110 protein-coding genes, 1 tRNA gene and 1 pseudogene (1 of these 112 running past the window's edge) are annotated in these 113,681 nt (G+C 59.9%); 47 read left to right on the top strand and 65 right to left on the bottom strand.

Features of this window, described 5'->3' with window-relative positions; translation table 11 throughout:
• On the top strand, positions 1 to 228 hold a 228-nt coding region (locus tag DFR38_RS21245), incomplete at its 5' end, for a hypothetical protein (protein ID WP_211310758.1).
• 188 nt (positions 229 to 416) lie between these two features.
• Here the strand turns inward: DFR38_RS21245 and DFR38_RS21030 are convergent.
• The 8 genes from DFR38_RS21030 to rplU all read right to left on the bottom strand — a co-directional run bounded on the left by DFR38_RS21030 (position 417) and on the right by rplU (position 6,498).
• On the bottom strand, positions 417 to 620 hold the full coding sequence (locus tag DFR38_RS21030) for a hypothetical protein (RefSeq protein WP_146215971.1): 204 nt from the start codon (positions 618 to 620) through the stop codon (positions 417 to 419).
• A 199-nt stretch (positions 621 to 819) separates the two neighbouring features.
• On the bottom strand, positions 820 to 1,587 hold the full coding sequence (locus DFR38_RS11725; RefSeq protein ID WP_059284482.1) for an ABC transporter ATP-binding protein: 768 nt from the start codon (positions 1,585 to 1,587) through the stop codon (positions 820 to 822).
• A 23-nt stretch (positions 1,588 to 1,610) separates the two neighbouring features.
• Positions 1,611 to 2,324 (bottom strand): ABC transporter permease, encoded by a 714-nt coding sequence (locus tag DFR38_RS11730; RefSeq protein ID WP_059284481.1) that lies wholly within the window; start codon positions 2,322 to 2,324, stop codon positions 1,611 to 1,613.
• Positions 2,321 to 3,010, bottom strand: a complete 690-nt coding sequence (locus tag DFR38_RS11735; protein ID WP_059284480.1) for an ABC transporter permease — start codon at positions 3,008 to 3,010, stop codon at positions 2,321 to 2,323. Before DFR38_RS11735 ends, DFR38_RS11730 begins: the two co-directional genes overlap by 4 nt.
• Before the next feature lie 238 nt (positions 3,011 to 3,248).
• Positions 3,249 to 4,028 (bottom strand): ABC transporter substrate-binding protein, encoded by a 780-nt coding sequence (locus DFR38_RS11740; protein WP_059284479.1) that lies wholly within the window; start codon positions 4,026 to 4,028, stop codon positions 3,249 to 3,251.
• Between the two features lie 520 nt (positions 4,029 to 4,548).
• Positions 4,549 to 5,751: a GTPase ObgE gene (gene obgE, locus DFR38_RS11745; protein WP_059284478.1), complete on the bottom strand. Its 1,203-nt coding sequence runs from the start codon at positions 5,749 to 5,751 to the stop codon at positions 4,549 to 4,551.
• A 147-nt stretch (positions 5,752 to 5,898) separates the two neighbouring features.
• Positions 5,899 to 6,174 carry a 50S ribosomal protein L27 gene (gene rpmA, locus DFR38_RS11750; RefSeq protein WP_045847787.1) on the bottom strand — a complete coding sequence of 92 codons (276 nt, stop codon included), beginning with the start codon at positions 6,172 to 6,174 and terminating at the stop codon, positions 5,899 to 5,901.
• Between the two features lie 12 nt (positions 6,175 to 6,186).
• Entirely contained in the window at positions 6,187 to 6,498 is a 312-nt protein-coding gene (gene rplU / locus DFR38_RS11755) for a 50S ribosomal protein L21 (RefSeq protein WP_059284477.1), read from the bottom strand.
• Between the two features lie 192 nt (positions 6,499 to 6,690).
• Between rplU and ispB the strand changes: the two genes are divergently transcribed.
• The 3 genes from ispB to DFR38_RS11770 all read left to right on the top strand — a co-directional run bounded on the left by ispB (position 6,691) and on the right by DFR38_RS11770 (position 9,364).
• Positions 6,691 to 7,659 carry an octaprenyl diphosphate synthase gene (ispB, locus tag DFR38_RS11760; RefSeq protein ID WP_082693247.1) on the top strand — a complete coding sequence of 323 codons (969 nt, stop codon included), beginning with the start codon at positions 6,691 to 6,693 and terminating at the stop codon, positions 7,657 to 7,659.
• A gap of 11 nt (positions 7,660 to 7,670) precedes the next feature.
• Positions 7,671 to 7,745: transfer RNA gene (locus DFR38_RS11765), tRNA-Arg, on the top strand.
• A 419-nt stretch (positions 7,746 to 8,164) separates the two neighbouring features.
• Positions 8,165 to 9,364 (top strand): tyrosine-type recombinase/integrase, encoded by a 1,200-nt coding sequence (locus DFR38_RS11770; RefSeq protein ID WP_059284476.1) that lies wholly within the window; start codon positions 8,165 to 8,167, stop codon positions 9,362 to 9,364.
• 420 nt (positions 9,365 to 9,784) lie between these two features.
• On the opposite strand, the gene DFR38_RS11775 is transcribed toward DFR38_RS11770, so the two are convergent.
• On the bottom strand, positions 9,785 to 10,288 hold the full coding sequence (locus DFR38_RS11775) for a hypothetical protein (protein ID WP_059284475.1): 504 nt from the start codon (positions 10,286 to 10,288) through the stop codon (positions 9,785 to 9,787).
• A 51-nt stretch (positions 10,289 to 10,339) separates the two neighbouring features.
• On the bottom strand, positions 10,340 to 10,996 hold the full coding sequence (locus tag DFR38_RS11780; protein ID WP_204377390.1) for a BON domain-containing protein: 657 nt from the start codon (positions 10,994 to 10,996) through the stop codon (positions 10,340 to 10,342).
• 261 nt (positions 10,997 to 11,257) lie between these two features.
• Between DFR38_RS11780 and acnA the strand changes: the two genes are divergently transcribed.
• Positions 11,258 to 13,966, top strand: coding sequence for an aconitate hydratase AcnA (gene acnA / locus DFR38_RS11785; protein ID WP_059284474.1), 2,709 nt, complete (start codon positions 11,258 to 11,260; stop codon positions 13,964 to 13,966).
• Positions 13,967 to 14,077: 111 nt separating this feature from the next.
• On the opposite strand, the gene DFR38_RS11790 is transcribed toward acnA, so the two are convergent.
• From DFR38_RS11790 to DFR38_RS11800, 3 genes are all read right to left on the bottom strand, one after another.
• Entirely contained in the window at positions 14,078 to 14,281 is a 204-nt protein-coding gene (locus tag DFR38_RS11790; protein WP_059284473.1) for a glycine zipper 2TM domain-containing protein, read from the bottom strand.
• A gap of 104 nt (positions 14,282 to 14,385) precedes the next feature.
• Positions 14,386 to 14,532 carry a lmo0937 family membrane protein gene (locus DFR38_RS11795; protein WP_110313444.1) on the bottom strand — a complete coding sequence of 49 codons (147 nt, stop codon included), beginning with the start codon at positions 14,530 to 14,532 and terminating at the stop codon, positions 14,386 to 14,388.
• A gap of 150 nt (positions 14,533 to 14,682) precedes the next feature.
• A complete protein-coding gene (locus tag DFR38_RS11800; protein ID WP_059284472.1) occupies positions 14,683 to 15,093 on the bottom strand; it encodes a PRC-barrel domain-containing protein in 411 nt (136 codons plus the stop codon).
• 224 nt (positions 15,094 to 15,317) lie between these two features.
• Between DFR38_RS11800 and DFR38_RS11805 the strand changes: the two genes are divergently transcribed.
• From DFR38_RS11805 to DFR38_RS11825, 5 genes are all read left to right on the top strand, one after another.
• The gene (locus DFR38_RS11805) at positions 15,318 to 15,617 is read left to right on the top strand and encodes a CsbD family protein (RefSeq protein WP_082693249.1); all 300 of its coding nucleotides are present in this window, start codon (positions 15,318 to 15,320) and stop codon (positions 15,615 to 15,617) included.
• A gap of 75 nt (positions 15,618 to 15,692) precedes the next feature.
• Positions 15,693 to 16,535 carry a BON domain-containing protein gene (locus DFR38_RS11810; protein ID WP_059284471.1) on the top strand — a complete coding sequence of 281 codons (843 nt, stop codon included), beginning with the start codon at positions 15,693 to 15,695 and terminating at the stop codon, positions 16,533 to 16,535.
• A gap of 43 nt (positions 16,536 to 16,578) precedes the next feature.
• A complete protein-coding gene (locus DFR38_RS11815; RefSeq protein ID WP_059284470.1) occupies positions 16,579 to 17,433 on the top strand; it encodes a hypothetical protein in 855 nt (284 codons plus the stop codon).
• 96 nt (positions 17,434 to 17,529) lie between these two features.
• Entirely contained in the window at positions 17,530 to 18,729 is a 1,200-nt protein-coding gene (locus tag DFR38_RS11820; protein ID WP_059284469.1) for an SAM-dependent methyltransferase, read from the top strand.
• A 96-nt stretch (positions 18,730 to 18,825) separates the two neighbouring features.
• Positions 18,826 to 19,188, top strand: coding sequence for a hypothetical protein (locus DFR38_RS11825; RefSeq protein WP_059284468.1), 363 nt, complete (start codon positions 18,826 to 18,828; stop codon positions 19,186 to 19,188).
• Between the two features lie 71 nt (positions 19,189 to 19,259).
• Here the strand turns inward: DFR38_RS11825 and DFR38_RS11830 are convergent, their stop codons facing one another.
• The 5 genes from DFR38_RS11830 to DFR38_RS11850 all read right to left on the bottom strand — a co-directional run bounded on the left by DFR38_RS11830 (position 19,260) and on the right by DFR38_RS11850 (position 21,688).
• Positions 19,260 to 19,796 carry a ferritin-like domain-containing protein gene (locus DFR38_RS11830; RefSeq protein WP_059284467.1) on the bottom strand — a complete coding sequence of 179 codons (537 nt, stop codon included), beginning with the start codon at positions 19,794 to 19,796 and terminating at the stop codon, positions 19,260 to 19,262.
• Between the two features lie 217 nt (positions 19,797 to 20,013).
• Positions 20,014 to 20,232, bottom strand: coding sequence for a hypothetical protein (locus tag DFR38_RS11835; RefSeq protein ID WP_059284466.1), 219 nt, complete (start codon positions 20,230 to 20,232; stop codon positions 20,014 to 20,016).
• A 194-nt stretch (positions 20,233 to 20,426) separates the two neighbouring features.
• Entirely contained in the window at positions 20,427 to 20,633 is a 207-nt protein-coding gene (locus tag DFR38_RS11840; RefSeq protein ID WP_059284465.1) for a hypothetical protein, read from the bottom strand.
• Positions 20,634 to 20,795: 162 nt separating this feature from the next.
• Positions 20,796 to 21,359 carry a BPSL1445 family SYLF domain-containing lipoprotein gene (locus DFR38_RS11845; protein WP_059284494.1) on the bottom strand — a complete coding sequence of 188 codons (564 nt, stop codon included), beginning with the start codon at positions 21,357 to 21,359 and terminating at the stop codon, positions 20,796 to 20,798.
• A gap of 89 nt (positions 21,360 to 21,448) precedes the next feature.
• Positions 21,449 to 21,688, bottom strand: a complete 240-nt coding sequence (locus DFR38_RS11850) for a hypothetical protein (protein ID WP_059284464.1) — start codon at positions 21,686 to 21,688, stop codon at positions 21,449 to 21,451.
• A 316-nt stretch (positions 21,689 to 22,004) separates the two neighbouring features.
• On the opposite strand from DFR38_RS11850, the pseudogene DFR38_RS11855 reads away from it, so the two are divergent.
• Positions 22,005 to 22,163, top strand: a pseudogene (locus tag DFR38_RS11855) (IS5/IS1182 family transposase); the annotation flags it as partial.
• 352 nt (positions 22,164 to 22,515) lie between these two features.
• On the opposite strand, the gene fumC reads toward DFR38_RS11855, so the two are convergent.
• The 3 genes from fumC to DFR38_RS11870 all read right to left on the bottom strand — a co-directional run bounded on the left by fumC (position 22,516) and on the right by DFR38_RS11870 (position 25,101).
• The gene (gene fumC, locus DFR38_RS11860) at positions 22,516 to 23,901 is read right to left on the bottom strand and encodes a class II fumarate hydratase (protein WP_110313446.1); all 1,386 of its coding nucleotides are present in this window, start codon (positions 23,899 to 23,901) and stop codon (positions 22,516 to 22,518) included.
• Between the two features lie 194 nt (positions 23,902 to 24,095).
• A complete protein-coding gene (locus DFR38_RS11865; protein ID WP_059284463.1) occupies positions 24,096 to 24,293 on the bottom strand; it encodes a hypothetical protein in 198 nt (65 codons plus the stop codon).
• A 151-nt stretch (positions 24,294 to 24,444) separates the two neighbouring features.
• Complete coding sequence (locus DFR38_RS11870) at positions 24,445 to 25,101, bottom strand: BON domain-containing protein (protein ID WP_204377388.1); 657 nt, start codon at positions 25,099 to 25,101, stop codon at positions 24,445 to 24,447.
• A gap of 232 nt (positions 25,102 to 25,333) precedes the next feature.
• Here DFR38_RS11870 and DFR38_RS11875 point away from each other — a divergent pair, with 232 nt between their 5' ends.
• The gene (locus DFR38_RS11875; protein ID WP_059284462.1) at positions 25,334 to 26,044 is read left to right on the top strand and encodes a Crp/Fnr family transcriptional regulator; all 711 of its coding nucleotides are present in this window, start codon (positions 25,334 to 25,336) and stop codon (positions 26,042 to 26,044) included.
• A gap of 165 nt (positions 26,045 to 26,209) precedes the next feature.
• On the opposite strand, the gene DFR38_RS11880 is transcribed toward DFR38_RS11875, so the two are convergent.
• Positions 26,210 to 26,602, bottom strand: a complete 393-nt coding sequence (locus tag DFR38_RS11880) for a hypothetical protein (protein ID WP_146215972.1) — start codon at positions 26,600 to 26,602, stop codon at positions 26,210 to 26,212.
• Positions 26,603 to 26,947: 345 nt separating this feature from the next.
• Here DFR38_RS11880 and DFR38_RS11885 point away from each other — a divergent pair, with 345 nt between their 5' ends.
• The 5 genes from DFR38_RS11885 to DFR38_RS11905 all read left to right on the top strand — a co-directional run bounded on the left by DFR38_RS11885 (position 26,948) and on the right by DFR38_RS11905 (position 33,604).
• A complete protein-coding gene (locus tag DFR38_RS11885; RefSeq protein ID WP_059284460.1) occupies positions 26,948 to 27,634 on the top strand; it encodes a Crp/Fnr family transcriptional regulator in 687 nt (228 codons plus the stop codon).
• Positions 27,635 to 27,867: 233 nt separating this feature from the next.
• On the top strand, positions 27,868 to 30,363 hold the full coding sequence (locus tag DFR38_RS11890; protein WP_059284459.1) for a chemotaxis protein CheB: 2,496 nt from the start codon (positions 27,868 to 27,870) through the stop codon (positions 30,361 to 30,363).
• A 6-nt stretch (positions 30,364 to 30,369) separates the two neighbouring features.
• Positions 30,370 to 32,268: a putative bifunctional diguanylate cyclase/phosphodiesterase gene (locus DFR38_RS11895; protein WP_059284458.1), complete on the top strand. Its 1,899-nt coding sequence runs from the start codon at positions 30,370 to 30,372 to the stop codon at positions 32,266 to 32,268.
• Between the two features lie 135 nt (positions 32,269 to 32,403).
• Entirely contained in the window at positions 32,404 to 33,276 is an 873-nt protein-coding gene (locus DFR38_RS11900; RefSeq protein ID WP_059284457.1) for a slipin family protein, read from the top strand.
• 37 nt (positions 33,277 to 33,313) lie between these two features.
• Positions 33,314 to 33,604, top strand: a complete 291-nt coding sequence (locus tag DFR38_RS11905) for a hypothetical protein (protein WP_059284456.1) — start codon at positions 33,314 to 33,316, stop codon at positions 33,602 to 33,604.
• A gap of 304 nt (positions 33,605 to 33,908) precedes the next feature.
• Here DFR38_RS11905 and DFR38_RS21875 read toward each other — a convergent pair whose 3' ends face one another.
• Entirely contained in the window at positions 33,909 to 34,130 is a 222-nt protein-coding gene (locus DFR38_RS21875; RefSeq protein ID WP_082693245.1) for a helix-turn-helix transcriptional regulator, read from the bottom strand.
• Between the two features lie 1,340 nt (positions 34,131 to 35,470).
• Between DFR38_RS21875 and DFR38_RS11915 the strand changes: the two genes are divergently transcribed.
• The 3 genes from DFR38_RS11915 (at position 35,471) to DFR38_RS11925 (ending at position 37,458) form a co-directional block, all read left to right on the top strand.
• Positions 35,471 to 35,902, top strand: a complete 432-nt coding sequence (locus DFR38_RS11915; protein ID WP_059284455.1) for a DUF1376 domain-containing protein — start codon at positions 35,471 to 35,473, stop codon at positions 35,900 to 35,902.
• A 360-nt stretch (positions 35,903 to 36,262) separates the two neighbouring features.
• A complete protein-coding gene (locus DFR38_RS11920) occupies positions 36,263 to 36,952 on the top strand; it encodes a hypothetical protein (RefSeq protein ID WP_059284454.1) in 690 nt (229 codons plus the stop codon).
• Positions 36,953 to 37,053: 101 nt separating this feature from the next.
• Positions 37,054 to 37,458: a hypothetical protein gene (locus DFR38_RS11925; RefSeq protein ID WP_110313447.1), complete on the top strand. Its 405-nt coding sequence runs from the start codon at positions 37,054 to 37,056 to the stop codon at positions 37,456 to 37,458.
• A gap of 55 nt (positions 37,459 to 37,513) precedes the next feature.
• Here DFR38_RS11925 and DFR38_RS11930 read toward each other — a convergent pair whose 3' ends face one another.
• Together DFR38_RS11930 and DFR38_RS11935 are read right to left on the bottom strand one after the other, a co-directional pair.
• Complete coding sequence (locus DFR38_RS11930) at positions 37,514 to 37,750, bottom strand: GIY-YIG nuclease family protein (protein ID WP_204377386.1); 237 nt, start codon at positions 37,748 to 37,750, stop codon at positions 37,514 to 37,516.
• Positions 37,728 to 38,327, bottom strand: a complete 600-nt coding sequence (locus DFR38_RS11935) for a type IIL restriction-modification enzyme MmeI (RefSeq protein WP_059284452.1) — start codon at positions 38,325 to 38,327, stop codon at positions 37,728 to 37,730. Before DFR38_RS11935 ends, DFR38_RS11930 begins: the two co-directional genes overlap by 23 nt.
• Positions 38,328 to 38,674: 347 nt before the next feature.
• Between DFR38_RS11935 and DFR38_RS11940 the strand changes: the two genes are divergently transcribed.
• On the top strand, positions 38,675 to 39,199 hold the full coding sequence (locus tag DFR38_RS11940; protein ID WP_059284451.1) for a hypothetical protein: 525 nt from the start codon (positions 38,675 to 38,677) through the stop codon (positions 39,197 to 39,199).
• A 32-nt stretch (positions 39,200 to 39,231) separates the two neighbouring features.
• On the opposite strand, the gene DFR38_RS21035 is transcribed toward DFR38_RS11940, so the two are convergent.
• From DFR38_RS21035 to DFR38_RS11955, 4 genes are all read right to left on the bottom strand, one after another.
• Entirely contained in the window at positions 39,232 to 39,912 is a 681-nt protein-coding gene (locus tag DFR38_RS21035) for a hypothetical protein (protein WP_146215973.1), read from the bottom strand.
• Positions 39,899 to 41,002, bottom strand: a complete 1,104-nt coding sequence (locus tag DFR38_RS11945) for a hypothetical protein (RefSeq protein ID WP_146215974.1) — start codon at positions 41,000 to 41,002, stop codon at positions 39,899 to 39,901. Before DFR38_RS11945 ends, DFR38_RS21035 begins: the two co-directional genes overlap by 14 nt.
• Before the next feature lie 506 nt (positions 41,003 to 41,508).
• Entirely contained in the window at positions 41,509 to 41,784 is a 276-nt protein-coding gene (locus DFR38_RS11950) for a hypothetical protein (protein WP_059284449.1), read from the bottom strand.
• Between the two features lie 20 nt (positions 41,785 to 41,804).
• A complete protein-coding gene (locus DFR38_RS11955) occupies positions 41,805 to 42,080 on the bottom strand; it encodes a hypothetical protein (protein ID WP_059284448.1) in 276 nt (91 codons plus the stop codon).
• Positions 42,081 to 42,157: 77 nt separating this feature from the next.
• Here DFR38_RS11955 and DFR38_RS11960 point away from each other — a divergent pair, with 77 nt between their 5' ends.
• Positions 42,158 to 42,391: a hypothetical protein gene (locus DFR38_RS11960; RefSeq protein ID WP_059284447.1), complete on the top strand. Its 234-nt coding sequence runs from the start codon at positions 42,158 to 42,160 to the stop codon at positions 42,389 to 42,391.
• A gap of 313 nt (positions 42,392 to 42,704) precedes the next feature.
• Here DFR38_RS11960 and DFR38_RS11965 read toward each other — a convergent pair whose 3' ends face one another.
• Together DFR38_RS11965 and DFR38_RS11970 are read right to left on the bottom strand one after the other, a co-directional pair.
• Positions 42,705 to 43,397 carry a helix-turn-helix domain-containing protein gene (locus tag DFR38_RS11965; RefSeq protein WP_059284446.1) on the bottom strand — a complete coding sequence of 231 codons (693 nt, stop codon included), beginning with the start codon at positions 43,395 to 43,397 and terminating at the stop codon, positions 42,705 to 42,707.
• 255 nt (positions 43,398 to 43,652) lie between these two features.
• Entirely contained in the window at positions 43,653 to 45,746 is a 2,094-nt protein-coding gene (locus DFR38_RS11970; RefSeq protein WP_158527731.1) for an acyltransferase family protein, read from the bottom strand.
• A 266-nt stretch (positions 45,747 to 46,012) separates the two neighbouring features.
• Between DFR38_RS11970 and DFR38_RS11975 the strand changes: the two genes are divergently transcribed.
• Entirely contained in the window at positions 46,013 to 46,870 is an 858-nt protein-coding gene (locus DFR38_RS11975; RefSeq protein WP_110313450.1) for a formyltransferase family protein, read from the top strand.
• A gap of 74 nt (positions 46,871 to 46,944) precedes the next feature.
• Here DFR38_RS11975 and DFR38_RS11980 read toward each other — a convergent pair whose 3' ends face one another.
• From DFR38_RS11980 to DFR38_RS12000, 5 genes are all read right to left on the bottom strand, one after another.
• Positions 46,945 to 48,330, bottom strand: a complete 1,386-nt coding sequence (locus DFR38_RS11980; RefSeq protein ID WP_170124161.1) for an efflux transporter outer membrane subunit — start codon at positions 48,328 to 48,330, stop codon at positions 46,945 to 46,947.
• Between the two features lie 5 nt (positions 48,331 to 48,335).
• Positions 48,336 to 51,437, bottom strand: a complete 3,102-nt coding sequence (locus DFR38_RS11985; protein ID WP_059284439.1) for a multidrug efflux RND transporter permease subunit — start codon at positions 51,435 to 51,437, stop codon at positions 48,336 to 48,338.
• Positions 51,434 to 54,532 carry an MdtB/MuxB family multidrug efflux RND transporter permease subunit gene (locus tag DFR38_RS11990; RefSeq protein ID WP_110313452.1) on the bottom strand — a complete coding sequence of 1,033 codons (3,099 nt, stop codon included), beginning with the start codon at positions 54,530 to 54,532 and terminating at the stop codon, positions 51,434 to 51,436. The genes DFR38_RS11985 and DFR38_RS11990 overlap by 4 nt, the downstream gene beginning before the upstream one ends.
• A gap of 15 nt (positions 54,533 to 54,547) precedes the next feature.
• Positions 54,548 to 55,810: an MdtA/MuxA family multidrug efflux RND transporter periplasmic adaptor subunit gene (locus DFR38_RS11995; RefSeq protein ID WP_059284438.1), complete on the bottom strand. Its 1,263-nt coding sequence runs from the start codon at positions 55,808 to 55,810 to the stop codon at positions 54,548 to 54,550.
• Positions 55,811 to 56,136: 326 nt separating this feature from the next.
• Positions 56,137 to 58,575: a penicillin-binding protein 1A gene (locus DFR38_RS12000; RefSeq protein WP_244909901.1), complete on the bottom strand. Its 2,439-nt coding sequence runs from the start codon at positions 58,573 to 58,575 to the stop codon at positions 56,137 to 56,139.
• A 128-nt stretch (positions 58,576 to 58,703) separates the two neighbouring features.
• Between DFR38_RS12000 and DFR38_RS12005 the strand changes: the two genes are divergently transcribed.
• The 8 genes from DFR38_RS12005 (at position 58,704) to DFR38_RS12040 (ending at position 65,832) form a co-directional block, all read left to right on the top strand.
• Complete coding sequence (locus DFR38_RS12005) at positions 58,704 to 59,741, top strand: pilus assembly protein PilM (protein ID WP_233170362.1); 1,038 nt, start codon at positions 58,704 to 58,706, stop codon at positions 59,739 to 59,741.
• The gene (locus DFR38_RS12010) at positions 59,741 to 60,334 is read left to right on the top strand and encodes a PilN domain-containing protein (protein WP_059284436.1); all 594 of its coding nucleotides are present in this window, start codon (positions 59,741 to 59,743) and stop codon (positions 60,332 to 60,334) included. Before DFR38_RS12005 ends, DFR38_RS12010 begins: the two co-directional genes overlap by 1 nt.
• Positions 60,331 to 60,951 (top strand): type IV pilus inner membrane component PilO, encoded by a 621-nt coding sequence (locus tag DFR38_RS12015; RefSeq protein ID WP_059284435.1) that lies wholly within the window; start codon positions 60,331 to 60,333, stop codon positions 60,949 to 60,951. The genes DFR38_RS12010 and DFR38_RS12015 overlap by 4 nt, the downstream gene beginning before the upstream one ends.
• 7 nt (positions 60,952 to 60,958) lie before the next feature.
• Positions 60,959 to 61,483 carry a pilus assembly protein PilP gene (locus DFR38_RS12020; protein WP_059284434.1) on the top strand — a complete coding sequence of 175 codons (525 nt, stop codon included), beginning with the start codon at positions 60,959 to 60,961 and terminating at the stop codon, positions 61,481 to 61,483.
• A complete protein-coding gene (locus DFR38_RS12025; RefSeq protein WP_059284433.1) occupies positions 61,483 to 63,603 on the top strand; it encodes a type IV pilus secretin PilQ in 2,121 nt (706 codons plus the stop codon). The genes DFR38_RS12020 and DFR38_RS12025 overlap by 1 nt, the downstream gene beginning before the upstream one ends.
• 66 nt (positions 63,604 to 63,669) lie before the next feature.
• Complete coding sequence (gene aroK / locus DFR38_RS12030; protein ID WP_110313454.1) at positions 63,670 to 64,212, top strand: shikimate kinase AroK; 543 nt, start codon at positions 63,670 to 63,672, stop codon at positions 64,210 to 64,212.
• Positions 64,213 to 64,215: 3 nt separating this feature from the next.
• Entirely contained in the window at positions 64,216 to 65,319 is a 1,104-nt protein-coding gene (aroB, locus tag DFR38_RS12035; RefSeq protein ID WP_059284431.1) for a 3-dehydroquinate synthase, read from the top strand.
• 129 nt (positions 65,320 to 65,448) lie between these two features.
• Positions 65,449 to 65,832: a type IV pilus assembly protein FimV gene (locus DFR38_RS12040; RefSeq protein ID WP_239688495.1), complete on the top strand. Its 384-nt coding sequence runs from the start codon at positions 65,449 to 65,451 to the stop codon at positions 65,830 to 65,832.
• A 74-nt stretch (positions 65,833 to 65,906) separates the two neighbouring features.
• Here DFR38_RS12040 and msbA read toward each other — a convergent pair whose 3' ends face one another.
• The 9 genes from msbA to cysG all read right to left on the bottom strand — a co-directional run bounded on the left by msbA (position 65,907) and on the right by cysG (position 76,105).
• Complete coding sequence (gene msbA, locus DFR38_RS12045) at positions 65,907 to 67,658, bottom strand: lipid A export permease/ATP-binding protein MsbA (RefSeq protein ID WP_420865208.1); 1,752 nt, start codon at positions 67,656 to 67,658, stop codon at positions 65,907 to 65,909.
• A gap of 18 nt (positions 67,659 to 67,676) precedes the next feature.
• A complete protein-coding gene (locus DFR38_RS12050; protein WP_059284429.1) occupies positions 67,677 to 68,786 on the bottom strand; it encodes a glycosyltransferase in 1,110 nt (369 codons plus the stop codon).
• Positions 68,779 to 69,792, bottom strand: coding sequence for a glycosyltransferase family 9 protein (locus DFR38_RS12055; RefSeq protein ID WP_158527732.1), 1,014 nt, complete (start codon positions 69,790 to 69,792; stop codon positions 68,779 to 68,781). Before DFR38_RS12055 ends, DFR38_RS12050 begins: the two co-directional genes overlap by 8 nt.
• Positions 69,793 to 69,959: 167 nt before the next feature.
• Positions 69,960 to 71,156 (bottom strand): glycosyltransferase family 4 protein, encoded by a 1,197-nt coding sequence (locus tag DFR38_RS12060; RefSeq protein ID WP_110313455.1) that lies wholly within the window; start codon positions 71,154 to 71,156, stop codon positions 69,960 to 69,962.
• Positions 71,087 to 72,169 carry a putative lipopolysaccharide heptosyltransferase III gene (gene rfaQ, locus DFR38_RS12065; protein ID WP_059284426.1) on the bottom strand — a complete coding sequence of 361 codons (1,083 nt, stop codon included), beginning with the start codon at positions 72,167 to 72,169 and terminating at the stop codon, positions 71,087 to 71,089. The genes DFR38_RS12060 and rfaQ overlap by 70 nt, the downstream gene beginning before the upstream one ends.
• A gap of 22 nt (positions 72,170 to 72,191) precedes the next feature.
• The gene (gene ptsP / locus DFR38_RS12070; RefSeq protein ID WP_059284425.1) at positions 72,192 to 73,931 is read right to left on the bottom strand and encodes a phosphoenolpyruvate--protein phosphotransferase; all 1,740 of its coding nucleotides are present in this window, start codon (positions 73,929 to 73,931) and stop codon (positions 72,192 to 72,194) included.
• Positions 73,932 to 73,960: 29 nt separating this feature from the next.
• Positions 73,961 to 74,230, bottom strand: a complete 270-nt coding sequence (locus DFR38_RS12075; protein WP_059284424.1) for an HPr family phosphocarrier protein — start codon at positions 74,228 to 74,230, stop codon at positions 73,961 to 73,963.
• Positions 74,217 to 74,624, bottom strand: coding sequence for a PTS sugar transporter subunit IIA (locus DFR38_RS12080; protein WP_059284423.1), 408 nt, complete (start codon positions 74,622 to 74,624; stop codon positions 74,217 to 74,219). Before DFR38_RS12080 ends, DFR38_RS12075 begins: the two co-directional genes overlap by 14 nt.
• Positions 74,625 to 74,683: 59 nt before the next feature.
• Complete coding sequence (cysG, locus tag DFR38_RS12085; protein WP_059284422.1) at positions 74,684 to 76,105, bottom strand: siroheme synthase CysG; 1,422 nt, start codon at positions 76,103 to 76,105, stop codon at positions 74,684 to 74,686.
• 274 nt (positions 76,106 to 76,379) lie between these two features.
• On the opposite strand from cysG, the gene DFR38_RS12090 reads away from it, so the two are divergent.
• Complete coding sequence (locus tag DFR38_RS12090; protein WP_158527733.1) at positions 76,380 to 78,683, top strand: sensor domain-containing diguanylate cyclase; 2,304 nt, start codon at positions 76,380 to 76,382, stop codon at positions 78,681 to 78,683.
• Positions 78,684 to 78,713: 30 nt separating this feature from the next.
• Complete coding sequence (locus DFR38_RS12095; RefSeq protein ID WP_059284420.1) at positions 78,714 to 79,517, top strand: DUF3025 domain-containing protein; 804 nt, start codon at positions 78,714 to 78,716, stop codon at positions 79,515 to 79,517.
• Here DFR38_RS12095 and DFR38_RS12100 read toward each other — a convergent pair.
• A complete protein-coding gene (locus tag DFR38_RS12100; RefSeq protein ID WP_059284419.1) occupies positions 79,469 to 80,680 on the bottom strand; it encodes a YihY family inner membrane protein in 1,212 nt (403 codons plus the stop codon). The genes DFR38_RS12095 and DFR38_RS12100 overlap by 49 nt on opposite strands.
• A 202-nt stretch (positions 80,681 to 80,882) precedes the next feature.
• Between DFR38_RS12100 and wrbA the strand changes: the two genes are divergently transcribed.
• Positions 80,883 to 81,482, top strand: coding sequence for an NAD(P)H:quinone oxidoreductase (wrbA, locus tag DFR38_RS12105; RefSeq protein ID WP_059284418.1), 600 nt, complete (start codon positions 80,883 to 80,885; stop codon positions 81,480 to 81,482).
• Positions 81,483 to 81,569: 87 nt separating this feature from the next.
• Positions 81,570 to 81,827, top strand: a complete 258-nt coding sequence (locus DFR38_RS12110; protein ID WP_059284417.1) for a hypothetical protein — start codon at positions 81,570 to 81,572, stop codon at positions 81,825 to 81,827.
• Here DFR38_RS12110 and DFR38_RS12115 read toward each other — a convergent pair.
• A complete protein-coding gene (locus DFR38_RS12115) occupies positions 81,824 to 82,630 on the bottom strand; it encodes an AraC family transcriptional regulator (protein WP_110313457.1) in 807 nt (268 codons plus the stop codon). The genes DFR38_RS12110 and DFR38_RS12115 overlap by 4 nt on opposite strands.
• A 65-nt stretch (positions 82,631 to 82,695) precedes the next feature.
• Here DFR38_RS12115 and DFR38_RS12120 point away from each other — a divergent pair, with 65 nt between their 5' ends.
• Positions 82,696 to 83,925, top strand: a complete 1,230-nt coding sequence (locus DFR38_RS12120) for an MFS transporter (RefSeq protein WP_082693240.1) — start codon at positions 82,696 to 82,698, stop codon at positions 83,923 to 83,925.
• A gap of 216 nt (positions 83,926 to 84,141) precedes the next feature.
• On the opposite strand, the gene DFR38_RS12125 is transcribed toward DFR38_RS12120, so the two are convergent.
• The 4 genes from DFR38_RS12125 to metX form a co-directional block, all read right to left on the bottom strand.
• Entirely contained in the window at positions 84,142 to 84,549 is a 408-nt protein-coding gene (locus DFR38_RS12125; RefSeq protein WP_059284416.1) for an MliC family protein, read from the bottom strand.
• Entirely contained in the window at positions 84,546 to 85,826 is a 1,281-nt protein-coding gene (locus tag DFR38_RS12130) for an AmpG family muropeptide MFS transporter (RefSeq protein WP_059284415.1), read from the bottom strand. Before DFR38_RS12130 ends, DFR38_RS12125 begins: the two co-directional genes overlap by 4 nt.
• Before the next feature lie 67 nt (positions 85,827 to 85,893).
• Positions 85,894 to 86,496: a methionine biosynthesis protein MetW gene (metW, locus tag DFR38_RS12135; protein ID WP_059284414.1), complete on the bottom strand. Its 603-nt coding sequence runs from the start codon at positions 86,494 to 86,496 to the stop codon at positions 85,894 to 85,896.
• Positions 86,493 to 87,635 carry a homoserine O-succinyltransferase MetX gene (gene metX, locus DFR38_RS12140; RefSeq protein ID WP_059284413.1) on the bottom strand — a complete coding sequence of 381 codons (1,143 nt, stop codon included), beginning with the start codon at positions 87,633 to 87,635 and terminating at the stop codon, positions 86,493 to 86,495. Before metX ends, metW begins: the two co-directional genes overlap by 4 nt.
• A 184-nt stretch (positions 87,636 to 87,819) precedes the next feature.
• Here metX and DFR38_RS12145 point away from each other — a divergent pair, with 184 nt between their 5' ends.
• Positions 87,820 to 88,002: a protein MIGRI gene (locus DFR38_RS12145; protein WP_059284412.1), complete on the top strand. Its 183-nt coding sequence runs from the start codon at positions 87,820 to 87,822 to the stop codon at positions 88,000 to 88,002.
• A 353-nt stretch (positions 88,003 to 88,355) separates the two neighbouring features.
• Here the strand turns inward: DFR38_RS12145 and DFR38_RS12150 are convergent, their stop codons facing one another.
• Positions 88,356 to 88,889 carry a fimbrial protein gene (locus tag DFR38_RS12150; RefSeq protein ID WP_082693239.1) on the bottom strand — a complete coding sequence of 178 codons (534 nt, stop codon included), beginning with the start codon at positions 88,887 to 88,889 and terminating at the stop codon, positions 88,356 to 88,358.
• A 388-nt stretch (positions 88,890 to 89,277) separates the two neighbouring features.
• Between DFR38_RS12150 and msrP the strand changes: the two genes are divergently transcribed.
• Positions 89,278 to 90,186 (top strand): protein-methionine-sulfoxide reductase catalytic subunit MsrP, encoded by a 909-nt coding sequence (msrP, locus tag DFR38_RS12155; protein ID WP_059284410.1) that lies wholly within the window; start codon positions 89,278 to 89,280, stop codon positions 90,184 to 90,186.
• A 1-nt stretch (position 90,187) separates the two neighbouring features.
• A complete protein-coding gene (locus DFR38_RS12160) occupies positions 90,188 to 90,814 on the top strand; it encodes a protein-methionine-sulfoxide reductase heme-binding subunit MsrQ (protein WP_082693238.1) in 627 nt (208 codons plus the stop codon).
• Here the strand turns inward: DFR38_RS12160 and pcaF are convergent.
• From pcaF to DFR38_RS12190, 6 genes are all read right to left on the bottom strand, one after another.
• A complete protein-coding gene (pcaF, locus tag DFR38_RS12165; RefSeq protein ID WP_110313458.1) occupies positions 90,807 to 92,015 on the bottom strand; it encodes a 3-oxoadipyl-CoA thiolase in 1,209 nt (402 codons plus the stop codon). The genes DFR38_RS12160 and pcaF overlap by 8 nt on opposite strands.
• Positions 92,015 to 93,556, bottom strand: coding sequence for a 3-hydroxyacyl-CoA dehydrogenase (locus tag DFR38_RS12170; protein WP_110313459.1), 1,542 nt, complete (start codon positions 93,554 to 93,556; stop codon positions 92,015 to 92,017). Before DFR38_RS12170 ends, pcaF begins: the two co-directional genes overlap by 1 nt.
• A 28-nt stretch (positions 93,557 to 93,584) precedes the next feature.
• Positions 93,585 to 94,373 carry an enoyl-CoA hydratase-related protein gene (locus DFR38_RS12175; RefSeq protein WP_059286470.1) on the bottom strand — a complete coding sequence of 263 codons (789 nt, stop codon included), beginning with the start codon at positions 94,371 to 94,373 and terminating at the stop codon, positions 93,585 to 93,587.
• Between the two features lie 27 nt (positions 94,374 to 94,400).
• On the bottom strand, positions 94,401 to 95,750 hold the full coding sequence (locus DFR38_RS12180) for an MFS transporter (protein ID WP_082693501.1): 1,350 nt from the start codon (positions 95,748 to 95,750) through the stop codon (positions 94,401 to 94,403).
• 75 nt (positions 95,751 to 95,825) lie between these two features.
• Positions 95,826 to 97,019, bottom strand: a complete 1,194-nt coding sequence (locus DFR38_RS12185) for a CaiB/BaiF CoA transferase family protein (protein ID WP_110313460.1) — start codon at positions 97,017 to 97,019, stop codon at positions 95,826 to 95,828.
• Positions 97,016 to 98,764, bottom strand: a complete 1,749-nt coding sequence (locus tag DFR38_RS12190) for an acyl-CoA dehydrogenase family protein (protein ID WP_059286469.1) — start codon at positions 98,762 to 98,764, stop codon at positions 97,016 to 97,018. Before DFR38_RS12190 ends, DFR38_RS12185 begins: the two co-directional genes overlap by 4 nt.
• A gap of 155 nt (positions 98,765 to 98,919) precedes the next feature.
• On the opposite strand from DFR38_RS12190, the gene DFR38_RS12195 reads away from it, so the two are divergent.
• Positions 98,920 to 99,852, top strand: coding sequence for a LysR family transcriptional regulator (locus tag DFR38_RS12195; protein WP_059286477.1), 933 nt, complete (start codon positions 98,920 to 98,922; stop codon positions 99,850 to 99,852).
• A gap of 32 nt (positions 99,853 to 99,884) precedes the next feature.
• Positions 99,885 to 100,367 (top strand): Cys-tRNA(Pro) deacylase, encoded by a 483-nt coding sequence (gene ybaK / locus DFR38_RS12200; RefSeq protein WP_059286468.1) that lies wholly within the window; start codon positions 99,885 to 99,887, stop codon positions 100,365 to 100,367.
• A 9-nt stretch (positions 100,368 to 100,376) separates the two neighbouring features.
• On the opposite strand, the gene DFR38_RS12205 is transcribed toward ybaK, so the two are convergent.
• The gene (locus DFR38_RS12205) at positions 100,377 to 101,579 is read right to left on the bottom strand and encodes a multidrug effflux MFS transporter (protein ID WP_059286476.1); all 1,203 of its coding nucleotides are present in this window, start codon (positions 101,577 to 101,579) and stop codon (positions 100,377 to 100,379) included.
• 281 nt (positions 101,580 to 101,860) lie between these two features.
• On the opposite strand from DFR38_RS12205, the gene arsC reads away from it, so the two are divergent.
• The 5 genes from arsC to DFR38_RS12230 all read left to right on the top strand — a co-directional run bounded on the left by arsC (position 101,861) and on the right by DFR38_RS12230 (position 107,176).
• Complete coding sequence (arsC, locus tag DFR38_RS12210; protein ID WP_059286467.1) at positions 101,861 to 102,211, top strand: arsenate reductase (glutaredoxin); 351 nt, start codon at positions 101,861 to 101,863, stop codon at positions 102,209 to 102,211.
• 170 nt (positions 102,212 to 102,381) lie between these two features.
• Positions 102,382 to 102,876, top strand: coding sequence for a MarR family transcriptional regulator (locus tag DFR38_RS12215; protein WP_059286466.1), 495 nt, complete (start codon positions 102,382 to 102,384; stop codon positions 102,874 to 102,876).
• Positions 102,877 to 102,990: 114 nt separating this feature from the next.
• Complete coding sequence (locus tag DFR38_RS12220; RefSeq protein ID WP_244909902.1) at positions 102,991 to 104,436, top strand: efflux transporter outer membrane subunit; 1,446 nt, start codon at positions 102,991 to 102,993, stop codon at positions 104,434 to 104,436.
• Positions 104,429 to 105,574 carry an HlyD/EmrA/EmrK family protein gene (locus tag DFR38_RS12225; RefSeq protein WP_059287173.1) on the top strand — a complete coding sequence of 382 codons (1,146 nt, stop codon included), beginning with the start codon at positions 104,429 to 104,431 and terminating at the stop codon, positions 105,572 to 105,574. Before DFR38_RS12220 ends, DFR38_RS12225 begins: the two co-directional genes overlap by 8 nt.
• A gap of 66 nt (positions 105,575 to 105,640) precedes the next feature.
• Positions 105,641 to 107,176 (top strand): DHA2 family efflux MFS transporter permease subunit, encoded by a 1,536-nt coding sequence (locus DFR38_RS12230; protein ID WP_110313461.1) that lies wholly within the window; start codon positions 105,641 to 105,643, stop codon positions 107,174 to 107,176.
• 63 nt (positions 107,177 to 107,239) lie between these two features.
• On the opposite strand, the gene DFR38_RS12235 is transcribed toward DFR38_RS12230, so the two are convergent.
• The 6 genes from DFR38_RS12235 to polA all read right to left on the bottom strand — a co-directional run bounded on the left by DFR38_RS12235 (position 107,240) and on the right by polA (position 113,125).
• Positions 107,240 to 107,677, bottom strand: a complete 438-nt coding sequence (locus tag DFR38_RS12235) for a type IV pilin protein (RefSeq protein ID WP_082693658.1) — start codon at positions 107,675 to 107,677, stop codon at positions 107,240 to 107,242.
• Positions 107,659 to 108,348: a pilus assembly PilX family protein gene (locus DFR38_RS12240; protein WP_110313462.1), complete on the bottom strand. Its 690-nt coding sequence runs from the start codon at positions 108,346 to 108,348 to the stop codon at positions 107,659 to 107,661. Before DFR38_RS12240 ends, DFR38_RS12235 begins: the two co-directional genes overlap by 19 nt.
• Positions 108,336 to 109,145 (bottom strand): PilW family protein, encoded by an 810-nt coding sequence (locus DFR38_RS12245; RefSeq protein WP_059287176.1) that lies wholly within the window; start codon positions 109,143 to 109,145, stop codon positions 108,336 to 108,338. Before DFR38_RS12245 ends, DFR38_RS12240 begins: the two co-directional genes overlap by 13 nt.
• Positions 109,146 to 109,152: 7 nt before the next feature.
• The gene (locus DFR38_RS12250) at positions 109,153 to 109,578 is read right to left on the bottom strand and encodes a prepilin-type N-terminal cleavage/methylation domain-containing protein (RefSeq protein WP_158527734.1); all 426 of its coding nucleotides are present in this window, start codon (positions 109,576 to 109,578) and stop codon (positions 109,153 to 109,155) included.
• A complete protein-coding gene (locus tag DFR38_RS12255) occupies positions 109,571 to 110,125 on the bottom strand; it encodes a GspH/FimT family pseudopilin (RefSeq protein ID WP_059287178.1) in 555 nt (184 codons plus the stop codon). Before DFR38_RS12255 ends, DFR38_RS12250 begins: the two co-directional genes overlap by 8 nt.
• A 204-nt stretch (positions 110,126 to 110,329) precedes the next feature.
• Complete coding sequence (polA, locus tag DFR38_RS12260) at positions 110,330 to 113,125, bottom strand: DNA polymerase I (protein WP_110313464.1); 2,796 nt, start codon at positions 113,123 to 113,125, stop codon at positions 110,330 to 110,332.
• 16 nt (positions 113,126 to 113,141) lie between these two features.
• Between polA and DFR38_RS12265 the strand changes: the two genes are divergently transcribed.
• Positions 113,142 to 113,681, top strand: the 5' portion of a protein-coding gene (locus tag DFR38_RS12265; RefSeq protein ID WP_059285725.1) for an LOG family protein. The gene runs 189 nt beyond the window's last position; 540 of the gene's 729 nt are visible here — the first part of the coding sequence; it begins with the start codon at positions 113,142 to 113,144; its stop codon lies beyond the right edge, outside the window.

Genomic DNA, 113,681 nt, shown 5'->3' on the forward strand with positions numbered 1-113,681 from the left:
ACGACCTGCCATAGCGGTGAACCTTGCCCGCAAAGCGGTATCTGGCATGCCCAGTTTCCTGGTCGCAGCGTCAGCAACCGCCAAGCAGGCTTTGAGGTACAACGCTTCTTCACCCAGGGCAAGCTGATGCCCAGCTTGCCGGTGCACTACCCCCGGCTGCTGGACCGCTGGCGCGGCTACCGTGAACAGGTCGAGCCGGTGCGCTGGATACTGATGGCCTACCAATAAAGCCCAGCCAACCCGACCACCGGCCGCCCCGACCCCAAACGCCAACAGGTGCAAAAAGCCCAGGCCGCGCAACAAGCCGCACCCCATCCAACCCGGACACGCTACCCATTTTCACCCGACGCTGCAGCCTGTCCACAAACCGAAATAATCAATTAGTCGATATAAAATTCGATACTGAACCAGCCACATCAGGAGATTATCAACAAAAATACACATAAAATCTTATCAATATCATTAAGAGTTATTTGCCATTTAATCTTTCTTTGCGTAATTGCATCAGGATTTCTTGGAATACTGACAACAGGCATACCAGCATCTGGCGACCACGGCAGCGGAAATACAACTAACACCGGATTCGCAATAAAAGTTGCATTACTTATCTTCTCAGCCATTGCAGTCACCCATTGAATTACTTCTCCATAGCTAGACAGCAAGATAAATACAAATCACTCCAAAATATTACTATCCAGCTCTTTTTGATATCTTCACTTTATTTATTGTGTTTTTAAATTTCTCATGACTGAATTGAACATAAAAAAAGCGACCCATCATTACGATGGGCCGCTTTTATCAGACTAAAGACCAAATAGCTTATTTCAGGCTGCCGGACAGAAAGGCTTTCAGGCGCTCGCTCTTGGTATTGCCGAATACTTCGTCCGGGTGGCCTTCTTCTTCCACCAGTCCCTTGTGCAGGAACATGACATGGTTGGACACATTGCGGGCAAAGCCCATTTCATGCGTCACCACAATCATGGTGCGGCCTTCTTCGGCCAGGGTCTGCATCACCTTGAGCACTTCGCCCACCAGTTCCGGGTCCAGTGCCGAGGTGGGTTCGTCAAACAGCATCACCTCCGGCTCCATCGCCAGTGCGCGGGCAATGGCCACACGCTGCTGCTGGCCACCGGACATGTGCGCCGGGTACTTGGCCTGGGCCTGGGCATCCAGCCCTACCTTGCGCAGGTATTTTTCGGCGCGGGCAATGGCTTCGTCGCGGGACAGGCCCAGCACGTGGATGGGGGCTTCGATGACGTTTTCCAGCACTGTCATGTGGCCCCACAGATTGAAGTGCTGGAACACCATGGCCAGCTTGGAGCGCATGGTTTGCAGCTGTTTCTGGTCGGACGGAATCAGTTCGCCCTGCTTGTTTTTCTGCAGGCTGATTTCCTCGCCACCCAGGCTGATGCTGCCGGCATTGGGCTTTTCCAGAAAGTTGATGCAGCGCAAAAAGGTACTTTTGCCGGACCCGGAGGAGCCGATGATGCTGATTACATCGCCGGCCTTGGCCTTGAGCGAGATGCCCTTGAGCACTTCATGGCTGCCATAGCTTTTGTGCAGGTCTTTGACGACTAGCTTTTCCATCTTTGCTTATCCTTGCGTGTTGCTCAGGTCTTCATCGGGCGCAGGTGCGCCAGCCACTTGCTTTCCGCCTTGCGGAACAGGGCCACCAGAATGAAGGTGATGCACAGGTAAATCAGCGCCGCCAGGCCAAAGGCGTCGAACGAATCATAGGTGGCGGCGTTCACGTCGCGTGCCACTTTCAGGATGTCCGGCACGGTGGCGGTAAAGGCCACGGTGGTGGCATGCAGCATCAGGATCACTTCGTTGCTGTAGGCCGGCAGGGCACGGCGCAGCGCGGAAGGAATGATCACGCGGCGGTACAGGGTGAACTTGTTCATGCCATAAGCGCGGCCAGCCTCGATCTCGCCATAAGGGGTGGCCTTGATGGCACCGGCGAAGATTTCGGTGGTATAGGCACAGGTATTCAGGCCAAAGGCCAGAATGGTGCAGTTATACCCTTCGCGGAAAAAGTGATTGAGGATGTCCACATCGCGCACGATATCCAGGCTGTACATGCCGGTGTAGAAGAACAGCAGCTGGATGTACAGCGGGGTGCCGCGAAACACGTAGGAGAACAGCCATACCGGGCGCGACAGCCACTTGGACCGGGACACGCGGGCGATGGCCAGCGGAATGGAAGCGCAAAAACCGAAGGCAATGGAAACCACCAGCAGCCACATGGTGACCGCCAGGCCGGACAGATGGTAGCCATCGGTCCACAGGAAGGCTTTCCAGTATTGTTGGATGATGTCGATCACAGTTCAGCCTCCCGCACGCCGGTGGAATAGCGACGTTCCAGCCACATCAGGACCAGGCTGGAAACCGACGTCAGAATCAGGTAAATGGCACCGGCCACCACGGTGAAGAAGAATACCTTGTAGGAGCTCTTGCCGGCATCGATGGAGGCCTTCACCACATCGGACAGGCCGATGATGGACACCAGCGCGGTGGCCTTCAGCATCACCTGCCAGTTGTTGGAGATGCCCGGCAGGGCAAAGCGCATCACCTGCGGAAACTGGATGCGGGAAAAGGTTTGCCAGCTGCTCATGCCATAGGCAATGCCGGCTTCGATCTGGCCTTTGGGCACGGACAGGAAGGCACCGCGGAAGGTCTCGGTGAAATAGGCCCCGTAGATGAAGCCCAGGGTGAACACGCCGGACACGAAGGGATTGAGGTTGATCTGCTCCATGCCCTGCCATTCGGTCAGATGGTTCATGCCGATCTGCAGGCTGTAGAAAATCAGCAGCATCAGTACCAGATCCGGTACGCCGCGAATCAATGTGGTGTAAAGCGTGGCAATGCCCTTGAGCAGCGGATTGCTCGACAACTTGGCGCCAGCGCCTCCCAGACCGATGACGAAAGACACCAAGAGCGACATGACCGCCAGCTCCAGTGTGACCCATGCACCGTCCAGGATGATAGGCCCGAATCCATCCAGAAACATGGCCGTTCCCCCTGTATGTTTATGCGCTTGCCCACGCAGATCACGCGCGGCCCGAAGCCATGCCACAGGCAGCCACGGGCAAGCCCTGGCAGCAGCGGTGGCTGCAGGTCAGTCTGGTGTGCAAGGCGATATGGATACGGACGTAACAGTGGGTGTTACGCATCTCCTCCGTACCCGTTATGAAAACGCGCCCCGGTCAGACTCCGCCGGGGCGCTGTGCTTCAGTCTGGCTTACGACTTATTTGCCGTATACGTCAAACTTGAAGTATTTCTTTTCGATTTTCTTGTAAGTGCCATCTTTCAGCATGCCGGCAATCGCCTTGTCGATGGCAGCCTTCAGATCGGTATCTTCCTTGCGCAGGCCGATACCGGCACCGGTACCCAGGGTTTTCGGGTCGTTCAGGTCACCACCGGCGAAGGCAAAGCCCTTGCCTTCCGGCTTTTTCAGGAAGCCTTCGTCAGCCTGGATGGCGTCTTGCAGCGAGGCGTCCAGACGACCGGAGGCCAGGTCAGCCAGCACCAGGCTCTGGTTCTGGTAAGGAACCACTTCTACACCGCCCGGTGCCCAGTGGGCCTTGGCGTAAGCTTCCTGGATGGTGCCTTGCTCAACACCCACGCGCTTGCCCTTCAGCGAAGCGGCAGTCGGCATCAGGCCGGAGCCGGCCTTGGCCACCATGCGGGTCGGCGTGTTGAACAGCTTGGCCGAGAAGTTGATTTCTTTCAGGCGGGCTTCGTTGATGGACATGGAGGACAGCACGCCATCAAACTTTTTGGCCTTGAGCGCCGGGATCATGCCGTCGAAGTCATTTTCCACCCAGACACATTTGGCCTTCAGGCGTGCGCAGATTTCGTTGCCCAGATCGATGTCGAAACCGACCAGCTTGCCATCCGGAGCCTTGGACTCGAACGGAGCGTAGCTGGCGTCAACGCCAAAACGAACTTCCTTCCAGTCCTTGGCGAACGCGCCAAAAGAAGTGGCCATCAGTGCCAGAGAAACGGCGGTAATCACTTTTCTCATCAGACTTCTCCTTACTGCTTTGTTTTATTTGTTCACAACATGCCGGGCAGCCCCTGCCACCGCGACATACCGATACGCCGCATCAACACGCCCTGCCTTTTGGGCAGGTCAGCTGATTGCCTGCATGGTTATATGAATAGCGCAAATTGTCCAGAACCTCGATTCCGGATACAGGATAAATAACGCATCCATCCTGACCGGGGAGGACAGCAGGCAAAGTAAACGCCCAGAAATGGAAAATCAAGTCGCATTCGATTGTATTTTTGAGTACAAAATACAACAAGCGCAAGTAAAAACACGTAGCGCGACCAAGAAAATCACGCCGCCCCCCTGTGACCAGCCCTGCCGGGCAGGGTGCTGCCAGCAGGTGCAACACCCGCACCGGAGCGTGGCTGGCCGCTGTTGCCGCACTGCGGCAACCAGGCCCCACGCCATCCCGGCCCGCGACACAGGCCATCCTTCAGGCGCAAAAAAACCGGTTCCCGACAGGGAAACCGGCTGTGCAAACCGTGCGTGCGGCTTAGTTGTCTTCGCCGGCGGCCTTGGCCGCGGCAGCAGCAGCCTTGGCCGCCTCGATCTCTTCCTGACGGGCACGGGCAGCGGCCTTGCGCGCCAGACGGGCCTCCTCGGCCAGACGCTCGGCTTCTTCGGCGGCCGCACGGGCGCGGGCGCGCATGATGCGCAGATAGTTGTCGATGGCACGCACCAGTTCGCGGGTGCCTTCGTGGGTGAGCGCGGAAATGGCGAATACGCGCGGGGTATCGACATCGAAACCCAGGCTGTCATCCGGCTGGGTCTTGGGCCAGCCATAGGCTTCCAGGAAGGCGCTTACCGTCAGGTCGCGCTCTTCTGCCGGCAGCATGTCCAGCTTGTTCAACACCAGCCAGCGCGGCTTGCCGTGCAGCTCGGCATCGTATTTTTCCAGCTCGGCCACGATGGCGCGCGCTTCACGTACCGGATCGACATCCGGATCGAACGGTGCCACGTCGACGATATGCAGCAGCAAGCCGGTACGCTGCAGATGCTTGAGGAAGCGATGGCCCAGCCCGGCACCTTCGGCCGCACCTTCGATCAGGCCGGGAATATCGGCAATCACGAAGCTGCTGGTATCGTCCATGCGCACCACGCCCAGATTGGGGTGCAGCGTGGTAAACGGATAGTCCGCCACCTTGGGACGCGCCGCCGATACCGAACGGATAAAGGTGGACTTGCCGGCATTCGGCATGCCCAACAGGCCCACATCGGCCAGCACCTTCAGTTCCAGCTTCAGCGTACGCTGTTCGCCCTCTTCACCCGGAGTGCTCTGACGCGGCGCGCGGTTGGTGGACGACTTGAAATGGATATTGCCCAGGCCACCCTTGCCGCCACGGGCAATCATCACCCGCTGGCCGTGGTGGGTCAGGTCGGCCACCAGCTCGCCGGTGTCGTGATCGGTAATCACCGTGCCCACCGGCATGTGCAGTTCGATATCGTCACCGCCCTTGCCATAGCAATCGGCACCACGGCCACGCTCGCCATCCTGTGCCAGGTATTTTTTGACGAAACGGTATTCCACCAGGGTGTTGACGTTTTCATCCGCCACCGCATACACGCTGCCACCCTTGCCGCCATCGCCACCGTCCGGGCCACCAAAGGGCACGTACTTTTCACGACGGAAGCTGGCAGCACCGTTGCCGCCCTTGCCCGCCATCACTTCAATACGGGCTTCGTCGATAAATTTCATAAATCCTCCTTGAGGAGTCAGGCGTCAAGGTTGCGAGCCTCATCCAGCCCTCACGCCTTGCCCCTCCACAGGCCCGCCCTGAGCGGCAAGCCGGATAAAAAAAAGCCCTATCTCACAGGATAGGGCTTTCTTGTCTGCAGAAAGCGATTATTCGCCGTCTACACCGGTGTACGGTACCACGGTAACGATCTTGCGCTGCAGTGCACCCTTAACGGTGAACTGAACATAGCCGTCAACCTTGGCGAACAGGGTGTGATCCTTGCCCTGACCAACATTTTCACCAGCGTGGAAACGGGTACCACGCTGACGAACGATAATGGAGCCTGCCGGAATCAGTTCGCCACCGTAAGCCTTCACGCCCAAGCGTTTGGCTTCGGAGTCACGACCGTTGCGGGAGCTACCGCCTGCTTTTTTGTGTGCCATGACTGTTTATCCTTACTTCGAAATCGCGTCGATGCGGATTTCGGTGAAGTTCTGACGATGACCCTGGTGTTTCTGGTAGTGCTTACGACGACGCATCTTGAAGATGCGGATCTTGTCGCCACGACCGTGGGAAACGACAGTAGCCGTAACGGTGGCACCAGCTACCAGCGGGGCGCCTACAACAACCTGTTCACCGTCAGCGACCATCAGCACTTCTTCGAGTACGATTTGGCTGTCGACGTCTGCAGGTATCTGTTCTACTTTGAGTTTTTCACCGATGGCAACCTTGTACTGCTTGCCGCCGGTTTTTATGACCGCATACATTCGCTTAGCTCCTAAAGAGGGATCTTCACCGCATCACGCGAGAAGAACGCGAAACTATACGCAGTCGATTCAAAGTTGTCAATAATTTCATCAGTTTAGCCGCAGAGCCAGACTGGGCATGGCTGTCTGCAAGGCTTTTCTGGTAACATTCCGCGCTTCTGGCTCCGCTAAAACCAACAACTGGCTAAAACCGTGTCCACCCCGCTATTCCGTACCCTGATCGCTGAAGACATGCAGACCGTAGATGGCGTCATCCGCGCCCGCCTGCATTCCGATGTAGTGCTTATCCGCCAGGTGGCGGAATACATCATCTCCGCGGGTGGCAAGCGCCTGCGCCCGGTACTCACGCTATTGTCCGGCAAGGCGCTGGGCTACGAAGGCGCGCATCTGTACGAACTGGCCGCCATGATCGAGTTCATTCACACCGCCACCCTGCTGCACGATGACGTGGTGGACGAATCCGACATGCGCCGTGGCCGCGAAACCGCCAACGCCCTGTTTGGCAATGCCGCCAGCGTGCTGGTGGGCGACTTCCTGTACACCCGCGCCTTCCAGATGATGGTCACCACCAATAATATGCAGATCCTGCAGGTGATGGCCGAAGCCACCAACATCATCGCCGAAGGCGAAGTACTGCAACTGTTGAATATCGGCAATACCGCGCTATCCGAACAGGACTACCTGCAAGTCATCCAGTACAAGACCGCCAAACTGTTTGAAGCCGCCGCCCGCGTGGGCGCGCTGATTGCAAACGGCAGCGAGGCCCAGGTCAAGGCGCTGGCCGACTACGGCATGTACCTGGGCACGGCCTTCCAGATCATCGACGACGTGCTGGACTACAGCGGCGACGCCGACACCATCGGCAAGAGCCTGGGCGACGATCTGGCCGAGGGCAAGGCCACCCTGCCCTTGATCTACACCATGCGCCAGGGCGATGCGGCGGCTGCCGAGGTGGTACGCCAGGCACTGGAAAACGCCAGCCGCGACCGTTTCCACGCCGTACTGGCTGCGGTACAATCCTGCGGCGCGCTGGACTACGCCAAAAACGAAGCCATCAAAGCCGCCGAACAAGCCGTGGCCGCCATTGCCGAACTGCCGGACACCCCGGTGAAACAGGCACTGGTCGAACTGGCCCGCCTGTCGGTCGAACGCAACGCCTGATCCGGATTTAGGTCTCCGTAGTTAAATGGATATAACGGCCCCCTCCTAAGGGGCAGTTACAGGTTCGATTCCTGTCGGGGGCGCCACCCACCCTTCCCAAGCGGTCCAGGAAAGTCCAAAAAACCCTCTCCGAATAAGGCTTTTCGGGTTTTTCTTTGTCCAACAGTGTCCAGCGACATACAGTGCCATCCGCCATATTTGTGTACCTTTTGGCGTACCCTCTAGCAAACATCCTCCAAAAAGGTACACAATACCTCTAGTACCTTTTGCAATCCCTACTCATGTTTGGGTACACCGCGCCACGCCGCGATCATCCGCGACAGGGAAGCTAGTCACAACCAGCGCTTGTCACCAGGGACAGGCCAAGACTCTCAGCCAAACCAGCCCACGCGCTCCCCTGTCTGAAATCACGGCCATGTCTAAATGAGCGTCACGCAGGCCAGCCCTCCCAGATAGGGCGCGAAAGGTACACAGAAAAAGGTACTCAACGAAAAGGTACACGCCAATGGCACTGACCGATGTCGCCGTAAAGCAAGCCAAGCCGCAAGATAAGCCTTACCAGCTTCCAGATGGTGAATCACTGTATCTGGAAGTCACCCCCGCAGGGGGCAAACGCTGGCTCTTTCGCTACCGTTTCAACGGCAAAGCCGGAAAGCTCGCCCTTGGCAAATACCCGACCGTGAGAATCGCCGAAGCCAGAGACAAAGCTGCCGCAGCCCGAAAATTGTTGGCTGATGGCATCAACCCAGGCGCGCAGCGCAAAGCGGACAAACTGGCGGCCAAGCTCTCCTCAGAAAGCACGTTTGCAGCCATCGCCGGAGAGTGGCATGACAAAGAAAAACATGAGTGGAGCGAACAGCACGCCGAACGGGTGATGACCTCGCTGGAGCTTCACATCTTCCCCTACATCGGCGCAACGCCCATCAACGACATCAAGCCGCTTGAGCTGCTAGAAGTTCTGCGCCGCGTGGAAAAGGCGGGAAACCTCGACACCTGCAAACGCTTACGTCAGCGTTGCTCGTCTATCTTCAGGCTCGCCATTCTGACAGGTCGTTGCGACAGTGACCCTGCGGCCCCACTGGTGGACGCACTGAAGACGCCGCAAGTGGAGCATCGCAAAGCCCTCAACCGCGATGAGCTGCCAGAGTTTCTTCATGCACTAAAAGAAATGGATTCCAACCGGCAAACCAAGCTGATGATGGAGCTGATGCTTCACACCTTCACCCGGGTAGGGGAAATGAGTATGGCCAGATGGGAGGAGATCGACTTTGACGCCAAGCTGTGGACTATCCCGCCCGAACACCGCAAGCTGACCGAGAAGTCCAAGAAATCCGCAGCGCCGCACCTTGTGCCGCTTTCTGACCACGCGCTTGCCATCCTGCGCGAGCTGCAAGCCATCAGCGGCGGACGAGAACACATCTTTCCCAATCGCAACAGCCCGAACCGTCCGATGTCGCCGGAAACGCTGCGTAGGGCATTGCATCGCATGGGATTCAAGGGCAAGGCCGATGTCCATGGCTTCCGCTCCACCGCATCCACCATCCTGAATGAAGAAGGCTTCAACCCTGATGCCATTGAGCGCCAGCTAGCCCATGTCGAAAGAAATCGGGTCCGCGCCGCCTACAACCGCGCCGAATACATGGAAGAGCGCCGCCGCATGATGCAATGGTGGTCGAACTACGTCAGCCAGCAGCAAGTTGGATAGCGCCCAGGGGCAGTAGACAATCCAGCCTCTTGCCATACACACAGCTCTACCAGACCTTGCCGATCAACGTGGTCAAGGTGAACGTCATGCATGATTAAATCACCGTATTAGCCGACCTACGGTTACAGCTGCTAGTGGTAGGGCTGCAAGTCGGCCCAAGCGGTCCCTCCGCTGCTTGTTGAACAACGGCGGGTTTACACAGAAATCCGGACAAACCCAAACCAGAAAACCCTAATTCTGGATATATTGCGTAAGGCAGGCAAGGCGGCCATGTGGCGCACCGATTCTGCAGAGCGGGCACATCAGAATAAGTCAATCATTCAGACGGTGCTGAACGATATCCGCTCGGTATTGGGCGAAAGCAAGAAATGCCCTGCGACCAGCACCACTGGAGCGCAAGGCATACGGTTAATGCTTGTTTCAGGCAGTTTGCCAGCTCGTCTGATTCGCCAGCACAGAATGCGCCTTGGCAATGTCTTCCGGTGAGCCATGCACCATCAACACATACTTGTCTGCCTTGAGCGCCGACTCATACTTGATGGCTTCCTCACCGCTGACCCCGATGCGGGTGAGCGCAGCACCCACGGCGGACAGCCCGCCAATGATGACGGCGCCTTCCAAACCGCCAACCAGCGCGCTCACTACCGGCCCGGCCATGGCCAGCAGGCCCAGCCCGGGGATCATGAACACCGCCGGTGCCAGCAGCAAGCCCCACAAACCTCCCCAAAAGGCACCAATGCCGCCCCAGGTTTTGATCTTGTCGCCGGTGCTATAAAACCCGACCGGGAATTCCTCGCTGTGATAACCCTTTCCGATCAGCGAAAGCTTTTTCACATCAAATCCAGAGCGACTGAGCACCCGGATGGCTTCCTCCGCTTCCTGGTGGGTGTTGTAAACATAAACCGATGATTTTTCATGTTCCATGATGCATGTCCTTCATGGCCGGGCAACAAGACAATGCCGCCGCCGGCGGGTTCAGATGACAACGCGGATGTTGTCGATGACATTCCGCACCCCTGGCAGGCAGGCCGCCGCATGATTGGCCAGTGCGCGTTCTGACCAGCTGTGGACTGTGCCGCCCAGGGTGATGTCCGGGCCATCGATACTGACGGTAATGCTGTTGATGTCGGCAATGGCGCGGCGCTTCAGTGCTGCTTCCACTTCGTCTTTCACCGCCAGCATCTGCAGCTTCGGGCGGATGTTGATGGTGCTGCTTACCCCGGTCACTCCGCTTACATGCCGGAGCATGCGGATGGCGGCCTTGCGCTGGAAGTCCCACTCCACATCACCGGACAAAGTGACCCAGCCGTTCTCCACCATCACCTTGATGGATTTGCCGCAGCTTCCTCCCATCAACTGCAAGGCATTGGCCGCCGCGCGCGATACATCGGCATCACTGCGTTTGTCCGATCCGGGCAGATCAACGGTGATCTCTACCGCAATCGCCTGCACACCAACCACACGCTGAGTGGCTTTTTCAGCGGCCCACTTCTCGGCAAAGTTGGCAACATGGCCGCTCAGGGTAATGACCCCCTGATTGGCTTCCACTCCGATGTGGGTGGCGGTGACCGCCGGGTCCCATTTCAGTTCGGCCAGGACATCACTTTGCAGTTGGGCATCATTCTTGATCATGGCATCACTCCTTTGTATGAGAGGAGTAAAGGCTGAGCCGAATATGCAGATCGGTCTGTTGGCTAGCGCACACAGTAGGCGTCGTTTGCATGCCGCCGCGCTGGCCAATGGTCGCCGGGCTGCGAGTTCCGGCGCTGTGGGTTATGTATGCTTGCGCACAGAATATGCGGCGCGCTGCTGACACCATGCCACTTTCTGCTTGGCCCTGCGCCATCCAGCGGCAAGCATGGAAATGCACCACCCTTTGCAGGAGGCCACAGCATGCACAGTGCCAGCTATTTACGCGAATTTTCCTTCGGCCAGGGGCAGGTCGGTTTGTACTACGCCCTGCCTTTGCTGCAACAGCAGGGCTTTGGTGCCATCGCGCGGCTGCCGGTGTCCTTGCGGATCATGCTGGAATCGCTGCTGCGTAATCTGGATGGCGAGCGGGTGACCGAGGCCCATGTGCGCCAGTTGGCCAACTGGCAGCCGCAAGCGGAGCGCAATACGGAAATCCCTTTCGTGGTGGCGCGTATCCTGTTGCAGGACTTCACCGGCCTGCCCTTGCTGTGCGATCTGGCGGCCCTGCGCGATGCCACCATCCGTCTGGGAAGGTCGCCCGCGCTGATCACGCCGAAAATACCGGTGCATCTGGTGGTGGATCATTCGGTGCAGGTGGATTTCTTCCGCGAAGCCGATGCCTTGCAGCGCAACCTGCTGCTGGAATATCAGCGCAATGCTGAACGCTACCGTTTCATCAAATGGAGTCAGCACGCCTTTGCCAATCTGCAGGTCACACCACCTGGACGCGGCATTGTTCATCAGGTGAATCTGGAGTATCTGGCACCAGGGCTGAGCCGAGATGACCGAATTTACTTTCCCGATACGCTGGTTGGCACCGATTCACATACCACCATGATCAACGGGCTGGGCGTGCTGGGCTGGGGTGTGGGCGGTATTGAGGCGGAGTCTGCCATGCTGGGACTGCCGGTGTTCTTGTTGCAGCCCGACGTGGTGGGCGTGCATCTGCACGGACACTTGCCGGCGGGGGTGACTGCTACGGATGTGGTGCTCACCCTGACCGCGCTGCTGCGCAAGTCGGGTGTGGTAGGTGCTTTTGTGGAATTCTTTGGGCATGGGGCCGCCCGGCTCACCGTGCCGGACCGCGCTACCATTGCCAATATGGCCCCGGAGTATGGCGCCACCGTGGCGTATTTCCCACCTGATCATCAAACCGTGGCCTACCTGATTGCCACCGGCAGGGACCGCGAGCAGGTGGCTGCTTTTCAGGCCTATTTCCAGGCGCAGCACATGTTCGGCATGCCATGCCTGGGCGAGATCGACTACAGCCGCATCATCAACGTCAACCTGGCAGACATCGAGCCCTGCGTGGCTGGCCCGCGCCGGCCGCAGGATCGCATCTCGCTGCGTCAGTTGAAGCAAAGTTTCATGAGCACGCTGTTTGCCCCAGTCGAGCAGGGTGGGTTTGGCAAGGGCGGGGTGGCCAGCGATAGGTCGCCGCACCCGGCGCAAACCAGGCAACTGACGCATGGCGACATCGTGATTGCTGCCATCACCTCCTGCACCAATACCTCGCATCCAAGCAGCATGCTGACGGCCGGCCTGCTGGCGCGCAAGGCGGTGGCACTGGGCTTGAAAGTGCCGAGCCACATCAAGACCTCGCTGGCCCCCGGTTCGCAAGTGGTGCGTGACTACCTGCACCGCGCCGGCTTGCTCGAGCCATTGGCACAGCTGGGTTTTCAGCTGGTGGCCTATGGCTGTACCACCTGCATTGGCAATTCGGGGCCGCTGGACCCGGTGCTAGAGCAGCAGATTGTCCAGGGGGATCTTGTCTGCGCCGCCGTGCTGTCCGGCAATCGCAATTTCGAAGCGCGCATTCATCCGGCGCTAAGGGCCAATTTCCTGATGAGTCCGCCGCTGGTCGTGGCTTTTGCCCTTGCTGGACGGATAGGCATAGACCTGGGCAGCGAGCCGCTTGGCCAGGACGCACAAGGCAATGCGGTTTATCTGTCCATGCTGTGGCCAAGCCAGCAGGAAATAGACAGCGCCGTGCACGATGCAGAAGACCCGGCAAGCTATCCACGCTTGTATCAAGTGCCTGACGCCTCCTTGTGGCAGGCGTTGCCGCTCAACCCGCAGCAGGCCTACAGCTGGCCACCTTCCAGTTATATTGCCCGTCCGCCCTTTCTTGATGCGGTAGTGCTAGACCTGCCGCCGCCACGGCAGGCAATACGGCAGGCCAGGGCGCTGGCGCTGTTTGGTGACTCGGTCACCACCGATCACATCAGCCCGGCAGGCAGTATTGGCGCAGACTCCTGTGCCGGCCTCTATTTGCAGCAACTGGGCATCGCGCCTGCTGACTTCAACAGCTACGGCTCGCGCCGGGGTAATCACCAGGTCATGGTGCGCGGCACCTTTGCCAATATCAGGATACGCAACCTGATGCTGCCTCCGGCCGCAGATGGCAGTCCGGTCACCGGCGGCATGACCCTGCACCAGCCGGATGGCCAGCAAGGCTTCATCCATGATATTGCCCGGCGTTATCAGACAGAACAGGTGGCATTGCTGATTATTGCTGGCAAGGAATATGGTAGCGGGTCAAGCCGGGACTGGGCGGCGAAAGGAACAGCACTGCTTGGTGTGCGTGCGGTCATTGCCGAAAGCTTCGAGCGCATCCACCGTGCTAATCTGGTGGGCATGGGGGTGTTGCCGCTGCAATTCATGGCAGGGGACTCCATCGCATCGCTTGGGCTGACTGGGAGGGAATTGTTCACGCTGGAGGGGCTGGATAACACACTGCTTCCGGCACAGCCGGTACAGCTGCATATCGACTACCCCGATGGTGCTCACCGGCGCTGCACTTTGCTGTTACGGGTAGACACCGCAACCGAGGTGGACTACTGCCGCCATGGCGGGATATTGCCCTTCGTATTGCGCAGCCTGTTAAGAACTGCCGACAAACCCTTGTAGAGAGTCCGGGCCTCGGCAACGCAGAGCAAGCTTGCCCATGGGATGGGCGGATGATGGATGAAGCAAAGCGCCGTCGGCACAAGCAGCGATCAGCCCGTGCCGGCAGTGCTTTCATTTCACCTCATGGCCAATCACGCCACCTACGGCAGCACCACCCACCGTGCCCGCCGCACTGCCACCGGTAAGGACGGCGCCCACGCCAGCGCCGATGCCGGCACCGATGGCCGTATCCTTGCCGCGTTCCGACATGGAAGAACAGCCAGCCAGTCCGGCCAGCAGCATGACTGCGCAAAATCCGTTTCGCACTGCACCCATGAATCTCTCCTTGAACCCGCTCTGCCGGCAACGCGCAGTTGCTGGCGTCGGCTGGCTCTGGCATCAGCCCTCCACCCGTTGGTGGGGGCTTTGATGTGACAAGGCTAGATGCGACGCCCTTGCAGGACACGCACCACCACCACGATCAGCATCAACAGCAACAACAGGTGGATCAGCCCACCCATGGTGTAGGAAGTGACCATGCCCAGCGCCCACAGCAAAAACAGAATCACTGCAATTGTTTCCAACATGATGACACTCCTGCAAACAGGCAGGCGGCATCAGGCGGATGGCAATGCATCCGCCAGACCCACACCTGCCAGTACTTGGGTCTGCTAACAAAATCACGGTGCGTCGGCGCGCCTGGCTTCAGGGGCACTACGCTATTCTGTTAGCCGCTCTTATTCGCTGTAGAGATCGGTACCGTAGAAGTCATGAACGATACCGGCCCAGGCCGGGTCGGCCATGTCCGGCCACTGGTCCTTGTCAAAGCCTGGCGCGTGGGTAAAGCGCTCCTTGCTGATATTGAGCATGAAACGCTTGTTGATGGGGTCCAGTACCAGCGCTTGCCATGGCACGGCAAACAGCTTTTCGCCCAGCCCCATGAAGCCGCCAAACGCCAGCACGGCATATGCCACCCGGCCGCTGCTGACATTCAGCATGATTTCCTTGATGTCACCCAGCACCTCGCCTTGTTGATTCAAAACAGCGTCACCTGTCAGCGTGTTGGCACCCATCAGATAGGGCCCAGGCCCGCCGGTGTTGCTACTGGTGCGATTGCTGCCATCCGTATTGAGCTGCATCTGGTTCATCACCTTCTCCTTAAACCGAAGCACGGCTTGCTTCTGCCGTAGCCAAAGGGATTGCTGGCTACTGCTCCGGCTTACGCCAGCCATTAGCACTGCACTGTTCGGCAGCACACCGAAGACCGATAAATCCACCGGCACAACATATTGCCGAGGTGTGCGCTGGCGTACAGACCGGCCTGGCGGGCAAGTCCTACCCTGGCTGCAGACCCATCACCAAGGAGAGTTTCATGGACAAGTCAGCCGAGCAGGACAAAACCCTTGCCGCCAAACAGAGCGCGGTAGAGGTCTCGGTCGAGATCAGTAAGCAGGACGCTAGCTTTCATTTCCCCAGCGTTGATGAACTGAAAGGCAAATGGAAGGAGCATGTGGGTGCGGCCAAGGTTGTCTGGGGCCAATTGACCGACGACGAACTGCTGCGTGCCGAAGGCCAGGCGCAGAAATTGATCGGGTTGATCCAGCAGCGCTATGCCATTACGCGTGAAGAAGCCGAGCGTCAGGTAAAGCATTTTCTGGACAAGCTCAAATAGGCGCGGACTGTCATTTTCACGGCCGCGCTGTGCCCGGCCTTTGTCTTGCTTCTACCCATACCGGAGAACTGCACCATGAAAACCCTACCCCGCCAGCTGCTGCCGGCCACCCTGGTCGCCTGCCTTGCGCTGCTTAACTGCAACCCGGCTCAGGCGGCAGCAAGCAATCAGGACTTAAAAGATGCACGCCAGGAAAGCCAGCTATCCACTACTTACACCCTGAATCCATCGCTGCGTGATCAGGACATCCGGGTGCTGGTGCATGAAGGCAAGGTCACGCTGACCGGTACGGTGGAGGAGGGGGTGAAAAAGGAGCTGGCCAAAGAAATTGCCCTGGCTGTCGCTGGCGTCACCAGCGTGGACAACCAACTGCAAGTCAACAGCGATTTTGTGCCGAGCAAGTCCAGCGCCGCCCGCAGCTATGGCGAATTGACCGACGATGCCACCATTTCCGCAGCAGTCAGATCCAAACTGCTGTGGAGCAAGTACGCCGATGGGCTTGCTGTGACGGTGCATACCAAGCTGGGCAAGGTCAGCTTGCAGGGAACAGCCAATAGCGCCAGTGCCAGCCAGGCGGCCAGCCGCATGGCAAGCAGCACCCGTGGTGTGGTGTCGGTAGACAATCAGCTACAGATCCGCACTGTCAAACCTACGCTGGCCGAGTCGGTGAAAAATTCCAGCCAGCATGCCGAGCAAAGCATCTCGGACAGCTGGATCACCACCAAGGTGAAATCCAGCCTGCTGTACTCCAGCCATGTCGAAAGCTCCAGCATCAACGTCAAGACACGTCATGGCGTGGTGGTACTGAGCGGCCGGCTGGGCAGCAAAGCCGAGCGCGCGCTGGCGATTGAACTAAGCAAGAACGTGCGCGGCGTAAGGCAGGTAGATGCGTCCGCCTTGTCCTTGTCTGGTCAATAGCCATCATCATCGGATCGCCGGGACGGGATCAGGAGCAAACACCATGCGCTACATACTGGTTGGCATTTCCCTGTCGCTGCTGCTTGGGCCCAGTACCACCCTGCAAGCGCAGACCCGTCTTGACATCAGCATCAGCAGTTATCCTTCCCTGATCCTCATTCCGGGTTACCCGGTGTATTACGACCCTGCGCAGCAGCTCAACTACTTTTTCTATGGCGGCCGTTACTGGGTGTTCCATGAAGATGGCTGGTATTACAGCAGCTGGTATAACGGGCCATGGACACCGATGGCGGCAGACCGGGTGCCCGTGTTCATCTGGCGCATTCCCTTGCGTTATTACCATCATCGCCCGGCTTATTTTCTTGGCAGGAACGCCAATGCAGCGCCGCCCTGGGACCAGCACTGGGGAGCCGGCTGGAGCCGCAAGTACCCGGACTGGCAGCAGTGGAACAGGCAATCCGTACCGCCAGCCAGCCCGCTGCCCGATTATCAGAAACAATATGGTGGCAACCGCTACCCGCATTCTCTCAAGCAGCAGTCCACGCTGGAGCATCAGCAAGCAAGACAGCACGGTACTGACCGCCATCCTCCCGGACTCGCCACGCCCGGTGCGCAGCCACCTTCGTCGCCACGGCCTGTGCCAGACCCTGCACGCCATGCCGCGCCAGCCATGCCGGATAACAAGCACCCGATGAACGCGGATCCGCCGCATCGGGCCCGCTCTGCAGAGCAGCCCCCACACCCGGCCAGACCCGCTGATGGCCACGCCGAATCCATACGCAAACCCGCCGGGCAGGCCGGTGCAGCTGCTGCGCCAGACAAGCCGGAACAGACCATGCACCCGCAGCGGCCGCCCACAATGGATGAGCTCAGGCATCGCCCAGGTGCAGAACCCTGAACCCAGCACGGCTTGCCGCCAGTGCAGGCAGGCCGCTTTGCATCCCGCAACCCTGGCTGGCCGGGTAGGCCAGCTCCTTCTGCAAGGACATACCGCATGATCTGGCAACAACGCATAGAACGCCTGGCCTGCCAGCTACGCCAGCACAGCCCCTTGCCGGCGCGTCTGGTCTGCAATGGACAGTCCATTGATTTCGGGCTGTTCGAGCAGCCATTGGTGACCATGCACATCCGCAAGGCTGCCGGCTTGCGTTACTTGCTTTCCCCGCGGCTGGACCATCTGGGTGAAGCGTATGTCCGGGGCCTGGTCGATATCGACGGCAAGCTGGATGACATCATCGAGATGGCGCATGCCCTGGCGCGGCGTGGCAAGCCCTATCCCTTGCAGCGCCTGGCGGGGCTGCTGTTTCAGCATAATCGTCGGGCCGATCGCCAGGCCATTCAGTACCACTACGACGTGTCCAACCACTTTTACGCACAGTGGCTGGACCCGGAAATGGTGTACTCCTGCGCTTATTTTTCCGAGGGTGATGAAACACTGGCGGCAGCACAAATCAAGAAAATCGACCATATCCTCACCAAGGTGAGGCTGCAAAGCGGGCATACCTTGCTGGATATCGGCTGTGGCTGGGGTGCGCTGGTCATCCGGGCGGCACGGCAATTCGGTGCCAGATGCCTGGGCATTACCCTGTCACAACAGCAGTTTGAAGAAGCCACACGCCGGGTAAAGCAGGCCGGTGTGCAGGATAGGGTAGAAATCAGGCTGATGGATTATCGCGATGTGTCCGGCAGTTTTGACCGGATTACCAGCGTCGGCATGTTTGAACACGTCGGCATCAAGGGGTTGGCCGACTACTTCAGGCAGATAGTGAATCTGCTCAGTCCGGATGGGCTGGTACTGAACCACGGCATCACCTCGGTCAGCACCCGTCAGCGGGACGCCCCATTCGGCGCCGGCAATTTCATCGACAAATATGTTTTTCCCGGCGGCCAGTTGCCCCATATCGGCACCACGCTAAGCACCATGCAGCAGGGTGGTCTGGAGGTGCTGGATGTGGAAAACCTGCGCCGTCACTATGCCTTGACCCTCAGCCTGTGGTCGCAGAATTACGAGAAGAACAGCAGTAGCATCCGCCAGGAAATCGGCGAGGAACGCTACCGTATCTGGCGCATTTATCTGGCCGGGTGTGCCTATGCCTTCTGTAACGATGTAGTCAGCATTTACCAGATTCTGTGTCAGCCCGCAGGACGTCCTGCCGATACCTTGGCATGGTCCCGCCAGTATATGTACGAGTGAGTGCCATTGGATAAACACGGCTACAGCCCAGCGCACCTTGTTAGCGGTACAGCATGCTGCAGCCAAATATGACCCCTTAGCGAAACGGGAGCCACCATGTCTGAAGATGAAATCCTGCACCAGATTCTGACCCTGAAAGGCAGCCACCAAGGCGTAACACTGGCCGGTTACTGGCTGATGATGGGCTCAGCCCATGTGCCCATGCGCTTTACCATTGATGATGTCCGGGAGCTGGATGGTAATGGCCGCGCCATTTTTCACTGCATCAGTGCGGGTGTCGCATCCCGACATATAGGCAGGCTAAGTGAGGAGACCATTGTCCAGCTGTTTCAGATCATGCTTGCCCACGAGAGCGGCGCGACCCGCGGGGTGTGCAAGCTGTTTGACCAGTTGGTCACGCAGCCGGCCTCGCCGGCTAATCAACACGGCATGCCTACATATTTCCATCGCCGCTGCTGAATCATCGCCAAGCCGTATCAAGATAAAAGTCCGCATGGTGCGGACTTTTATCTTGATACGGCATCATGTTGTCAATCCAGCAGGCTGCGCATCTCTTCTGCATGCTCTTCTTCCTGTGACAGAATCGTCGTCAGCAACAAGCTGGTGGTGGGATCGCTATCCTGCAATTCCAGAATCATTTTGCGATAGGATTCGATGGCAATACGCTCAGCCACCAGATTGGCCTTGATCATGGCCTGGATCTTGTCGGTGTCGTCATACTGGGTATGCGCATTATTCAGCAGGTTTTCCGGATCAAAATCAGGCTTGCCATTGAGCTGAACAATACGCTCTGCCAGCATATTGGCATGCTGCATTTCTTCCCGGGCATGCTGCATGAACTCGGCTTTCAATGCGGTATTGGATAGTCCACCCACCGTGTAATAGAAGCGGGTATAGCGAAGAAAGCAGACCAGCTCGGAAGCCAGGGCAGCATTGAGCAAGGCAATCAATTTGTGACGCTCGCCTCGATAGCCTTGTGTTACCGCACCATCAGTCATTTTTTTGGCAGCATTGTTGCTCATGTCCTGTTCGGTACTGCTGGTGGAGTTGTCCTTGTCGTTTTTCATCAGCAAAACTCCTTGATTATCAGCTCGAAAACCTTTGCAACTGTCTGGTTTGTGAAATGATAAATAGTGGCTGCAGATTTTTAATTTCCAACAGGCATCCGCTCAGTGCAGGCTGAACAGCAATTCGATTTTTCTGCCGGTAGGAAGTGAGAATGAAGGCGGTAACAAGCGGATGGCTACCACTATCATTCCGATACGGCAGCCATGTGCTTGTTAATTATTGCTTGGGCTTGGTCGTGGCATTGCTGCCCTGTTTGGCATCATGCATGCTGCCCACTTCCTTCGGTGCAGCCGGCTTGCCTGGGTCGGTTCTGGGGGCGGTTTGACCTGTCTTTTCTGCAAAGGCCGGGGCAGGCTGCTTTATGGTTGATGTAGACTTGTTCTTGTCTGCATCAGCAGGTTTTTGATTTTGCTGCTTGTCATTGAAGTTGCTCATGATCTTTACCTCTGAAATGCTGCCCGGTGTGAAAACACAAGGTCAACATATACATTATGCGGGCACGTCAGCGAAAACTCCGTGCGCTATCCCACGCATGAGGATATAAAATGATTGGCTATGAATGGATATAAAAAGCCCGCCGAAGCGAGCTTTTTAATTGCCTTGCCAGTAATTTGGCAAGGCGATCAGTATTATTTGGCGGAACAGTCGCTGGCGGCCTTTGACTGTTTGTGCGCAGATTCGCTGCTTTGCAGTGCACTGGCCGATTTAGCCTTGGCTTCATCGAGTTTCTTGTTGTCATGACTATCTGCTGCCTTCATGTGAAGATCGGCGCAGGCTTTGTGTTCGGTTGCAGCGGCTTTATGTGCAGTGCTGGGGTTGGTGTTTTCCAGTGACATGATATTTCCTTTTCAAAGAGAAGAGTGTTCATGCCGAATGGACTATCAGGTAAATATGTAACATTCGGCATGAAAACAGTATGGATCTTCAGGAGATATGGCTCTGTGCAGCATGACACATAAGGACATAAAAAATTGAAGAGGGAGTCATATAATTGTTGGCTAGAGATTAAGCCGGGAAACCTTCGTTCCCTGCAAGGAAACATTGAACATCAATCCACCATTGGTCAGCACGAATCCCACGACTGGTGCCTTGGCTGTTTCAGTATCGACAGAACCATCTGCGCCAATGGTCAGCAGGGCTACATTGGCGTCAACGCCAGCAGTCCAGCCATTGCCCTGGCGGAAATGATCCAGTGCTTCCTGGGTCATGAACAAAAAGATAATGGCTTTGGATTGTGCACCGGCCTGAAAGCCGATTGAACCAGTCATGGTTTTGTAATAGCCAGCTTGTTCATTGCCAATGCGCAATTCACCTTCGCCATACGCGCCCCCTACCATAAAGCCTGCGGTGAGTACGGATGGAAACACCAGAACACCCTTGGCTTTTGCCACCAGCTCTCGCGAGCCTTTCGCCTGGTGATAGAGGTCATTTAATGTTTCCTCGGCATTGGCATCGATAGCCTGGCGTTTCGAAACATGGCTAGCCTGATTCGCTGGCATGGTGGTAGTACAAGCTATCATGGACATGCCGAGTAATAGGGCGATGCAGAGACGTTTATTCATGATCATTCTCCGGAGTGCGTGGTAATTCATGTGTACGGCAGAGCGCTGCCGCGTGACTGAGCGAGAAATTTGCAGAAAGAATGAATATGTCAGTGGCTACGGTAGTTTTCCGGATGGGCGGCAATCGCTTTGCCTGCATATTCATCTGCTGCGGCCCGCTCGGCATCACTCAGTGTTGGGGTAGGGGGCGGCTGCTCACTCATGTCGCCAGCCGTTTCGGCAGGGGCTGAGGCCTCCGGGGCCGGCATATTCGCCGGGTCATTTTCAGCCAGCATGATCGGGGCGGCTTGGCCACTCATCATCATGGACAATAGAAATATATTAAACATGGATAGACTCCGGTTATCACCAATCAATACACAGGCAGTCTGCAAATAATGCAGAGCTCGGATATGTCATCCGAAGGCTGATAGGTGGCAAGAAAATCAACCCGCAAATACGACTGTGCTGCAGTATGCCAATGCAGTCTGTGCGCCAGCGCACCGATATTTGATTGAATGAATATGGATCCATCACAGAATGAATATTCTGTTAATTGAAATTATTTGGCGGTATGAAGTGTTCTTGGAAGGTTGTTGAAATGCTGGCGTATCGCACACGGATCAGCGACGAGGCTGACAAATACCCGGAATGGAAGGGCGCAGGATGAGCGGAGCGGACGGTTATAACGAAGCTTTATTCACGACCATAAGGCTTGAGGAATTCGTCCCGATCAACCACCTGCTGCGACCGATCCGTGCCTGGCTTAACGAAGCCCTCACCAAAATTGATGCCCGGTTCTCGGCAATGTACGAGGCCGATGTCTGAATCGCCCTTGCTTTTCTAGATACCTTATCGGCTGCAATCAATACGAAAGCGGGCTTTGTGCCTTTGGCTAGGACCGTCCGCTTTGGCCGACCAACGGCCAATTCATTGGGCTGGCCGACGGCAGTTCGGCCAAAGCGGCCTGACGCCCTATCTGCCTTGAGCGTCAGCTCAGAGGCACATACAAGTCATTTGCCTTGTGTGGTAACGGCCCCGCGCTGAGCAAGCGAGATATCACAACCGTCCAGTAATCCTGACGATCGGGAACTCCGTAACGCCATCTAGGTATTCACCGGTGATGCGGTAACGACTTACTCATCAACGGCCGAAACGTCATTGTCTACTCCGTGGCTTACACCATGTGGGCGGGCTGCACCCAGGCATCGAACTGGGCAGCGCTGATGCCGGCCTGTTCCAGTGCCGCCTGTTTCAGCGTGCAGTTGGTCTGCAAGGCGTGGTGGGCAATACTGGCGGCCTTGTCGTAGCCAATGTGCGGGCTGAGGGTGGTGACCTGCATCAGCGATTGTTCCAGCAACTGGGCGATGCGTGTACGGTCTGGTTCCAGTCCGGCAATGCAGTGCTGGCCGAGGCTGTGCATGCCATCGCTGAGCAGGCGCAGGCTTTGTAGGAAGTTGTGGGCAATCAGCGGCTTGAACACATTCAGCTCGAAGTTGCCCGAGGCTGCGCCGATGGTGAGCGCCACATCGTTGCCCATCACCTGACAGCACAGCATGGTGACGGCCTCGCACTGGGTGGGGTTGACCTTGCCCGGCATGATGGAGCTGCCGGCTTCGTTGGCCGGCAAGATCAGTTCGCCCAGGCCACAGCGCGGGCCGGATGCCAACCAGCGGATGTCGTTGGCGATTTTCATCAGCGCGGTGGCCAGTGTTTTCAGCGCGCCGTGAGCCACCACCATGGCGTCGTGGCCGGCCAGGGCGGCAAATTTGTTGTCTGCGCTGTGCAGGGGCAGGCCGGTTTGTGCTGCCAGGATGGCGGCTACCCGGTCACCAAACTGCGGGTGGGTGTTGAGCCCGGTACCCACGGCAGTGCCGCCGATGGCCAGCTGGCAGAGTGCGGGCAGGCTGTTGTGCACGGCTTGTTCGGCATGCTGCAGTTGTGCTGCCCAGCCTGATATTTCCTGGCCCAGGGTCAGCGGGGTGGCGTCTTGCAGGTGGGTGCGGCCAATCTTGATCAACTGGGAATACGCCTGCGATTTGGCCAGCAGCATGGCACGCAGCGTAGCAAGCGCCGGCAGCAGTTGCCGGGTCAGGCCCAGTACGGCGGCCAGGTGCATGGCAGTGGGGAATACGTCGTTGGATGACTGCCCCCTGTTGATGTCGTCATTAGGGTGCAGCACGGTGGGCTGGCCAGGCAGGCCGCCCAGCGCCCGGCTGGCCAGATTGGCCAGCACTTCGTTCATGTTCATATTGCTTTGCGTACCGGAGCCGGTTTGCCAGACCGACAGCGGAAACTGCCGCTCATGCTGACCGGCGCAGATGGCATCGCAGGCAGCCATGATGGCCTGGGCCTTGTTGGCGTCCAGCAGGCCCAGTTCACTGTTGGCCTGGGCGGCGGCGCGCTTGACGGCGGCCAGGGCATGGATCAGCGCTGGCGGCATGGTTTCGTTTGAAATGGCAAAGTGTTGCAGCGAGCGCTGGGTTTGCGGCCCCCACAGGGCATCGGCGGGTATGGCGATGCTGCCAAAGCTGTCGCTTTCCATGCGTTGGGAAGTCGTCATCATGCTGGCTCCGTCTGACCAGGCGGTGGCTGGCCCGTGCCGAGTCTCCGCCATCATGCAAAATGCCCATCAACTCCGGGATGGAATTGACAGGCAGCTTATTACAACCAGGCTAGTGCAACAGGGCAGGCCGGGGGGGCATGGCGGACTGCCTTGGCTTAGAAACAGGCGAGTCCGCTAGTGCGATGCGCGGTTCAGGCCTTGGCTTGGTCCACGGTCTTGTCCTGCATGGTGCTGGGCTCTTTGCCTGCTGCGTCCTTGGTGGCGTCCTTGCCGGATTCAACGGTATTGCCCTTCTGGCTGAATACCGGGCCGGTACTGGTGATGCCGGCATTGGCCTTGCTGCTGTCAGCGGGTTTTGCGGTGTCGTGCTTTTCGGTGATGGAAGTCATTGCGTGTACCTCTGGTCTTGCTGATTGTGTCGGGTGAGTTCACCCGGCATCCACTCCACCATGCGCGCCCGGCGCTGGGCCATCTGTGCGTTAACCGGCATAGCGCAAGATATATTCTGCGCCGGCAGCGGGCGGCCCGGCGTCGTCACCTTCAGATGAGTACGGCAATCTTGTCGATGACATTGCGCACGCCCGGCATGCCGGCGGCGGCGTGGTTGGCCAGTGCTCGTTCCGACCAGCTGTGTACGGTGCCCCCCAGGATGACATCCGGCCCGGAAATGCTCACGGTGATGCTGTCGATATCATGAATGGCACGTCGTTTGAGCGCCGCTTCCACTTCTTCCTTGATGGCTGTGCTGACCAGCTTGCTGCGCAGGGCAATTTCGCAACTGACGCCGGTGACGCCGGTCAGATGGCGCAGCAGCCGGGTGGCGGTCCTGCGCTGGAAATCCCATTCCACATCACCGGACAGGGTGATCCAGCCGTTTTCCACCATCACCTTGATGGTGTGGCCCTTGAGTGCGCCCACTAGCTGCAGTGCATGGGCGGCGGCACCGGAAATGTCGCTGTCGCTGCGCTTGTCCGGCCAAGGCAGTTCCACGTTGATTTCGATGGCAATGGCCTGCACACCAGCCACCCGCAGCGCGGCGTGTTCGGCAGCCCATTTCTGGTTGAAGTCAGTCACATGCCCGCTCAGGGTAATGACGCCATCGCTGACCTGTACGCCGATATGGCTGGCATTGATCTGTGGGTCCCACTGCAGCTCGGCCATCACATCCGCCTGCAATTGGGTGTCGGTCTTGATCATGATTGCACCTCCTGGTCCTGTGAAGGGCCATCGTCAGACCTGCCCGGCGCGCTCGTCTGTCTGCTGGCGCACATAGCGGACGGACTAGCCTGTCCTGCTGATCGCCGGCCGGCTTGCTGTGGCGTGGGCCTGTTACCGCAGGTCTTATGTTCGCTAGCGTACATACTCTGCTTAATTCTTAGATTATGTTTATAGAGATTGAATTAAACGGTTCAATATGCGGAGGTGACAGATGGATACTTGTCTGGGCAATGGCCTGCTCGAGGTCTTGCCCAATACCGAGCTGTTACACATCAAGCCCTTTCTCGAAAAAGTGGAACTGCCGCTGGGCAAGACACTGTACGAGTCTGGCCACGCGCTGAGTCACGTATATTTCCCGGTGACGGCCATCGTTTCACTGCTGTATGTGATGGAGAATGGCGACTCCGCCGAAATTGCCGTGGTGGGCAATGAAGGCATCGTCGGGATTGCCCTGTTCATGGGTGGGGAGTCCACACCCAGCCGGGCGGTAGTCCAGAGCGGGGGAAGTGGCTACCGCCTGCCGGCCAAAATCATCCGCCAGGAATTCGACCGCTCGCTGCCTTTCATGCATCTTTTGCTGCGCTATACCCAGGCACTGATTACCCAGATGTCGCAAACTGCGGTATGCAACCGGCACCACTCGCTGGATCAGCAGTTGTGCCGCTGGCTGCTGCTCAGCCTGGACCGGCTGCAGGGCAATGAGCTGTGCATGACACAGGAGCTGATTGCCAACATGCTGGGGGTGCGCCGCGAGGGGGTCACCAATGCGGCGCTGAATCTGCAGCGCGAGGGGGTGATCAGTTATTCCCGTGGCCATATCAAGGTGTTGGATCGGCCGGCGCTGGAAAGCCGCACTTGCGAGTGTTATGCGGTGGTAAAAAAGGAGTATGAGCGCTTGCTACCGCCATGCCGGCCACAGTAAAAAGACCGCAGCCCGGCACAACATGAGCCGGGACAGGCTGCGTACCAGATTGAGAGCGGCTCACAAAAAAACCGCTGCGGCGTTGCGCCTCCTTGCCGTACAGCTTGTACTGTCGGCGTCGGCGCGCCTTGCCCCAGGGACGCTTCGCTATTTTGTCAGCTGCTCTTACAGCACCGTGCTGACGGTTTTCTTGTTGCTGCCTTCAACGGCAGGCAGGTCGGACAGTGCGCTGCGCAGGGAGCTGAAATGATGCTCGGTCAGCGTGCACAAGCTTTCATGGTTTTTGGACAGGTCGTTGCACAGCTCGCTTGAACATTGCATAACCTTGCTGGAGGCATTGCTGGTAATCTTGCTGATTTTGCTCATGGTTTCCTCCGGCGAGGCAGGAACCGTCAGCTCTTTCATCGACAAGGCGCAGGTGTCCAGCCCCGCTCGGCCCAAGGCCAGATTGAAGTGGACGATTTTCTCTGCGCAGTCTAGGGAAATGGCCATGAATTTGAGGCCCAGCCCCACAACAGGCTGGCTGAATGAGGGCAATGGCTGATGCGTAGTGCTCATGAATGTTCTCCGCTACGGGTCATGGTGGCTGACGGGAAAAGGGCTTGATCCCTGCCCGGACATTGCAAATGGGGGCCTGCCTCATCCAGCAGCAAGGGCAGTAGCAGTGGAATCCGGCAGGCCAGACGAAGATGTATTTCCGTCTGCCCCATCTTGTGGCAGCAGTGATCCGCCCGTATGTGCGTTGGCAAACATTGGCCAGGGCTTTGGCAAAATCCGGCATGGATGGGCGGTGCGCTAAGCGCGGTAACAGACAGTCAGCGCTTGCCGCTCCGCGCAGGCTGGCGATGGCGCTCAATACCGGGCCGCCAGATCATCGCCGGGCTTGCGGCGCGGAGTGAAAGCATGGCGCAGCCACACAATTGTATTTTGCAGCGTTTGCCGGCTGCCGATCGTCGCCAACTGCTGGCACTATGCGAGGAAACGGCATTACCGGTAGCTACCCGTCTGGGCATGCCTGGCCCTGGCGGCAGTCAGGTGTATTTCCCGTTGTCCGGGCTGGTGGTGGTGCAGGCCTGTACCGGTAATCATGGCGTGGCGGCCGGCATGTTCGGCAATGAAGGCATGCTGGGTGCCGGCCTGGTATTGGGTCGGGCGCGCTCTCCCTTGCAGGCCACGGTCATGGAAGCCGGGCGGGGGCTGCAACTGAGCTATCTGGGTTTCTGGCATACACTGCAACATAGCCGCCCGCTGACCCAGCTGAGCCAGCACTATCTTTATGCTACGCATGAGCAGCTGGCGCTGTCTGCCGCCTGTGCCCACTTTCATCAGATTAAGCCACGGCTGGCCTGCTGGCTGCTGATGGCACACGACCGCCTGCCAGGGGATGACATCCATTTCACCCAGCAAATGTTGGCCGACATGCTGGGCGTACGCCGGGTTGGCATCACGCAGGCGGCCGGCCAGCTGCAGCGTCAGGGCCTGATTGGCTATCGCCGTGGTGTGGTCAGCATTCTGAACCGGCCCGGCTTGCAGCTGGCGGCCTGCAGCTGTTATGTGCTGTTTGCGCGCAATCTTGCCCGGCTGGTTTAGCGCCACCAACAAAACCCTGCGGCGGTGCGCCGGATAAGCCGGCAACGGATAAACCGACCATAATTGGATGCTGCAATGCGAAAATTTCCCGTAGCCCGGGTAATAGAGAGTAGGGTGCAAGGCACTGCCCGGTGTCATATTGCCCCGGGCTGTCTGGCGTGCAGTGTGCTGCACAGAAGAACATGATGAAAAACTCACCCTCCGCGGCTACGGTCCATGCAGACTCACCCTTGATGCCCCCTGCCAGCCCGCCGCTTGCCGTCATCGGCATTGGCTGTTCGGCCGGCGGTCTAGAGGCACTAGAAGCATTTGTCGCCGGCATTGTGCCAGGCAACAGCATGGCGCTGGTCATCGTGCAGCATCTGGCCCCCGATTACGCCAGCATCCTGCCGGAACTGCTGGCTAGCCATACCCGCCTGGCCGTGCATGAGGCCAGTCACGGCACGCCTATTCTGCCGGATTGCATTTATGTCATTCCGCCCAACAAAACCCTGAGTTATGAGCGTGGCTGTCTTTACCTGTCTCCGCCGGCAGCAGGGCAGCGCCTGCCCATTGACCACCTGTTTCACACGCTGGCGCACGGGCTGGGCAAGCGCAGCATAGCGGTGATTTTGTCCGGCATGGGGGCGGATGGCATGCTGGGCATGCAGGAAATCAAGGCCTGCGGCGGTATGACCTTTGTCCAAGACCCGAAAACCGCCCGTGCCGACAACATGCCACGCAGTGCGATTGACCGTGGCGTGGTGGACTTCGTCGCCGCACCAGAGCGGCTGCCCCTGCTGGTGGCCGAGCAATGTCCCAGCTGGCAGAGCGACAGCCAGGCAGCCGGGCCGGCTCAGTCTGACCCGCAGCAGGCCATGCGCGAAATCATCAGCATGCTGCAGCAGCATACCGGCAATGATTTTTCCCATTACAAGCCCAATACCCTGAATCGCCGCATTGAGCGGCGCATGGCCCTGTTGCAGCTGGAAAACCTGCAGGCTTATGCCGCGCATTTTCGTGCCAATCTGCAAGAGCGCGACTTGCTGCTCAAGGAGCTGCTCATCGGCGTCACCCGCTTCTTCCGCGATACGGCGGTGTGGGAGTACTTGCGCGACGTGGCCATGCCGGCCCTGTTTGCCCTCTACCCGGCAGGCAAGGCATTGCGCGCCTGGGTGCCGGCCTGCTCCAGCGGCGAGGAAGCGTACTCGCTGGCCATCCTGTTTCGCGAGTCGCTGTTATTGCATCAGCCTGCGGGACAATTCAGCCTGCAAATCTATGCCACCGACCTGGATGACGATGCCATCCAGCTTGCCCGGCGTGGCGTCTATCCGTGCAGCATGGCTGCCGATGTGGGGGCAGCGCGGCTGGAACGCTACTTCGTGGCCGAGGATAATCACTTGCGGGTCAGCAAGGACATCCGCGACATGATCGTATTTGCCACGCAGAACATCATTTCCGACCCGCCCTTCACCCGGCTGGATATCCTGTCATGCCGCAATCTGATGATTTATCTGGATACCGTGTTGCAAGAAAAACTGCTGCCACTGTTTCATTACGCCTTATGCCGCCGGGGTATTCTGGTGCTGGGCAGCGCGGAAACCACCGGACGGTTTTCCAACCTGTTTTTACCGCTGGACAAGAAAAACCGCATATTCATCCGCAGCGACAGTGCCAGCAGCAGCCGCACGCTGGAGTTTCCGCTACGGACACAGTCCCGATCGTTGCTGACTATTGAAGAAACAATGCCAGATTATCGAAAAAGCCTTGAGTACCAGACCGACCAGCTCATCCAGCAGAATTACGCCCCTGCGGCCGTTCTGATCAATAGCGACGGCGATATCCTGTATATCAGCGGCCGGGTGGGCAAATACCTGGAACCCGCCGCCGGCAAGGTGAATGTGAATATCCATGCCATGGCACGCGCCGGTCTGGGTAGTGCGCTGAATACCGCCATTCTGCAAGCGCAGTCCGGTGTGGAGTTGGTGCAGGTGAATGATTTGCAGGTGGATGGATTTGGCACACCACACCACTTTCATCTGACGGTACAGCTGATCCGCCAGCCAGAAGGGCTGCAAGGCCGGCTGCTGGTGGTGTTTACCGAGGCACCGCAGCCCAAGGCAAGAGCGCGGCGCCGTGCGTCGGTCAGCGAACGCGAGCTGATGCTGGAGCAGGAGCTGGAACAAAACCGCAAGCTGCTGCGCTCCATTCAGGAAGACATGCAGATTGCCCTGGAAGAAGTAAAGTCCGGCAATGAAGAGCTGCAGGCTACCAACGAGGAGCTGACCACCTCGCGCGAGGAGCTGCAATCGCTGAACGAAGAACTGCAAACCATCAATGCCGAGCTGCAGGCCAAGCTGGACGACCTGACCTGGGAACGCAATGACATGAACAACCTGCTGAACAGCACGGAGATTGCCACGGTGTTTCTGGATGGCGAAATGCGGCTGCGGCGCTTTACCAGTCATGCCACCGCGCTGTTCAAGTTCATCCCCGGCGATATCGGCCGCCCTTTGTCGGATATCCGCAGCGAGCTGGAATACCCCCGCCTGCTGGACGATGCCGCCAAGGTGCTGCAAACCCTGGTTTTTGCCGAAAAACGGGTCCATAGCCGCAGTGGCCGCTGGTACCGCGTACGCATCATGCCGTATCGCCGACTGGATAACGTGATTGACGGCATCGTGATCACTTTCATCGACACGACGGAGATCGCCAGCCTGGAAGCACGCCTGCAACAACACCTGGAGTAAGCGCTGATGGTCAAGCCCCATGCACAACAAGACGCCGCCACCTTGCGCCGGCGTGCCGAGCAGCAGCTACAAGCCATGCCGGACCATTTGTACGGGACGCCAGACCCCTTACGCCTGCTGCACGAGCTGCAAGTGCACCAGATCGAACTGGAAATGCAGAACGAGGAACTGATGCATTCTAACGAGGCACTGCGGTTGGCGGCCTATGTGTTCAGCCATAGCCACGAAGGCATTGTCATTACCGATGCGACCATGCGAATTGTCGACATCAACCCGGCATTTACTGCCATCACCGGTTTTACTGCCAGCGAAAGTCTTGGCCGACATGTAAGCATGCTGGTCAGCACGGGGAGGGACGGCTTGCAATCAAGGCCATTGCTGCGCACCCTGCGTCGAGACGGCAGCTGGCACGGCGAGCTGAGCTGCCTGCGCCGCGATGGTTCATCCTATCCGGCGCGCTTGTTTCTGACCTTACTGCGAGAGCCACCCAGCACCCGTCGTAGCGCACGGCACTATATCGGTTTTTTTTCCGACATCAGCCAACTCAAGCAGAAAGAAGACGAGCTGATCCGCATGGCCAATTATGATTTGCTCACCGGCCTGCCCAACCGGCGCCTGCTGACCGAGGGGCTGAATCTGGCCATTCAACGGGCACAGCGCACCGGTAAGCACCTAGCGGTATGTTATCTGGACCTAGATGGCTTCAAGCCGATCAACGACAGCCTGGGACATGAGGCCGGCGACCAGTTGCTAGTGGATACCGCCGACCGGCTGCGCCTGGCGCTACGGGCCAACGACATCATTGCCCGGTTGGGGGGCGATGAATTCGTGCTGCTTCTGACCGACCTAGCCGACGACGCAGAGTACCACCAGGTGCTGGATCGAGTGCTGCAGGCCGTTGGCACCCCGCAACTGCTGACCGGCCGCTTGGTGCGGATCACCGCCAGCATCGGGGTAACGGTTTACCCAAATGACAATTCCGATAATGACACCTTGCTGCGCCATGCCGACCAGGCCATGTATCTGGCCAAGCAGTCCGGCAAAAACCGCTACCACTATTACGATCTGGCCCGGGATCAACTGATACGGGAATACCACCACCAGCTGTCCCGGCTGACCAGCGCGCTGGAACAAGGCGAACTATTGCTACACTACCAGCCCAAGGTGGACTTGCGCGATGGCCAGGTGACTGGCCTGGAAGCCTTGCTGCGCTGGCAACACCCGGAGCTGGGTTTGCTGACCCCGGAAAATTTCCTGCAAGTGCTGGAAGGCAGCAATGCCGAACTGGTGCTGGGCCAATGGGTGGTCAGCCAGGTGCTGCAACAAATGGAACACTGGCGGCAGCAAGGTATGGTGCTGGATGTCAGCATCAATATCAGTGCCAGCCAGCTGCAGCAGCAAGACTTTGCCGACAAACTACTGCAGCAACTAGCGCGCTTTCCACTGTTGTCGCCGGCACAGCTGGGGCTGGAATTGCTGGAAACAGCAGCGTTGGAAAAGGTAGCCCAGTCGATACAGACGCTGCTGACCTGTCGCGCACATGGCATCCGCTTTGCGCTGGACGACTTTGGTACCGGTTATTCTTCGCTGTCCTATTTCCGCAATCTGCCGGTGGACATGCTGAAGATTGACCAGAGCTTTGTCAGCAACATGCTGAACAGCCCGGAAGACCGCAATATCGTGGACAGCATCATCCGGCTGGCACGTGCCTTCAACCGCGAAGTGATTGCCGAAGGGGTGGAAACCCTGGCGCATGGTGCCATGCTGTTGCAACTGGATTGCCACTACTGTCAGGGATACGGGATCGCCAGGCCCATGCCAGCCAGCGCCGTCAGTACCTGGATGCAGCAGTGGCAGCAAGCACGGGTATGGGAAAACATGCCCTCACCACAGCCAGAACCCTAGCCGGCGCACACTCGCTACCGCTAGCGAATCTGTCCGCTATGTATGCTGCAGCACCGACATGTGCGGCCCCACCCCTGATGATGTCCTGTCCGGTTTCCTTCGGCATATGGCCGGTAACCTTGTAGGAGCATCAGCGTGAACCCCATTACCTTTTTCATTGTTATCTGCCTGCTGGCCGCGGGTGCGGGCATCGGCATGCTGGGTAGCAGCTGGCTGGCTACCCTCTTCTGGCTGGCCGCCATTGTGACGGGCATGTCGCTCAAAATGGCCAATACCTGGCAGAAATTCGTGGTGCTGCGCGCAGGCAAGTTGCAGGGGGTATGTGGCCCCGGCTTGTTTGTCATCCTTCCGGTGATTGACAGTGTGGTAGCCATCATCGATGTGCGGATCCAGACCACCGCTTTCAACGCCGAGCAGGCCCTGACGCGCGACACGGTGCCGGTCAATGTAGATGCCATCATCTTCTGGCATGTGCACGATGCACAGAAAGCTGCGCTGGCGATTACCGATTTCCAGCAGGCCATCGACCGTGTTGCCCAGACATCCTTGCGCGAGATGATTGGTTCTTCCATGCTGGCCGCCTTATTGTCTGACCGACGTGCAGCAGACCAGCAACTGTGTACGGACATCGGCCAGAAAACCAGCGAATGGGGCATTACCGTTAGCTCTGTCGAAGTGCGAGACGTAGCCATCCCGGTAGCCTTACAGGATGCAATGTCCCGACAGGCGCAGGCGGAGCGCGAAAAGCAGGCGCGTATCATCCTCGGCGCGGCCGAAGCGGAAATTGCCAGTCAGTTTGTCGTAGCGGCCCGCATCTATCAGCAGCAGCCCGGAGCCTTGCAGTTGCGGGCTATGAACATCATTTACGAGACCACCAAGGAGCGAGGAACCACTATTCTGATTCCTAGCGCCATGGTGGACAGCATGAATCCAGCCGTGCTGGCGCTGGGCGTGGCCGGCAGCACCACCTTGCCGTCGACCACACCGGCTATTCCGGTAGCGGCATGAGCAATGCACCGGACGCTTGAAGAAAGGAGATGCCGGTATGACGGAAAGTGAGATTCTGGTACGGATCAATGCGATGAATGGCAGTCGGGACGGGGCCATGCTGGCGGGTTTCTGGCTGCTGATGGGCTCTCGCTACGATATCCGCTTGTTTACCCTGGGCGATCTGCGTCAGTTGTCTGGCGAAAGCCGCACGTTGTTTCACGCCATCAGTGCCGCTTACCGGTCGCAGAGCTTTGCCACGCTTACACCCGCCATGGCTACCATATTGATGAATATTCTGGTGAGCTACGAGCATGAACAAGCCGTAAAAAGTGACAGGCACCGCTAGATGACCGGATGTGGGAGCATTCAGGGCAACCCATTTATGCTTCAACTTCAGGCTCTCGTTAATCAAACTTCTTGCTGCCTGAATCTCCTATCGTTTATCTAGATACTTTTATGGCTGCTTCCAAAGTGAAAGCAGCCATTTTTCATCTGGCATGCGAAGGACTGCTTTGGCCGAAAAGCTGTCACTGCTCACGATGGTTGCCTGCGTGACGGCTTTTCGACCAAAGCAAAAGATCATACACATAAGCTAGCATGACTGCTGACGGCCAATTCCTGTCGGTGATGACGGGTAGGTTTGAGGCACTTTACCGCTCACCTCGCGCATCCATCCAGTCCAGCACATCCTGCCCACGCCAAACAGTGATTCGGGAAGATAACTTGATTGGCTTGGGAAATGATCCATCAGCGACACATGCCCAAATCCAGCTCTTCTTAGTGCCTATCAGTAGTTCAACCTCCCCAATTCGCAGTAATCTTACGGCAAGCATTGATCTCGCGGTCTCATAAACAATCGGCTTAGACTTCATTTCTACCCTCGCATGCCCATCAAAAATCAATGATGGCCATCATCGTCCACAACCTTTGCCTCGAGTAGGTATGAAAAATAAGGATGCAGGATGTTATCGACAGCCGCATACAAGCTCTGTCCAACGGTGCCAAAATAAAAACGCCAGTCGCAAAAGCGACTGGCGAGTAGTTTTAAACAATGCCAAAGGCACATTTAAATCTTACTTCATGTTTTAGTCATGCCAATTATTTGTATCTTTTACAGCTTGTCTCTCCGCAAAAAGAGCCGAGGTGCCACCCCCGGCACGGGTTTCAATCACACGCGTTTGACATCAATTGCTGCCATCACCTTTCGCCAAGAGAACATCCGTCAGGTCTGCCCAATTGGTCTGCCATTGCCGTACGGCTAGACACTACTCAGTGAATCTCCCCCGCCTCTGCCTCCACCGGTGCCACCCGGTTTCTTTGACAGTAGGCGGCTCCCACGTTAGCCATGCGCTACTACGAAAAATTACGCCACCGCACTCCACTACGTTTCTTGGCTACGCCTACCCAGGTTTTCTAACCCGGTTTCACCCCCGCGAGATTCCACAGCCGGTGGGTTACTCAAAACGCGCTTCAACATGCCCTGACTAGCCATTCGGCCAGTGGCTTAACTTCTCTCCCGGCAGCACCGTCGAGCGGTGCCGTTACACGATTAAGCTGTCCATTGAGGCAAGATTTCTCAAGCTCCCGGTGCTTCCAGATTTCTCCTCCGCACCCTGCACTATTACTAGTGCCGCAAAAGCCTCCGTGCCAGGCACTGGTCATCCCCTTTCGGTAGATCCCCAGGGCGGGACTATATACCCGCTTTCACATCATGGCAGGTCACTGCGCCATTTCCTGCGCAGCGCCGTTTCCGTGTCGCCCAATCCCTAACTAATTGGCGATTGGGTCGAAGGGAGGGTTTTCACCTCCCAGCGCCCTTCGCAGCCGCGCCAGCGCAATTACGCGCACGCGGCTTCAGCAGCTCCCAACTCGATTGGCGTCGAGTTGGTCGAGTCACAAACGTGCAATTGGGGTTGGCGGCCCCTGCACATTCAGCGTGTAGAGGTCACAACCCTTTTGCAGATCGCATAATGATTTTACGCCATGCCTTTGAGAAATGCCTTTTCTCGCAAAACAACAACAAATCATAAAAATTAATTTAAAGTCAACAGCTTACGCAATAACAACCTAAGCGCCTATTTTTCACACCTACCTCCCATCACTCCAATATTTCAATATGGACGCCAATGGATGAAAACAAATTATCCAGACTTTCAAGAGCATGCATCACAGCTTTAAAGATACTTTCACACTACGATTGGAGTAAGAAGCCATGCCCGATGACAAAGAAAAACTGCAAGCCAAGGCCGAGGTAGACGTTTCAATTTGGATGCCTATTTACATTGACAATTTCATCGCATCCACCATTCGCCTCACACCTCAGCAAATTGGTGCTTATATCTTGCTCGTATGCGACTACTGGAGAAATAACTCGCTACCGAATGATGATGCAGCATTAAGCCAAATCACACGAATACCAATCAAACAATGGAAAAAGGATAGAGAAATCATTTCTACATTCTTCACCATCGAGGGAAAGCTTTGGAAGAGTACCAAACTCGATGCCGATAAAAAATCAGCGGTAGAAAACCGGCTCAAAGTCATGGAACGAACGGCAAAAGCCATCAAAGCTAAAGCAGAAAAGGCCCTTGCTCGAGAAGAGCCTGTTGGATTGCATAAGGAAGACCATAAGGACTCCCCGTAATCGTTATCGCCATCGTAACCATGGTCTAAATTTAGGCTTAGTTAAAATTTAAGCTGCTTTACCGTTCAAGAAGAAGGTAGGGAATGGCAAGGGGATTGGGCTGCAAATCAGTTATGAGATGGCCTAGATTTTCATGCCTCGCCAAGTAGAAATTTCCGCAAATGGAATCTCTACTTATGCGGTACCACCATCCACGCCAAACCAGCCCCCCTCCTCCTTGAACGGTGCATGCTATTCCTTTATTTAAGCTCGGCATAAATTTTTTCTTAGCCCTTAGCTCCATGTGCAATCTGAACTATGCAATCCGCTCTGTGAACTGCGCAATGCGCATTGAGCAGTGCTTATCTGCCAAGGATAAATATGCTTTACGAAAGCAAGTTGACATTTATGCAGCGCCTGCAGCAAGCCGCAGGGAATGGCTATTTTCATTACACAACCGGATATATCGAACGTGAAAAATTCGATGCCATGACCAAGAAATTCGCGCTGCAGTATGAGTCAGAGATTTCTCGCCAGTCAAAAGCCCGCCGCAAGCGCGCGGGGGACGCAACCAGCACCCTTTTTGCTATGCCGGTACGCGGACATCCGCAGCAAGACCAATCTGAGCAGGTTTGGTTTGTTCTAATGGCAACAAAAGGTGTCGGGCGGGTCCATGTGCGGGAACAGCTACAAGACCTGCGGCAAAAGCAAACTCGGCTGACCATGCCAGATGGCCACCATCAACTGGTTAACGATGGGGTCAGCTGGAGTTGGCAGATGACCACATCTCACCAGCAGAAGTACCGGGAGCGCATCCACCAAATCGCCTCCCTTCCGCCGCATCGGCGCCGGATCATCGAGCTCGATGAAATCCCTCGTGACCTGTCGATAGAGCGGCTGCAAGATCAGTTGTACGGCGAACCAGGCTTCCGTCTCGTGCGGCGCCAGGTCGGCCTGCTGGTTAAGTACCTGCGGGCCGAGTGGAAGCGTCTTCGCCCTGCAGCGGGGCCGCAACCGCGGCAGATCAGCTACCTGCCATATATCCGCTTTCGTCCAAACCAACTAAAATAGCGCAACGGGTTTATCGCACCCTGCAATTCATCTCCATTTTGCCAGGCAAACCGCGCAGCCAGGATCGGCTGCGCCCAGCCCCTCTCGAAATGGAAACCAACATGCATCAACAAACTGAAGAGCTGATCGAAATCCTACAAGAGGCCATCGAAGGCCTGACTGACCGCGACATCGTCGACATGGACCTATGCCAAATCGGCTTAGCTTTTTTCCCTCGCATGCGCCGAGCCGTCGCCAGCCCGTGTTTTGTGAATGGCACTTGGCATGTTGATTCGGAAATACGAACCGGCTGGCAGGCTCTTTATGGGGTAGGCTACCCCGTTTATGGGCTTCAGGTTTTGACCCTGCTGGATAATGAGATGATCAGCCAAGCCATCGAAGCACCACGGCAAACCATCGATGATGATGCGTGGTTAAGAAAAACGGCAGCAGTCATCCGTAGAGAGCTTAGCCGTTCCCTGCATCATGCAGTTAATCGCTTACTCGACGACATCACAACGCACTAAAAAAACAGGGGCCGCATGAGCGGCCCCCTATCTACATCGATGGTGAGTTCTACGTTTAGCCTAGCAACTGGGCAGTACCCGGGTCATAGTGCAGTTCAGTGATTGATCCGTCTTGAATGCGTTGAACCACCTCATCGATAACATGCAGTGGCACCAAGAACCATTCTCGTGGCTTGACTGGATTGCCGAAGCGATCCTCGATGGTCAAGTCAAGTTGCGCAGCACTGAACTCGCGATGGAAAATGTGCTCCAGCTTGCTGCGATTCAGGTTATGTAAACACGCCCTCCTCATGGAAGATATCAGTGTCTTCGGCAAAGAAGCAGAAGATCAACCGCGCCATGAAGTGGTTCATGTCGGCGCGGCGCACTTCGCTGGCCCATGCAGGGTTCTCTCGCAGCAGCTCCACGTACAGCTTGTTCAACCGCCCGGTCGCACGGACATCGATGGGGTTGTCCTTGATCTCCTTGATGGTGGAGATCCCGGCCAGGGGCAGGAAGAAGCCGAAATGATTGGGGAAGTCCGCGTAATCACAGGCGATGGTCTCGCCGCTGGCCAGCTCTTCCGCCTCCAGCGTCTGGCCATCGGTAGCGAGGATGAACTTGGCCTTGCCCTTGGCTGTCGCCGGGCTGGCGCGCAGCTTCTTGAGCGTCTCCCCAACAGCGCCAGGCTCGCACACGGCAAGGTGAATGTTATTGCGCTGAAGCAGACCACCGGGAACATCCGACGCATTGTTGTTGCCAGCGCGCAAGCGCTTGAGCGTGGTGTCCTTGTTGCCAAAAGCGGCCAGAAATTCATACGGGAACTCTGCGGCGTCAAAAGGCTGGAGGGCTAGCTCCGATATCGCGGCTTCAATTTCTACTGCATTCATGGGCTTCTTGCCTGTGGGACAGCTGCAGCAGACGCCGGCCGCTCAATAGGCCATACGCGTCAGTGCTAGATCTAGCTGTCCGGAATTGGTGTTCGTGATGCATCGCTCTGTAGCAACGTGGGCAGCGACAGCCGCACTGGCCGCTCAATGCTTGCCTGAGCACGCTGCAGAACGCTGAAAAATAGCGACGATTTTAACAGTCCACGCCCAATCCCAACAGCGCCAGACATGGCCAAGAGTCAAGCAGAGTCCCAATCGCCTCCGCCGCCGACGCAGGGGACAGCTTACACACCGCTGTGCCGCATTTCCCTAGGCAAGGACCTATCCACAACCCCAGGGAGCAAGACATGAGTTACATCCAACGTCAGCAACGCAAAATCATCATCGAGGCCCCAGTTCATCAAATCGAACTAACCCTGCTAGGGGCTGGCCTGATTCACATCGTAACGTATGACCTAGTTGACCATATAGAAATTAGTCGCGCGACTAGCCACATCCAGCAATTATCAATTTGCACACATAAACTTGGAGAATTTGTACGAGCCTATCTGATGATTAATCAGACAACTGCTTTATGCATTCCTGATGATGCGCAAACTGAAGTTGCCAACATCCTGAAATGGATCAGCAAAGTCGACCATTACTCAAAATTAATAATTGATGAAATTCAAAATGAGTCACAATCAATACAAGCAGATGAGCAAGGCATCATCATTGAAATGATATGTAAAATGACTCCCATCCATGGAGGGGTGGTCACAATGAACTACAGAGCTGATAACAAGGAAACTTGTTCAATAATTCAAAGAGCCAACACAACAATCAATATGAAAATGTTGATATTGCATGGCTACATCTTTCAGCAACAATAAAACCAGAATGGGAGGCAATGCCTCCCATTCTTTTATTTTAACTTCAGGCTTCTGGAGAAGCCCTCTCTAGCATTTGCCATCCTTAGCTCATCCAAACTAACTTCCCCCACAGATCCAATAGCAACTGAGGATGCGCACAAATGACCTGCTGCAGTACATAGCTTACTTACCACCAATAGCTTATTTTGCTTCTCACCAGGCAATTGATCAGGCCTGGCATCACGAGTTACATTCCGCGTAACATCATTCAAGCGTTCCGCCGCGATATTCACTGCAACAGAGGGATCGTTGCAAATATGAAAGGTGCCGCACACTATAGCACTGCCAAGTAGCTGAAAGGCCGGAAAGATATAGCCAGATGACTCTGGACTTTGGGGTGGATTATATCCGTCAGCATCTCCGGCATAGATTTCCTCAATTGAATATGGATGCTTTAGCTCACCAGGTTTAGCGATAGTATAGCCTTGCTTTGCCACCTCATCCTCGAGTGCGCGAGCCATTTCTGGATGAACTTCATCGACCACAGCCACTTTAGTACCAAAAACCTTCATCATCGGACCTGGGCGAGAACCGGCCTCAGTTGTAAAAACTTGAATTCGCCCTAAATCAACGGAAATAGTTTCAGATGCAAAGCACTTCCCCATCAATCCAAAAGTTAACGCAGCAAATAATACCTTGAATCTGATACAAACTCTCCGATCATGATGCGCCATAAATCAATCCCAGCGCTACCTTAGCTTTCTTTCTAGCAGCCAAGTGAGCAACGATATAAGATCGCATCGCATGAGGTGAGTCGATCGCGGCAATTTCCTCAACCGGACCACCTACATAGCTATCTGGGTAGGAATTTCCGCAAGCTACAAAATAGTCATCCAGAACTTTACATCTTATCTCATCAGCCAATAGTTTTTTAACCCTTTTCTCGTTTGACTTCAACGCACCCTCTCCATCTGAGCCATGAATATTAACTTCACTCCCATCGCAATCATCAAATAAATCGTCAATGTGCTCTTGGCCAAAGTTAGACTGCTCACTCAATAGATCTTGGAATATTACTTTCGCAATCTCTCTTAGATTCGCATCTCTCGTGGCTAGCCCATGAGCTCTTGCCCCCGTTCGGTTATCCTTATGAATAAATTCATAACTCGAGTATTCAACAAACTCAGATATTTCCAACTCCAGCCTGACCAGGCTATCTGAAGCTAGGCCTTTTTCACCATTCGTTTTTATCAGTTTCTCACACTCAGCCAGAGCCAACTCTACCAAGATCAGTGCCTTTCCCAGAAATAAATACTTCGCACCACACCCTTCTGATAACTTTTTAATTTTCTTTTTTATGACTGGATCAGACCTGCCGGCATCGATAGCGCTCATCAAAACCATGGCCTCACCACAACATGACTTAAATCCTTCAGCCGAAGTGAGCACCCGATTTTCAGGCGTATCCGGCAAAAATGATAGCCTATCCTCATAGATGAACTTAACTTCATACTTGTGCTTACTGAGCCGTTTCCCATACTTTTTACCAACAGGTATCGAGATGACTCTCCCTTGCTCAATCGCAAGTTTGTGCTCAGCTGCCTGCACCTTCGCCCACGAATCAATAATTCTCTGAGCATACAAACCGTATAATTTAAGCTGCTCTCTTCTCGCAAGATGTAACTCTTGCTTAGCGTCCGAAGAAATGCTCTCCTCATCTTTATAAATAAGAATATCCGCTTCAAGCTTCTGAAAGGCTAAGTAATAATCTATTAAGTCATTCTTGGGTCTTGTCGGGTAAAATTGCAAAACGTTGTCCAGCATCTTCCACTCCACAAACAAAAATTCCAGCCAGCGCCGTGCTGGCTGGAACGTTTGCCGCAAGTGCTGCCTGCAGACGGCAGCGTTTTCACAGGAGATCAATCAATCTGCACTCTCAGTGTATGAACGCTAAAATCTCGGATCAACAATTTGTTAAATAAGCCGTTCTTCTCACTCCGAGAGAAGTAGAAAACAACAATAAAACTTTATTGATCAATAAGTTGCTTATTCTTCCTGAAAGAAAACAAGTAAAAATGTTGTATTATCGCAACTTTCCACCAAAGAAAAAAACCTTCCCCCAAAATAAGCGAGAAGGCCTGACTCTTCTATCTGCTATTTTTCACTAGGGTTTGCTCTGACAGCGTCTTGCACTCCCTTGACCGCCCCAATAAGTGGAGCAAAGTACAAGCGCGGCCCCTGGCGTACAGCAAGCCAGAATTCAGCAAAAAATCTACGCATAGCAATTACCCCCACCTGTTTGCATACATAAATCATATGGTTCCCGCAGATCAATCATCTCGCCCAACCCCCATACCGATACCGATGTCCGCCCAGTGCGAGCAGTCGTTTTCGCCTACCTTGTAATCGTCCTCAGAAAACGTCAGGGACTGACTATGCTCTTTTTCGACAACCGGAGTACCAGCGTACAGATCCCAAACCGCATGAAGGGCAAGGGCACCCAAAAACATTATCAAGTATTTCAGCCAACCCGCCATAAAAAAGAACGGTAGAAATAGAGCAAGAATCCCTGATATCACCAGCACAATTTGAACGCGAACTTTCATGTTGCCACCTAAAGGCCGATTTATAGATCATGATCACCTAGGCTGTGGCTATTAAGGCCGCGCCAATTTTGCATCACATCACCATAGTTCGTTTCATCAAACCCCTTGAAGCATGGCGAAGTTTCTTGATCCGATTCAGCAGGCATTACTCCCGCATAACACTCCCAGACCGCGCGCAACATCACCGAGCCCACAAACATCAGAAGGTACTTCAGCCAGCCGGATAAGAAGACCAGCGGCAAAAGCAGCAGGCAGCTGCCTGCCACCACCAACGCGATCGAAGTTCTCAGCTTCATGATTGCCTCTGCCAGTTAGAATGCCAAGAAAATTATCCCATTTTGGGATAATTTTGCACAAGTGCTGCCATGCTTGGATGAAGACCATCCATGATGACCGCTACAAGAGCCTGATTAGACAGCTTGTCGCAGAGAGAGAAGTACGAGACATCACACAAACCGCCTTGTCGGCGGCCCTGTCTCGCCCGCAGTCCTATGTGGCCAAAGTGGAAAACTTGGAACGCCGGCTGGATATCGTCGAGTTAGCAGATTGGCTGGGGGCGCTGGGAGCCGGTAGAGAAGAGTTCATGCAAAGGTTTGGGTGGTGGTAAGTGGTCCACACTCGAAGCAGCAAGTTTGGGTGGCGGCTTAGCTACTCAGGTCCCCACTAGGCAAGACTGGCTGACCATCTACCTGCAGTGTTGCAGCAAAGCCAATCCGTGTACCATATTGAGTACCTTTCACCCAAGACCTAAAATAAAAACCAAATAAAAACATAACAATACAGAATAAATTCGATTGCTGTCGGGGGGCACCACTTACAGTTCCAGCGAAGTCCGATAAAGTCCACAAGAGCCGCACCCAGTAAGGGTTTGCGGCTTTTTTCATGTGCCCTTCCAAAGCAGCCTGCGGTCATTACGACATTCAATCATCCCGCCCCACGCTGCTGCCCCTCTCCCTGTCCGCTGCCCGTACCGCATCGCGGTCGGGATATTCGCTGATGCGTACCAGCCGGGCGATGATGGCGGCGCGGCTGCGGCCCATGCTGTGGGCGATGCTGGCGCAGTCGGGGGCGGCGGGGTCGTGCCAGCTGGCGCGTAGCCGGGCGTCGTCACTGGCGCTCCAGGCTTTGCCGGCGTTGGGCTTGTGATCACGCTGCTGGTCGAGGTCCGGCAATGGCAACGGTGGTGGTTGACTGGCCCACCAGGCGGGCTGGCCGGCTTGCTCCAACCGTTGGTCATCGGCCTGCATGGCGCTGGCCTGATCCGGGAAATAACCTTGCTTCACCAACCGCGCGAGGATGGCGGCACGGCTGCGGCCCAGTTTTTCTGCCAACTCGGCACTGGTAACGGTGCTGGAGGTTTCCCATAGCGCACTCAGGCGGTTGTCTTCGGCAATGCTCCAGCGCTCGCCGGCCCGGTTGTGAGCGGGGCGGTCCGGAGTGCTTGCCGGGGCAGGCTGGGCGGCGTGTTGCTTGCTTACCCGTTTTAGCTGCTGGTAGTAGTGGGCACGGGCCTGGTCCAGCGCCGGGTCTTTGGGGGTGTGCAGGGCCTGGCCGCGGCGTAGCGGGTCCTGCCCCAGTATCAGTTGTTCGACGATTTCCAGTTCCCGGAGCATGGTGTGGCCCTCTCTTGTTTCCGGCATGGCCTAGCTTGCCGAAGCTGGCAACGCTGCGCTTGATGATGCCAGTATGGCGGGCTTGTTGGCAGGTGGTCCATCCTTGCACTGGAGCGGTGGATTACCCGCCTTGGCAGCGAGCAAAGCAGCCTGCATGTTGAGGAACCAAGACCGGGCAAACAGCTGGCCACCCAGGATGCCACACAGCATAAAGCCGCCATCACTGGCGGCTTTGTTTTATCAGGGTAGATGGCTTCAGGGTTTGGCCAGCGGCTGCAAGGCCCAGTCGAATACCGGTTTGAAATCGGCGGCCATGGAGCGCGCCATGCTGGCGGTGATGTGGTTTTTGTCCTGATAGCGGATGTGGCCGTTCTGGCTGGCGTAGCAGGTGGTGGCATCGCAGAAATGGTCGAAACCATCCCAGATGCGTACATTGGGCGCCTGGCTGGCCACCTGGCGCAGCATGGCCACCACGTCGGCGCGTTCTGCCTCGGCTTGCTGACGGCTGACATTGCAGGCGGCAGCACCCAGCCGGATCACGCATTCCGGCGGCGAGCGCTGCATTTCCGGCTCCGGCAAGACCAGCACCAGCTTCAGCCCCAATTGCTGCAGATAGGCCGCATTGCGCTGCAAAGCCTGCTGCAACACCGCCAGCGAGGTGGCGCGATCCAGCGGTGCCACGCCCACCTGTTTGTCCCACACGCTGTCCGGCAGGCCGTTCTGGCCGGCAGCCAGCACGGCAATGCTGTTTTCACCCGGTTTGTTGAGTGCGGCATAGCCGTTCCAGCGCACATTCATCAGCACGCCACTGACGCCCTGTTGCTTGAGCTGCGGCAGTTCGTCGCGCACCGCACGGGAGAAATTGGTACACCAGGTGCGCAGCTTGCCCTCCCCCACCGGGGTGACATCCGGCAGCGGCGGGCAGCCGTGATACACCCGGCGCAGGATGGCAATGTGCTGTTGCTGTGCCAGGGTTGCATACAGCGGCATCAGGTGGTCGGTATGCGAATCGCCCCAGGCTAGCAGCCTGACGGGGCCGTTGCGCTGGCCTTCCACGCACTGCGCCACCGGCGACAAGGGTAGTCCGTCCCTGGGCATGGCGCAGTTGCCGTGCATGACCATGGCATCACCTTTGGCTTGCAACAGTGCCTGATGGCCGGACCACGGCGCGCGTGGCAGCAGGAACATGGCCACATTACCCAGCAGCCACATGCCCACGATCATGGCAAAGCCGCTCCGCAGCGTGGCCTTGGTGGTACTGAAGGCACGCAGCTTTTTCTGGCGGATGGGCTGCTCGACATAGCGATAGCTCAGCCAGGCCAGCAGCAAGGCCAGCACCCCGCCCAGCAGCAGGTCGCGCGGCAGGCTGCGTTCGCCCAGTCCCCAGTAGCGGCCCAGCGCCAGCAGCGGCCAGTGCCACAGATAAAAGCCATAGGAGAGGATGCCGATGTCGGTCCAGGGCCGACGTGCAGCCAGACGACTGACAGGATTGTCCGCATTCAGCTGGCCGCCCAGCAGAAACAACACACTGCCCAGCACCGGCAACAGCACGATGACGCCGGGAAACACCATGGCTTCGTTCAGGCCCAGCACCGACCCCAGCAGCAGCAGCAGGCCGACGCCGCCAGCCAGCGCGGCATGCGGTTTCCAGCAGGCAGGCAGCGGGGTGATGGCCAGCAGCGCACCGGCGGCAAACTCCCAGGCACGGGTGGGCATCAGGTAAAAGGCACGCGGGGTTTCGTGATAGGACAACCACAGGCAATAAGCGAGCGAGGCGGCAAAAATCAGCCATAGCAGCGGTGGCAGGCTGCGTGCCACCTTGTCCGGCTGGCGGCCGCTCAGGCGGTACAGCCCCCACAAGATGAAGGGCCAGGCCAGGTAATACTGCTCTTCCACTGCCAGCGACCAGGTGTGCAGCATGACGGTGAGGTCGGAGGCGGAATTGAAGTAATCAAAGGCATGCTGGAGGAAGTGCAGGTTGGCCGACAGCAGGGCCACGCCGCGGATTTCCCGGCCCAGCTTGTTCTGGTCATCCGGTAACAGCACAAAGTAGGACAGCAGCAAGACCACGCATACCATCAGCAACAGCGCCGGCCCCAGACGGCGAAAACGCCGGGCATAAAAAGCCTTGAAGTCGATGCGGCCCTGGCTGAGCAGTTCCTGCCGCAGCAAACCGCTGATCAGGAAGCCGGAAATGACAAAAAAGATATCCACCCCGACAAAACCACCGCCAAAACCTGGCACGCCGATGTGGAACAGCACCACGGCCAGCACGGCCAGGGCACGCAGGCCATCAATATCAGGGCGGTAACTGCCAGCATTGACGCTGGAACTGAGGTGAAGGGACATGATCAAAGTGGCCGCACCGGACAAGCAGCAAGCTGGATCGATCGCCATCGATCCGCCATGATGTTGAACAGAGTGCGCAGACAGTAAAAGAGCCGCCCATTGTATAGCGCCATCACCACCGGTAAAAGCAGCCATGCGTCTTGCGGCACCAGATGGAAGCGCACCGGCCAGCGTCGCCTGGCAGATTTGTTAAGTTATTTGACAGAATGCCAGCGCAGCCTGCTTAGCTGGTATATCTGCAAGTCTACCCGTAGCAGGATGCCGCCATGCGCTTTGCCATTACCCTCACCGACCGTTTCAAGGTATTGCTGGACACTGCCTTGCAGGCAGGCTGGCAGCCGTTGAAAATCTTCACCTCACCACTGGACGGCAAGATCCATGACAACCGCCAGGTGATCGAGCAGGCGGCCCGGCTGGGCATCCCCGTGCAGCTATCCCCGATCACCGAGGCCGATCTGGCCGCGCTGGCGGCGCAAGGCTGTGAAACCTTGCTGCTGGGCAGCTACGACTGGCGGGTACCCAATTGGCGGCCTTATCTGGCCCATGCGGTGAATTTCCATCCTTCGCCACTGCCGGAGGCGCGCGGGCCGTTTCCGCTAGTGCGGGCGATTCTGGAGCAAAAGGCGGAGTGGGGCGTGAGCTGCCATGTGGTAGAGCAGGATTTTGACAGCGGTGCGCTGCTGGACCGGCAGCTGTTTGCCATGGCTGCGGACGAAACGCTGAACACGCTGGAGTGGAAATGCCAGCTGGCGCTGGAGCAGTTGGCCCGTCGCGTCATCGCGGACTTCCCCACCCTGTGGCAGCAGGCTCAGCCACAGGGGCCGGGCAGCTACTGGCCACGCTGGAGCGAGGCCGAGCGCATGCTGGACCTGAGCGGCCCGCTGGCCACCATCCAGCGTCAGTTGCGCGCCTTTGGCGACATCAACTGTCTGGCCGAAGCCAATGGCGTGGGCTTTGTGGTGCATCGTGCGCAGGGCTGGCTGGAGACGCATTCCTTCAAGCCCGGCAGCCTGGTGCGCAGCGTGGACCTGTCCATGCTGTTTGCCGTGGCGGACGGCTTTCTGGTGATCAGTGAATGGAGTGTACAGGCGCCGGGGGTGGTGAGCGGTCGGCGGCCGTTCTGAGGCCGCTCAGCCAGCTGCTTATCTCATGCAAAACAGCCCTTGGCGGGCTGTTTTGTGTTGGGTCAGGGCCGGCATCACCACTTGCCGCCCAGGGCAGCCACCAGCGCAACACTGGCGGTGTACTGGCGGTTTTTCACGCTCCATAGCGTATTTTCGGCACTAATGCGGCTGTTTTGCGCCGTCAGCACATTCAGATAGCTCACCACTCCGGCACGATACTGGTTCAGGGTGATGCTTTCCGCCCTTTGCGCGGCCTGCAGTGCAGACTGCTGGTATTGCACCTCCTCCTGCAACAGCGACTGCGCGGACAGATTGTCCTCCACCGCCTGGAAAGCACCCAGCACGGTCTGGCGATAGCTGGCCACGCTGGCGTCGTAGCTGGCAATGGCCGCGGCGGTCTGTGCCCGGCGCAAGCCACCGTCAAACAGCGTCATGGCCAGCTGCGGCCCCACACTCCAGATGCGATTGGGCAGGCTGACCCAGTCGGCAAAACTGCTGCCCTTGTAGCCGCCGCTGGCGGACAGGGTGAGCGTGGGGAAATAGGCCGCTTTGGCGATGCCGATTTCAGCATTGGCCTCGGCCACTGCCCGTTCGGCGGCGGCAATATCCGGGCGACGCTCCAGCAAGGTGGAGGGCAGACCCGGTGGCAATTGGGGCAGATGGGGCAGGGTCTGGCTGACCGGCAGCGAGAAGCTGGCCGGGGCCACGCCCAGTGCGGCGGCAATGGCGTGCTCGAGCTGGGCGCGGCTCAGCTGCTTGTCCACGCGGGCGGCCTGGGCGCTTTTCCAGCTGCTTTCCGCTTGGGCCACGCTGTCATCCGACACCATGCCCACGGCAAACTGATTGCGGGTGAGCTGCAGGTTTTGCAGCAGATTGGCCTCGCTGTCCTGCAATTGCTTCAGCTGCACATCGGCCACCACCAGTTGCAGATAGGCGGTGGCCAGCTGGGCCTGGCTGCTCAGGCGAATGGCTTCCAGCTGGGCGGCACTGGCCGCTTCCTTGGCACTGCCCGCCTCCACGGCACGACGTACCGTGCCCCACAGGTCGACTTCCCAGCTGGCCGTTGCCGCCAGATTGTATTGATTGCTGACATTGCCACCGGCGCTGCTGACGCCGTGACTCTTGCTGGCGCTGAGGCCCAGTGTTGGCCACAGGCTGGCTTCGGCCTGATCCAGCAAGGCACGGGCATTACGGTAATTGGCCTCGGCCTGGGCAATGGTGGGGCTTTGCCGGTTGAGCGTGGCCATCAGCTCATTCAGCTGCGGGTCCTGATAAACCTCCCACCAGTTACCACGCGGGCTGGCGTCTTGCGGGCTGGCACTCTTCCAGCGGCCGTCTTCCTTGAAAGCCGCGGGGATATCCATCCTGGGCCTGGTGTAGTCGGGGCCGATGGCGCAGCCCGCCAGCATCATGGCCATCAGGCAGGCGGCCAGCGCCGGTCGCGTGGATAAAGCAGTCATGCGCGTCATTCCTTGTGTCCTGCAGCAGCGTGCGCCCGTGCGCTGTCGCGCCATTGCTGGCACCACAGACGGAAACGGTCCAGATAAAGGTAAACCACCGGCGTGGTATAGAGGGTCAGCAGCTGGCTGAGCAGCAAGCCGCCGACGATGGAAATGCCCAGCGGCGTGCGCATCTCGGCACCGTCGCCATGGCCCAGTGCCAGCGGCAGTGCGCCAAACAGCGCGGCCAGCGTGGTCATCATGATGGGGCGGAAGCGCAGCAGGCAGGCTTGCAGAATGGCCTCGTGCGAGCTGAGGCCCTGTTCGCGCTCGGCGGTGAGGGCAAAGTCGATCATCATGATGGCATTTTTCTTGACGATGCCGATCAGCAGCAGCACGCCGATCAGCGCAATGATGTTGAATTCGCCGCCAGTGGCCAGCAGCGCCAGCAAGGCCCCTACCCCGGCCGAGGGCAGCGTGGACAGGATGGTCAGTGGATGCACCACGCTTTCATACAGCATGCCCAGCACGATATACACCGCCACCAGTGCCGCCAGAATCAGCATGGGCTGGCTATCCAGCGAATCCTGGAAAGACTTGGCCGTGCCCTGGAAGCTGCCGTGTATCGACGAGGGCAGGCCGATTGCGGCGGTGGCCTTGTCGATGGCGGCGGTGGCATCGGACAGCGAGCTGCCCGGTGGCAGGTTGAAGGACAGCGTGGTGGCGGCAAACTGGCTCTGGTGGTTGACCGATAGCGAGGTATTGGTCGGTTCCCAGCGGGCAAAGGCCGACAGCGGGGTCGGGCTGCCGGAGGGCGTCTGCAGATAGATGCTGCGCAGGCCTTCCGGGTTCTGCCAGAACTGCGGCGCTACTTCCAGCACCACATGGTACTGGTTGAGCGGGTTGTAGATGGTGGACACCTGGCGCTGGCCAAAGGCATCGTTCAGCACCGCGTCGACCTGCGACTGGGTCAGCCCCAGCCGCGCCATGGCATCGCGGTCAAAGGTCAGCGTGGTTTGCAGGCCCTTGATTTCCTGGTCGCTGCTGATGTCCGCCAGCATCGGCAGCTTTTGCAGCGCCTGCTGTACCTTGGGCGTCCAGCTGCGCAAGGCGTTCAGGTCATCACCCTGCAAGGTGTACTGGTACTGGGCATTGGCCGCCCGGCCGCCGATGCGGATATCCTGCACCGACTGCAAGAACAGCTGCGCGCCGGGCTCGCGCGCCAGCCGCTTGCGCAGGCGGGCAATGACCTGGTCCGCCGATTCGCTGCGTTGTCCCAGCGGCTTGAGGCTGACAAACATATTGGCGGTATTGCGCTGGCCGCCACCGGTAAAGCCGATCACCTTGTCCACCGCCGGGTCCTGCCCCACCACGTCGATAAAGCGCTGCAGTTTCTGCTGCATGGCCTGGAAGGAAATGCTCTGGTCGGCCTTGATCATGCCGGTGAGGCGGCCGGTATCCTGCTGCGGGAAAAAGCCCTTGGGCACGATCACGTACAGATAGACATTCAGCGCAATGGTGGCGCCCAGTATCAGCATCATCAGCGGGCCATGGCGCAAGGCCCAGCCCAGACTGCGCCGATAGCCGGCCAGCATGCGCTCGAACAGGTTTTCACTCCAGCGGAACCAGCGGCCCGGCGGCCGTTCGGCATGCGGTTTGAGCCAGCGCGCGCACAGCATGGGCGTGGTGGTGAGCGACACCAGCAGCGACACCATGATGGCCACCGACAAGGTAACGGCGAACTCGCGGAACAGCCGGCCAATGATGCCGCCCATCATCAGGATGGGAATGAACACCGCAATCAGCGAAATGCTCATCGACAGCACGGTAAAGCCCACCTCGCGCGCGCCCTGCAGCGCCGCCTGCAAGGGTTTCATGCCGTTTTCGATATGGCGGGCAATGTTTTCCAGCACCACGATGGTGTCGTCCACCACGAAACCGGTGGCGATGGTCAGCGCCATCAGGCTGAGGTTGTTGAGCGAAAAGCCGCACAGATACATCACCGCGAAGGTGCCCACCAGCGACACTGGCACGGTGATGGCGGGAATGGCGGTGGCGCGGCCATTACGCAAGAACAGGAAAACCACCAGGATGACCAGCGCGATGGAAATGAGCAGCGAACGCTCCACCTCGGACAGCGAGGCACGAATGGTGGAGGTGCGGTCCATCACCACCTGCATCTTGATGGCGGCGGGAATCGACGCCTGCAGCTGCGGCAGCAAGGCATTCACCCGGTCTACCGTTTCGATGATGTTGGCGCCCGGCTGGCGGAACAGGATGATCATCACCGCCGGCTGCCTGCCCAAGAGGCCGGCATTGCGCACATCCAGTACCGAATCCTTTACCTCGGCCACATCCGCCACCCGCACCGCCGCGCCGTTTTTATAACTGACCACCAGCGGCAGATAGTCGCTGGCCTTGCCGGCCTGGTCATTGGCCTGCACCTGCCAGTGGCGCTGTTCGTCTTCCAGATAGCCCTTGGGCCGGTTGGCATTGGTGCTGGTGATGGCGGCGCGCACCGTTTCCATGCCGATACCGTAATGGTTCAGCTGCAGCGGATTCATTTCCACCCGTACCGCCGGCTGCGCCCCGCCACCGATATTGACATCGCCAATGCCCTCCACCTGCGCCAGCTTCTGGCCGAGGATGGAGTCGGCGGCATCATACATCTGGCCACGGGTCAGCGAGTCGGAGGTGAGGCCGATGATCATGATGGGCGCGTCGGCCGGGTTCACCTTGCGATAGGTCGGGTTGGACGGCATGCCGGTGGGCAACAGCGAACGGGCGGCATTGATGGCCGCCTGCACATCGCGGGCCGCGCCGTTGATGTCGCGGTTAAGGTCGAATTGCAGGGTGATGCGCGAGGAAGCCAGCGAGCTGGACGAGGTGATTTCAGTCACCCCGGCAATGCGCCCCAGCGCCCGTTCCAGCGGTGTGGCCACGGTGGCGGCCATGGTTTCCGGGCTGGCGCCGGGCAGCTTGGCGCTGACCGAGATGGTGGGAAAATCCACCTGCGGCAAGGGCGACACCGGCAGCAGCTTGAAGGCGAGGAAACCCGCCAGCAGGATGGCCAGTGTCAGCAGCGTGGTGGCAATCGGCCGGCGGATGAAAGGGGCGGACGGAATCATGACCCGGCCTCATCCACCGCGATTTCCGGCGGGCGACGGAAACGGCGTGCCAGCCGGTCGAAGGCCAGGTAGATCACCGGCGTGGTAAACAGCGTCAGCACCTGGCTGACCATCAGGCCGCCCACCATGGTCACCCCCAGCGGCGAGCGCAGCTCGGAACCCATGCCGCCACCCAGCATCAGCGGCAGCGCACCCAGCAGCGCCGCCATGGTGGTCATCAGGATGGGGCGGAAGCGCAGCAGGCAGGCCTGGTAGATGGCATCACGCGGGCTCATGCCCTGCTCACGCTCGGCCTCCAGCGCAAAGTCGATCATCATGATGGCGTTTTTCTTGACGATGCCGATCAGCAGGATGATGCCGATGATGGCGATCACCGACAGGTCGTTGCCCGATACCAGCAAGGCCAGCAAGGCGCCGATGCCGGCCGAGGGTAGCGTGGACAAGATGGTAATGGGATGAATATAGCTCTCGTACAGCACGCCCAGCACGATATACATGGTGACGATGGCCGCCAGGATCAGCCACAGCGTGTTGCTGAGCGAAGCCTGGAAGGCCAGCGCCGCGCCCTGGAACTTGGTATCGAGGCTGGCTGGCATGCCCAGCTCGGCCTCGGCCTGACGGATGGCCTCCACCGCCGGCCCCAGTGCCGCCCCCTTGGCCAGGTTGAACGACACCGTGGTGGTGGGGAACTGCCCCAGATGGTTGATGGTGAGCGCGGTGGGACGCTCCTCGATGCTGGCCACGGTATCCAGCGGCACCGGGCCGCCACTGGCGGTGGGCACATAAATGCCCTTGAGCGACAGCGGGCCGCGCTGGCTTTGCGCATCCACCTCCAGCACCACGCGGTACTGGTTGGTCTGGGTGAAGATGGTGGAAATCAGCCGCTGGCCAAAGGCATCGTACAGCGCATTGTCGATGGCGGCGGTGGTGACCCCCAGCCGGGCGGCCGCATCACGGTTGATATTGACATAGGCTTGCAAGCCCTTGTCCTGCAAGTCGCTGGCGACATCGGCCAGCTCCGGCAACTGGTTCAGCTTGTGCACCAGCCTGGGCACCCACAGCGACAGGTCGTCCGGGCTGGTGGCCTGCAGGGTGAACTGATACTGGGTGCGGCTGACGCGGGTGTCGATGGACAGATCCTGCACCGGCTGCAGATACAGCGACATGCCCGGCACATCGGCCGCGTGCTGCTGCAAGCGCGCCAGCACGGTGCGGATGTCATCGCGCTCGTCCTTGGGCTTGAGGTTGATCTGCAAGCGGCCACTATTGAGCGAGGCATTATTGCCATCCACCCCGATAAACGATGACAGGCTGTCCACCGCCGGGTCTTTCAGCAAGACTTCGGCCAGTTGCTGCTGCTTCTGTGCCATGGCCGCAAAGGAAATGGTTTGCGCCGCCTCGCTGCTACCCATGATGGCCCCGGTGTCCTGCAGCGGGAAAAAGCCCTTGGGCACGGCCATATACAGCAAGACCGTCATCACCAGTGTGCCTGCGGCCACCAGCAAGGTGAGCTTTTGCCGCTGCAGCACCCAGCTGAGCATCTGGCCGTAACGGGCAATGATGCGGTCGAAAAAGGCGCCGCTGGCATGGTAGAAACGGCCCTGTTTGTCCTCCGGCACATGCTTGAGCAGGCGGGCGCACATCATCGGCGTCAAGGTCAGCGAAATGAAGGCGGAAATCAGGATGGACACCGCCAGGGTGATGGCAAACTCGCGGAACAAGCGCCCCACCACATCCCCCATGAACAACAGCGGAATCAGCACGGCAATCAGCGAAAAGGTGAGCGAGATGATGGTGAAGCCGATCTGCTGCGAGCCCTTCAGCGCTGCGGCCAGCGGTTTTTCGCCCTCCTCGATGTAGCGGGCGATGTTTTCGATCATCACGATGGCATCGTCCACCACAAAACCGGTGGCAATGGTCAGCGCCATCAGGGTGAGGTTGTTGATGGAAAAGCCGGTGAGGTACATCACGCCAAAGGTGCCGACCAGCGACAGCGGCACGGCCACGGCGGGAATGATGGTGGCCGGCACATTGCGCAGGAAGACAAAGATCACCATCACCACCAGCGCAATGGCCAGCAGCAGCTCGAATTCGACATCTTTTACCGAGGCACGGATGGTGACAGTGCGGTCACTCAGCACTTTCACATCCACCGCACCCGGCAGGCTGCCTTGCAATTGCGGCAGCAGCGCCTTGATGCGGTCGGTCACCTGGATCACATTGGCACCCGGCTGGCGCTGCACATTGAGGATGATGGACGGCGTGTTGCCGGCCCAGGCGGCCAGGCGCAGGTTTTCCGCCGCATCCACCACCTTGGCCACATCACGCAGCCGCACCGCGGCACCGTTCTGGTAGGCCACGATGACGTCCTTATACTCCTCGGCCGATTTCAGCTGGTCGTTGCCATCCACGGTGGAAGCCTGCTGCGGGCCATCAAAACTGCCCTTGGCCTGATTGACGTTGGCATTGCCGATGGCGGTGCGGATGTCTTCCAGCGTCAGGCCGCGCGCGGCCAGCGCCTTGGGATTGCTCTGGATGCGTACCGCAGGCCGCTGGCCACCGCTGAGGCTGACCAGGCCCACGCCCGGCACTTGCGACAGCTTTTGTGCCAGCCGGGTATCGACCAGGTCTTCCAGCTTGGTCAGCGGCAGGGTATCCGAGCTGACGGCAATGGTGAGGATGGGCGTATCGGCCGGGTTCACCTTGTTGTAGATCGGTGGATTGGGCAGGTCGCTTGGCAAGAGATTACCCGCCGCGTTGATGGCGGCCTGCACTTCTTGTTCCGCCACGTCCAGCGTCAGCTCCAGGCTGAACTGCAGGGTGATCACCGAAGCGCCACCGGAGCTGGTGGAGGTCATCTGGGCGAGACCAGGCATCTGGCCGAACTGCCGCTCCAGCGGTGCCGTGATGGAAGAGGTGATGACCTCCGGGCTGGCGCCCGGATACTGGGTCACCACCTGGATGGTGGGATAGTCCACCTCGGGTAGCGCCGATACCGGCAGCAGCTTCCAGGCGACGATGCCGGTCAGCAGGATGGCCAGCATCAGCAAGGTGGTGGCCACCGGCCGCAGAATGAAGGGACGTGAGGGGTTCATGCCGTCATCCTGCGCTTAATTGGCGGCCGAGGCATGCTGGCGCTGGCCGCTCCAGCCACCACTGGCTGCATGCTGGTGGTGCTTGCCCTTGCCTGCTCCCTCGTTGCTGCCGGCCTGTTGCGCCGCACGGTCGATCACCTTGACCTGGGCCCCGTCACGCAGCTTGTCCAGCCCGTCCACCACCACTTTCTGACCGGGTTTCACCCCTTCTTCGATAATGGTGTTGTCCCCCGACACCGCGCCCGTCTTCACCTTGCTGATGCTGACGGTCTGATCCGGATTGACGGTATAGACATAGCTACCCACCTTGCCCAGTTGCAAGGCCACACTCGGCAGCAGCGTGGCACCGGCTTGTACGCCCAGCTGCAGATGCACGTTGACAAACTGGTTGGGGAACAGCGCCTCATCGGCATTGGCAAAGCGGGCCTTGAGATTGACCGTGCCGGTACTGGTGCTCAGCTGGTTGTCGATGGCAAGCAACTCGCCATCGGCCAGCTTGTGGCGGTTATCGCGGTCCCAGGCTTCCACCTGCAATTTGCCCTTGGCGGCACGGGCCGCCGCCAGTACCTGGCTGAGGCTGACCTCGGGAATGGCAAACACCACATTGATGGGCTGGGTCTGGGTAATCACCACCACGCCATTGGTATCGCTGGCATGTACGATATTGCCCGGATCGACCTGGCGCAGACCGGCCCGGCCGGCTACCGGCGCGGTCACCCGGCTGTAATCCAGTTGCAGGCGGGCATTGGCTACCGCGCCCTGATCCAGCTTCACCGTACCCTGGTACTGACGTACCAGGGCTTGCTGGGTATCGACCTGCTGCTTGGCAATGGAATTCTGCGCCAACAGCTGCTGGTAGCGTGCCAGATCGAGCTGGGCGTTTTGCAGCAAGGCCTGATCGCGCAGTAACTGGCCTTCGGCCTGGGTCAGGGCGGCCTGATAGGGGCGCGGGTCCAGTTCGGCCAGCAGCTGGCCCTTCTGGACGGGCTGCCCTTCTTCAAAATGCAGGGCCATCAGTTGGCCATCCACCCGGCTGTGCACGGTAACGGTATTGGGCGAGTTGACCGTGCCCAGCGCACCCAGCTGCAAGGGGGCATCCTGCCGGCTCACCGTGGCCACTGCCACCGCAATCGGCCCACCGCCCTTGCGAGGTGTGCTGGCGGCATCAGCCGCTGCCGTGCGATGACTGTTCCACCACCACCCGCCAGCCGCCAACAGCAGCAAAAGCAGGGAAACATTGCGCAGGGTATGGGTGGACTTGGCAGCGGTATCGGACATGATGGATTTCCGGGATACGCCCCCGGCCAGGAGCAAGGAGCGGTCAGCAGTGGCAAAAGGGCGGCAGGCCCACCCTGAAACAAGTGGCGATGATAGGCAATCGACATGACACTGCCTATAGCCAACATGTTTATAGATGTTAATCGGCATGAAGCCATCACACCAGCCCAGCCCAGCTGGCGCGGCCTGCCGGCTGCTGCGGGCTGGCTGACATGCAGATAATGCATGGCAAGGCCGTGGTCGCCCACAAAAAAAAACCGCCCTGCATGGCAGGGCGGGCGAGCGATCCGAATCAGGCAGCTGGCAAGCTGCGCCAGCCGGGGCGGCTAGAACAGCAACTCCTTGACGTTTTCCACCGCATCCTTGGCCGCAGGAGCATTCGGATCCTTGGCGGTCACATCATCTGCCGCCGCATCCGAGGCATTGCTGCCCGGTACCGTGCCGTGATTGTCGATCTTCAGCTCCGGATTGGTTTTCTGGAACTCTTCATAGTAGTACTCGTCGCCACCACGCTGGCCGGCACCCGGCTTCACCACGATGCCAGCCGGCACCGGCAGTTCCACCTCGGGCACGCCCTTGAGCGCATTGGCCATATAGTTCATCCATACCGGCAAGGCCGCCGTACCGCCATAGCCGTAACGGCCGAGCGAGCGCGGCTGATCGTAGCCCACCCAGGTAGCCGCTACCAGGTTGGGATTGAAGCCGACAAACCAGGCATCCTTCCAGTCGCTGGTGGTACCGGTCTTGCCGGCCAGATCCATACGCCCCAGGCTCATGGCCTTGGCCGCCGTACCGTAGCGCACCACGTCCTTCAGCATGGAGGTCATGATGAAGGCGTTACGCGGATCGATGGCCTGGGTGGCGTTCTGACCGGCGATAGCCGGCTGGGTCTTGGCCAGCACATGGCCGGACTGGTCTTCGATGCGGTCAATAAAGTAGGCCTTGATACGGTAGCCACCATTGGAGAACACCGAATACCCCTCGGCCATCTGCAGCGGCGTGGCCGCACCGGCGCCAAGTGCCATGGTCAGATAGGCCGGGTGCTGCTTGGGCGAGAAACCAAAGCGCTGGATGTATTGCTGGGCATAATCCGTCCCCACCGCCATCAGCAGCCGCACCGACACCAGGTTCTTCGACTGGGTCAGCGCGCGGCGCAGGCTGATCAGGCCGGCAAACTTGCCATCATCGTTCTTCGGCTCCCAGCTGGGCGAACCCGGTGCACCCGGCACCGTCAGCGGGGCATCATTGAACAGCGTGGAGGGGGTAATGCCACGCTCGATGCCAGAAGAATAAATGAAGGGCTTGAAGGTGGAGCCGGGCTGACGCCAGGCCTGGGTGACGTGATTGAAGCTGCGACGGTTGAAGTCGAAGCCGCCCACCAGCGACTTGATGGCACCGCTACGCGGATCCATCGAGACAAATGCCCCTTCGACATCTGGCATCTGCACGATTTCCCAGTAGCCCTTGTCATTGGCACGCACGCGAATCACCGCGCCACGGCGAATCTGCTTGTCGGCTGCCAGCTTGGGATTGAGCGCGCGCCGGGCAAACTCCAGCCCCGCCCCCTTGATGACCGCCACCTTGCCGCCGCGCATATAGGCCCGTACTTCGGACGGACTGGCCGACAAGACAATGGCCGCCTGCATGTCGCCGCTGTCGCGAATTTCAGACAGTGCATCATCCAGCGCTTCGGTCTGGTCTTCCCCTTCCGCCGAGGCCAGATCGATATAGCTTTCCGGTGCGCGGTAACCCTGCTTGCGATCAAAGTCGAGCAGGCCGGCACGCAGCGCATCATAGGCCCATTGCTGGTGATGGCTGTCCAGCGTGGTGTACACCTTGTAGCCCTCGGTGTAGGCCGCATCCTTATAGCGCTCGTACATGGCCTGACGCACCATTTCCGCCACGTACAGGGCCGGCTGGTTGCTGTCTACCGTGGCGCTGGCCAGCCGCAGTGGCTCTTTTACGGCAGCGTCATACTGATCCTGGGTAATGAAGTTGAGCTCGCGCATGCGGCGCAGCACATACTGCTGGCGCAGCCGGGCACGGTCGGGATTGACGATGGGGTTATATGCCGACGGGGCCTTGGGCAGACCCGCCAGCATCGCCATCTCGGCCACGCTCAAGTCGGTGATGGGCTTGCCGAAATAAGCTTGTGCCGCGGCAGAAAAACCGTAAGCACGCTGCCCAAGATAGATCTGATTGAAGTACAGCTCGAGAATCTGATCCTTGGAAAGCGTATGTTCGATTTTGAAAGCGAGCAAGGCTTCATTAAACTTACGCGTGAAAGTCTTTTCACTGGACAGAAAGAAGTTCTTGGCCACCTGCATGGTGATGGTACTGGCACCGGAACGGGCGTGACCGGACACCAGATTGCCGACGGCGGCACGCATGACACCGACGTAATCCACGCCGCTATGCTGGTAGAATCGCTCGTCTTCGGCAGCCAGCAAGGCTTGCTTCATCAACTGCGGGACTTCATGGATGCGGGCAAAGGAGCGACGCTCCTCGCCAAACTCACCCAGCAACTGGCCATCCGCCGAGTAGACGCGCAGTGGAATTTTTGGACGGTAATCCGTGAGCACATCAAGACTTGGCAAACGCGGGTAGGTTATGATGATCGCAATGGCTGCCGCACCGGCTGCCAGAACGGCCCCACCAATAACCAGACCGGCCAAAATCGCAAGAAGTCGTTTGAACATAATTACAAATAGGCTTTCGGAAGAAAGCGGATTATAACGTCTTGTGAGAATGAGCAAGACAAACATTGACCGCGATGGTGCAAAAACTGTCGCACTAGACCTTTTCGGGGCCTTAACTGATGCTATCCGACAAATTACGGTTCGGGACAGATTGGCTGGATCAGCTTGGATTGGGGAAGTCCAAGAGTGTTCCCTTGCTCGGTCTTGATATCAGCACCACGTCCATCAAGCTAGTCGAGCTTTCCAGATCCGGCAAGAATTATCAGATTGAGCGTTACGTCATAGAAGCCCTGCCCAAGGAAGCGGTTTCCGAAGGCAACCTGGTCGATATCGAAGGTATTTCCGAGGCGGTGCGCAAGGCCTGGAAGCGTCTGGGCAGCCCGATCAAGAACGTCGCCATCGCCATTCCCACCTCGATGGCGATTTACAAAAAACTGTTGGTACCGGTCAGCCAGTCCGAAGACATGGAAGGCATGATCGAATCGGAAGCCAACCAGATCATTCCCTTCCCGCTGGAAGAGGTAAATCTGGATTACCAGGTGCTGGGGCCCTCCAGCAGCAGCCTGGATGATCTGGAAGTGCTGCTGTGTGCTGCCCGCAAGGAAAAAGTGGAAGAGCGGGTGGCCGTGGTGGAAATGGCCGGCCTGCGCGCCCAGCTGGTGGATGTTGAGTCATTTGCAATGATGACCGCTTTCGAGCAGATCCAGCAGCAATTGCCCGATCACGGCATGAATCAGACATTCGCATTGTTTGATATCGGCGCCACCAAAATTCATTGCAACGTCATCCGTAACGGCCAGCAGATCTACTATCGCGAACAGGTTTTTGGTGGCCAGCAACTGACGCGCGACATCCAGCGCCGCTACGGCATCAGCTTTGACGAAGCCGAAAACGGCAAGCGCAGCATGGCCATGCCGGATGGCTACGAATCGGAACTGATGCATCCCTTTGTCGACTCGCTGGCGCAGGAAATCCAGCGAGCGCTGCAATTTTTCTACACCACGGTCAGCGTGTCGCAATACCTGCGCGTGGACTATATCCTGCTGGGTGGAGGCTGCAGCATGCTGCCAGGCCTGGATGACGCGGTGGCTTCCCGCACCCAGATCAGCACCATGATCGCCAACCCCTTCACCTCCATGGTGCAATCCAGCTCGATCCGCCTGAAAGAACTGTTGCTCGATGCACCGGCACTGCTGATTGCCTGCGGTCTGGCCATGCGGAGGTTTGACTGATGATACGCATCAACCTCCTGCCGCACCGCGAGCAGAAAAAAGCCGCCCATCGCCTGCGTTTCCAGTTATTACTGGGCTGTGCGGTGGCTGCCGCCCTGCTGATCATCGGTATCAGCTATTTCGTGCTGGACGCCCGCCAGTCGCGCCAGGATGAACGCAATCAGTTCCTGCAAGCGGAAATCACCAAGCTCAACCAGCAGATCAAGGATATCGGCATGCTGAAAAAGCAGCGCGACGACCTGCTGGCGCGCAAACAACTGGTGGAAAGACTGCAGCAAGGGCGCAATGACGCCGTGCATGTGTTCGACCAGCTGCTGCGGCAGACGCCGGATGGCATCTATCTCAAGAGCTTCAAGCAGAGCGGCAACACCTTCTCCTTCTCCGGCTACGGCCTGTCCGGTGCGCGGGTATCCAACTACATGCGCACCCTGGCGCAATCGCAGATCTTCAACGAACCACAACTGATCGAGGTGAAGTCGGCCGTGGTCAATAACCAGCGCGTCAGCGAGTTCAGCCTCACCAGCACGCTCAAACTGCCGGCTGCCGCCAGTGCGCCAGCCAGCCAGGTGGCAGCGCAGGGAGCCAAGCCATGACCCTAGACGAGTTCCGCAATCTCGACCCCAAGGACATGCCCAACTGGCCACTGCCGGCACAGCTGGTCGTGCTCACCTTCATGGCCGGGGTTTTTCTGTTTCTGGGCTATTTCTTTGTGCTGAGCGACCAGATGGACAAGCTGAACAACGCCCATCAGCAGGAAGAACAACTCAAGCAGACTTTCATCGACAAAAAGCGCCAGGCCATCAATCTGGAAGCCCTGCAACAGCAGCTGAAAGAAATCCAGCTGTCGTTTGGCGCACTGCTCAAGCAACTGCCTACCAAGGCGGACATGGACGCCCTGCTGACTGAAATCAACCAGGCCGGCATCGGCCGCGGCCTGCAGTTCGAGTTGTTCCGCCCCAACGGTGAGGTCAAGACGGCGGAAATGGCGGAGGTCCCCATTGCCATCAGACTGACCGGCAGCTACTCCGACCTGGCGGCTTTTGTCAGCGATGTGGCGCAACTGTCGCGCATTGTCACCATTGGCGACATCAGCCTGACACCAGGTCAGGGCAAGGACGCCGCGCGCATGACGATGGAAGCCACAGCCAAAACCTATCGCGCGCTCGAACCGGAAGAACGCATGGCCGCGGCCCAGCCGCCGAAGAAGTGAGAGTGAAATGACACTGAAACCGACTCTCGCCGCCCTGCTGTGCCCACTGCTGCTCAGTGCCTGCGGCGCTGGCAACACCGACGACTTGCGCGCCTGGATGCAGCAGGCCAGTCAAGGCCTGCGCGGGCAGATCGATCCCTTGCCCCAGGCACAGGCCTACCAGCCCTTTGCCTACAGCGCCTTTGACCTGCCCGATCCATTCAACCCCATCAAGCTGCAAATGGCCAAGAAACAGAACGCGGCCAATGCGCCGGACTTCAAGCGGCCACGCGAACTACTGGAAAACTATGATCTGGACAAGCTGAAGATGGTCGGCCTGCTCAAGCGCAACGGCATCAGCTATGCACTGATCCGCACCCCGGAAGGCAGCATCTATCGCGTGCAGCCGGGCAACTTCATCGGCCCCAACTTTGGCCAGGTCAAGCGCATCAGCGATACCGAACTCGTGCTTTCCGAGACCGTGGAAGATCTGAACGGAGAATGGGTACAACGCGAAACCAGCATGTACCTGGATGAACAAGGGCAGAAATAATGAAAAACCATTCAATCAAACTGTTATCCGGGCTGGGTCTGTCCATCGCGTTTTCCGTTGCCCATGCCGCATCCATTACGGCGATCGACGTAGCCCAGAGCGATGGCGACAGCCAGTTGCTGCAAGTCACCTTCGATGGCCCGGCCATCAAGCCCAACAGCTTCGCCATCGCCAATCCGGCACGGGTTGCCTTCGACTTTGCCGACACCCAGGTCAAACTGCCGAAGAATTTCGTCGATCTGGGCAACCCCATCATCAAGTCTGCCGTGGCGGTGGAAGCCAATGGCCGCTCGCGGTTGGTGCTGAACCTGGCCCACAATGTGAGCTACAGCACCACCCTGTCCGGCAACAAGCTGCTGGTCCGCATCGGCAACAGCATGGCGCCGGTACAGCAGAATGCCACTTCGCAGGAACAGGCTCCCGTCAACAGCACGGCTGCCAGTGAAGCCACGGCCCAGGCCACCGTGGCCACCACTCCGCTGGGACTGGACTTCCGCCGGGGCAAGGGCGGTGAAGGCCGGGTGGAAATCACCCTTCCTGCCGCCAATACGCCGGTGGATGTACGGCGCGACGGCAAAGACCTGGTACTCGACGTGATGAGTGCCAATCTGCCGCGCACCCTGGAGAAGCGCATGGATGTCAGCGACTTCGCCACCCCGGTGGACAAGGTGATCGCCAGCAATCAGGGGCGCAACAGCCGCATTCTGATCCAGCCACAAGGCGACTGGGAGTTCTCCTCCTACCAGACCGAACGCAAGCTGGTGGTGGAAGTACGCAAGGCCGTGGTGGAAAGCGCCAGCAAGAACGAACTGAACAGCAAGCCGCAATACAAGGGCGACAAGCTGTCGCTCAATTTCCAGAACATCGAAGTGCGCACGGTCTTGCAGGTGATTGCCGAATTTACCGGGCTGAACATTGTCACCAGCGACTCGGTCACCGGCAATATCACCCTGCGCCTGAAAGACGTGCCATGGGATCAGGCACTGGACCTGATCTTGCAGACCAAGGGACTGGACCAGCGCCGCAACGGCAACATCATCAACATTGCCCCACGTGAAGAACTATTGGCGCGCGACAAACAGATACTGGAAGGCAAGCAGCAGCTGACGGCACTGGAGCCGGTACGCTCGGAAACCTTTGTATTGCGTTATCGTTCGGCCGAGGACTTCAAGAAGATTCTGGACGGCAGCAGTACCACCAGCGGTACCAACAATACGGCCAATAACGGACTGCTCTCTTCGCGTGGCAGTGCGCTGATCGATCCGAAAACCAATACGCTGATCATCAACGACACGCAAAGCGTGATCGACAAGATCCGTGACCTGATAGTCAAGACCGATATCCCGGTCAAGCAGGTACTGATCGAAGCACGCATCGTCGAAGCCACCGATGACTGGAGCAAGAGCCTGGGGGTGAAGCTCAATGTGGCCAGGGCAGGATCCGGCTTCAGCCTGGGCGGTAGCGTTGCCGACGCCATCACCAGCCACAATATCGGCACCGGTGCCACCACCGGCACCATTCCGCTCAATTCCGGGGTCAACCTGGGCTTGTCCGGCACCTACAACTCCATCGGCGCAGTGTTTGGGGCCGGCTCACGTGCCGCCATCGGACTGGAACTGGATGCAATGGAGAGCGGCGACAAGGGCAAGGTGCTGGCTAATCCGCGCATCATGACCGCCGACCGGGTGGAAGCCAGTATCGAACAGGGCACGGAAATCCCCTACCAGGAGGCCAGCTCCAGCGGCGCCACCTCGGTTTCGTTCAAAAAGGCCAACCTTAGCCTGAAGGTGACCCCGCAGATCACCCCCGACAACCGCGTGCTGATGGAAATCCAGATCAACAAGGATACGGTCAACAGCACCCTTATCGTCAACAGTACCCCGGCCATCGACACCAAGGTAGTCAAGACGCAGGTGATGGTAGAAAACGGTGGCACCGTGGTGATTGGCGGCATTTATCAGCAGACGCTGGACAACACCACCAACAAGGTTCCGCTGCTGGGTGACATCCCCTTCCTTGGTGCGCTGTTCCGCAGCAAGGTGGAGAAGAACAACCGCACGGAGCTGCTGGTTTTCATCACCCCGCGTGTGGTGGAAGACCTGAACCTGCAAAACCGCTGAGAACGAACCCGGGCAAGCGATTTTGTCGTCGGCCCGCGCAGACAGACCCAGCCTGCATCAGCTACAATGCCTGCCATGGAGAACATGGCAGGCAATTTTTTTCTTGTCGGGCTGATGGGCGCCGGCAAGACCACCGTTGGCAGAGCCCTGGCGCGCAAGACCGGCAAAACCTTCTACGACTCGGATCATGAAATCGAGGCGCGCACCGGTGTTCGCGTTGCCACCATATTCGATATCGAAGGCGAGCTGCGCTTTCGCGACCGGGAAAGCTCGGTCATTGCCGATCTGGTCAGAATGAACAATATCGTGCTGGCCACCGGTGGTGGTGCAGTACTGCGGCCGGAAAACCGCGCCGAACTGGCCCGTCACGGTGTGGTGATCTATTTGCGGGCATCCATCGACGACCTGCTGGCCCGTACCATGCACGACAAGAACCGTCCCCTGCTGCAAATTGCCGATCCGCGCGCCAAGCTGCAAAGCCTGCTGGAGCAGCGCGACCCGCTGTATCGCGAAGTGGCCGACATCGTGGTCGATACCTCGCAGCAAAACGTCAACCTGCTGGTCAGCCGCCTGCTCGATCAGCTGCATCACATCCCAGCCAAGACCTGACCCATGATCACGCTCGACCTGACCTTGCCGGACACCCGCTACCCCATTCACATTGGCCACGGACTGCTCGATCAGGTCGAACTGATCCTGCCCCACCTGCCCATCCCGCAGGTGGCCATCATCACCAATGAGGTCGTCGCCCCGCTCTATCTGCAGCGTCTCACCCAGCAGCTGGAACAGCATGGCGTCCGCACCATTCCGGTGGTGCTGCCGGATGGAGAAGAGCACAAGAACTGGCAAACGCTGAACCTGATCTTCGACGCACTGCTGGCTGCCAATGCCGAGCGCAAGACCACGCTGATTGCCCTGGGTGGCGGCGTGATCGGCGACATGACCGGCTTTGCCGCTGCCTGCTATCAGCGCGGTGCCCCCTTCATCCAGATTCCCACCACCTTGCTGGCGCAGGTGGACTCCTCGGTGGGAGGCAAGACCGCCATCAACCACCCGCTGGGCAAAAACATGATTGGTGCCTTCTACCAGCCCAGACTGGTGCTGGCCGACATGGACCTGCTCGCCACCCTGCCGGAACGCGAACTGTCCGCCGGCATTGCCGAAATCATCAAATACGGCTTGCTGGGTGATATCGACTTCCTTGGCTGGCTGGAAGCCAATATGGACCAACTGCGTGCACGCGACCCGGCTGCCCTGCAATACGCCGTACGCCGTTCCTGCGAAATGAAAGCCGAGATTGTCGGCCAGGATGAAAAGGAACAGGGCGTACGTGCCCTGCTCAACCTGGGCCACACCTTCGGCCATGCCATTGAAGCCGGCCTGGGCTATGGCCAATGGCTGCATGGCGAAGCAGTAGGCGCCGGCATGGTGCTGGCTGCCGCCGCCTCGCAAGCCCTGGGCTGGCTGACAGAGGAGGACGTGGCCCGCGTGCAGGCCTTGATTGCGGCAGCCGGCCTGCCAGTACGCAGCCCGGACTTTGGCGCAGCAGAGTGGCTGCGCCACATGGGTCACGATAAAAAGGTCGAAAGCGGCGTCATCCGTTTTGTGCTGCTCAAGAAACTGGGGCAGGCCGTCATCCAGCCCGGACTGCCGCCCCCCCTGCTGGAGTCGCTGTTCCACAGCCAGCATATCGACCCGACACTGGCACTGCAGTAAGCCACGCCCGCCCGGAACAGATAAAACCTTTACGCCATTAAGGAGTTCTACGGATTGCGGTGAGGTGCGGCTACCCGAATAATCGACTGCATAATTCAAGCAGAGAGAGAATCTCGGAGGGAAGCCCAGGTGGATGCCATTACCGCATTGACGGCCAGTTTCGGCCTGATGAGCACTTACTACCTTGCCCGTCAGCTGTGGCGCAAGGCGACATATAAAAAACCGCGCGCCCGTGGCATCGACCCAGTGGGCGAAGCCGAGGTTTTCCTGGCTTATGGCCGTAGCGCTGATGCGGTGCGGGTCCTCAAGGACGCCATGAAGGACGAGCCGCACAATCTGTCGATCAAGGTCACGCTGCTGCGAGCCTATTCCTCCGAAGGCAATGGCAAAGCCTACTGCCGCCTTGCGCGGGACATCCAGGCCCAGGTGAAAGATCAGCCGGTATGGCGCACCATCCAGGAGGCGGGCCGCCAGCTGGCTCCGCAGGACCCCCTGTTTGCGGCCAAGGCCTGATACGCGCGCTGCCAGCATCATGAAAACAGGCTGCCTCACGGCAGCCTGTTTTGTTTACCTGGCCACTCACATCATCAGACGGCCCCGGCCTCGGGCTCCCGGAACTGCAGACTGTGCAAGCGGGCATACAGCCCATCCTGCAACATCAATTGCTGATGACTCCCCTGTTCCGCCACCCGCCCCTGATGCATCACGATGATGCGATCGGCGTTTTCGATAGTGGACAGGCGATGGGCGATGACGATGGTGGTGCGATTCTTCATCAGGTTCTCCAACGCCGCCTGCACCAGCCGCTCCGACTGGGTATCCAGCGCCGAAGTCGCTTCATCCAGAATCAGCAAGGGGGCATTCTTCAGCAGGGCACGGGCAATGGCCAGACGTTGACGCTGACCGCCAGACAATCGCACCCCGTTTTCACCAATCTGCGTGTCCAGCCCTTCCGGCATGGCTTCAATAAATTCCAGTGCATTCGCCGCACGCGCCGCTTCGATGATCTGCTCACGGCTGATATTGTCGCGTGCGCCATAGGCGATGTTTGCTGCCACGGTATCGTTGAACAGCACCACATCCTGGCTCACCATGGCGATGTGATGGCGCAGATCAGCCAGGACGATGTCGTCCAGCGCAATGCCATCCAGGGTGATCTGCCCCGACAAGGGCTCATAAAAACGCGGAATCAGGCTGACCAGCGTGGTTTTGCCGCTACCGGAAGAGCCTACCAGCGCCACGGTTTCACCCGAGTTCACCTCCAGGCTGACCTGCTGCAACACATCGCGTTCGGCATTCGGATAGCGGAAGGACACCTTGTCAAAACGCAGGCGCCCCTGAGTTTGCGGTAGACGGCGGGTGCCATGATCCGGCTCGCCCGGTTCGTCCAGGAAAGTGAACACACTTTGCGCCGCCGCCAGGCCGCGCTGCATGGCCTGGGAAATGCCGGTAATCCGCTTCACCGGTGCGAACAGCAGCATCATGGCGGTAAGGAAGGACATGAAGTCACCCGCAGTGAACGAACCATGCTGGGCGCGCAAGGCGGCAAAATACAAAATGGCGGCCAGCGCACAGGCGATCATCAGCTGCGTCACCCCGGTATTGGCCGAACTGGCGGCGCTCTGCTTCACCCCGTTACGACGGATGGCCTGCGCCGCCTCGTTAAAGCGGCTTTCTTCGTATTCTTCGCCACCATAAACCTTGATCACTTTCTGACAATCCACGCCCTCGCCCAGAATCTGGGTCAGGTCTGCCATGTGCTGCTGATTCTCCAGCGCCAGGCCGCGCAGGCGTTTGGCCACCATGCGCATGCACACGGTCACCACCGGCATCACCACCAGGCAGATGATGGTCAGCTGCCAGTCGATATACAGCAGCCAGGCCAGCAGGCTGACCGCAGTCACCCCGTCTTTTACCGTGACGGTGATGACATTGAAGCCCGCCTCGGTCACCTGGTTGACGTCAAAGGAAATACGCGACACCAGACGGCCGGACTGATTGTCGGCGTAATACGGCACCGGCAGACGCAGCATCTTGGCAAACATTTGCTGGCGCAGGGTTTGCACCAGATGCCCGGCCAGCCAGCTGGAGGTGTATTCGTTGATGAAACTGGTGATGCCGCGCACCAGGAATACCCCGACGATGGCCATCGGCACCCAGACAATGGCCTTCGGGTCCTTGTTGACAAAGCCACCGTCAATCAACGGTTTCATCAGGCGGGCAAACGCCGGCTCGGTCAGGGCGGCAATGGTCATGGAGACCAAGGACAGGGCGAAAACCTTCCAGTACTGGGCCAGATAACCCAGCAGGCGGCGGTAGATGGGCCAGCTATGTTTCAAGTTGATAGTCCAATCGGTTCAATGTGATACGGCCAGCAGGCCGGAAAGCCCGCTCAAGGCCATGATCTGCTGCAGATTGCTGTCCGGCGCAAAGCGTTGCCGGACATCAAGCGCACCGGCCGCCGCCATGGCACGCTGCTGCGGCATGGTATCCAGCGCACTGGCAATCGCGTCGGCCCAGGCCTGGGCGTTACCGGCCTCCACCAGGGTGCCGGTCTGGCCATGTGTTACTGTTTCCGGAATGCCGCCGGTATGGCTGGCCAGTACCGGGCAATGCAAGGCCAGCGCTTCGATCTGCGACATGCCCAGCGGCTCGTAAGTGGATGGCATCAGCAGCAGGTCGGCCCGCCGATACAGCGGTGCCACCGGAGAAACCACACCAGCCAGCAGCACACGTTGCTGCAAGCCCAGGCGCTGGATTTCGGCTTCGATATCTGCTCTGGCCACCCCATCACCGGCCACCAGATAGCGCCAGTTTGGATGGCTGTCACGCAAAATGGCCATTGCTTGCAGGATGGTCAGATGCCCCTTTTCGCCACGCAGCATGGCAGCATGCAGCAGCACCGGGCGGTCATCTGCCGCCAGCCAGCTGGCGATATGAGGCGGCACCACCTGATCAACGGCGGCATCCAGCCCGACAAAGTCTATCCCCGGATACACTACGTGGATGCGCTCGGGCCGGATGGCCGGATTTTGCAGCAAGGCATCGCGCAGGTAATGACTGGGCACCATGGTGGCATCCACCAGCCGGTTATACGACCATGCAGACGGCTTGCCCGGCTGATAGGTACGCGAACGCAGCAAGAACGGGCGGCGCCATACCAGGCGCGCGGCGATGGCCAGATTATTGCTGTCATGACCGCTGTGGCAAATGGCCAGGCGTGGCTGATGCTGGCTGATCCAGCGTCGCAAAATGGCAATGGACGGCAGGTGCAGGCTGTTACGGAAACGCACTGGCAACACCGACAGCCCTTGTTGCAAGGCCACCTGCTCCACCCGGCTACCAGGACGGCAGGCCAGCATGGTGCGCAGGCCGTGCGTCTGCATCTGGCGCATTTGCTGCATCAGTTGCAGCTCCTGGCCACCCACATTGTCGGATGACTCGGTAAACAACACCCAGTCAGTCATGATCTATTCCTTCCGCAGCGCCGGCCGTCTGGCTGATCTGCAGCAACTGTTGCAGGGTTTGCCATGCGGCAGTCGCACTGATGGCTTCCATGCACAGGGCACGGCGGCATGCATTGGCACCATTACCAAAACGGCGGAAACAGCGCAAAGCCCAGTCCACGTCGCGATGGTGCACACTGCGCTGGTTACGGCAGGGGAAGATGGCAGGCCCTACCCCCAGGCAGTGATAGTGCGCAAAGAAACGGCTGGTACCAAACAACACCTCGCTGCCCGGGCCAAACAGCATCAGCAATGGCGTGCCGGCTACCTTGGCCAGATGCGCCACCCCGGTATCAGGGCAAACACAGGCACGCGCGCCAGCCAGCAGCTGGCGTAACTGCAACAGGCTCAGACAACCAGCCATGCGTACATCACAGGCCGGCGGGTCGATTTCACGCAGCAGGGCATCCTCGCCCGGCCCGCAAGACCATACCACCGACAGCTGGGCCGCACGAATGGCATCTGCCAGAGCCTGCCAGTGTGCCGCAGGCCAGAAGCGGGTAGCCGAGCTGGCCCCCACATGCAGCACGATGTAGTTATCCGGCAAGTCGGGCAGGCTCTGCGGCGGCATGGGCCAGTCTTCCACGCGGTAGGGACGAGGCTCCGGCCCCTCTATCAAACACGCAGCAGTATCAGTCCACGCTTCAGGCTCTTGCGCATAGGGTACTGCCTCATCCAGCAGCCAGTTCTTGTGGGCGGGTTGTTCACCGGCGAAACCGACAATCCAGCGCGCCCCGATGGCACGGGCCAGATAACTCAGCCGGTTTTCGCCCATCAGCAACACCAGGTCAAAGCGCGGCATGGCAAACAATTGGCATATCGAGGCAAAGTTGCGAATATGCCAGCCAAAGGCCCGCACACCATAAGGTTGACCTGCATACAATGCGACCTGACCGGGTGGGCAGGCCATGACAATATCGGCCAGCGGATATTGTTCGCGCGCCTTCGCCAGCAAGCTGGTCGCCATCAAGGCATCACCCAGCAGGAACTGGTGCAATATCAATACGCGTTGTAGCTGCTCAGGCCTTGGCTTGTGGCGCAACCATTGTCCGGGCAGACGGAGAAGTACACTGCCGAGTATCAACAAGCGGCTTAGTAAACTTTGGCTTTTAATCCTTTTTGGCATGATATGAATTACGATTTGTTCAACTCATGAAAAAGCGCAATCATTTCCATCACCATTTTCTCTTCCGTAAACTTCAAAACCGACTCCCTAACTTCGATACTTAGATCATACCAATGATCTTTTATATCAAGCCATCTTTTCACATTCACCACCCATTGCTCATGATCTGTAACACTGGCAATCCAACCGGTCTTATTTTCCTGCACCAGCTCTGCCCCACCACAACGGTTACTTACAAAAACAGGGAGTCCGCAAGCCATAGCTTCCGCAATAACCAATCCGAATGGCTCATAAACAGATGGTAAAATGAAAGCATCACTCATCCCATAGTAATCGATGACATTTGATTTAGATCCAACAAAATAAACTCTTGCATCAACCCCAAATTTGATAGCAACTTTTCTATACCAGTTAATTTTTTTATCGCTTCCAACAACAATCAATCTAACATCCGGAAATTGAGCAATAAGTTCAATTGCTTGATAAAGACCTTTCCTATTAAATCCAGAACCAACAAAAACCATAACAGGAACATCAGCTGCTATATTTAATTCCGCCCGCATCCTTTCTCTATTTCTGCGAGCATCACGAGGGTTAAAGCGCTGCGTATCGATACCATTATAAATAACATGGCATTTTTCAGAAGGAAGACCAATAAAGTCAATCACATCGCGCCTAACCATTTCAGATATACAAATCACACCTCGAAAGTCTGGATGACTGTACATCCTTCTCTCAACTTGCCGCATATACAGATGGAACGGATTTAAAAAAACAGCTACCCGCGCCTTGAAACCATATTTCTTTTTTCTTGTATCTAGCCATGCAGCGTGAACACCATCGTCTGCACGGTATACATTACATCCTGGTATTCGCTCATGTGAGAGAACTAAATCTGCCCTCATCCGTTGCCACGCTCGTCGTGCAGCGCGGGCAAAGCTCCAGTCACGCCAGATGCTGCCCAAGTAGAAGGGATTGACGCGACACACGGTCACGCCATCCAGTTGTTCCCAATTGCGGTTGATCAGCACCGGCTCCAGTTCATCTTGTAGTTTAAGCTGGCCCAAGATGGCGCTGACAATCCGTTCGGCACCACCGGCCGGATTATATTTCTGCCTCACAATCGCCAGACGGCTCATACGCTTTCTCCCAGTACCACATCCACCGCATCCAGCACTTGTTGCAGGCTGATCAGGTTCAGGCATTCGCTGTTCCAGCCGCCGCCGCAACCGGCATTGCCACAGGGCCGGCAAGCGACCTTGGCGGCCACCACCCGATGCGGCACTTGCCACGGCCCCCACTCGATGTCGCCCGATGGGCCGAACAGTGCCACACAAGGCGTTTTCATCGCCGAGGCGATGTGCATGGGCACCGAATCCACCCCGATATACAGGCGGGCATGGTCGATGGCTGCCGCCAGTTCCTTCAGGGTAAGCTGCCCCGCCAGGCTGGCGACAGGGCTGGTCAGACGCGACTGGATATCACCCAGCATGGCCATTTCATCCGGACTGGGGGCGGCAGTCAGCAGTACCTTGAGTCCGCGTTGCTGCAGGGTGTTGATCAGCGCCGCCATGTTTTCCACCGTCCAGCTTTTGAACAGCCAGCGTGAGGTGGGGTGGACCAGAATGTACTGCCCGGCTTGCAAGCCTTGTTGTTCCAGCTTGGCCGCCAGCGTGGCCTCGGCATTGTGGCCGGGAACCAGAGTCAATGCACGCTGCTCAGCTGAGGGATACACACCAATGCGGCGTAGCGCATCCAGATGGATTTCAATGGTATGGCGGCGGTTGCCCGGCACCTGCAAGTAGCGGTGGGTAAAGCTGTTGCGAAACAGCTTGCCATAGTGGCCATCCGGCCCCACCGACCAGCGCGGTGACAGCAGGCGCACCAGCCAGGCGCCGCGCTTGTGTTCGGTCAGGGTAATCACCAGGTCGTAACGACGCTGGCGCAATTGGGTCAGCAAGCCCAGTTCGGCCTTGCACTGGCCGAACAAGCCCAGCTTTTTCCAGTTGCGATCTATGGTATGCAACTGGCTGATGGCCGGATGCAGGCTGAGCATTTCCTGCGTGTCGCGATAGACCAGTGCATCGATTTCCAGATGCGGAGCCTGCTGCTTCAGCACGGTAAATACCGGAGAAGTCAGCAGGACATCCCCATGATGGCGCAGTTTGATGACCAAGACGCGCCGTACCTGGTTCAGATCGATGGAATCGTTAAGCATAGATAAGGTAAAAAAAGCCGGATCAGGCATCCGGCTCGACATTCAGCAGTTGCAAAAGATCGGCGATTTTATCAGGGTCTTCGGATCGAAGCATGCGCCCCGCAATGGGCGCGATATCGTCCAGATGGGTGTTGAGCACCATGCGTTTCACCGCCAGCAGGCTGGCCGGATGCATGGAGAACCTGCGCAGGCCCATGCCCAGCAGCAGGCGGGTCAGGCGCGGGTCGCCCGCCATTTCGCCGCATACCGACACCGGCACCCCACCCTTGATGCCGGTGCGGATGGTATGCAGGATCAGCTTGAGCACGGCCGGATGCACCGGGTCGTACAGGTGGCTGACCGAATCGTCGTTACGGTCGATAGCCAGGGTGTACTGGATCAGGTCGTTGGTGCCGATGGACAGGAAATCCACATGCTTGATGAAACTGCCCACCACCAGCGCGGCGGAGGGGATTTCAATCATCGCCCCCACTTCCACATGCTCGTCGAAAGGCAGGCCTTCTTCGTGCAGCTCCTGCTTGGCGTAATCCAGCTGGGCAATGGACTGCTTGAGTTCGCCCAGTGAATTGAGCATGGGGAACAGGATCTTGACCTTGCCGTAATGCGAGGCACGCAACAGCGCGCGCAACTGGGCACGGAACATCAAGGGTTCGGCCAGACACAGGCGGATGCCGGTCAGGCCCAGCGCCGGGTTATCGGCCACATCGTGGTTCAGCCACTTGGGATTCTTGTCGGCCCCCAGGTCCATGGTGCGGATGGTGACCGGCAGGCCTTTCATGTCTTCGGCCACCTTGCGGTAAGCCTCGAACTGTTCGTCCTCGGTAGGCAGGGTGTCACGGCCCAGAAACAGGAATTCGCTGCGAAACAGGCCGACGCCCACCGCACCGGACCCCTTCACCACCTCCACATCCTGCGGCAATTCGATATTGGCCAGCAGTTCGATCACCGTGCCATCTTTGGTTTTGGCATCGGATTTGCGGATGGACGACAGCTTGCGCTTGGCATCGCGCCAGGCACGCTGGCGGCGGCGGTATTCGCTGAGCACCAGCTCATCCGGGTTGACGATCAGCACACCCTGCTGACCATCGACGATGATCTGTTCTTCTTCGCGGATCAGCTCGCGTGCGTGGTGCAGCGCAATGACCGAGGGCAGGTCGAGGCTGCGCCCCAGAATGGCGGTATGCGAGGTGGCACCGCCGACGTCGGTGACGAAGGCGGCGAAGTTGGAATCCTTGAAATACACCATGTCGGCCGGCGACAGGTCGTGCGCCACCAGAATGGTATCGTCCAGCAGATCGCCGGGAGCCGGCAATTGCGGGGCGTGGCCGTCCAGGTTCTTGAAAATGCGTTCCACCACCTGCAGCACATCGTTTTTGCGCTCGCGCAGGTAGTCTTCTTCGATGGCGTCGAACTGCTCGACCAGCAGGTCACACTGCAGCTTCAGCGCCCATTCGGCATTGCAGCGCTGCTTTTCAATGATTTCGCGTGGTTCGCGCGAGATGGTGACATCGCCCAGCAGCATGATGTGCAAGGACAGGAAGGCGCCCAGCTCGGCCGGTGCATTTTCCGGGATGCTCCCCCACAGCATTTCCAGCTCTTTGCGCGTGGCGCGCACCGCCTCGTCGAAGCGCGCCATCTCGGCCGGGATGTCTGCGTCCTCCAGGCCGTAATGCGCCACATCGTCCATGCTGCGCGAGATGAGATGGGCCCGGCCAATTGCGATGCCGCCACCAATGGCCACACCATGCAGGGTGATATTCATCGTCCCATCCCCTCCTCAAGCGGGCTGATTCATTCAGCCTCGTCAAACCGGTTGTTGATCAGTGCCACCAGCGCATCCAGCGCTTCCTGTTCATCAGGACCTTCCACATCCAGCTCGATGGTGGAGCCCTTGGCCGCAGCCAGCATCATCACCCCCATGATGCTCTTGCCATTGACGCGGCGGCCATTGCGGGCAATGCCCACATCGCTCTTGAAGCGGCTGGCAAGCTGGGTGAATTTACTCGATGCGCGAGCATGCAGGCCAAGTTTATTGATAATTTGTATTTCAACGCGCAGCATTACCGTCCCCCGGTAGAATATAAAGCACACCTTCCAGCCCGCCGGTAATGGCCTTGCTGACCACGATCTCCAGTGGCTGGCTGCTATAGCTGAGCGCTCGCACCAGCATGGGCAGGCTGACGCCGGCAACGGCCTCGACCTTGCCCGGATTGATCAGCCGGCTGGCGATATTGGATGGCGTGCCGCCATACATATCTGTCAACACCACCACGCCATCGCCCTGTTCCAGGCGTGCCACCAGCGCAGCGGCTTCGACCAGTTTCTGATCCGGATCCTCGGTTTTTTCCACCGCCAGCGTGGCGATATTGTCCGGGTCCCGTCCCAATACGTGCCGGGCGCAGTCCAGTAGACAGGCGCCCAGATTGCCATGTGATATGACTAGTACACCAACCATGCCCGAGTCTTCTTGTCCGTAACGGTTATTGGCACACAGCAGGTTTTATCCCGCTGTACTCATGTCTGCGGCGAATCCGCCATTGTAGCAGGCCCGTTTTCCACCCGCCGGTACCAGGCCAGTTTATCCGCCAGCGTGACCACGCTGCCCACTATGATAAGCGCAGGCGAGGCAACGCCATAGGAAGAAATCAATGCCGGCAGGCTGCTCAGGGTGCCGGTCAGCGTCCGCTGCCGTGCCGTGGTGGCCCATTCGATCACCGCCACCGGGGTATCTGCCGGCTTGCCATGCTGGATGAAGGCGGCACACAGCTCCGCCGCCATGGTCAGCCCCATGTACACCACCACGGTCTGATCCGGGCGGGTGAGTGCCGGCCAGTCCAGATTGATGCTGCCATCTTTCTTGTGGCCGGTGACAAAGGTGACCGACTGGGCATGGTCGCGGTGGGTCAAGGGTATACCGGCATAGCTGGCCGCGCCATTTGCCGAGGTAATGCCCGGTACCACCTCAAACGGAATGCCATGCTCGGCCAGGGTTTCGATTTCCTCGCCGCCGCGGCCGAAGGTAAAGGGATCGCCCCCCTTCAGGCGCAGCACCCGCTTGCCTTCGCTGGCCAATCTTACCATCAGCAGATTGATGTCTTCCTGCGGCAGGCTGTGGTTGGCACGGGCCTTGCCCACATAAATGCGCTCGGCGTCGCGCCGTACCAGCTCCAGCAATTCCCGAGCCACCAGGTTGTCATGCAAGACCACGTCGGCCTGCTGCATCAGGCGCAGTGCGCGGAAGGTGAGCAGGTCCGGATTGCCGGGACCGGCTCCCACCAGGTAGACCGCGCCACTGGGCGTGTCCTGGGTGCTGGCCAGCCGCTTTTCCATTTCCTGACAGGCGGCTTCTTCACGGCCATTCATCACGGCTTCGGCCACCGGGCCTTCCAGCACGGATTCCCAGAAGGCGCGGCGCGCTTCCACATCGCCGAAACGGGCTTTCACCTTGTCGCGAAAGCGCGCGGAAAAGGCGGCCAGCAGGCCGAAACCGGCCGGGATGATGCTTTCCAGCCGGGCACGCACCAGCCGCGCCAGCACCGGGACCGCCCCGCCGGAAGAGACGGCGATCACCAGCGGCGAACGGTCGATGATGGCTGGCGTGATGTAGGTCGACAATTCCGGATCATCCACCACATTCACCGGAATATTGTGAGCCTGGGCTGCGGCGGAAACCTGCTGATTCACCGCGCGCTGGTCGGTGGCGGCCACCACCAGCCGCATGCCGGCAACCTGCTCGGAAGCGAAATACCCTGGCAACCAGTGCAGGCTGCCCTGCTGCGCCATTTCGCCCAGTTCGGCGGTCAGCTCAGGCGCAACCACGGTGATGCGGGCAGCGGCCGCCTTGAGCAGACGAATCTTGCGCAAGGCGACATCGCCTCCCCCCACCACCAGGCAGGGCGCATCCTGCAGCTTCAGAAAAATCGGAAAGTAATCCATGCATCGCTCCACAAGCAATGGCCACAGCATACTTTATTTGTTGCATAAAAACGACGAGCGGCCGGCACTCTGCCTGATTTTCGTCATCACATCTTTGCGGCGAAATGCCATGATGGAATGAAGCACTGCCCACACAGCCGTGCCAAGGGTCGCCGCGGCAGACCGTCTGCGGGCTGCGGCAGGAGCGGTGCAAGGCCAGCGCGGGATGGGCTTGGCCGGTGCGGGCACTCGGCAAGAGATAAACAGCGCAACTTCAGGAAGCGGCGGGTACTCATTGAATATCTTCAGATCGACATGCAGCAGAACAGGCTACGGCACGGTCTTGATACTGGCGCTGGGCAGCCCGCTGGCCTGGGCGGGCGAACTGCCTCACGCCACCTGGGACTGGCCGCTGGCCAGTCTGCTCGGTGCTGCGGCCGGGATCTGGCTGGGCAGCCTGTGGCAGCGACGCCGCCAGGAGCAAGAGCAGGCAGATACCCTGCGCTTTCTGGTGGGACACTCCAGCGCCGCGCTGCTGGCACTGGACGGACAAGGCCAGTTGCAAGCAGCCGGACAGGGCTGCGCCTCCCTCTTCGGGCGGCAACCGCGTAGCCTGGAGGACTGTGGCCTGCCGCCGGCGCTGTGCCAGGCATTGCAACAGCAGACTGCCTTGCTGGCACCTCCGCAGCATGTCGAACTGCAGGATGCACAGGGCCGCACCCGCCAGCTCGGTCTGCAGCACATCGTGCTGCCGGCCGGCAGAGCACCGGGCAACTGGCGACTGCTGCTGTTGCACGATGCCGGCGAGGAAGGCCGCCCGGTGCAACTGGGCAATGCCATCAGCACGGTATTGCAAGGCACGCGCATCGGCCTGTGCGAATTCGACCTGGGCAAACAGCAGGTCAGCTGTTCGCCCGGCTCGCTGCACAAGCTGCTGGGGCTGGATGCGCAGCTGGAAAAAATGAGCCTGGACGACTGGCTGCAGCTGCTGCATCCGGAAGACCGCCCCTTGCTGGAAAACGCCCTGCAGGCAGCCTGCCATCACCCGGCCACCAGCCATAGCCTGGAATGCCGCATGCGGCACGCCGACCAGCATTGGGAATGGCTGGAGCAGAATCTGCAAGCCGATCCGCAAGCGGGCGACGGCGCCATCGTGCTGGCGCTCAATCAGGTCATCACCGCGCGCAAGCTGGCCGAGGCCGCCATGCGGCGGCGCGAACAGGAGTTCCGCACCCTGGTGGAAAACTCCACCGACATCATCGCCCGCTACGATCTGGAACTGCGCTGCCAGTTCATCAATCGCAGCGTCAGCCGTTACTCGCCGCTGATCCGCGATGAGCATATCGGCAAAACCGTGGGCGAAAAGGGCTGGCCGGCCGATGTGGTTGCGCTGTTCGAGTCGCAATGCCGGCAATTGATCGACACCTGGGAGCCACGCTGCTTCGAAATGGAGCTGCTGGCGCATAACCGGCGCTATATTTTCGAAACCCGGCTGTTTCCCGAGTTCGACAGCAATGGCAAGCTCACCAGCATTCTGTCGGTGGACCGGGAAATTACCGACACCCGCCAGGCCAATCGTCTGCTGAGCGAAGAAAATGCGGTGATGGAGATGATCGCCTCCAATCAGCCGCTGCAAGACACGCTGGCGCAGATCTGCACCATGATCGAATCCCAGCTCACCGGCGGCTTGTGTTCGGTGATGCTGCTGACCGAAGATGGCCAGCACCTGCATGTTGCCTCCGGCAACAGCCTGCCAGCAGGCTACAGCGCACATATTGAAGGCATTGCCATCGGCCCCGAGGTCGGCTCCTGCGGCACCGCGGCCTACTGGAAGCGCACCATCATCGTCGAGGACATGGAAAATAGCCCGCTGTGGCAGCCCTATCTGGACTTTGTCCGGCCCTACCGGCTGCGCGCCTGCTGGTCGACGCCACTGTTCAGCAGCACGCGCGAGCTGCTGGGCACCTTTGCCATTTACTACACCGAGCCGCGCACGCCCAACCCCGATGAAATGCGGCTGGTTTATCGCAGCTCACACATCACCGCCATTGCCCTGCAGCGTGACATCCACGAGAAAAAGCTGTTCCAGCTGGCCACCAAGGACGAACTGACCCGGCTGGACAACCGCCGTCACTTTCTGGAGCAGGCCGAGCGTGACATCAAGCGCAGCCAGCGCTACCAGCAGCCGATGGCCGTGCTGATGATGGACCTGGACCATTTCAAGAACATCAACGACCAGTACGGCCATGCCGCCGGTGATCAGGTCATCACCCACTTCGCCACGCTGTGCCGTGAGGTGCTGCGCACCTCGGACCTGACCGGACGACTGGGTGGCGAGGAGTTTGCCGCCCTGCTGCCCAATACCGAAGGCAGCGCTGCGCTGGCGGCGGCCGAACGGATACGCGAGGCGGTCAGCCAGAGCCGGGTCGAAGTCAACGGGCAGCAGATCCACTACACCGTCAGCGTGGGGCTGTCCTTGCTGCGCAGTACGGATCTGCATGTGGATGACCCGCTGAAGCGGGCCGACAAGCTGCTGTATCAGGCCAAACACCTGGGACGCAACCGGGTTTGCCATGACCTGCCGCCGGCGCTGGATTAAAATGGCGCTTTTGTCAGGCAGCCGCCCATCGTGAGTCACTGGCACACCGACTATCTGTCCCACCCGCTCTACCAGCCGCTCTGCGCGCTCATCACCAAGCTGCCTCTGGCCGACTGGCCCGGGCAGGCCGACTACGACCGGCTGCGGCAACTGGCCGCGCCAGCCGGCCTCCCCGCCGGCCTGCGCTTTTGCTGCGACCTGGAGGCAGCCGCCTACTACGAAACCCATATTGCCGACACCGGCGAAGTGCCCACCCGCAGCGGCAACTGGCACGACTGGTTCAATGCCCTGGCCTGGCTGGCCTGGCCCTTGAGCAAGGCCGCGCTGAATGCGCGCCATGTACGCGCCATCCGCCGTGGCGAGATCCAGCGCGGGCCGCGCCGTGATGCCGCCACCTTGCTGGATGAATGCGGGATCATCGTCGCCTGCGCCGAGCCGGCACTGGGGCAGGCGCTGGATGACATGCAATGGCAAACGCTGTTTGTGCAGCGGCGTGACGCCTGGGGGCGGCAGATCAGCGTGCATGCGCTGGGGCATGCACTGTTTGAAACCGGCCTGACACCGCATCTGGGCTGGTGCGGCAAGGCGCTGCTGCTGGCGGTGGAGCCAGACTTCTTCGCCCTGCCCGAGGCCGTGCAGCGCGAGCAACTGGACAGCCGGCTGGCCAGCATGCTGGCCGATGACGACTGGCTGGCCAGCCCGCGCCAGCTATGGCCGCTCCCCTTGCTGGGCATTCCCGGCTGGTGGCCGGATAACGAAAACCCGGCCTTCTACCAGAATACCGACTACTTCCGCCCCAGCCGGCGGGCAAAGTCTTCCAGCGACACACTCTGAAGCCGCTCGGTCACCGTGCCGAGCAGGTTTTCGATGCCCTGCCCCACCTCATCGTCATTGGCCAGGTCGGCGCGGTAGACAAACAGCTGGAACAGCTCGGACAGCGGCACCACCGCCAGCTTTTTCATCAGCACCCAGCCATCGCGCTGGCCTTTCTGCACATAGCCATGCAGCGCCAGCTTGTCCAGCACCAGGCCCAGCTCGTCGTAGCCTATCTTGACCTGTTGGCGCAATTGCACCGGCGTCAGGCTGCAACCCTGCTCCTGCGCCGCATCCAGCATCAGCAACACTTCCACCGCATCCAGAAAACGTCGCCGCGGCTCAAAGCGCCGCCGCCAGGCCCCGCCTTCCCAGTAGGAAAGCGATGCAGTAAACACCGCCCCGGCCAATACCACCATCCACAGGCAATACACCCAGAGCAGGAAAATCGGAATACTGGCAAAGGCTCCGTACACCAGCTGGTAGCTGGCCACCTGACCGATGTAATAGCCAAAACCGAGCTTGGTCAGCTCCAGCAGCAGCGCGGTAATCATCGCCCCCAGCACCGCATGCCGGATGGGCACAAAGCGGTTGGGCACAATCCGGTACAGCAGCGACAGCACGATGCCGGTCAGCAGGATGGTGCCACCCGCCTCCACCGCACTGGCCAGCAAGGGCATGGTTTTTTCGAAACGGGTGAACTTGAGCAGCCAGCGCCAGGACAGCAGGCCACCGCCCAGCACCAGCGGCCCCAGCGTCAGCACCGTCCAGTACACCATGCTCTGCTGCAGCCAGGGCCGGCCGCGGCGCACGCTCCAGATGGCATTGAAGGTGCGCTCGATGGTGGACATCAGCATCAGCGCCGTCACCCCCAGCATGATGATGCCGGCGGCAGTGAGCTTTTCCGCATTGTCGGCAAACTGGCGCATATAGACGGAAATCACCTTGCCGGCGAATTCCGGCACCAGCGTCGACAACAGCAATACCTTGAAGCGCGTGCTGTAGTCGGAAAACACCGGAAAGGCGGAAATCACCGTCAGGGCAATGGTGAACAGCGGCACCAGTGCCAGCAGGGTGGTGAAGGTCAGGCTGCCGGCAACCTGCAGCACGCGCAGGCTGCTCATGCGGCGGATCAGGAAGCCGGAAAAACCGATTTGCGTTGCATACTTGGTAGGCAGTTTCATGAGGCGCAAGGTAATTCAGCCACCGCCGGCTGGCAAGCGGCAAGCTTGTGGTGCCACCCGCGCGCAGGCCAGACCGCGCGGCGGCTTTACGTTTGGCACACGGTCTTCATACAAATTAACAGATGGAAACTGGTATCATGCTGCCAGTTCACCCTGGTTGCCGCCATCCCTCGCTGTGGCGGCCCTTCCTCTGGATATCGCCGTGCAAGACATCCTCGTACTCTATTACAGCCAGCATGGTGCCACCGCCGAACTGGCCCGGCTGATTGCCCGTGGCATCGAAAGCGTGCCCGGCTGCCAGGCACGGCTGCGCACCGTGCCCAAGGTTTCCACCGTCTGCGAAGCCAGCGCACCGGCCATCCCGGCCAGCGGCGCACCCTATGTGGAAAAAAGCGATCTGGCCGAGTGCATAGCCCTGGCGCTGGGCAGCCCCACCCGTTTTGGCAATATGGCCGCCGCCATGAAGTACTTCATCGACAGCACCAGCGGGGAATGGATGGCCGGCGCACTGGCCGGCAAGCCGGCCTGCGTGTTCACCAGCTCCTCGTCCATGCATGGCGGGCAGGAATCCACCCTGCTGAGCATGATGCTGCCGCTGCTGCACCACGGCATGCTGCTGGTCGGCCTGCCCTATTCCGAGCCACAACTGGCCGCCACCCAGAGCGGCGGCACCCCCTATGGCGTCAGCCATGTGGCTGGGGTGCAGAATGACCGCCCGCTGTCGGCCGACGAAAGCAAGCTGGCCTTTGCCCAGGGCAAGCGGCTGGCGGAAGCCGCCTTGCGGCTGCAGCAACCGCTGTAATACAGGGCGGGCGCGCTGGCCTGGCCGCGCACTCGCTGATTTTCTACCTCTTGCGCAGCACGGATTGCTGCGCCGGGAACAAGCTTTATGTGTGGAATTGCCGGTTTCTTTTCCCGGACCCCCGTTGCCGCGGCAACGGCCGATGCCATGTTGCTGGAACTGGCCCGGCGCGGGCCGGATGCCGCTCATCAGTTGCGGCTGGACCAGCACGGTCAGCGCGCCGCGGATGCCTTCAGCCAGGCTTACCGCCAGGGTGACAGCGCACTGGCCGAGCAGGTGCTGCAATTGCTGATTCTGGATGAAAGCCTGCAGCAGCTGGACGCGCTGCGTCGCGCCCTGCCCTAGCCGCCGGAGATCACCGAGTCATGTTCATCCGGCAGCGGCGCATAAAAGCTGCTGGGTGATACGCCCAGCTCGCGCTTGAACATGGTGGCAAAGGCACTGGGGCTGGCATAGCCCAGGTCCAGTGCCACTTCCAGCACGCTGGCCCCGCAGGCCAGCTTTTCCAGTGCGGCAATCAGCCGGGCCTGCCGCCGCCACTGCCCCAGCGACAGGCCGGTTTCGCGACTGAAACGCCGCTGCAGCGTGCGCGCATCCATGGCCAGTTGCGCGGCCCACTCCTCCACCGAACGCGCATCACCCGGATCGGCCTGCAAGGCAGCACACAGGCCTTGCAGGGCCGCACTGTGCGGCCGTGGCAAGGACAGCGCCAGCGTGGGCAGGCTGCGGATTTCATCCAGTAGCAGTTTCATCAGCCGCTCATCGCGCGAATCGGCCGCATACGGCACAGCGATATCCATGGCCGCCAGAATCAGCTCGCGCAACAAGGGCGAAATGGCCAGCACCCGGCATTCCTGCGGCAGCCCGTCCAGGCTGTCTTCCCGCACATACACCGTGCGCATGCGCACCGCGCTGATCATCCGCACCTGGTGCCAGGTGGCAATCGGCAGCCAGATGCCACGGGTAGGCGGCACGATCCACTGCCCCAGTGCGGTGCTCACCACCATCACCCCTTCCACCGCATACAAGAGCTGGGCGGTGGGATGGGCATGCCGCGGGGTGCTTTCTCCGGCCGGATAATCGCGCGCCTTGGCCACCACCGGCGCAATACCAGTGTCGTACTGGTGCAGATGCTGATAATCAGTCATGACTGTCATTTTCTCGCAGATAATTGCCCTTCATGCGCAGGACGGGCAGGACACCCCTTGATAGCATGATGAACCCACCACCACAAGACGACATCATCATGACAAGCGCCAGCCAGAGCATGGCACCGCCGCAGGACACCCGCTTCCGGGTATTGGGTGCCATCAGCTTTACCCATTTCCTCAACGACATGTTGCAGTCGCTGATTCTGGCCATCTACCCCGTGCTCAAGGGTGGCTTTCACCTGAGCTTTGCCCAGATCGGCCTGATGACCCTGGTTTACCAGTGCACCGCCTCGCTGCTGCAGCCGCTGGTCGGCATCTATACCGACAAGCGCCCACTACCCTACTCGCTGGTTTTCGGCATGGGCTCCACGCTGTGCGGCCTGTTGCTGCTGTCCGTGGCAGCCAGCTATCCGGTGCTGCTGATCGCCGCCGCACTGGTGGGCACCGGCTCGTCCATCTTCCACCCGGAATCCTCGCGCGTGGCGCGCATGGCCTCCGGCGGCCGTCATGGTCTGGCGCAGTCGCTGTTTCAAGTAGGGGGCAATACCGGCTCTGCCACCGGCCCCTTGCTGGCGGCGCTGGTGGTGTTTCCCTACGGCCAGCCCAGCCTGGCCTGGTTCTCGCTGGCCGCCCTCTTGGGCATGCTGGTGCTGTGGCGCATCGGCGTCTGGTATAGCCACCAGCAACGCACGGCCAAGGCGCACAAGGCCATTGTGCCCACCGGCCTGTCACCGCAGCGTACGGCGTTCACGCTGGGGGTGCTGGTGCTGTTGGTGTTCTCCAAGTATTTCTATCTCACCAGCATCACCAGCTATTTCACCTTTTACCTGATGCAGCACTTCGGGCTGGGTATTCAGGCGGCACAGCTGCATTTGTTCATCTTCCTGTTTGCCGTGGCCGCCGGCACGGTGCTGGGCGGGCCGATTGGCGATGCCATCGGCCGCAAGCGGGTGATCTGGTTTTCGATTCTGGGCGTGGCACCGTTTACCCTGGCCTTGCCGCATGTGGACCTGTTCTGGACCAGCGTGCTGTCCTTCATCATCGGCTTCATTCTGGCCTCGGCCTTCTCCGCCATCCTGGTGTATGCGCAGGAGCTGGTGCCGGGCAAGGTGGGCATGGTGTCCGGGCTGTTCTTCGGCTTTGCCTTCGGCATTGGCGGTATCGGTGCGGCGGTGCTGGGCAAGGTGGCCGACCATTACGGCATCGAAACCGTCTACCAGCTGTGCGCTTTCCTGCCCTTGCTGGGAGTGATTACCGTGCTGCTGCCCGACCTGCACCGTAAAAAAGCCTGAGTCACGCGGCACCTTGACAAACAACCCTCTCGCTTTCTGAAAGGAAAGCAAGGCTCCTTTCTTCAATTGGCAAGGCCAGGACGGGGGAAAGGCGAATAGATGGGAAGGCTGCGGAATCAGTGACTTAATCGAAAGGCCCGGCTTTGCCGGGTCCAGTACAATGGCTCCAAATAACTTTGTCAGCAGCCTGAAAACCGGCCATCACGGCCGGTTTTTTCATGGTGCGGGCGGGGTGGGGACCGCAGGGATGGGGGCGGCTGCCAGCGGCTGGCAATCGCGCGCCAGCGTACGCCCGCCGCGGGTGAGCAAGACCGACTGCTCGCCCTTGTTCCACCACACCAGCAGCTGGCTGGCATAACGCACGCCGCTGGCACTGCTGACCCGCACCAGCCGGTAGTGCTGCCCCTGCCAGAGAATGCGGATGGGCAGCACATCGGCCACTTCCGGCTGCGGATATTCCACGCTGAGCAGGCGATGGGCCGCGCATTGGTAATCCACCCGCTGCATGGCCGGTACGGCCTCGCCGGAGACCGCCTCGCCAGCCTTCTCCAGCAGCAGGGGCTGCGGTTCGGCCAGCAGCGGCAAGGGTAGCAGGCAGGCCAGCAATACAGGCAACAGCTTCATGACGTTTCCTTGTCGATGGTGTCCCCATGCCACGGGGCCACCTTCAGCAACAACAACATGCCGGGCAAGGCCAGTACCGCGCACAGCAGGAAAAACCCGCCCCAGCCCACGGCATCCACAATATAGCCGGTGGCGGCATTGGCAAAGGTGCGCGGCACCGCTGACAAGCTGGTAAACAGGGCAAACTGGGTGGCGGTATAGGCCGGATGGGTGGTGCGGGCGATAAAGGCGACAAAGGCTGCCGTCCCCAGGCCGACGCCCAGCGCCTCGAAACCGATCACCAGGGCCAACTGGCCTAACTGGACAGGACCAACCTGCTGAAAATGGCCATAGCTGGCCAGCCAGGCGAAGCCCAGTATCGACAGCAGCTGCACCACGCCAAACAGCCATAGCGCACGGTTGATGCCCAGCTTGAGCATCCACACCCCGCCCAGCAGGCCGCCGATGACCGCCGGCCACAGTCCGGCGTTCTTGGCCACCAGGCCGATCTGCGACTTGGCAAAGCCCATGTCCAGGTAAAACGGCGTGGCCAGCGCGGTGGCCATGCTGTCACCCAGCTTGTACAGGAAGATGAAGCCCAGAATGGTGGCGGCAGCCTGCCAGCCCTGGCGCTGGATGAATTCGTGAAACGGCTCCACCACCGCCTCGCGCAGGGTCTTGGGTGGTGCTGCCGCCAGCTTGGGCTCGGACACCAGCAGGGTCATCAGCACCCCGGGCAGCATGAACAGCGCGGTGATGATGAAGACATTGGCCCAACTGGTGTGATCAGCCAGAATCAGCGACAAAGAGCCCGGCACCAGGCCGGCCAGCCGATAGGCATTGATATGGATGGCATTGCCCAGCCCCAGCTCGGCCTCGTCCAGCAGCTCGCGGCGGTAGGCATCCAGCACGATGTCCTGGCTGGCGGAGAAAAAGGCCACCACTGCCGCCAGCATGGCGATCTGCTGTAGTTGCAGCCGTGGATCGAACAGACCGAACAGGGCCATGCTGATGAGCAGGGCCAGCTGGCTGAGCAGCATCCAGCCGCGCCGTCGCCCCAGCAGCGGCGGCACGAAACGATCCAGCAGCGGCGACCACAGGAATTTCCAGGTATAGGGCAGGCCGATCAGGGCAAACAGGCCGATGGCCTTGAGATTGACACCTTCGCTGCGCAGCCAGGCTGGCAACAGGTTGATCAGCAGATACAGCGGCAAACCGGAAGCAAAGCCGGTGAACACGCAAATCAGCATGCGGCGCGACAGGATGGCCTCGCGCCAGTGCAGGGGAGCTTGTTTCATGAATCCTTGTGGCCGGGGCCAGCAATGCAAAAAGGCGACCGTAGCCGCCTTTGTGGGTCATCGGTACTCAGCCGGGCTGGCGGGCTACACGGTAGAACGCCAGGCTGCCGCGCAGATTGGGCAGGAAATGAATGCGCTTTGCCTCGTTCATCACCACCCGCTCCAGCACGCGGATGCCATTCTTGGCACACAGCGCCTCGAAGTCGCCCAGCATGCACCAGTGGATGTTCGGCGTGTTGTACCACTCGTAGGGAATGGTTTCCGATACCGGCATATGGCCTTGCAGAATCTGCCAGCGGTTTTCCCAGTAGCCGAAATTGGGGAAGGTGACGATGGCCTCGCGGCCGACGCGCAGCATTTCCACCAGAATCTGCTCGGTATTGTGCATGGCCTGGATGGTCTGCGACAACACCACATGGTCGAAGCGCTGGTCTTCGAACTCGGCCAGACCGGTTTCCAGGTTGCCCTGGATGGCGTTGACGCCCGCTTCCACGCAGCGCACCACATTGTTGACGTCAAAGTCCACGCCATAGCCACGCACCGCCTTGTGGCGGTTCAGCCAGGACAGCAGCGCACCATCGCCGCAGCCCAGGTCCAGCACGCGGCTGGAGGGGGCCACCCAGTCGGCAATCAGTTGCAGGTCGGCCCGCAAGGTTTGGTTTGCGCTCATGCGTTCACCTCCTCGGCCACGCGGTTGAGATAGGCGCGCATCAGCTTGACATAGGGTTCGTCCAGCATCAGGAAGGCATCATGGCCGTGCACCGATTCGATTTCGCCGTACACCACTTCCTTGTCCGCCGCCACCAGCGCCTTGACGATTTCGCGCGAGCGCTCTGGCGAAAAGCGCCAGTCCGAGGTAAAACTGGCCACCATGAAGCGGGCGCTGGCTTTACGCAGCGCCGCCACCAGGTCGTCGTTCAGGTCCTTGGCCGGGTCGAAGTAATCCAGCGCCTTGGTCATCAGCAGATAGGTATTGGCATCGAAGTAATCTGAAAACTTGTCGCCCTGGTAGCGCAGGTAGGATTCGATCTCGAATTCCACCTCGAAACCAAACTGGTAATCCCCGCTTTTCAGCATGCGGCCGAATTTCTCGCCCATGCCGTCGTCGGACAGATAGGTGATATGCCCCAGCATGCGCGCCAGCCGCAGGCCACGGCGCGGAATGGCATGCTGGGCGTAGAAGTCGCCGCCATGGAAATCGGGGTCGGTGAGAATGGCCTGACGGGCGACATCATTGAAGGCAATGTTCTGTGCCGACAGCTTGGGCGCCGAGGCAATCACCAGCGCATGCGCCACCCGCTCCGGGTAGTCGATGCTCCACTGCAGGGCCTGCATGCCGCCCAGGCTGCCGCCAATCACCGCCGCCCAGCGGTCTATGCCCAGCCGGTCGGCCAGCCGCGCTTGCGAGCGCACCCAGTCCGGCACCGTCACCACCGGAAAGGAAGACCCCCAGGGCTGGCCGGTGGCCGGATTGATGGAGGACGGGCCGGTACTGCCGTGGCAGCCGCCCAGATTGTTCAGCCCCACCACAAAAAAACGGTCGGTATCGATGGGCTTGCCGGGCCCCACCATATTGTCCCACCAGCCGGCGGCCTTATCATCGGCAGCATAGCGCCCCGCCACATGGTGGTGGCCGGACAGCGCATGGCAGATCAGGATGGCATTGCTGCGCGCGGCATTGAGCGTGCCATAGGTTTCAAAACACAGTTGGTAGGCAGGCAGCACGGCAGCGCTGGCCAGATGCAGCGGGGTATCGAACTCCGCGATCTGTGCCTTTACGATGCCGACAGACCTTGTCAGATCAGACATAACAAAAAAGGCCTCTATTGATTATTGCCCCGCCGGCGGCCTTGCTGGCCATTCTCGCTGCGGAGCCTCCTGTAGGCTACGGCTGCTATCATCGCCTGTCTGGCCGATTATATCCATAGCCTTGCTTGCTACCGTACCGCCGGCACCGCATAATCGGCCCGGTTTTCTTCTCTCCGTCCCCGCCATGATCGGTCGCCTGTTCCGCCTGTTGCTGCTGTTTGCCGTGCTGTATGCCATCGCACGCTGGCTGCTGGACCGGCGTCAGCGGGCAAGCCTGCGCGAATTCATCAGCACCCTGGCCACCGCCCTGCTGGCCGCCTCGGCCATCTTCGTGCTGCTGTACTGGCTGGGCTTTCATCAGCTCTAGCCCGGCCGGGCAAGGCACGGTGTCGTTCGCATACCGCCCGGCAGCGACTCACCCGATAGCCTGGCAGCCCAGGCGCAAGGCAGGCTCAGGCAAACAATCCGCAGGATATTCAAGGCTGGATGCGGGAGGCACCAGGCCGCAGCAGGCTTGCTGCAAATGGCTGCAGTGCATGCGCAGCACGGTCAGACCGCCAGGGCGGGAAGAGGTGGAAGCACAACCAGTGGGGGCTACACCGCCGGACAGCGGCAGGGCACCGTCAGGCACAGGCAGATATAGCTTAGTGGACAGACCTTGCGCAATCCGGTGTCTTGTCAGTGCGGTCCCGGCTCCGTGCGCAAGCTAGCAGGAGTGTGTTACTGGTACTGAACCGTGTAGTAGACGCTGGCGGTCACCGTGCCCGCCACGGCCACACCCGTGGCATAGTATTTCGCCTGATAGCGTAAGGTGGCCGTGCCACTGCTGATCGGAAATGCCGCGCCGCTACTGCCAAACGCACCACTTCCCTGGCCGACGGCGATGGGGGTGGTGGACGAGAGGTTATACAAGGCGACATCGACATTCCTGGCTGTGCCGGTATTGATCAGGCGCCCGGCGGCATTGACATTGCTGTCGTATTCAAACCAGATGGCCGCCTGGGTGGAGGCACCGCTGCATGCGGTCAGCGAAATGGAAAAATCCGTGGTACCGGCGGTGGCGGCGGCGACAGCCAGCGCTTTGGTCGACACCGTGGGCAGGGTGATGCTGCCGCTGCTGGAACCCCCGGCCACGCTGATGGTGCAGCTTTCTGCAGAAACATTGCCATTGATGGTGAGAGTCCCATCGTAAGCATACGCTTGTGAAACAAGCCCAGCCAAAGCCGTACCGAGAATAATCAATGACCTGTGCATTTTGCCGCTCCCTGAATATTTGATTCATCGCTTAACAAGAAAAGTCACTCTTTTTTATTGCTTGTGTTACGACTGAAGCCATTGGCTTCAAGTGACTGTTTTCTATATAGGAAATAATTTGATCTATGTAAAACTACTTAGAAATTTTTCTGCAAAAAACTTCTGCGGCAATGGCTGGCTGCAGCTTGGCCATTCCCGCCCGGCAGGCCGCGCTGGCAACCGTCCACGCCCCCCGAACCCCCCCTCCTTCAGCCCATGCCGCGGCTTGCTCGGCCGTGTACATAAAAATTAGCCATTGGCTATCAGATCAGCCTGAACAATCGTAAAGTTTGCATGTCAGATTCCGCTTGTTGCTGCGACAAAGAAACACAGCACCGGAGAAACCATCATGCTCATCAAGAAACCCGCAGATATCCAGCCGTCGGAAATCACTCCCGAAGGCGTGTACTTCAACCGCCGCCAGTTCATGCTGGGCAGTGCCGGGCTGTTGCTGTCCGGTGAAACCCTGGCCGCACTGGCGGGCAAGAAAAGCCCGCTGTCCAGCGCGGACAAACCCAACAGCCTGAAAGACATCAGCAGCTACAACAACTACTACGAGTTCGGCACCGACAAGAGCGAACCGGCCCTGTATGCCGGCAGCCTGAAAACCCGGCCGTGGAATGTGGTGGTGGATGGTGAAGTGGGCAAGGTGCGCAGCTTTGGCATCGAGGAACTGCTGAAACAGCCGCTGGAAGAACGCATCTACCGCCTGCGCTGCGTGGAAGGCTGGAGCATGGTGATTCCGTGGATAGGCTTTCCGCTGGCCAGCCTGCTTAAACAGGTGGCCCCCACTTCGCGTGCCAAATACGTGGCCTTTGAAACCCTGCAACGCCCGTCCGAGATGCCCGGCCAGCGCAGCCGGGTGCTGGACTGGCCTTACCGCGAGGGTCTGCGCATGGATGAAGCCATGCACCCGCTCACCATTCTGGCGGTCGGCCTGTACAACGATGTGCTGCCCAATCAGAACGGCGCGCCGATCCGGCTGGTGGTGCCGTGGAAATACGGTTTCAAGAGCATCAAGTCCATTGTGCGCATTCATTTGCAGGAGCAAATGCCGGCCACCAGCTGGAATATGGCCAATGCCCATGAGTACGGCTTCTATTCCAATGTGAACCCGGAGGTGGACCACCCGCGCTGGAGCCAGGCCAGCGAGCGGCGCATCGGCGAATTCCTCAAGCGCAAGACGTTGATGTTCAATGGCTATGGCGATCAGGTGGCCAGCCTGTATCGCGGCATGGACCTGCGGCGGAATTTCTGACATGACCACCCTGCGCATGAAAAACCCTGCCGCCAGCCGCCAGCCATCCCGTTTCAACTGGCTGAAGATTTCGGTGTTTATGCTCTGCCTGCTGCCACTGGCCCGTGCGGCGTGGATTGTGCTGTCCGGCATGGCGGTCAACCCGGTGGAGTTCATCACCCGTTCCACCGGCACCTGGACGCTGAGCTTTTTGCTGATCACCCTGGCCATCAGCCCGCTGCGCCAGCTGTCCGGCTGGAGCTGGCCGCTGCGCCTGCGCCGCATGCTGGGCCTGTATGCCTTCTTTTACGGCTGCCTGCACTTCACCACCTATGTGTGGCTAGACCAGTTTTTTGACTGGCCGGGCATGCTGCACGACATCGCCAAGCGGCCCTTCATCACCGTGGGCTTTGCCGCCATGCTGCTGATGACGCCGCTGGCCATCACCTCGACCCAGGGCTGGATGAAACGGCTGAAACGCAACTGGGGGCGGCTGCACCGCCTGGTTTACCCGGTGGCGCTACTGGGCGTGCTGCACTACTGGTGGCTGGTGAAAAAGGACCTGACCCAGCCCATGCTGTACGCCAGCGTGCTGGCGGTGCTGCTGGGCTGGCGGCTGCTACGCAAGCTGCGCCAGCGGTCTAGCTGACCCGCTCCAGCACCACGGCAATGCCCTGCCCCACGCCAATACACATGGTGCACAGGGCATAGCGGCCTTGGCGGCGTTGCAGCTCGTAACTGGCGGTGGCCAGCAGCCGCGCACCACTCATGCCCAGCGGATGGCCCATGGCAATCGCCCCGCCATTGGGGTTGATATGCCCGGCGTCCTCCGGCAGACCCAGCTCGCGCAGCACCGCCAGCGCCTGGGCGGCAAAAGCCTCGTTGATTTCAATCACCTCCATTTGTTCCAGTTGCAGGCCCAGCCGCTGCAATAGCTTGCGGCTGGCGGGCACCGGGCCCATGCCCATCAGCCGTGGCTCCACCCCGGCGCAGGCCATGCCCAGCACGCGGGACAAGGGGCGCAAGCCGTGTTGCTGCACTGCGCGTGCCGAGGCCAATAGCAAGGCGCAGGCTCCGTCGTTTACCCCGGAGGCATTGCCCGCCGTTACCGACAGCGCCTTGCCATTGATGCCGGACAGCCTGGCCAGCCCTTCCAGCGTTACATCGGGGCGCGGATGTTCGTCGCAGACGAAAATCCGCTCCGGCTGACGCGGCGGCTGCAAGCTCACCGGGATGATTTCCAGCTCAAAGCGGCCCTGTTGCTGTGCGGCGTGCCAGCGTTGCTGCGACTGCAGGGCAAAGCAGTCCTGATCGGCACGGCTGATGCCAAAGGCGGCGGCGACGTTGTCCGCCGTCTGCGGCATGGAATCCGTACCAAACTGCTGTGCCAGCAAGGGATTGATAAAGCGCCAGCCAATGGTGGTATCGAACAGCGTCTGGCTGCGGTCAAACGCCTGGCCAGCCTTGCCCAGCACCAGGGGCGCACGCGACATGCTCTCCACCCCGCCCGCCAGCAGCATATCTGCCTCGCCCAGTGCGATGCAGCGGGCGGCACTGCCCACCGCATCCATGCCGGAACCGCACAGCCGGTTCAGCGTCACCCCGGCCGTGCTGATGGGCAGGCCCGCCAGCAAACCGGCCATGCGCGCCACATTGCGGTTGTCCTCCCCGGCCTGGTTGGCACAACCCAGCCAGATGTCATCCAGGGCCGCCCAGTCCAGTTCCGGGTGGCGCGCCCGCAGCGCCCGCAAGGGCAGGGCCGCCAGATCATCACAGCGAATGGTGGACAGGCTGCCGCCATAGCGGCCAATCGGGGTACGTACCGCGTCACAAATAAAAGCGTCTTGCATTACAGCTCCTTGGCATCGATACAGGCAGGGGAAGCATCGGCAGCACGCTGCTGCAACCAGCCTGAGACACGGTAATGGCCATCGCCGTGGTAATCCGCCAGATGGCGCAGCACCCGAACCAGCCAGCCATAGCCCAGACGCTGCCCCCAGGCCAGCGGCCCTTGCGGATAGTTCAGCCCCAGGCACATGGCGCGGTCGATATCCGCCGCACTGGCCAGCCCTTGTTGCAGCACCTCGGCCGCCTCGTTCACCAGCATCGCCACCGTGCACAGCACCGGCAGCCCTGCCCCATCCGGCAAATGGCACAGGCGGATGCCTGCCGCGTTCAATACCGCCTCCAGCCCTTGTCGGTCCGCTGCGGATAACTGCGGGCTGGACTGGGCGGCCAACAGGCTGACTTGCTGATAATCGCAGGCCTGATCCAGCAGCAGGCAAGGCTGCTGAAGCGCCTGTTCGCGCTGTGCCGCCGGGCGGCCATCGCTTAAATGGACCTGCGCGCCCCCCACCCGTAACAGCCAGTCCGCGGCCGCATCGTGACTGCCCGCCAGCTGCACCCCGGCTTGCTGCAGCCGCTGTGCCAGCACGGCGGCCACCGGCTGCGCCAGGTTGACGCTGACCTGGCGCCAGTCCGGCTGCTGCGCCGGCAAGGGTTCCAGTGCGGCAGGTGCGGCTTGCGGATACTGGTAATACCCGCGGCCGCTTTTGCGCCCCAGCCAGCCCGCCGCCACCATTTCCTGCTGAATCCACAGCGGGGTGTAGCGCGGGTCGTAGCACATGGCCTGCCAGATGGAGCGGTGCACCGCCAGGTTCACATCCAGGCCAATCAGGTCCATCAGGGCAAACGGCCCCATGCGGAAGCCGCCCGCATGCTGCAACAGGCTGTCCAGCGTGGCGCAATCAGCCAGCCCCTGTTGCAGGCAGCGCAGGCTTTCCAAATAGAAGGGTCGGGCAATGCGATTGACGATAAAGCCCGGGCTGGAACGCACCTGCACCGTCTCCTTGCCCCAGGCACGCGCGGTGGCGCTCACCTGCGCCAGCAGGTCGGCATCGGTGGCCAGGCCACGCACCATTTCCACCAGCCGCATGGCCGGTGCCGGATTGAAGAAATGCATGCCCACCAGCCGCTGTGGCGCGGCCATGCCGGCGGCAATGGCGGTGATGGACAGCGAGGAGGTATTGCTGGCCAGCAGGCAATCGCTGGCGACCAGCTGTTCCAGCTGGCCAAACAGCGCCTGCTTGGCGGCCAGATCTTCGGCAATGGCCTCGATCACCAGACCTGCCCGCGCCAGCTGCGACAGGTGCTCGGCCCGGGACAGCCGCCCGCATAGCCGGTCCAGCTGCGCCGCCGATAATTTGCCCTGCCCGACCTGGTGCTGCCAGTGTTGGCGGATGGCCGCCAGTGCCTGGATGCTGGCAGGGCCGTTGACATCGTACAAACACACCGGATGGCCGGCGGCAGCTGCGACCATGGCAATGCCACGGCCCATCACGCCACTGCCGATGATGGCCACCTGGCGATCTACGGAAAGGGCTTGTTGCATGGTTTCTCTCTTTCGTGAACAGGCGGGATCAACATCCCTGCCACTGCGGTGAGCGTTTTTCCAGAAAGGCGCGGATGCCTTCCTGCCGGTCCTGGCTGGCGGCCAGGGTGACAAAGTGGGCACGCTCCAGCGCCAGCCCGGCAGACAGGCCGGTTTCCTGTGCCGCCAGCAGCGCCGCCTTGGCCAGGCGCAAGGCCAGCGGGGCCTGACCGGCAATGCGCTGCGCCAGCTGCTGTGCCTTGAACAGGCATTCGGCATCCGGCCATACCTCGGCCACCAGCCCGGCCTGCCGCGCTTCTTGTGCGCCGATAAAGTCGCCGCCAAGCACCATCTTCATCGCCAGCGATTTGCCCACCGCGCGCAGCAGGCGCTGGGTACCGCCAGCACCGGGCATGATGCCCAGCCGGATTTCCGGCTGGCCGAAGCAGGCCGACTCACCGGCAATGATGATGTCGGCGTGCATGGCCAGCTCGCAGCCGCCACCCAGGGCATAGCCACACACCGCCGCCAGCAAGGGCTTGGGAAAGCGGGCAATGGTGGCAAACAGCTGTGGGCGTTGGTCGCACAGCATGGCGGGCAGGTCCTTGTCCGCCATTTCCGCCAGATCGGCCCCGGCGGCAAACACCTTGTCGCCACCGGTCAGCACCACCACGGCCACGGCGCTGTCCTGTTCGGCCCGCGCCAGCACCGCCACCAAGGCGGCCAGCAGCGGGGTAGACAGGGCATTGCGGACGGCGGGGCGGTGCAAGGTCAGGGTCAACACGCCATCAAACGGCCCGGCGCACTGTAATAAATCGGGGATATCGGCATAGGGCATGCTTGGCTCTCCAGCAGAAAAGATTGATCAATGCGCCTGCCTGACCACCGGGGGCGCGGTCGGAGCCACCTGTCCGGCGGCCAGCTGGACGTCCTGTTGCGGGATGCGCTTGAGCAGCCACAGCGTGCTGAACAGCGACACCAGTGCATAACAGGCCGAAATGGCGGCTACCCAGCTGATGCCACCGGTGGCATTGAGCAGCCATTGCGCCAGTACCGGGGTGCCACCACCGATCAGCAAGGAACACAGCTGATAGGAAAACGACATGCCGGTGTAGCGCAGTTGCACCGGGAAAGCCTGGGCCAGCAGGCCGCCAATGGCGCCGTAGAACATGGAGTGCGGAATGGTGGCCAGACACATGGCGACCATGGCCAGCCAGTAGCTGCCGGTGGCGATGGCCCAGAACATCAGCGGCATCAGCAGAAACTCCGGCAGCAATATCCACAGAATGGCCTTGACCTTGTCGAAGCGGGACACCAGCACGGCACCAAACGGCTGCACCACAAACTGCACCACCAGGGCTGCCAGGATGATCTGCAAAAAGCTTTCCCGGCTATAGCCCAGTGCGCTGGTGGCCCAGGACAGGGCAAAGGTGGTTTTCAGATAGGTCACATGGATGACGGTAGGCACCAGCATGGCCATCCACACCAGCATGCCGTGCTGACGGATCACGCTCAGCAGCGGCAGCCGCTCCACCTTTTTCTCGGCAATGACTTGCTGCATGGCGGCGGATTCGCTCAGTTGCAGGCGGATGAACAGCCCCACCAGCACCAGCAAGGCCGATAGCAAAAAGGGAATGCGCCAGCCCCACAGTACAAAGTCCGGCAGCGGCATGCTGCTGAGCAGGAAAAACACCAGCGTGGCCAGCAGATTGCCCGCTGGTGAACCTTGCTGGGCAAAGGCGGCATACAGGATGCCCTTGTTTTTGGGCGCATTTTCACTGGCAATCAGCACCGCCCCGCCCCACTCGCCGCCCACCGCAATCCCCTGCACGATGCGCAGCAGCACCAGCCCTATCGGGGCCAATACGCCAATGCTCTGGTAGGAGGGCAACAGGCCGATGCCCAGCGTGGACAGGCCCATCAGCATCAGGGTGATCACCAGCGTGGTCTTGCGGCCGATGCGGTCGCCAAAATGGCCAAAAATGATGCCGCCCAAGGGCCGGGCGATAAAACCGGCCCACAGGGTGACAAAGGACAGCAGCGTGGCCACGCCGGGGTCGAGCGAGGCGGGAAAGAACACCTTGCCGAACACCAGTGCAGCGGCCAGTCCATAGATATAAAAGTCGTACCACTCGATGGTGGTGCCGACAAAGGCGGCGATGGCGGCCCGCATCGGTTTTTTCTTGTTGTCCGCCTGGGTATGCGTGTGAGGCATGGAAAGTCTCTCCAGAAAATGGCACGGCCCCGCCGGCGCCACAGAGCGCGGTGGCGGGTAGCACACAGGGTGGTTTCAGCGCGGGCCGATCACCGTTCCGGCATCCAGCAGCGCCTGCTGCTGTGCCGCCGCATAGCCCAGCTCGGCCAGCACGGCACGGTTGTCCTGCCCGAGCGCCGGAGGGGGGGTGTCATAACGGGCCGGGGTGCGAGACAGCTTGATCGGCGAGGCGGTGCCACGGTAAGGCCCCATTTCCACCAGCAACTGGCGGTAGGCGGTATGCGGATGGGCCACCACCTGCTCCACCCCCTGGACCGGGGCGCAGGGCACGCCGTCACGCAGCAGGTATGGCGCCAGCTCCTCGGCCCGGTAGGCTTGCAAGGCCGTTTCCAGCGCCTGCTTGAGTTGCGGGCGATGGGCACAGCGGCTGCGGTTGTCGATAAAGCGCGGGTCGCCGGGCAAAGTGGGGAGATCCAGCAGCTGGCACAGCCGGGCAAACTGGCGGTCGTTGCCTACCGCCAGGTACAAGGGCACGCTGGCGGTACGGTAGCTGTCGTAAGGAGCGATATTGGGATGGGCATTACCACTGCGCGGGGTGGCGTGGCCGGTGCCAAAGTAATTGGGCAGATGCGGATGCAGCAGTGACACGCCACAATCGTACAGCGCAATATCCAGCGACTGCCCCAGCCCGCTGCGTTCGCGCTCATACAAGGCCAGCAGGATGCCGGACAGGGCATTCAGACCGGTCACCATGTCCACCACCGGCAGCCCCACCCGCAGCGGCGGGCCATCGCGCTCGCCATTGACGCTCATCAGCCCGGTCATGGCCTGGATGGCAGCGTCGTAGCCAGGCAAGCCACCCAGCGGGCCATCCGCACCAAAGCCGGTGACCGCACAATGAATCAGCCGCGGAAAGCGCGGTGCCAGATCGCGGGCGTAATCCATGCCCCAGCGCGCCAGCGTACCGGGCTTGAAGTTTTCCAGCAGTACATCGGCCTGTTCCAGCAATTGCCATACGATGTCACGCCCGGCGGCTTGGCTCAGGTCGACGCAAATGGCGCGCTTGTTGCGGTTGACGCCCTCGAAATACCAGGCGGTATTCTCCAGGAAGGGCGGCCCCCAGCCACGGGTTTCATCGCCGGAGGGGGGCTCCAGCTTGATGACATCCGCGCCATGGTCGGCCAGCGCCTGGCTGCAATAGGGCCCGCCCAGGACCCGGCTCAGGTCCAGCACGCGCACGCCGTGCAAGGCGCCCCCGGCCGGCCTCATGCCTGCGCTCCAGACGGCAGGCAGGCCATGGCTTCTGCCAGGCTGATGGCCTGTCCATCCAGCAGCTTTGCGGCCAGACCTGCAGGCAGATCATCCGCCGCCAGCGCCAGTGGATCGCGTGGCAGTACCCGGTGGCGCAATACCAGATGTGCCAGTGCCAGACGGCGGTAATCCGGCGCCAGTTTTGCCCCTTCCCAGGCCATGAACAGCGCGGTCAGGACGTGGTAGAACTGGCTGCCCACCTGGCGGATGGACTGCGTCTGGTCACGCTCGGCCAGCTGAGTCAGATTTTCGGCGGCCCGGCTCAGCACATGCCGGAACAGCTTATCGCTGGCAGGCGGCAGGCTGGCGGCATCCAGCAAATCCTGCGCATGTGCCAGGACAGGAGGCAGCGCCCCGGCGCGCCTGACCGCACGCAGGATGTCCAGCGCCACGATATTGCTGGTGCCTTCCCAGATCGAGCCCAGATGGGCATCACGCACCAGGCGGGCATCGCTCCATTCCTCGATGTAACCCAGGCCGCCACGCACCTCCATGGCGTCGCCGGTCACCCGGCGTGCATCGCGGCAGGTACGGAACTTGATCAGCGGGGTAAGCAAGCGCACCGCGCCTTGGGCGACGGCATCGCCGGCATCGGCCCGGCCCAGCATTTGCGCGGTATGCATGAACATGGAGCGGCCCTGCTCGGTGGGCAGCAACATTTTCAGCAACTGGCGTTGCATCAGCGGCATGTCGATCAGCCGCTGGCCAAAGGCCTGGCGCTGGCTGGCCACGTACAAGGCTTCGGACAGCGCCCGGCGCATCAGTCCGGCAGACCTCACCCCATTGGACAGGCGCGACATATTGATCATGTCGGCCATTTGCTGAAAGCCACGGCCAATCTGGCCAATCAAATAGGCGGTGGCTCCCTCCAGCACGATTTCCCCACTGGCCATGGAGCGGGTGCCCAGCTTGGGTTTGAGGCGCACGATGCGGTAGGCATTACGCTGCCCGTCCGGCAAATGCTTGGGCAACAGGAACAAACCCAAGCCGTGTATCCCGGCCGGAGCGCCCTCCGGCCGCGCCAGCACCATGGCCAGATCGGCATCCGGATTCGAGCAAAACCATTTGTCGCCAAACAACTGCCAGTGTTCGCTGCCGTCTGCAGCCTGGCTGCGCACGGCACGGGTGGCCACCTGGCCAACATCCGAACCGGCCTGCTGCTCGGTGATGAACATCGCGCCCTGATACAGCTGGTCAAAATCACGGGTGCTCAGCATGGGCAAATAACGCGCCACCAGTGCCGGCTCGCCAAATTTGCACAAGGTGCGGGTGAGCGAATCGGTCATGCTGACCGGGCAGCACAGGCCGAATTCAGCCTGCACAAACAGATAAGTCAGGACATATTTCAGTAATGGGGGATTATTCTTGCCGTCGTGACTTAACGCAGCCAGACCCAATTCGGCATAGGCCACTTTCTCCAGTGCGACATAAGCCGGATGCTTTTCAATATGATCAACCGCTTCGGCACGGCGATTGCGTGGATATAATACCGGTGGATTGCGATCGGCCAGCATGGCCAGGGCATCCAGCTCTCCGCTTATTCTGCCACCCAGCTCAGATAATTCATTTTTAATACTGGAATAATATTCGGCACCCAGCTGCAATTGCAGCAAAGCCGCCAGATCCTTATCCATTTCAAAGAAATTACACCCACTGCTATCGGGAATATTATTCCCCGCCACAACTGCCTGCTCCATTGCCATTGCTGTCTCCTTAGCACGCCACCAATCTCCCAAACCCTGTTTGATTGAGCCGATTGATGTAGAGCAGCAGGCTAAAGAGTGAGGACTTGCCAGGTCCAATACATTTGCTTTGTCATACGATAAGCAAACATGATGGACAGCGGAGACAGATGCTGATGGAACTCAGACAATTACGTTATTTTGTTGCTGTGGCAGAAGAATTGCATTTTGGCCGTGCTGCCAAACGGTTGCATATTTCGCAGCCGGCACTGAGTTTTGATATTAGGAAACTGGAACAAAGAATGGGGGTGCAGCTTTTTCAGCGCAATAACAAAAGCGTGCGCCTCACCCAATGCGGTGCGGCACTGCTGGGCAAATGCAGAAACCTGCTGCACAGTGCCGCAGACATACAGCAGATGCTGCAACGCTATGCCGAGGGCAAGCAGGGCCTGATCCGGCTGGGTTTCATCAACTCCATGCTCTACCGTGGCTTGCCACAGGCCCTGCAACAGTTCTCCCGGCACTATCCCGACGTGGCTATCGCGCTGCAGGAAATGGGCACCCAGGAGCAGATTCAGGCACTGGAACGACGGCAGATCGACCTGGCTTGCGTCAACGATGCCCATTATCCGGCCAGCATCGCCGGCGATGTGCTGGCGGCCGAGCCCTTGTGCTGCTGCCTGCCACGGCAACACCCCTGTGCCGCGCAGCCTGCCATCACCCTGCCCATGTTGCAGGAACAGCCGTTCATCCTGTTTGCGCCGGAAGTTTCGCCCTACTATCACCACCAGATTCTGGCGCAGTGCGCGGCGGCCGGTTTCTATCCGCACATCCAGCACCAGGCGCGCACCTGGCTGAGCATCATCCGGATGGTGGGCATGGGCCTGGGGGTGGCACTGGTGCCGCAAGGGCTGCAACACCTGGCCACCGAACAGGTATGCTACCTGCCCCTGCCCGCCCCCATGCCCAGTACGCGGTTGATGCTGCTGCATCAGCAGGACGAGGCGGAAAGCTGTGTGCAATTGCTGCGCGCCGCGCTGCTGGCGGCACTGCCCACCCCGGCCGAAGCTGCGGTCGAACGGTTTGCAGTTGACCGCCACAGCCACTAAAGTAGCCGTTTTGCCGTAACAGACAGACAGATATGTCCAAGGAAAAAGCGCCGGTCACCCAGGCCATTCGCGTGTTGCGCGAACACAAGGTGGAATACAGCGAGCATCTGTACAAGTACGAAGACAAGGGCGGCACCACGGTGTCGGCCCGCGAACTGGGCGTGGATGAGCACTGCGTGGTGAAAACGCTGATCATGGAAGACGAGCAGAAGCACCCCTTGATCGTGCTGATGCATGGCGACCGCGAAGTAGGCACCGGCATGCTGGCCAAGCAGATCGGGGTGAAGAAGATCAGCCCCTGCGACCCGAAAACCGCCGACAAGCACAGCGGCTACCAGGTGGGTGGCACAAGCCCCTTCGGCACCCGCCACCCGATGCCGGTGTATATGGAAAGCAGCATTGCCCAGCTGGATCGCATCTATATCAACGGCGGCAAGCGCGGCTTTCTGATTGGTGTGGACCCGCAGGAAGTCATCCGCGTGTTGCAGCCGGTGCTGGTGCAGGCGGCCGCCTGAGCCGGCGAGCTAGCCGCGCAGCTTGATACGGCGGCGATAAGCACTACGGAAGACAAAACCGAGCAGCAGAAAACCCGCCATGCAGCAGGCCAGGTTGAGCGTGCTGCCCCATACCAGCGGCGCAATCACCCCGGCCACAATGCTGGACAGCATGGTCTGCAAAAAGCCCTGCAGGGACGACACCGTGCCGCGCAGCGCCGGAAACTGGTCCATCAGGTTGAGCGTGATGGATGGCGCGGCCAGCGACATGCCGGTGGTGTACAGCGCCAGCGGCAACACCGCCCACGGCATGGCGGCTTGGGCCGCCAGCAGATTGTAGGCAAAATTGGCCGTGGCCGCGGCAAACATCAGCCCGTAACCCAGCGACACGATTTCACGCGCGCCGCGCCGGCCGGCCATCTTGCCGGACAAAAAGGCTCCAAACATGATGCCGGACACCGCCGGGCCGAACATCCACAAAAACTGGTCTGGCCGCAAATGCAGATGCTGCAGCAAAAACACCGGTGCCGACGGGATATACAGGAAGAAACCGGCAAAATTGCAGGACACCGCCGCTGCCAGCAACTGGAAATCACGCTTGCGCAGTACCTCCAGGTAATTCTGCAGCAGCGAACGCCAGGCCAGCGGGGTACGCAAATGGGCGTGATGGGTTTCGTCCAGCGCAAACCAGCTCATCACAAACAGTGCCAGGCCGATCAGCGCCATGAACACAAAGATGGAATGCCAGCCAAAGGCACCGAACAGCCAGCCGCCCACCACCGGCGCGATGGCTGGCGATAGTGAAAACAGCATGGTCACCTGCGACATCAGCCGCTGCGCCTCGGCCCCGTCCAGCTTGTCGCGGATGATGGCCCGCCCCACCACCAGCCCGGCCCCGCCGCACAGCCCCTGCAAACCACGAAACAGCAGCAGCCAGCCCAGTGACGGCGCCAGTGCGCAGCCGAGCGAAGCCAGGCTGAACAGCAAGGTGGTGGCCAGCACCACCGGCCGGCGGCCGATGGCATCGGAAATCGAGCCGTGCCACAACATCATCACCGCATAGCACAGCAGGTAGACGGTGAGCGCCTGTTGCATTTGCAACGGCGACGCGGACAAGGACAGGCCGATGGCCTGCATGGCCGGCAAAAAGGTGTCGATCGAGAAGGGGCCCAGCGTGGACAGGGCTGCCAGCAACAAGGCCAGGCCAAAGTGGCTGCGAGCGGAATGCGCCATGAAAATCCGATAAAGACAGTGGGGGCGGCCCATGTTACCGCCCGGCCGGTACAAAGCCAAACCCTTGGCAAGTACGCCGGGCAGGGCGAGAATGCGCGCCGGGCGAAAACAGTGATACGCCGCAGGCGATCAGCACTACACAAAGAAAAAGTTTTCTGCCTAAGATGGAAGTCGCTGACCCAACCCGCCGCGCCCTGGCGGCGCAGCGCGGCCCTGCCCTGCACCACGGTGTGCGGCAGCACCATCTTCCTGACCCACCATAATCAAAAGGGAGACCATTCATGATCCGTCTGTACCACAACCCGCGTTGTTCCAAATCGCGCGAGGCGCTGGCCCTGCTGCAGGAGGCCGGTGCCGATGTCGAGGTCATCGAATACCTCAAGCATCCGCCCAGTGCTGCCGAGCTGGACCACATCCTCACCCTGCTGCAGCTGGACCCGCGCGACCTGCTGCGCACCAAGGAAGAAGAATACGAAACCCTGTGCCTGGATGACATCACGCTGGAACGCGACAAGCTGATCGAAGCCATGGTGGACAACCCCATGCTGATCGAGCGCCCGATTGCCGTCAGCGCCGACATGGCCGTGCTGGGCCGTCCGCCGGAAAAGGTACTCAGCCTGCTGCAGCGCTAAACCCGCCCACCCCACCCCGTTTGCATATGCACCAGGCGATTCCGCCTGGTGTTTTTCATTGCGGCCAGCAGTCGCTTGTCGTAGCAAAGCGACAGCCAGACTCCGGCAGGATGGCTTCCATACAAATAATAACTTGAATAATAATAACGTACGTTACTAAAATATCAGCCATGAACAAATCATTCCATCATCTGGAACAGGCAGTCGACCGCATCGAAAGCCGCTTTCCCGGCGTGCCACGCCAGGAAGTGATTCTGACCAGGCTCTACTACCACATCATGCCCCGCCTCACCTGCTATCTGAACCAGGGCATGAAGGAATACGGCCTTAACGAATCGCTGTGGATGTCCTTGCTGGCCATGTATGCCTGCCCGCAGCAAAAGCTGTTTCCGTCCGACATCAGCGACACGCTCGACTCCTCGCGCACCAATGCCACGCGCATTGTCGACGAACTGGTGCGCAATGATTGGGCCACGCGGATTCCCTGTGCCGAAGACCGGCGCAAGATCGGCCTGGAACTGACGCCCAAGGGCCTGGCACTGGTGGAAGAACTGCTGCCGATTTCCCGTGCCAACCATCGTGCGCTGTGGCAGGACTTCGACGCCGAGGAACGGCAGCTGATGGAAAAGATGATGCGCAAGCTACTGGCCAGGCTGGGCGGCTGAACCGCTGCCGGCGCGCGCCGGCGGCCTCCCGCTGGCCGTCATGCTGCGCACAAATAATAACTTGAGTGACTATCACACCATCAATCATCACGATGGAATCTGGAGACCCACAAGGTGAATAAACCCAATTGGCAGCAGACCGCTGGCCTGCTGATGCTTACCGCCATGCTGGGTGGCTGCGCCGGTTTCGGCGAGGACACTACCCCGGCACGGCCGTTGTCTGCGACCCAGCTGCAGTTGGGCGAGCACGCGGCCAGCCAGGTACATGCCGGCTGGTGGCAGCAACTGAATGATCCGCAGCTCAACCAGCTGATCGACACAGCGCTGCAACAAGCGCCGTCACTGAAAGTGGCCGATGCCCGCCTGCGTGAAGCACGCAGTGCCGTCGGCATGGCGCAAAGCAAGGAAGGCCCGCAGGTCGAAGCCAGTGCCAATCTCGACCGCGAGCGCTATTCGCTGTACGGCTTGCTGCCTCCTCCCATTGGCGGCAACTACTACAACGTCTACACCCTGTCGCTGGGCGCCAGCTGGGAAATCGATTTCTGGGGCAAGCACCGCGCCGCCGTCCAGGCCGCGCTGGGCAACCAGCAGGCCATTGCACTGGAAGGCCAGCAGGCCCGTCTGGTCATCACCCAGGCCGTGATCGCCCAGTACACCAATCTGCAACGCATCCTGGAACAAAGCCGGCTGCTGCAGGCACGCCAGCAACTGGCAGAAAGCCAGCTGGCACTGACCCGTGCCCGCGTCAGCGCCGGCCTGCTGCCGCCCGACAGCCTGCGCGAGCGTGAAATCCAGCTCAAGCGCCTGAGCCAGCAGAGCAGCGCGCTGGCCAATGATGCCGAGCACGCCCGCCATGCCCTGGCCGCCCTGACCGGCCAGCCGCCCAATGCGCTGGCCAGCCTGCAGCCCGCCCCCCTGCGCTCGGCACCGGCCATGCCGGAGGCCGCCCTGACGCTGGACATCCTCAGCCAGCGCCCGGACATCGTGGCCCAGCGCGCCCGGGTAGAGGCCATGAACCAGTCGGTGACGGTAGCCAAGGCCGAGTTCTATCCCAATGTCTCGCTGTCCGCCTTTGTTGGCCAGTCGGCACTGGAAACCTCGGATCTGTTCAATGCCGGCTCCAAGATCGTCGGCATCACCCCGGCCATCCACCTGCCGATCTTCACCTCCGGCGCGCTGCAGGCCAATCTGGCGTCCAGCCGCGCCCGCTACGACATCGCGGTGGAAAACTACAACCAGACCGTGCTGGACGCGCTGCGCGATGCGGCAGACAGCCTGTCCACCTGGCAGAAAACCGCCAGCCAGCTGTCCGACGCCCACCAGGCCACCCAGCTGAGCCGCAAGGCCTCCGACTCCACCGTGCTGCGCTTCAAGGCCGGCCTGGTCAACAAGCTGGCCGTACTGGATGCACAGGAAGCCGACCTCAACCAGCAAGCCGGCAAGATCGACGCCACCGCGGCCAACCGTCTGGCCTGGGCCGCACTGAATACCGCACTGGGCGGGGGTTTCGCCACCAGTGAAACCACCCAACAGCCCGCTAAGGACACCCATCATGGATAAGCAGATCGAGACGGCAAAAAGCCGCAAACGCAATCTTTTTGTCGCCACCGGCCTCATCGCCGCGCTGGCCATCGGCTACGGCGCCTACTGGGGCCTGGTACTGAGCCATCAGGAAAACACCGACGACGCCTATGTCGCCGGCCATATGGTGCAGCTGACCCCGGAAGTGGGCGGCACCGTGGTCAAGATCAGCGCCGAGGATACCGACCGCGTCGACAGCGGCCAGACCGTGGTGGCGTTTGACAACAGCGATGCCAAGCTGGCTTTCGAGCGCGCGCGCAATGAATTCGCCCAGACCGTGCGCGAAACCCGCCAGCTGATGACCAGCACCCAGCAACTGGCCGCCCAGGTTGCCGTGCGCGAAGCCGAACTGACCAAGGCCCAGGCCGACCTGAAGCGCCGCGAAACCCTGGCTGGCTCCGATGCCATCTCCAGCGAAGAACTGGGCCATGCCCGCGACGCCGTCAGCACCGCCAAGGCCGCACTGGATGCCGCCCGCGAACAGGCCAAGGCCACCGACGCACTGGTGGGCAAGGATGTACTGGCCAAGCAGCCGAACGTACAACGCGCCGCCAGCAAGCTGAAGGAAGCCTGGCTGGCCCTGCAGCGTACCGAAGTCAAGGCACCGGTGTCCGGCTATGTGGCCCGCCGTAATGTGCAGGTCGGCCAGCGCGTGGCCACCGGCACACCGCTGATGGTGGTGGTGCCGCTGGACAGCGTGTGGGTGGATGCCAACTTCAAGGAAGTGCAGCTGGCCAAGATCCGCATCGGCCAGGACGTGGAACTGACTGCCGACGTGTACGGCAGCAAGGTGGTTTACCACGGCAAGGTGCAGGGCCTGTCGGCCGGCACCGGCAGCGCCTTCTCCCTGCTACCGGCACAAAACGCCACCGGCAACTGGATCAAGGTGGTGCAGCGTGTGCCGGTGCGCATCCAGCTGGATCCCAAGGAGCTGAAAGACCATCCGCTGCGCGTCGGCCTGTCGGTGGATGCCGTGGTGGACACCAGCAAGCAGGATGGCCCCAGCCTGGCGCAAAGCCCGCGCGGTAATCCGACCCAGGAAACCCATGCCCTGACGCCGGACCTGAAACAGGCTGACGAACTGGTCGCCAGCCTGCTGGCCGCCAACGCCCAGTAATCTCCCGGCCGCTACCGGCTGCGGCAGCATGCCGCACCGGCAGCGCCGTCTTGAGGACTTTCCGTCATGAATCATCCACCACTGTCAGGCTCGCGCCTGGTGTGGATCACGCTGGCGCTGTCGATGTCGGTGTTCATGCAGGTGCTGGACACCACCATTGCCAACGTGGCACTGCCCACCATCTCCGGCAACCTCGGTGCCGCCACCAGCCAGGGCACCTGGGTCATCACCTCGTTCGGCGTGGCCAATGCCATCGCCGTGCCGCTGACCGGCTGGCTGGCCAAGCAGGTGGGCGAAGTCAAGCTGTTCACCATCTCCACCCTGCTGTTCGTGCTCACCTCCTGGATGTGCGGCATGGCCAACAGCCTGGAAATGCTGATCCTGTTCCGCGTGCTGCAAGGCGCAGTGGCCGGCCCGATGATCCCGCTGTCGCAAAGCCTGCTGATGGCCTGCTACCCGCCCGCCAAGAAAGGGCTGGCGCTGGCGCTATGGGCGATGACAGTGATCGTGGCACCGGTGTTCGGCCCCATCCTGGGTGGCGTCATCAGTGACAACTGGCACTGGGGCTGGATCTTCTTCATCAATGTGCCGGTGGGGATGGCTGCCGCCTTCATCAGCTGGAAGATTCTGAAAGAACGGGAAACCGGCCTGGTACGCCAGCCCATCGACAAGCTGGGCCTGGCCCTGCTGATCGTCGGCGTGGGCGCGCTGCAGATGATGCTGGACCGCGGCAAGGAGCTGGACTGGTTCAACTCCACCGAAATCGTGGTGCTGGCCATTGTCTCTGCGGTGTCGCTGATTTATCTGGTGATCTGGGAGCTGGGGGAAAAACACCCCATTGTCGATCTCACCCTGTTTGCCAAACGCAACTTCACCGTCGGCACCGTCGCCATCAGCCTGGGCTTCATGCTGTATTTCGGCGCGGTAGTGCTGCTGCCACTGATGCTGCAGACCCAGATGGGCTACACCGCCACCTGGGCCGGCCTGGCCGCCGCCCCCATCGGCATCCTGCCGGTCTTCCTGTCGCCCATCATCGGCAAGAACGCGCACCGGCTGGACATGCGCTGGCTGGTCACCATCAGTTTCAGTGTCTATGCCATCTGCTTCTTCTGGCGCAGCACCTTCAATACCGAGATGAATTTCGCCTATGTGGTCTGGCCGCAGTTCATTCAGGGCATCGGCGTGGCCTGCTTCTTCATGCCGCTCACCACCATCACCCTGTCCGGCCTGCGCCCGGATCAGATTGCCAGTGCCTCCAGCCTGTCCAACTTCCTGCGCATTCTGGCCGGCAGTATCGGTACCTCCATCACCACCACGCTGTGGGACCGACGCGAAGCCCTGCACCACGCCCAGCTCACCCAGCATGTGACGCTGTACGATCAGGCCAGCCAGATGTGGTTCCGCCTGCTGGAAACCACCGGCATGTCCACCAGCCAGCAGCAGGCTTACACCGCGCTGCAGATTACCCGCCAGGGTTCGCTGATCGGCGTGAACGAGGTGTTCTGGCTGTTCGGCATCATGTTTGTCGCGCTGATTGCCCTGGTATGGTTTGCCCGGCCACCGTTCACCTCCAGTGGCGCGGCTGACAGCGGCGCGCACTGATCCACCACTGAATAACAAGGCCCGCACCATGCGGGCCTTGTTATTCCGGACTACCCGGCCTGGCTAATCCACCCGGCAGCGCAACTTGCCGACATCATTGACGGCACACAGCCGGATATTGCCGTCCTGGTCCAGTACCAGCATTTCCTCACCCAGCCAGGCCTGACCGGGCTTGGGGATGGCGCGCAACTGGAAACTGTCCGCCCGTGCATTGCCATCCTGTGCACCGAAGTGGAGTTCGTAATAGGCTGTCGCGCTCACCGGCAATGTCGGCCAGTGGCCGCTGCCCGCCGTATAGCGGCCATGCTCGCTGCGCCACTGCTCCATGAAGTGGCTGGCCTGCAGCAAGGCCACCCGGGCCTCGGCCTGGCGCAGCCTGAGCACATGGCCCCGCCACAATGGCAGGGCGATCAGCAGCAATAGCGACAGCATGGCCAGTACGGTCAGCAACTCGAGCAGGCTGAAACCGCGGTGCAATCTGTTCAGCGTAATTCGCGCCATGCCAGCCTCCTGACACGCCAGCTGCCTGTCGACTCCGGCAACAACAGCACATGGCTTTGCACAGTCACCGCACTATCCGGCAAACGGCCCCAGCCACGCGCTGTCACACGCAATAGCAGGCCGCGCTGTTCACCATCCACATACTGTGGGTCCAGCAACTCGAGCAGATAATGCGGGTCACTCCAGAACCAAGGCCCGGTGGTCACGACCGGGCAGCGTCCAGCCGTCGCCACCGACTGCAGCTCCAGCCGCAATGCCACGCCACAAGGGTGCAGCAGCGCCACGCCGCTCTCATCCAGCCGCTGCCAGGGCGGTGCGATCGGCTGCCGGGCCAGTGTTGCCGACAGGCATAAGCCCTGCTGCCAACCCGCCGGATTACGCGACTGCCGGCAGGACAGGGTAAACGGTGACTCGCTCTGCCGTAGCGCACTGTGGCTCATGCCGGCCACTTGCGCGGCAAACGGCAGCTTGGCCAAGGCCTGCTCGCCGGCCTGCAAACCCAGCTCGGCCAGCTGGAAGGCACGCTGGGCATCATCCAGCTGACTGCCGATGCGCTGCTCATCGCGCAATAAGCGGCTCAGCCCCAGCACCAGTGCGCTCATCAACAGCAGCAACAGCAAGGCTGTCAGCAGTACCACCCCACGCGCCCCCTGGCGCATCAGGCCAGACATGCAGGCCCCGCCCGACTCATCACTTGCAGGCGATACGGTAGCGCATTGCTGCCGCTGGCTTGGCGCATGGCCAGTTGCAAGGTCCACCACGACCGGGGCGCACTGCCCGGACAGGCGGGCAATGTTTCTGCCTGCAAGTGCAGACGGGCAATGCCACTGGCCAGCCATAGCTGTGGCTGACCAGTCTGCTCCAACCACAGCTTGCCCTCCGCACTCTCCTGGTCCAGCCGGTAGTGGCGCTGCTGCAAGGCCAGCAGCTCAAGCGAGGGCAGATGATGCTCGGCCATATGTGCGCGCAATGGGCTGTTAACAGCCAGTTGTAACCAGAATGCGCCATCCTGCTGCTGCAGGGAGACATCACTATCCAGCTTCAGCAAGTCGACACGGCGGCAGCTGGCCAGCAGCAAAGGCTGTTCTGATGGCCAGGCTGGTGGCGGCTGCAGCAAGCGCCAGCGGCTGATCTGCCCCTGGCTGTCCGCCGGCTCGGCCAACAGGGCGATGCCGCCATCGCCATAACTCAGGCTCAATACGCCCTCGCCTGCCTGCGGCATGACTTGGCTCCCGCTGGCAAGCCACTGCGCCGGCCCCGCGCAGGCAAAACTGCCGGCCATGCGCAGATCACGCGCCAGCTGCTGCAGCACAAAACGGGCTTCCTGTTGTGACGCCAGCCGGGTGCTGGCAAAGCTGCGGGTTTGCAATACCGCATGCAGGCTGTGCCACAGCAAACCGCACAGCAGCAAGCCCAGCAAGCTGCTGAGCATCAGCTCCACCAGCGAGAAGCCACGCGCCGCCGGCATCAGCGGCTCACTCCAGCGCCAGCGGCAAAAGCCCCGCCGCTACGGCCGGCTGCAGCAGCCATACCCTGCCGCTGGCCTGGCAATCCTGCGCCAGTGGCACGGCCGGCAAGGCGCCTGCATGGCGACAGAGCAAGAGACTTCCCCCCTGCCCTTCCGGCCACAGCACGCGCACATCCTGCTGCAGTTGCTCTTGCGCTGAAGCGGCGTAACGCCCACCGGAGCGGCCAGACAAGGCCTGCTGCTGATCCGCCTGCATGGCCTCGGCCAGATTCAGGCTGGCCAGTAACAACCGGCTATCGGCATCGCTGGCGCGTAACTGCCGCAGGCTCTGCCCGGCCATGCCGGACAGGCTGAGCAGGCCAAACAGCAGGATCAGCACGCCCAGCATCACTTCGACCAGGCTGAAACCCCGGCTGCGCATCTGCCTAGTCACAGCAGTTGTCCTGGCTGCACCATTGCGCCTTGCCACTGGGCTGCAATAGCAGGCTGTGGCACTGGCCTCCTGGAGTACGCAACTGAAAACGCGGCACCGTGCCGCTGTGCAGGCGACCATGGGGCGTAAAGGCAAAATCCTGGCGATTGGCACTGAGCTGCACGCTGGTGCTGCTGAACAGCAGGTGATGCAGCCGCTCGCCGCTGTCGTAACGGCCATCTGGGCGGGATGGTGCATCGGCAAACACCAGCAAGCCTTCGCTCCAGTTGCCGGCGCCATTGCCGGACTGGCAGCCCTGGATCTCCAGATTGACCTTGCTGTTGAGTGCACACACCCATACGGTGCGATTACCACGAATGGCCTCGCTGCGTGCCAGCTGCAGGCCGGATTGCAATAACTGGCCCCGGGCGAGCAGGCGCTGCCGCTCCAGCATGTCCTGCATGGCCGGCAGCGTCTGGGCCAGCAGGATCGCGCTGACCGCCAGCACGATCAGTAACTCGTACAAGGTAAAACCGCCACCGCGGCGACCAGCATCAGGGCAGGACATGGGCAGGTCACCTCCATGAGCGCAAGCAAGTGATGGGCAGGACTGGATATCCTGCCCCGCCCGGCCCGGACGGGCTTGCAGCTACTGCTGAGACAACAGCGGAATACTCTGATAAAGCGCCGTCCACACCCATTTCAAACAAAGAAAAAGCCACCGGCATGGGTGGCTTTGGCTGAAGGATTGAAGATGATGAAGTGCTGAAGCTTAGTGGGCGGCTTCCCAGCTGCTACCGGCACCCACTTCCGCCAGCAGCGGCACCTTGAGTTGCGCCACACCGGCCATGATTTGCGGCAGCTGCTGTTTGACCCGTTCCAGCTCGGTATCCGGCACTTCCAGCACCAGTTCATCGTGTACCTGCATGATCAGCAGGCTGGACAGCTTCTCCGCATCCAGCCAGTTTTGCACGGCAATCATCGCCAGCTTGATCAGGTCGGCGGCGGTACCTTGCATCGGCGCATTGATGGCGGCACGTTCGGCCCCGGCGCGGCGGGCCGGGTTGGCCAGCTTGATTTCCGGCAGATACAAGCGACGGCCGAATACGGTTTCCACATAGCCTTGCTCGCGCGCGGTTTCGCGGGTGCGCTGCATGTAGTCGGCCACGCCGGGATAGCGCATGAAGTAGCGGTCGATGTATTGCTGGGCGGCGCTGCGTTCGATGTCCAGCTGGGCCGCCAGGCCAAAGGCACTCATGCCGTAGATCAGGCCGAAGTTGATGGCCTTGGCGGCGCGGCGCTGATCGCTCGTCACCTGCTCCAGTGTCACGCCGAATACTTCAGCAGCCGTGGCCTTGTGAATGTCCTCGCCACTGGCAAAGGCGGCCAGCATGCCTGCGTCGTCGGACAGATGCGCCATGATGCGCAGTTCAATCTGCGAATAGTCGGCACTGACGATGCTGTGGCCGGGCTTGGCGATAAAGGCCTCGCGCACGCGGCGGCCTTCGGCGGTGCGTACCGGGATGTTTTGCAGGTTAGGGTCGGAACTGGCCAGCCGCCCGGTAATGGCCACGGCTTGCGAGTAATTGGTATGCACCCGGCCGGTGTCCGGGTTGATCAGCGTCGGCAGCTTGTCGGTATAGGTGGACTTGAGCTTGGTCAGGCTGCGGTATTGCAGGATGCATTTGGGCAGCGGGTAATCCAGCGCCAGCGCTTCCAGTACCGATTCGTCGGTGGAGAAACCACCGGACGGGGTTTTCTTGATGCCCTTGGTGGGAATGCCCAGTTTGCCGAACAGGATTTCCTGCAACTGCTTGGGCGAATTCAGATTGAAGGGCTGGCCGGCCAGTTCATAGGCTTGGCTTTCCAGTTGCAGCATCTGCGTGCCCAGCTGATGGCTCTGCGCCGCCAGCTGCTCGCGGTCGATCAGCACGCCATTGCGCTCCATGCGGAACAGCACTTCGGCCACCGGCAGTTCGATATCGCGGTAAATTTCGCCAAGCCGGCCGCTCAGTTGCGGGGCAAAGTACTGGTTCAGCCGCAGGGTGATGTCGGCATCTTCTGCCGCGTAATTGGCGGCGATCTCGATATCCACCTCGCCAAAGCCGATCTGCTTGGCTCCCTTGCCGCAGATGTCTTCGTAGCTGACCGTGGTTTCGCCCAGATGGCGGGCGGCCAGGTCGTCCATATTGTGGCGCTGGTGGCTTTCCAGCACATAGGAGGCCAGCATGGAATCGTCCACCACCCCGGCCAGCTGGATGCCGTGATTGGCAAACACATGGCGGTCGTATTTCAGGTTCTGGCCGCATTTGGGCTTGCTGGCGTCTTCCAGCCAGGGCTTGAGCCGGGCCAGTACCTCGTCCAGCGCCAGTTGCTGCGGTGCGCCGGCATAGTGATGACCCAGCGGCAGGTAGGCGGCCTCGCCGGCTTGCAGGGCGAAGCTGATGCCGACAATGCGCGCCTGCATCTGGTCGAGGCTGGTGGTTTCGGTGTCCAGCGACACCAGCGCACCGCTACCCAGCTTGTCCAGCCAGCCTTGCAGCGCGGCCTCATCCAGAATGGTGTGGTAATGGCGGGAGATGGCGCTCACTGGCGGGGCGACCGGCGCAGGAGCGGATACCGCAGCGGCCATGGCAAACATATCGTCCGTCTGGCCGACACTCGCGGCAGGCGCATCGACCACAGCCGGGCTGCTGAGCGGCGCATCTTCGCCTTCGGTGACTTCGCGGTAGAAGGTACGGAAGCCGTGGTCCTTGAACAGCTCGGCCAGGCGCGGACGGTCTTTCACGCCGTGCTGCAGGCTGTTCAGGCCATAGGGCATGTCCTGCTGCAGATCGACATCGCACTTGATGGTGATAAGCTGATGACCGCGCGGCAGCCAGTCCAGTGCGGCGCGCAGGTTTTCGCCCACCTTGCCGCCCACCTTGTCGGCATTGGCGATGATATTGTCCAGCGTGCCGTATTCTTCCAGCCACTTGACGGCGGTTTTGGGGCCGCACTTGTCCACGCCGGGGACGTTGTCCACCTTGTCACCGATCAGGGTGAGGTAGTCGATGATACGTTCGGGCGGCACGCCGAACTTCTCTTTCACCCCGGCCTGGTCCAGGTTTTCATTGGTCATGGTGTTCACCAGCGACACCATGGGCGTCACCAGCTGGGCCATGTCCTTGTCGCCTGTGGAAATGATGACCCGGAAGCCGGCAGCCTCGCCCATGCGCGCCAGTGTGCCGATGACATCGTCCGCTTCCACCCCGTCCACCATCAGCAGCGGCCAGCCGGAGGCTTGCACCACCTCGTGCACCGGCTTAATCTGTGCGGCCAGCTCTTCCGGCATGGAAGGCCGGTTGGCCTTGTATTCCGGGTACAAGTCATCGCGGAAAGTCTTGCCTTTAGCGTCGAAAACGCAGGCGCTATAATCGAACTGCACCTCTTTCTCCAGCCGGCGCAGCATGTTGACCATGCCGTAAACCGCCCCGGTGGGCCGGCCATCCGGAGAACGCAAATCGGGCATCGCATGAAAGGCGCGATACAGGTAGGAAGAGCCGTCGATCAATAACAATGTTTTCATAGAAGAGGGGCGAATGATGAGCTTGTCCGATAAGTTGCCGCAGACCAGTGATCGTTACGACATGATGCAGCGCTTCCGCTCGCGCGAGGCGTGGCACGTGATGAAGATCATGTCGGAGTTTGTCGATTCGGCCGAAGAACTGCAAGGCATCACGCCGGCAGTCAGCATCTTCGGCAGCGCCCGCACTCCGCGCGACCATCCCTATTATAAGCTGACCGAGGAAGTGGCCCGGCTTCTTTCTGATTCCGGTTTCTCGGTGATTTCCGGGGGCGGCCCCGGCATCATGGAAGCGGCCAACAAGGGCGCCTTTTATGGCAAGAGCCCGTCGGTGGCGCTCAATATCGTGCTGCCACACGAACAGAAGCCCAACGAATACCAGGATCTGTCGATCAAGTTCAACCACTTTTTCAGCCGCAAGGTGATGTTCGTCAAGCATGCCATCGCCTATGTGGTGATGCCGGGCGGCTTTGGTACCCTGGATGAAATGTTCGAGGCGCTGACGCTGATCCAGACCGGCAAGTCGCGCCCCATCCCCATCATCCTGTGCTGCAGCGAA

This window comes from Aquitalea magnusonii (genome assembly GCF_003202035.1).
GTDB lineage: Bacteria > Pseudomonadota > Gammaproteobacteria > Burkholderiales > Chromobacteriaceae > Aquitalea > Aquitalea magnusonii.

Coding starts and splice junctions, on each gene's coding strand:
- DFR38_RS21030 (WP_146215971.1), bottom strand. CDS start 620: ATGGCTGAGAAGATAAGTAATGCAACTTTTATTGCGAATCCGGTGTTA.
- DFR38_RS11725 (WP_059284482.1), bottom strand. CDS start 1,587: ATGGAAAAGCTAGTCGTCAAAGACCTGCACAAAAGCTATGGCAGCCAT.
- DFR38_RS11735 (WP_059284480.1), bottom strand. CDS start 3,010: ATGTTTCTGGATGGATTCGGGCCTATCATCCTGGACGGTGCATGGGTC.
- DFR38_RS11740 (WP_059284479.1), bottom strand. CDS start 4,028: ATGAGAAAAGTGATTACCGCCGTTTCTCTGGCACTGATGGCCACTTCT.
- obgE (WP_059284478.1), bottom strand. CDS start 5,751: ATGAAATTTATCGACGAAGCCCGTATTGAAGTGATGGCGGGCAAGGGC.
- rpmA (WP_045847787.1), bottom strand. CDS start 6,174: ATGGCACACAAAAAAGCAGGCGGTAGCTCCCGCAACGGTCGTGACTCC.
- rplU (WP_059284477.1), bottom strand. CDS start 6,498: ATGTATGCGGTCATAAAAACCGGCGGCAAGCAGTACAAGGTTGCCATC.
- DFR38_RS11770 (WP_059284476.1), top strand. CDS start 8,165: ATGGCACTGACCGATGTCGCCGTAAAGCAAGCCAAGCCGCAAGATAAG.
- DFR38_RS11775 (WP_059284475.1), bottom strand. CDS start 10,288: ATGGAACATGAAAAATCATCGGTTTATGTTTACAACACCCACCAGGAA.
- DFR38_RS11780 (WP_204377390.1), bottom strand. CDS start 10,996: ATGATCAAGAATGATGCCCAACTGCAAAGTGATGTCCTGGCCGAACTG.
- acnA (WP_059284474.1), top strand. CDS start 11,258: ATGCACAGTGCCAGCTATTTACGCGAATTTTCCTTCGGCCAGGGGCAG.
- DFR38_RS11790 (WP_059284473.1), bottom strand. CDS start 14,281: ATGGGTGCAGTGCGAAACGGATTTTGCGCAGTCATGCTGCTGGCCGGA.
- DFR38_RS11795 (WP_110313444.1), bottom strand. CDS start 14,532: ATGTTGGAAACAATTGCAGTGATTCTGTTTTTGCTGTGGGCGCTGGGC.
- DFR38_RS11800 (WP_059284472.1), bottom strand. CDS start 15,093: ATGAACCAGATGCAGCTCAATACGGATGGCAGCAATCGCACCAGTAGC.
- DFR38_RS11805 (WP_082693249.1), top strand. CDS start 15,318: ATGGACAAGTCAGCCGAGCAGGACAAAACCCTTGCCGCCAAACAGAGC.
- DFR38_RS11810 (WP_059284471.1), top strand. CDS start 15,693: ATGAAAACCCTACCCCGCCAGCTGCTGCCGGCCACCCTGGTCGCCTGC.
- DFR38_RS11815 (WP_059284470.1), top strand. CDS start 16,579: ATGCGCTACATACTGGTTGGCATTTCCCTGTCGCTGCTGCTTGGGCCC.
- DFR38_RS11820 (WP_059284469.1), top strand. CDS start 17,530: ATGATCTGGCAACAACGCATAGAACGCCTGGCCTGCCAGCTACGCCAG.
- DFR38_RS11825 (WP_059284468.1), top strand. CDS start 18,826: ATGTCTGAAGATGAAATCCTGCACCAGATTCTGACCCTGAAAGGCAGC.
- DFR38_RS11830 (WP_059284467.1), bottom strand. CDS start 19,796: ATGAAAAACGACAAGGACAACTCCACCAGCAGTACCGAACAGGACATG.
- DFR38_RS11835 (WP_059284466.1), bottom strand. CDS start 20,232: ATGAGCAACTTCAATGACAAGCAGCAAAATCAAAAACCTGCTGATGCA.
- DFR38_RS11840 (WP_059284465.1), bottom strand. CDS start 20,633: ATGTCACTGGAAAACACCAACCCCAGCACTGCACATAAAGCCGCTGCA.
- DFR38_RS11845 (WP_059284494.1), bottom strand. CDS start 21,359: ATGAATAAACGTCTCTGCATCGCCCTATTACTCGGCATGTCCATGATA.
- DFR38_RS11850 (WP_059284464.1), bottom strand. CDS start 21,688: ATGTTTAATATATTTCTATTGTCCATGATGATGAGTGGCCAAGCCGCC.
- fumC (WP_110313446.1), bottom strand. CDS start 23,901: ATGACGACTTCCCAACGCATGGAAAGCGACAGCTTTGGCAGCATCGCC.
- DFR38_RS11865 (WP_059284463.1), bottom strand. CDS start 24,293: ATGACTTCCATCACCGAAAAGCACGACACCGCAAAACCCGCTGACAGC.
- DFR38_RS11870 (WP_204377388.1), bottom strand. CDS start 25,101: ATGATCAAGACCGACACCCAATTGCAGGCGGATGTGATGGCCGAGCTG.
- DFR38_RS11875 (WP_059284462.1), top strand. CDS start 25,334: ATGGATACTTGTCTGGGCAATGGCCTGCTCGAGGTCTTGCCCAATACC.
- DFR38_RS11880 (WP_146215972.1), bottom strand. CDS start 26,602: ATGAGCACTACGCATCAGCCATTGCCCTCATTCAGCCAGCCTGTTGTG.
- DFR38_RS11885 (WP_059284460.1), top strand. CDS start 26,948: ATGGCGCAGCCACACAATTGTATTTTGCAGCGTTTGCCGGCTGCCGAT.
- DFR38_RS11890 (WP_059284459.1), top strand. CDS start 27,868: ATGCCCCCTGCCAGCCCGCCGCTTGCCGTCATCGGCATTGGCTGTTCG.
- DFR38_RS11895 (WP_059284458.1), top strand. CDS start 30,370: ATGGTCAAGCCCCATGCACAACAAGACGCCGCCACCTTGCGCCGGCGT.
- DFR38_RS11905 (WP_059284456.1), top strand. CDS start 33,314: ATGACGGAAAGTGAGATTCTGGTACGGATCAATGCGATGAATGGCAGT.
- DFR38_RS21875 (WP_082693245.1), bottom strand. CDS start 34,130: ATGAAGTCTAAGCCGATTGTTTATGAGACCGCGAGATCAATGCTTGCC.
- DFR38_RS11915 (WP_059284455.1), top strand. CDS start 35,471: ATGCCCGATGACAAAGAAAAACTGCAAGCCAAGGCCGAGGTAGACGTT.
- DFR38_RS11920 (WP_059284454.1), top strand. CDS start 36,263: ATGCTTTACGAAAGCAAGTTGACATTTATGCAGCGCCTGCAGCAAGCC.
- DFR38_RS11925 (WP_110313447.1), top strand. CDS start 37,054: ATGCATCAACAAACTGAAGAGCTGATCGAAATCCTACAAGAGGCCATC.
- DFR38_RS11930 (WP_204377386.1), bottom strand. CDS start 37,750: ATGAGGAGGGCGTGTTTACATAACCTGAATCGCAGCAAGCTGGAGCAC.
- DFR38_RS11935 (WP_059284452.1), bottom strand. CDS start 38,327: ATGAATGCAGTAGAAATTGAAGCCGCGATATCGGAGCTAGCCCTCCAG.
- DFR38_RS11940 (WP_059284451.1), top strand. CDS start 38,675: ATGAGTTACATCCAACGTCAGCAACGCAAAATCATCATCGAGGCCCCA.
- DFR38_RS21035 (WP_146215973.1), bottom strand. CDS start 39,912: ATGGCGCATCATGATCGGAGAGTTTGTATCAGATTCAAGGTATTATTT.
- DFR38_RS11945 (WP_146215974.1), bottom strand. CDS start 41,002: ATGCTGGACAACGTTTTGCAATTTTACCCGACAAGACCCAAGAATGAC.
- DFR38_RS11950 (WP_059284449.1), bottom strand. CDS start 41,784: ATGAAAGTTCGCGTTCAAATTGTGCTGGTGATATCAGGGATTCTTGCT.
- DFR38_RS11955 (WP_059284448.1), bottom strand. CDS start 42,080: ATGAAGCTGAGAACTTCGATCGCGTTGGTGGTGGCAGGCAGCTGCCTG.
- DFR38_RS11960 (WP_059284447.1), top strand. CDS start 42,158: ATGAAGACCATCCATGATGACCGCTACAAGAGCCTGATTAGACAGCTT.
- DFR38_RS11965 (WP_059284446.1), bottom strand. CDS start 43,397: ATGCTCCGGGAACTGGAAATCGTCGAACAACTGATACTGGGGCAGGAC.
- DFR38_RS11970 (WP_158527731.1), bottom strand. CDS start 45,746: ATGTCCCTTCACCTCAGTTCCAGCGTCAATGCTGGCAGTTACCGCCCT.
- DFR38_RS11975 (WP_110313450.1), top strand. CDS start 46,013: ATGCGCTTTGCCATTACCCTCACCGACCGTTTCAAGGTATTGCTGGAC.
- DFR38_RS11980 (WP_170124161.1), bottom strand. CDS start 48,330: ATGACTGCTTTATCCACGCGACCGGCGCTGGCCGCCTGCCTGATGGCC.
- DFR38_RS11985 (WP_059284439.1), bottom strand. CDS start 51,437: ATGATTCCGTCCGCCCCTTTCATCCGCCGGCCGATTGCCACCACGCTG.
- DFR38_RS11990 (WP_110313452.1), bottom strand. CDS start 54,532: ATGAACCCCTCACGTCCCTTCATTCTGCGGCCGGTGGCCACCACCTTG.
- DFR38_RS11995 (WP_059284438.1), bottom strand. CDS start 55,810: ATGTCCGATACCGCTGCCAAGTCCACCCATACCCTGCGCAATGTTTCC.
- DFR38_RS12000 (WP_244909901.1), bottom strand. CDS start 58,575: ATGTTTGTCTTGCTCATTCTCACAAGACGTTATAATCCGCTTTCTTCC.
- DFR38_RS12010 (WP_059284436.1), top strand. CDS start 59,741: ATGATACGCATCAACCTCCTGCCGCACCGCGAGCAGAAAAAAGCCGCC.
- DFR38_RS12015 (WP_059284435.1), top strand. CDS start 60,331: ATGACCCTAGACGAGTTCCGCAATCTCGACCCCAAGGACATGCCCAAC.
- DFR38_RS12020 (WP_059284434.1), top strand. CDS start 60,959: ATGACACTGAAACCGACTCTCGCCGCCCTGCTGTGCCCACTGCTGCTC.
- DFR38_RS12025 (WP_059284433.1), top strand. CDS start 61,483: ATGAAAAACCATTCAATCAAACTGTTATCCGGGCTGGGTCTGTCCATC.
- aroK (WP_110313454.1), top strand. CDS start 63,670: ATGCCTGCCATGGAGAACATGGCAGGCAATTTTTTTCTTGTCGGGCTG.
- aroB (WP_059284431.1), top strand. CDS start 64,216: ATGATCACGCTCGACCTGACCTTGCCGGACACCCGCTACCCCATTCAC.
- DFR38_RS12050 (WP_059284429.1), bottom strand. CDS start 68,786: ATGACTGACTGGGTGTTGTTTACCGAGTCATCCGACAATGTGGGTGGC.
- DFR38_RS12055 (WP_158527732.1), bottom strand. CDS start 69,792: ATGGCGACCAGCTTGCTGGCGAAGGCGCGCGAACAATATCCGCTGGCC.
- DFR38_RS12060 (WP_110313455.1), bottom strand. CDS start 71,156: ATGCCTGAACCTGATCAGCCTGCAACAAGTGCTGGATGCGGTGGATGT.
- rfaQ (WP_059284426.1), bottom strand. CDS start 72,169: ATGCTTAACGATTCCATCGATCTGAACCAGGTACGGCGCGTCTTGGTC.
- ptsP (WP_059284425.1), bottom strand. CDS start 73,931: ATGAATATCACCCTGCATGGTGTGGCCATTGGTGGCGGCATCGCAATT.
- DFR38_RS12075 (WP_059284424.1), bottom strand. CDS start 74,230: ATGCTGCGCGTTGAAATACAAATTATCAATAAACTTGGCCTGCATGCT.
- DFR38_RS12080 (WP_059284423.1), bottom strand. CDS start 74,624: ATGGTTGGTGTACTAGTCATATCACATGGCAATCTGGGCGCCTGTCTA.
- cysG (WP_059284422.1), bottom strand. CDS start 76,105: ATGGATTACTTTCCGATTTTTCTGAAGCTGCAGGATGCGCCCTGCCTG.
- DFR38_RS12100 (WP_059284419.1), bottom strand. CDS start 80,680: ATGAAACTGCCTACCAAGTATGCAACGCAAATCGGTTTTTCCGGCTTC.
- DFR38_RS12110 (WP_059284417.1), top strand. CDS start 81,570: ATGTGTGGAATTGCCGGTTTCTTTTCCCGGACCCCCGTTGCCGCGGCA.
- DFR38_RS12115 (WP_110313457.1), bottom strand. CDS start 82,630: ATGACTGATTATCAGCATCTGCACCAGTACGACACTGGTATTGCGCCG.
- DFR38_RS12120 (WP_082693240.1), top strand. CDS start 82,696: ATGATGAACCCACCACCACAAGACGACATCATCATGACAAGCGCCAGC.
- DFR38_RS12125 (WP_059284416.1), bottom strand. CDS start 84,549: ATGAAGCTGTTGCCTGTATTGCTGGCCTGCCTGCTACCCTTGCCGCTG.
- DFR38_RS12130 (WP_059284415.1), bottom strand. CDS start 85,826: ATGAAACAAGCTCCCCTGCACTGGCGCGAGGCCATCCTGTCGCGCCGC.
- metW (WP_059284414.1), bottom strand. CDS start 86,496: ATGAGCGCAAACCAAACCTTGCGGGCCGACCTGCAACTGATTGCCGAC.
- metX (WP_059284413.1), bottom strand. CDS start 87,635: ATGTCTGATCTGACAAGGTCTGTCGGCATCGTAAAGGCACAGATCGCG.
- DFR38_RS12145 (WP_059284412.1), top strand. CDS start 87,820: ATGATCGGTCGCCTGTTCCGCCTGTTGCTGCTGTTTGCCGTGCTGTAT.
- DFR38_RS12150 (WP_082693239.1), bottom strand. CDS start 88,889: ATGCACAGGTCATTGATTATTCTCGGTACGGCTTTGGCTGGGCTTGTT.
- msrP (WP_059284410.1), top strand. CDS start 89,278: ATGCTCATCAAGAAACCCGCAGATATCCAGCCGTCGGAAATCACTCCC.
- DFR38_RS12160 (WP_082693238.1), top strand. CDS start 90,188: ATGACCACCCTGCGCATGAAAAACCCTGCCGCCAGCCGCCAGCCATCC.
- pcaF (WP_110313458.1), bottom strand. CDS start 92,015: ATGCAAGACGCTTTTATTTGTGACGCGGTACGTACCCCGATTGGCCGC.
- DFR38_RS12170 (WP_110313459.1), bottom strand. CDS start 93,556: ATGCAACAAGCCCTTTCCGTAGATCGCCAGGTGGCCATCATCGGCAGT.
- DFR38_RS12175 (WP_059286470.1), bottom strand. CDS start 94,373: ATGCCCTATGCCGATATCCCCGATTTATTACAGTGCGCCGGGCCGTTT.
- DFR38_RS12180 (WP_082693501.1), bottom strand. CDS start 95,750: ATGCCTCACACGCATACCCAGGCGGACAACAAGAAAAAACCGATGCGG.
- DFR38_RS12185 (WP_110313460.1), bottom strand. CDS start 97,019: ATGAGGCCGGCCGGGGGCGCCTTGCACGGCGTGCGCGTGCTGGACCTG.
- DFR38_RS12190 (WP_059286469.1), bottom strand. CDS start 98,764: ATGGCAATGGAGCAGGCAGTTGTGGCGGGGAATAATATTCCCGATAGC.
- DFR38_RS12195 (WP_059286477.1), top strand. CDS start 98,920: ATGGAACTCAGACAATTACGTTATTTTGTTGCTGTGGCAGAAGAATTG.
- ybaK (WP_059286468.1), top strand. CDS start 99,885: ATGTCCAAGGAAAAAGCGCCGGTCACCCAGGCCATTCGCGTGTTGCGC.
- DFR38_RS12205 (WP_059286476.1), bottom strand. CDS start 101,579: ATGGCGCATTCCGCTCGCAGCCACTTTGGCCTGGCCTTGTTGCTGGCA.
- arsC (WP_059286467.1), top strand. CDS start 101,861: ATGATCCGTCTGTACCACAACCCGCGTTGTTCCAAATCGCGCGAGGCG.
- DFR38_RS12215 (WP_059286466.1), top strand. CDS start 102,382: ATGAACAAATCATTCCATCATCTGGAACAGGCAGTCGACCGCATCGAA.
- DFR38_RS12225 (WP_059287173.1), top strand. CDS start 104,429: ATGGATAAGCAGATCGAGACGGCAAAAAGCCGCAAACGCAATCTTTTT.
- DFR38_RS12230 (WP_110313461.1), top strand. CDS start 105,641: ATGAATCATCCACCACTGTCAGGCTCGCGCCTGGTGTGGATCACGCTG.
- DFR38_RS12235 (WP_082693658.1), bottom strand. CDS start 107,677: ATGGCGCGAATTACGCTGAACAGATTGCACCGCGGTTTCAGCCTGCTC.
- DFR38_RS12240 (WP_110313462.1), bottom strand. CDS start 108,348: ATGTCTGGCCTGATGCGCCAGGGGGCGCGTGGGGTGGTACTGCTGACA.
- DFR38_RS12245 (WP_059287176.1), bottom strand. CDS start 109,145: ATGCCGGCGGCGCGTGGCTTCTCGCTGGTGGAGCTGATGCTCAGCAGC.
- DFR38_RS12255 (WP_059287178.1), bottom strand. CDS start 110,125: ATGTCCTGCCCTGATGCTGGTCGCCGCGGTGGCGGTTTTACCTTGTAC.
- polA (WP_110313464.1), bottom strand. CDS start 113,125: ATGAAAACATTGTTATTGATCGACGGCTCTTCCTACCTGTATCGCGCC.